This window comes from Micromonospora sp. NBC_00821 (assembly GCF_036347035.1).
In the GTDB taxonomy this organism is placed as follows: domain Bacteria; phylum Actinomycetota; class Actinomycetes; order Mycobacteriales; family Micromonosporaceae; genus Micromonospora; species Micromonospora hortensis.
In genome coordinates this window covers 3,430,381-3,540,715 of record NZ_CP108880.1, presented here as the reverse complement: position 1 = coordinate 3,540,715, position 110,335 = coordinate 3,430,381, and the positions used below count along the sequence as shown (strand labels likewise).

The 110,335-nt window shown below is 71.7% G+C and carries 111 protein-coding genes (1 of these 111 cut by a window edge); 49 read left to right on the top strand and 62 right to left on the bottom strand.

All coding sequences use genetic code 11. The features are described from left to right. On the top strand, nt 1–2,789 hold the 3' portion of the coding sequence (locus OHB44_RS16200; protein WP_238685833.1) for a PQQ-dependent sugar dehydrogenase. The gene continues 43 nt to the left of window position 1, outside the view; only the last 2,789 of its 2,832 coding nucleotides appear in the window; its start codon lies beyond the left edge, outside the window; its stop codon occupies nt 2,787–2,789. 44 nt (nt 2,790–2,833) lie between these two features. On the opposite strand, the gene OHB44_RS16195 is transcribed toward OHB44_RS16200, so the two are convergent. Continuing rightward, complete coding sequence (locus OHB44_RS16195; RefSeq protein WP_330441148.1) at nt 2,834–3,601, bottom strand: helix-turn-helix domain-containing protein; 768 nt, start codon at nt 3,599–3,601, stop codon at nt 2,834–2,836. Nucleotides 3,602–3,682: 81 nt separating this feature from the next. On the opposite strand from OHB44_RS16195, the gene OHB44_RS16190 reads away from it, so the two are divergent. Continuing rightward, nucleotides 3,683–4,069: a nuclear transport factor 2 family protein gene (locus OHB44_RS16190; RefSeq protein WP_330441147.1), complete on the top strand. Its 387-nt coding sequence runs from the start codon at nt 3,683–3,685 to the stop codon at nt 4,067–4,069. On the opposite strand, the gene OHB44_RS16185 is transcribed toward OHB44_RS16190, so the two are convergent. Next, a complete protein-coding gene (locus tag OHB44_RS16185) occupies nt 4,066–5,010 on the bottom strand; it encodes an acyltransferase domain-containing protein (RefSeq protein ID WP_330441146.1) in 945 nt (314 codons plus the stop codon). The two genes, OHB44_RS16190 and OHB44_RS16185, sit on opposite strands and share 4 nt — an antisense overlap. A 29-nt stretch (nt 5,011–5,039) precedes the next feature. Continuing rightward, nucleotides 5,040–5,624, bottom strand: a complete 585-nt coding sequence (locus OHB44_RS16180; protein WP_330441145.1) for a hypothetical protein — start codon at nt 5,622–5,624, stop codon at nt 5,040–5,042. Between the two features lie 319 nt (nt 5,625–5,943). Between OHB44_RS16180 and OHB44_RS16175 the strand changes: the two genes are divergently transcribed. Then, entirely contained in the window at nt 5,944–6,864 is a 921-nt protein-coding gene (locus OHB44_RS16175; RefSeq protein ID WP_330441144.1) for an NAD-dependent epimerase/dehydratase family protein, read from the top strand. Nucleotides 6,865–6,966: 102 nt separating this feature from the next. Here OHB44_RS16175 and OHB44_RS16170 read toward each other — a convergent pair whose 3' ends face one another. After that, nucleotides 6,967–7,407 (bottom strand): VOC family protein, encoded by a 441-nt coding sequence (locus tag OHB44_RS16170; protein ID WP_238685839.1) that lies wholly within the window; start codon nt 7,405–7,407, stop codon nt 6,967–6,969. Nucleotides 7,408–7,670: 263 nt separating this feature from the next. Here OHB44_RS16170 and OHB44_RS16165 point away from each other — a divergent pair, with 263 nt between their 5' ends. Then, complete coding sequence (locus OHB44_RS16165; RefSeq protein ID WP_266302635.1) at nt 7,671–8,189, top strand: hypothetical protein; 519 nt, start codon at nt 7,671–7,673, stop codon at nt 8,187–8,189. A 33-nt stretch (nt 8,190–8,222) separates the two neighbouring features. After that, nucleotides 8,223–8,501, top strand: coding sequence for a hypothetical protein (locus OHB44_RS16160; protein WP_238685841.1), 279 nt, complete (start codon nt 8,223–8,225; stop codon nt 8,499–8,501). 6 nt (nt 8,502–8,507) lie between these two features. Here OHB44_RS16160 and OHB44_RS16155 read toward each other — a convergent pair whose 3' ends face one another. Beyond that, nucleotides 8,508–9,260, bottom strand: coding sequence for an MBL fold metallo-hydrolase (locus OHB44_RS16155; RefSeq protein WP_330441143.1), 753 nt, complete (start codon nt 9,258–9,260; stop codon nt 8,508–8,510). 333 nt (nt 9,261–9,593) lie between these two features. Here OHB44_RS16155 and OHB44_RS16150 point away from each other — a divergent pair, with 333 nt between their 5' ends. After that, nucleotides 9,594–10,088, top strand: a complete 495-nt coding sequence (locus OHB44_RS16150; RefSeq protein WP_238685843.1) for a hypothetical protein — start codon at nt 9,594–9,596, stop codon at nt 10,086–10,088. Between the two features lie 70 nt (nt 10,089–10,158). On the opposite strand, the gene OHB44_RS16145 is transcribed toward OHB44_RS16150, so the two are convergent. Beyond that, nucleotides 10,159–10,371, bottom strand: a complete 213-nt coding sequence (locus OHB44_RS16145) for a hypothetical protein (RefSeq protein ID WP_266302637.1) — start codon at nt 10,369–10,371, stop codon at nt 10,159–10,161. A 453-nt stretch (nt 10,372–10,824) separates the two neighbouring features. On the opposite strand from OHB44_RS16145, the gene OHB44_RS16140 reads away from it, so the two are divergent. Continuing rightward, nucleotides 10,825–11,022, top strand: coding sequence for a hypothetical protein (locus tag OHB44_RS16140; protein ID WP_266302638.1), 198 nt, complete (start codon nt 10,825–10,827; stop codon nt 11,020–11,022). 25 nt (nt 11,023–11,047) lie between these two features. On the opposite strand, the gene metH is transcribed toward OHB44_RS16140, so the two are convergent. Then, nucleotides 11,048–14,548 carry a methionine synthase gene (gene metH / locus OHB44_RS16135; protein ID WP_274531421.1) on the bottom strand — a complete coding sequence of 1,167 codons (3,501 nt, stop codon included), beginning with the start codon at nt 14,546–14,548 and terminating at the stop codon, nt 11,048–11,050. 276 nt (nt 14,549–14,824) lie between these two features. Here metH and OHB44_RS16130 point away from each other — a divergent pair, with 276 nt between their 5' ends. The 3 genes from OHB44_RS16130 to OHB44_RS16120 all read left to right on the top strand — a co-directional run bounded on the left by OHB44_RS16130 (nt 14,825) and on the right by OHB44_RS16120 (nt 18,138). Next, nucleotides 14,825–15,694, top strand: coding sequence for a PAC2 family protein (locus tag OHB44_RS16130; protein WP_030332815.1), 870 nt, complete (start codon nt 14,825–14,827; stop codon nt 15,692–15,694). 123 nt (nt 15,695–15,817) lie between these two features. Beyond that, nucleotides 15,818–16,609, top strand: a complete 792-nt coding sequence (locus tag OHB44_RS16125) for a GntR family transcriptional regulator (RefSeq protein ID WP_238685847.1) — start codon at nt 15,818–15,820, stop codon at nt 16,607–16,609. 413 nt (nt 16,610–17,022) lie between these two features. Beyond that, a complete protein-coding gene (locus OHB44_RS16120; protein WP_323181785.1) occupies nt 17,023–18,138 on the top strand; it encodes an alpha/beta hydrolase family protein in 1,116 nt (371 codons plus the stop codon). 138 nt (nt 18,139–18,276) lie between these two features. Here the strand turns inward: OHB44_RS16120 and mshC are convergent, their stop codons facing one another. From mshC to OHB44_RS16090, 6 genes are all read right to left on the bottom strand, one after another. Further along, nucleotides 18,277–19,515 carry a cysteine--1-D-myo-inosityl 2-amino-2-deoxy-alpha-D-glucopyranoside ligase gene (mshC, locus tag OHB44_RS16115; protein ID WP_330441142.1) on the bottom strand — a complete coding sequence of 413 codons (1,239 nt, stop codon included), beginning with the start codon at nt 19,513–19,515 and terminating at the stop codon, nt 18,277–18,279. Between the two features lie 66 nt (nt 19,516–19,581). Further along, nucleotides 19,582–20,400 (bottom strand): SCO1664 family protein, encoded by an 819-nt coding sequence (locus tag OHB44_RS16110; protein WP_238685850.1) that lies wholly within the window; start codon nt 20,398–20,400, stop codon nt 19,582–19,584. Continuing rightward, the gene (locus OHB44_RS16105) at nt 20,397–20,978 is read right to left on the bottom strand and encodes a DUF3090 domain-containing protein (RefSeq protein ID WP_238685851.1); all 582 of its coding nucleotides are present in this window, start codon (nt 20,976–20,978) and stop codon (nt 20,397–20,399) included. The genes OHB44_RS16110 and OHB44_RS16105 overlap by 4 nt, the downstream gene beginning before the upstream one ends. 157 nt (nt 20,979–21,135) lie before the next feature. Then, nucleotides 21,136–21,840 (bottom strand): MSMEG_4193 family putative phosphomutase, encoded by a 705-nt coding sequence (locus OHB44_RS16100; RefSeq protein WP_238682281.1) that lies wholly within the window; start codon nt 21,838–21,840, stop codon nt 21,136–21,138. A 110-nt stretch (nt 21,841–21,950) separates the two neighbouring features. After that, nucleotides 21,951–22,787 (bottom strand): undecaprenyl-diphosphate phosphatase, encoded by an 837-nt coding sequence (locus OHB44_RS16095; protein WP_238685853.1) that lies wholly within the window; start codon nt 22,785–22,787, stop codon nt 21,951–21,953. Then, nucleotides 22,784–23,836: an LLM class F420-dependent oxidoreductase gene (locus tag OHB44_RS16090; RefSeq protein WP_330441141.1), complete on the bottom strand. Its 1,053-nt coding sequence runs from the start codon at nt 23,834–23,836 to the stop codon at nt 22,784–22,786. The genes OHB44_RS16095 and OHB44_RS16090 overlap by 4 nt, the downstream gene beginning before the upstream one ends. A 186-nt stretch (nt 23,837–24,022) precedes the next feature. Between OHB44_RS16090 and OHB44_RS16085 the strand changes: the two genes are divergently transcribed. Then, nucleotides 24,023–24,994, top strand: a complete 972-nt coding sequence (locus OHB44_RS16085; RefSeq protein WP_238685855.1) for an aldo/keto reductase — start codon at nt 24,023–24,025, stop codon at nt 24,992–24,994. An 85-nt stretch (nt 24,995–25,079) separates the two neighbouring features. On the opposite strand, the gene OHB44_RS16080 is transcribed toward OHB44_RS16085, so the two are convergent. From OHB44_RS16080 to OHB44_RS16070, 3 genes are read right to left on the bottom strand one after another with little or no spacing between them, the layout of a single operon-like run. Next, on the bottom strand, nt 25,080–25,985 hold the full coding sequence (locus OHB44_RS16080) for a hypothetical protein (protein ID WP_238685856.1): 906 nt from the start codon (nt 25,983–25,985) through the stop codon (nt 25,080–25,082). A gap of 13 nt (nt 25,986–25,998) precedes the next feature. Beyond that, a complete protein-coding gene (locus tag OHB44_RS16075; protein WP_330441140.1) occupies nt 25,999–27,060 on the bottom strand; it encodes a WXG100 family type VII secretion target in 1,062 nt (353 codons plus the stop codon). Beyond that, nucleotides 27,057–27,389: a hypothetical protein gene (locus OHB44_RS16070; RefSeq protein ID WP_266302640.1), complete on the bottom strand. Its 333-nt coding sequence runs from the start codon at nt 27,387–27,389 to the stop codon at nt 27,057–27,059. Before OHB44_RS16070 ends, OHB44_RS16075 begins: the two co-directional genes overlap by 4 nt. 92 nt (nt 27,390–27,481) lie before the next feature. On the opposite strand from OHB44_RS16070, the gene OHB44_RS16065 reads away from it, so the two are divergent. The 3 genes from OHB44_RS16065 to OHB44_RS16055 all read left to right on the top strand — a co-directional run bounded on the left by OHB44_RS16065 (nt 27,482) and on the right by OHB44_RS16055 (nt 29,204). Continuing rightward, nucleotides 27,482–27,901 carry a YbaB/EbfC family nucleoid-associated protein gene (locus OHB44_RS16065; protein WP_266302641.1) on the top strand — a complete coding sequence of 140 codons (420 nt, stop codon included), beginning with the start codon at nt 27,482–27,484 and terminating at the stop codon, nt 27,899–27,901. Then, nucleotides 27,898–28,722, top strand: a complete 825-nt coding sequence (locus OHB44_RS16060) for an SseB family protein (protein WP_266302642.1) — start codon at nt 27,898–27,900, stop codon at nt 28,720–28,722. The genes OHB44_RS16065 and OHB44_RS16060 overlap by 4 nt, the downstream gene beginning before the upstream one ends. A 290-nt stretch (nt 28,723–29,012) precedes the next feature. After that, complete coding sequence (locus OHB44_RS16055) at nt 29,013–29,204, top strand: DUF5703 family protein (protein WP_238685861.1); 192 nt, start codon at nt 29,013–29,015, stop codon at nt 29,202–29,204. A gap of 51 nt (nt 29,205–29,255) precedes the next feature. Here the strand turns inward: OHB44_RS16055 and OHB44_RS16050 are convergent, their stop codons facing one another. Continuing rightward, nucleotides 29,256–29,918 carry a hypothetical protein gene (locus tag OHB44_RS16050; RefSeq protein ID WP_091408864.1) on the bottom strand — a complete coding sequence of 221 codons (663 nt, stop codon included), beginning with the start codon at nt 29,916–29,918 and terminating at the stop codon, nt 29,256–29,258. A 57-nt stretch (nt 29,919–29,975) separates the two neighbouring features. After that, nucleotides 29,976–31,304: a M20/M25/M40 family metallo-hydrolase gene (locus tag OHB44_RS16045; RefSeq protein ID WP_124854659.1), complete on the bottom strand. Its 1,329-nt coding sequence runs from the start codon at nt 31,302–31,304 to the stop codon at nt 29,976–29,978. 279 nt (nt 31,305–31,583) lie between these two features. Between OHB44_RS16045 and OHB44_RS16040 the strand changes: the two genes are divergently transcribed. The 4 genes from OHB44_RS16040 (at nt 31,584) to OHB44_RS16025 (ending at nt 35,592) form a co-directional block, all read left to right on the top strand. Continuing rightward, nucleotides 31,584–33,434 (top strand): hypothetical protein, encoded by a 1,851-nt coding sequence (locus OHB44_RS16040; RefSeq protein WP_330441139.1) that lies wholly within the window; start codon nt 31,584–31,586, stop codon nt 33,432–33,434. Nucleotides 33,435–33,610: 176 nt separating this feature from the next. After that, nucleotides 33,611–34,222 (top strand): hemerythrin domain-containing protein, encoded by a 612-nt coding sequence (locus OHB44_RS16035; RefSeq protein WP_238685863.1) that lies wholly within the window; start codon nt 33,611–33,613, stop codon nt 34,220–34,222. An 83-nt stretch (nt 34,223–34,305) separates the two neighbouring features. Continuing rightward, the gene (locus OHB44_RS16030) at nt 34,306–35,286 is read left to right on the top strand and encodes a LysR family transcriptional regulator (protein ID WP_330441138.1); all 981 of its coding nucleotides are present in this window, start codon (nt 34,306–34,308) and stop codon (nt 35,284–35,286) included. Between the two features lie 60 nt (nt 35,287–35,346). Next, nucleotides 35,347–35,592 (top strand): hypothetical protein, encoded by a 246-nt coding sequence (locus OHB44_RS16025; RefSeq protein WP_328654538.1) that lies wholly within the window; start codon nt 35,347–35,349, stop codon nt 35,590–35,592. A gap of 53 nt (nt 35,593–35,645) precedes the next feature. On the opposite strand, the gene OHB44_RS16020 is transcribed toward OHB44_RS16025, so the two are convergent. Genes OHB44_RS16020 through OHB44_RS16010 form a run of 3 tightly spaced genes read right to left on the bottom strand, consistent with a single transcriptional unit; the run spans nt 35,646 to nt 38,763 of the window. Beyond that, nucleotides 35,646–35,996: a DUF3140 domain-containing protein gene (locus OHB44_RS16020; RefSeq protein WP_091408434.1), complete on the bottom strand. Its 351-nt coding sequence runs from the start codon at nt 35,994–35,996 to the stop codon at nt 35,646–35,648. Beyond that, complete coding sequence (locus OHB44_RS16015) at nt 35,996–36,208, bottom strand: hypothetical protein (RefSeq protein ID WP_238685865.1); 213 nt, start codon at nt 36,206–36,208, stop codon at nt 35,996–35,998. Before OHB44_RS16015 ends, OHB44_RS16020 begins: the two co-directional genes overlap by 1 nt. Next, entirely contained in the window at nt 36,205–38,763 is a 2,559-nt protein-coding gene (locus OHB44_RS16010) for an ATP-dependent Clp protease ATP-binding subunit (RefSeq protein ID WP_238685866.1), read from the bottom strand. Before OHB44_RS16010 ends, OHB44_RS16015 begins: the two co-directional genes overlap by 4 nt. Nucleotides 38,764–38,903: 140 nt before the next feature. Between OHB44_RS16010 and OHB44_RS16005 the strand changes: the two genes are divergently transcribed. The 7 genes from OHB44_RS16005 to OHB44_RS15975 all read left to right on the top strand — a co-directional run bounded on the left by OHB44_RS16005 (nt 38,904) and on the right by OHB44_RS15975 (nt 47,477). Then, entirely contained in the window at nt 38,904–39,296 is a 393-nt protein-coding gene (locus OHB44_RS16005; RefSeq protein ID WP_238685867.1) for a hypothetical protein, read from the top strand. Nucleotides 39,297–39,448: 152 nt separating this feature from the next. Beyond that, nucleotides 39,449–39,709 carry a hypothetical protein gene (locus tag OHB44_RS16000; RefSeq protein ID WP_030332749.1) on the top strand — a complete coding sequence of 87 codons (261 nt, stop codon included), beginning with the start codon at nt 39,449–39,451 and terminating at the stop codon, nt 39,707–39,709. 6 nt (nt 39,710–39,715) lie between these two features. Continuing rightward, entirely contained in the window at nt 39,716–40,852 is a 1,137-nt protein-coding gene (locus OHB44_RS15995) for a hypothetical protein (RefSeq protein ID WP_330441137.1), read from the top strand. Further along, nucleotides 40,845–43,520, top strand: a complete 2,676-nt coding sequence (locus OHB44_RS15990; RefSeq protein ID WP_238685869.1) for an FtsK/SpoIIIE domain-containing protein — start codon at nt 40,845–40,847, stop codon at nt 43,518–43,520. Before OHB44_RS15995 ends, OHB44_RS15990 begins: the two co-directional genes overlap by 8 nt. Next, entirely contained in the window at nt 43,517–44,179 is a 663-nt protein-coding gene (locus OHB44_RS15985) for a hypothetical protein (RefSeq protein ID WP_266302645.1), read from the top strand. Before OHB44_RS15990 ends, OHB44_RS15985 begins: the two co-directional genes overlap by 4 nt. 88 nt (nt 44,180–44,267) lie before the next feature. Beyond that, on the top strand, nt 44,268–46,922 hold the full coding sequence (locus tag OHB44_RS15980) for a CHAT domain-containing protein (protein WP_330441136.1): 2,655 nt from the start codon (nt 44,268–44,270) through the stop codon (nt 46,920–46,922). Between the two features lie 39 nt (nt 46,923–46,961). Beyond that, nucleotides 46,962–47,477: a trypco2 family protein gene (locus OHB44_RS15975; protein WP_330441135.1), complete on the top strand. Its 516-nt coding sequence runs from the start codon at nt 46,962–46,964 to the stop codon at nt 47,475–47,477. A 1-nt stretch (nt 47,478) separates the two neighbouring features. Here OHB44_RS15975 and OHB44_RS15970 read toward each other — a convergent pair whose 3' ends face one another. Both OHB44_RS15970 and OHB44_RS15965 read right to left on the bottom strand, forming a co-directional pair. Then, the gene (locus OHB44_RS15970; protein WP_238685873.1) at nt 47,479–48,756 is read right to left on the bottom strand and encodes a cupin domain-containing protein; all 1,278 of its coding nucleotides are present in this window, start codon (nt 48,754–48,756) and stop codon (nt 47,479–47,481) included. A 9-nt stretch (nt 48,757–48,765) separates the two neighbouring features. Continuing rightward, a complete protein-coding gene (locus OHB44_RS15965; protein ID WP_091408405.1) occupies nt 48,766–49,071 on the bottom strand; it encodes a hypothetical protein in 306 nt (101 codons plus the stop codon). 157 nt (nt 49,072–49,228) lie between these two features. Here OHB44_RS15965 and OHB44_RS15960 point away from each other — a divergent pair, with 157 nt between their 5' ends. Continuing rightward, nucleotides 49,229–49,999 (top strand): DUF72 domain-containing protein, encoded by a 771-nt coding sequence (locus OHB44_RS15960; protein ID WP_238685874.1) that lies wholly within the window; start codon nt 49,229–49,231, stop codon nt 49,997–49,999. Nucleotides 50,000–50,041: 42 nt separating this feature from the next. On the opposite strand, the gene OHB44_RS15955 is transcribed toward OHB44_RS15960, so the two are convergent. The 10 genes from OHB44_RS15955 to OHB44_RS15910 all read right to left on the bottom strand — a co-directional run bounded on the left by OHB44_RS15955 (nt 50,042) and on the right by OHB44_RS15910 (nt 55,866). Then, complete coding sequence (locus OHB44_RS15955; protein WP_124775985.1) at nt 50,042–50,470, bottom strand: DUF2267 domain-containing protein; 429 nt, start codon at nt 50,468–50,470, stop codon at nt 50,042–50,044. Then, nucleotides 50,463–50,648, bottom strand: coding sequence for a hypothetical protein (locus OHB44_RS15950; protein ID WP_238685875.1), 186 nt, complete (start codon nt 50,646–50,648; stop codon nt 50,463–50,465). Before OHB44_RS15950 ends, OHB44_RS15955 begins: the two co-directional genes overlap by 8 nt. Nucleotides 50,649–50,759: 111 nt before the next feature. Further along, nucleotides 50,760–51,632 carry a DUF72 domain-containing protein gene (locus tag OHB44_RS15945; RefSeq protein WP_266302649.1) on the bottom strand — a complete coding sequence of 291 codons (873 nt, stop codon included), beginning with the start codon at nt 51,630–51,632 and terminating at the stop codon, nt 50,760–50,762. Between the two features lie 48 nt (nt 51,633–51,680). Beyond that, nucleotides 51,681–52,079 carry a TraR/DksA family transcriptional regulator gene (locus OHB44_RS15940; protein WP_091408390.1) on the bottom strand — a complete coding sequence of 133 codons (399 nt, stop codon included), beginning with the start codon at nt 52,077–52,079 and terminating at the stop codon, nt 51,681–51,683. Nucleotides 52,080–52,243: 164 nt separating this feature from the next. Then, entirely contained in the window at nt 52,244–52,897 is a 654-nt protein-coding gene (locus OHB44_RS15935; RefSeq protein ID WP_238685877.1) for a uridine kinase, read from the bottom strand. A gap of 42 nt (nt 52,898–52,939) precedes the next feature. Beyond that, entirely contained in the window at nt 52,940–53,545 is a 606-nt protein-coding gene (locus OHB44_RS15930) for a winged helix-turn-helix domain-containing protein (RefSeq protein WP_238685878.1), read from the bottom strand. Between the two features lie 247 nt (nt 53,546–53,792). Continuing rightward, nucleotides 53,793–54,338: a winged helix-turn-helix domain-containing protein gene (locus OHB44_RS15925; protein ID WP_330441134.1), complete on the bottom strand. Its 546-nt coding sequence runs from the start codon at nt 54,336–54,338 to the stop codon at nt 53,793–53,795. A gap of 50 nt (nt 54,339–54,388) precedes the next feature. Next, complete coding sequence (locus OHB44_RS15920) at nt 54,389–54,877, bottom strand: rhodanese-like domain-containing protein (protein WP_330441133.1); 489 nt, start codon at nt 54,875–54,877, stop codon at nt 54,389–54,391. 42 nt (nt 54,878–54,919) lie between these two features. Continuing rightward, complete coding sequence (locus OHB44_RS15915; RefSeq protein WP_330441132.1) at nt 54,920–55,375, bottom strand: cysteine dioxygenase; 456 nt, start codon at nt 55,373–55,375, stop codon at nt 54,920–54,922. A 113-nt stretch (nt 55,376–55,488) separates the two neighbouring features. Beyond that, complete coding sequence (locus OHB44_RS15910) at nt 55,489–55,866, bottom strand: signal peptidase I (RefSeq protein ID WP_330441131.1); 378 nt, start codon at nt 55,864–55,866, stop codon at nt 55,489–55,491. Between the two features lie 183 nt (nt 55,867–56,049). Between OHB44_RS15910 and OHB44_RS15905 the strand changes: the two genes are divergently transcribed. Together OHB44_RS15905 and OHB44_RS15900 are read left to right on the top strand one after the other, a co-directional pair. After that, a complete protein-coding gene (locus OHB44_RS15905) occupies nt 56,050–56,442 on the top strand; it encodes an ankyrin repeat domain-containing protein (RefSeq protein WP_238685882.1) in 393 nt (130 codons plus the stop codon). Between the two features lie 31 nt (nt 56,443–56,473). Further along, nucleotides 56,474–57,424 (top strand): DUF3500 domain-containing protein, encoded by a 951-nt coding sequence (locus tag OHB44_RS15900; protein ID WP_330441130.1) that lies wholly within the window; start codon nt 56,474–56,476, stop codon nt 57,422–57,424. Nucleotides 57,425–57,557: 133 nt separating this feature from the next. On the opposite strand, the gene OHB44_RS15895 is transcribed toward OHB44_RS15900, so the two are convergent. From OHB44_RS15895 to OHB44_RS15860, 8 genes are all read right to left on the bottom strand, one after another. Then, entirely contained in the window at nt 57,558–58,316 is a 759-nt protein-coding gene (locus OHB44_RS15895; protein ID WP_330441129.1) for a class I SAM-dependent methyltransferase, read from the bottom strand. Nucleotides 58,317–58,392: 76 nt separating this feature from the next. Continuing rightward, nucleotides 58,393–58,587: a DNA-binding protein gene (locus OHB44_RS15890; RefSeq protein ID WP_330441128.1), complete on the bottom strand. Its 195-nt coding sequence runs from the start codon at nt 58,585–58,587 to the stop codon at nt 58,393–58,395. Nucleotides 58,588–58,726: 139 nt separating this feature from the next. Next, nucleotides 58,727–59,212 carry a DUF2231 domain-containing protein gene (locus OHB44_RS15885; protein ID WP_238685886.1) on the bottom strand — a complete coding sequence of 162 codons (486 nt, stop codon included), beginning with the start codon at nt 59,210–59,212 and terminating at the stop codon, nt 58,727–58,729. Between the two features lie 462 nt (nt 59,213–59,674). Then, nucleotides 59,675–60,415 carry a GAF and ANTAR domain-containing protein gene (locus OHB44_RS15880; protein WP_238685887.1) on the bottom strand — a complete coding sequence of 247 codons (741 nt, stop codon included), beginning with the start codon at nt 60,413–60,415 and terminating at the stop codon, nt 59,675–59,677. A gap of 181 nt (nt 60,416–60,596) precedes the next feature. Next, a complete protein-coding gene (gene secA2 / locus OHB44_RS15875; RefSeq protein WP_238685888.1) occupies nt 60,597–62,888 on the bottom strand; it encodes an accessory Sec system translocase SecA2 in 2,292 nt (763 codons plus the stop codon). Between the two features lie 75 nt (nt 62,889–62,963). Beyond that, entirely contained in the window at nt 62,964–64,772 is a 1,809-nt protein-coding gene (locus OHB44_RS15870; RefSeq protein WP_330441127.1) for an ABC transporter ATP-binding protein, read from the bottom strand. Nucleotides 64,773–64,813: 41 nt separating this feature from the next. Then, the gene (locus OHB44_RS15865; RefSeq protein WP_238685890.1) at nt 64,814–65,902 is read right to left on the bottom strand and encodes a zinc-dependent alcohol dehydrogenase; all 1,089 of its coding nucleotides are present in this window, start codon (nt 65,900–65,902) and stop codon (nt 64,814–64,816) included. After that, nucleotides 65,895–66,905, bottom strand: a complete 1,011-nt coding sequence (locus OHB44_RS15860; protein ID WP_238685891.1) for a Gfo/Idh/MocA family protein — start codon at nt 66,903–66,905, stop codon at nt 65,895–65,897. The genes OHB44_RS15865 and OHB44_RS15860 overlap by 8 nt, the downstream gene beginning before the upstream one ends. A gap of 203 nt (nt 66,906–67,108) precedes the next feature. On the opposite strand from OHB44_RS15860, the gene OHB44_RS15855 reads away from it, so the two are divergent. The 5 genes from OHB44_RS15855 (at nt 67,109) to ctaD (ending at nt 72,817) form a co-directional block, all read left to right on the top strand. Further along, complete coding sequence (locus OHB44_RS15855; RefSeq protein ID WP_274531325.1) at nt 67,109–68,116, top strand: glucosyl-3-phosphoglycerate synthase; 1,008 nt, start codon at nt 67,109–67,111, stop codon at nt 68,114–68,116. A 23-nt stretch (nt 68,117–68,139) separates the two neighbouring features. Next, the gene (locus OHB44_RS15850) at nt 68,140–69,279 is read left to right on the top strand and encodes a glycosyltransferase (RefSeq protein WP_266305164.1); all 1,140 of its coding nucleotides are present in this window, start codon (nt 68,140–68,142) and stop codon (nt 69,277–69,279) included. An 84-nt stretch (nt 69,280–69,363) separates the two neighbouring features. Next, the gene (locus tag OHB44_RS15845; RefSeq protein WP_372488378.1) at nt 69,364–69,822 is read left to right on the top strand and encodes a DUF4383 domain-containing protein; all 459 of its coding nucleotides are present in this window, start codon (nt 69,364–69,366) and stop codon (nt 69,820–69,822) included. 149 nt (nt 69,823–69,971) lie between these two features. Beyond that, entirely contained in the window at nt 69,972–70,700 is a 729-nt protein-coding gene (locus tag OHB44_RS15840; protein WP_266302656.1) for an ATP-binding protein, read from the top strand. Nucleotides 70,701–70,825: 125 nt separating this feature from the next. Beyond that, complete coding sequence (gene ctaD, locus OHB44_RS15835; RefSeq protein WP_238685894.1) at nt 70,826–72,817, top strand: aa3-type cytochrome oxidase subunit I; 1,992 nt, start codon at nt 70,826–70,828, stop codon at nt 72,815–72,817. Nucleotides 72,818–72,881: 64 nt separating this feature from the next. Here the strand turns inward: ctaD and OHB44_RS15830 are convergent, their stop codons facing one another. Both OHB44_RS15830 and OHB44_RS15825 read right to left on the bottom strand, forming a co-directional pair. Then, nucleotides 72,882–74,030, bottom strand: a complete 1,149-nt coding sequence (locus OHB44_RS15830) for a SigB/SigF/SigG family RNA polymerase sigma factor (protein ID WP_238685895.1) — start codon at nt 74,028–74,030, stop codon at nt 72,882–72,884. Between the two features lie 222 nt (nt 74,031–74,252). Next, nucleotides 74,253–75,695 (bottom strand): hypothetical protein, encoded by a 1,443-nt coding sequence (locus OHB44_RS15825; RefSeq protein WP_330441126.1) that lies wholly within the window; start codon nt 75,693–75,695, stop codon nt 74,253–74,255. Between the two features lie 145 nt (nt 75,696–75,840). Between OHB44_RS15825 and OHB44_RS15820 the strand changes: the two genes are divergently transcribed. Beyond that, nucleotides 75,841–76,071 carry a CDGSH iron-sulfur domain-containing protein gene (locus OHB44_RS15820; protein ID WP_238685897.1) on the top strand — a complete coding sequence of 77 codons (231 nt, stop codon included), beginning with the start codon at nt 75,841–75,843 and terminating at the stop codon, nt 76,069–76,071. Nucleotides 76,072–76,311: 240 nt separating this feature from the next. Here OHB44_RS15820 and OHB44_RS15815 read toward each other — a convergent pair whose 3' ends face one another. The 3 genes from OHB44_RS15815 to OHB44_RS15805 are packed head-to-tail and all read right to left on the bottom strand — an operon-like array spanning nt 76,312 to nt 80,321. Next, on the bottom strand, nt 76,312–77,400 hold the full coding sequence (locus tag OHB44_RS15815) for an iron-containing redox enzyme family protein (RefSeq protein WP_330441125.1): 1,089 nt from the start codon (nt 77,398–77,400) through the stop codon (nt 76,312–76,314). 49 nt (nt 77,401–77,449) lie between these two features. Then, entirely contained in the window at nt 77,450–79,204 is a 1,755-nt protein-coding gene (locus OHB44_RS15810) for a thiamine pyrophosphate-binding protein (RefSeq protein ID WP_330441124.1), read from the bottom strand. Beyond that, nucleotides 79,197–80,321 carry a baeRF2 domain-containing protein gene (locus OHB44_RS15805; RefSeq protein ID WP_238685900.1) on the bottom strand — a complete coding sequence of 375 codons (1,125 nt, stop codon included), beginning with the start codon at nt 80,319–80,321 and terminating at the stop codon, nt 79,197–79,199. The genes OHB44_RS15810 and OHB44_RS15805 overlap by 8 nt, the downstream gene beginning before the upstream one ends. A 142-nt stretch (nt 80,322–80,463) precedes the next feature. Here OHB44_RS15805 and OHB44_RS15800 point away from each other — a divergent pair, with 142 nt between their 5' ends. Next, nucleotides 80,464–81,012: a hypothetical protein gene (locus OHB44_RS15800; protein ID WP_238685985.1), complete on the top strand. Its 549-nt coding sequence runs from the start codon at nt 80,464–80,466 to the stop codon at nt 81,010–81,012. Between the two features lie 49 nt (nt 81,013–81,061). Here OHB44_RS15800 and OHB44_RS15795 read toward each other — a convergent pair whose 3' ends face one another. Then, a complete protein-coding gene (locus tag OHB44_RS15795) occupies nt 81,062–81,400 on the bottom strand; it encodes a DUF3817 domain-containing protein (protein ID WP_112602008.1) in 339 nt (112 codons plus the stop codon). 153 nt (nt 81,401–81,553) lie between these two features. Between OHB44_RS15795 and OHB44_RS15790 the strand changes: the two genes are divergently transcribed. Continuing rightward, the gene (locus OHB44_RS15790; protein ID WP_238685901.1) at nt 81,554–83,032 is read left to right on the top strand and encodes a glutamate--cysteine ligase; all 1,479 of its coding nucleotides are present in this window, start codon (nt 81,554–81,556) and stop codon (nt 83,030–83,032) included. 34 nt (nt 83,033–83,066) lie between these two features. Here OHB44_RS15790 and OHB44_RS15785 read toward each other — a convergent pair whose 3' ends face one another. Then, on the bottom strand, nt 83,067–83,453 hold the full coding sequence (locus OHB44_RS15785; protein WP_330441123.1) for a DUF2267 domain-containing protein: 387 nt from the start codon (nt 83,451–83,453) through the stop codon (nt 83,067–83,069). 396 nt (nt 83,454–83,849) lie between these two features. Between OHB44_RS15785 and OHB44_RS15780 the strand changes: the two genes are divergently transcribed. Together OHB44_RS15780 and OHB44_RS15775 are read left to right on the top strand one after the other, a co-directional pair. After that, complete coding sequence (locus OHB44_RS15780) at nt 83,850–84,869, top strand: S66 peptidase family protein (protein WP_330441122.1); 1,020 nt, start codon at nt 83,850–83,852, stop codon at nt 84,867–84,869. 121 nt (nt 84,870–84,990) lie between these two features. Then, nucleotides 84,991–85,683: a DUF6348 family protein gene (locus tag OHB44_RS15775; protein ID WP_266302662.1), complete on the top strand. Its 693-nt coding sequence runs from the start codon at nt 84,991–84,993 to the stop codon at nt 85,681–85,683. Nucleotides 85,684–85,835: 152 nt separating this feature from the next. On the opposite strand, the gene OHB44_RS15770 is transcribed toward OHB44_RS15775, so the two are convergent. After that, the gene (locus OHB44_RS15770; RefSeq protein ID WP_330441121.1) at nt 85,836–87,008 is read right to left on the bottom strand and encodes a zinc-dependent alcohol dehydrogenase; all 1,173 of its coding nucleotides are present in this window, start codon (nt 87,006–87,008) and stop codon (nt 85,836–85,838) included. Nucleotides 87,009–87,037: 29 nt separating this feature from the next. Further along, nucleotides 87,038–87,988 (bottom strand): SRPBCC family protein, encoded by a 951-nt coding sequence (locus OHB44_RS15765; RefSeq protein ID WP_330441120.1) that lies wholly within the window; start codon nt 87,986–87,988, stop codon nt 87,038–87,040. Between the two features lie 244 nt (nt 87,989–88,232). On the opposite strand from OHB44_RS15765, the gene OHB44_RS15760 reads away from it, so the two are divergent. The 3 genes from OHB44_RS15760 (at nt 88,233) to OHB44_RS15750 (ending at nt 91,801) form a co-directional block, all read left to right on the top strand. After that, nucleotides 88,233–89,243: a carboxypeptidase-like regulatory domain-containing protein gene (locus OHB44_RS15760; protein ID WP_330441119.1), complete on the top strand. Its 1,011-nt coding sequence runs from the start codon at nt 88,233–88,235 to the stop codon at nt 89,241–89,243. 141 nt (nt 89,244–89,384) lie between these two features. Further along, on the top strand, nt 89,385–89,753 hold the full coding sequence (locus OHB44_RS15755; protein WP_330441118.1) for an SCP2 sterol-binding domain-containing protein: 369 nt from the start codon (nt 89,385–89,387) through the stop codon (nt 89,751–89,753). Further along, on the top strand, nt 89,750–91,801 hold the full coding sequence (locus tag OHB44_RS15750; protein ID WP_330441117.1) for an amylo-alpha-1,6-glucosidase: 2,052 nt from the start codon (nt 89,750–89,752) through the stop codon (nt 91,799–91,801). Before OHB44_RS15755 ends, OHB44_RS15750 begins: the two co-directional genes overlap by 4 nt. A 158-nt stretch (nt 91,802–91,959) precedes the next feature. Here OHB44_RS15750 and OHB44_RS15745 read toward each other — a convergent pair whose 3' ends face one another. Continuing rightward, the gene (locus OHB44_RS15745) at nt 91,960–92,613 is read right to left on the bottom strand and encodes a TetR/AcrR family transcriptional regulator (protein ID WP_238685910.1); all 654 of its coding nucleotides are present in this window, start codon (nt 92,611–92,613) and stop codon (nt 91,960–91,962) included. Between the two features lie 132 nt (nt 92,614–92,745). On the opposite strand from OHB44_RS15745, the gene OHB44_RS15740 reads away from it, so the two are divergent. Then, nucleotides 92,746–93,492, top strand: a complete 747-nt coding sequence (locus tag OHB44_RS15740; RefSeq protein ID WP_238685911.1) for an SDR family NAD(P)-dependent oxidoreductase — start codon at nt 92,746–92,748, stop codon at nt 93,490–93,492. Between the two features lie 77 nt (nt 93,493–93,569). On the opposite strand, the gene OHB44_RS15735 is transcribed toward OHB44_RS15740, so the two are convergent. Beyond that, on the bottom strand, nt 93,570–94,508 hold the full coding sequence (locus tag OHB44_RS15735) for a helix-turn-helix domain-containing protein (protein ID WP_238685912.1): 939 nt from the start codon (nt 94,506–94,508) through the stop codon (nt 93,570–93,572). Nucleotides 94,509–94,601: 93 nt separating this feature from the next. Between OHB44_RS15735 and OHB44_RS15730 the strand changes: the two genes are divergently transcribed. Both OHB44_RS15730 and OHB44_RS15725 read left to right on the top strand, forming a co-directional pair. Next, complete coding sequence (locus OHB44_RS15730; protein ID WP_330441116.1) at nt 94,602–95,615, top strand: saccharopine dehydrogenase NADP-binding domain-containing protein; 1,014 nt, start codon at nt 94,602–94,604, stop codon at nt 95,613–95,615. Nucleotides 95,616–95,863: 248 nt separating this feature from the next. After that, nucleotides 95,864–97,378 carry a DUF1996 domain-containing protein gene (locus OHB44_RS15725; RefSeq protein WP_330441115.1) on the top strand — a complete coding sequence of 505 codons (1,515 nt, stop codon included), beginning with the start codon at nt 95,864–95,866 and terminating at the stop codon, nt 97,376–97,378. 87 nt (nt 97,379–97,465) lie between these two features. Here the strand turns inward: OHB44_RS15725 and OHB44_RS15720 are convergent, their stop codons facing one another. The 4 genes from OHB44_RS15720 to OHB44_RS15705 form a co-directional block, all read right to left on the bottom strand. Next, nucleotides 97,466–97,972 (bottom strand): hypothetical protein, encoded by a 507-nt coding sequence (locus OHB44_RS15720; protein WP_330441114.1) that lies wholly within the window; start codon nt 97,970–97,972, stop codon nt 97,466–97,468. Nucleotides 97,973–98,043: 71 nt separating this feature from the next. After that, nucleotides 98,044–99,054, bottom strand: coding sequence for a HEAT repeat domain-containing protein (locus OHB44_RS15715; RefSeq protein WP_330441113.1), 1,011 nt, complete (start codon nt 99,052–99,054; stop codon nt 98,044–98,046). 6 nt (nt 99,055–99,060) lie between these two features. Further along, nucleotides 99,061–99,729: a HEAT repeat domain-containing protein gene (locus OHB44_RS15710; protein ID WP_442932673.1), complete on the bottom strand. Its 669-nt coding sequence runs from the start codon at nt 99,727–99,729 to the stop codon at nt 99,061–99,063. 76 nt (nt 99,730–99,805) lie between these two features. Further along, nucleotides 99,806–100,384: a hypothetical protein gene (locus OHB44_RS15705; RefSeq protein WP_330441112.1), complete on the bottom strand. Its 579-nt coding sequence runs from the start codon at nt 100,382–100,384 to the stop codon at nt 99,806–99,808. A gap of 186 nt (nt 100,385–100,570) precedes the next feature. Between OHB44_RS15705 and OHB44_RS15700 the strand changes: the two genes are divergently transcribed. Further along, nucleotides 100,571–101,758, top strand: a complete 1,188-nt coding sequence (locus OHB44_RS15700; RefSeq protein WP_330441111.1) for a DUF418 domain-containing protein — start codon at nt 100,571–100,573, stop codon at nt 101,756–101,758. Between the two features lie 9 nt (nt 101,759–101,767). Next, complete coding sequence (locus OHB44_RS15695) at nt 101,768–102,859, top strand: winged helix DNA-binding domain-containing protein (protein ID WP_330441110.1); 1,092 nt, start codon at nt 101,768–101,770, stop codon at nt 102,857–102,859. A 13-nt stretch (nt 102,860–102,872) separates the two neighbouring features. On the opposite strand, the gene OHB44_RS15690 is transcribed toward OHB44_RS15695, so the two are convergent. Genes OHB44_RS15690 through OHB44_RS15670 form a run of 5 tightly spaced genes read right to left on the bottom strand, consistent with a single transcriptional unit; the run spans nt 102,873 to nt 105,229 of the window. Next, entirely contained in the window at nt 102,873–102,944 is a 72-nt protein-coding gene (locus OHB44_RS15690) for a DUF5990 family protein (protein WP_330441236.1), read from the bottom strand. Next, complete coding sequence (locus tag OHB44_RS15685) at nt 102,925–103,314, bottom strand: DUF5990 family protein (protein ID WP_330441109.1); 390 nt, start codon at nt 103,312–103,314, stop codon at nt 102,925–102,927. Before OHB44_RS15685 ends, OHB44_RS15690 begins: the two co-directional genes overlap by 20 nt. 14 nt (nt 103,315–103,328) lie before the next feature. Next, entirely contained in the window at nt 103,329–103,934 is a 606-nt protein-coding gene (locus tag OHB44_RS15680) for a TMEM175 family protein (protein WP_238685921.1), read from the bottom strand. 56 nt (nt 103,935–103,990) lie between these two features. Continuing rightward, on the bottom strand, nt 103,991–104,746 hold the full coding sequence (locus OHB44_RS15675; protein ID WP_330441108.1) for an MBL fold metallo-hydrolase: 756 nt from the start codon (nt 104,744–104,746) through the stop codon (nt 103,991–103,993). 12 nt (nt 104,747–104,758) lie between these two features. Beyond that, the gene (locus OHB44_RS15670) at nt 104,759–105,229 is read right to left on the bottom strand and encodes a hypothetical protein (RefSeq protein ID WP_238685923.1); all 471 of its coding nucleotides are present in this window, start codon (nt 105,227–105,229) and stop codon (nt 104,759–104,761) included. A 156-nt stretch (nt 105,230–105,385) separates the two neighbouring features. On the opposite strand from OHB44_RS15670, the gene OHB44_RS15665 reads away from it, so the two are divergent. The 3 genes from OHB44_RS15665 (at nt 105,386) to bla (ending at nt 109,840) form a co-directional block, all read left to right on the top strand. Next, nucleotides 105,386–106,087, top strand: a complete 702-nt coding sequence (locus tag OHB44_RS15665) for a DUF4396 domain-containing protein (RefSeq protein WP_330441107.1) — start codon at nt 105,386–105,388, stop codon at nt 106,085–106,087. Between the two features lie 171 nt (nt 106,088–106,258). Then, entirely contained in the window at nt 106,259–108,889 is a 2,631-nt protein-coding gene (gene rph / locus OHB44_RS15660) for a rifamycin-inactivating phosphotransferase (RefSeq protein ID WP_330441106.1), read from the top strand. Between the two features lie 27 nt (nt 108,890–108,916). After that, on the top strand, nt 108,917–109,840 hold the full coding sequence (gene bla, locus OHB44_RS15655) for a class A beta-lactamase (RefSeq protein ID WP_330441105.1): 924 nt from the start codon (nt 108,917–108,919) through the stop codon (nt 109,838–109,840). Nucleotides 109,841–109,845: 5 nt separating this feature from the next. Here bla and OHB44_RS15650 read toward each other — a convergent pair whose 3' ends face one another. Continuing rightward, on the bottom strand, nt 109,846–110,277 hold the full coding sequence (locus OHB44_RS15650; protein WP_330441104.1) for a winged helix-turn-helix transcriptional regulator: 432 nt from the start codon (nt 110,275–110,277) through the stop codon (nt 109,846–109,848). Nucleotides 110,278–110,335: the final 58 nt, after the last annotated feature.

Genomic DNA, 110,335 nt, shown 5'->3' with positions numbered 1-110,335 from the left:
CGGTCCTCACCGTCGCGAGCGCGGCCCTCGCTGTGGCTGCACCGTCCACCGCCCAGGCGGCGGTGATCCCCGCCTCCGACTATCAGCAGGTCAAGCTCGCCACCGGCTCGGGCGAACTCGGTGAGGCCATGTCCCTGGCCGTCCTGCCGAACCGCTCGGTGCTGCACACCGCTCGCAACGGTGTCCTGCGGGTGACCGACGTGGCCGGCAACACCAAGGTCTCCGGCACCCTGTCGGTCTACACCCACGACGAGGAGGGGTTGCAGGGCGTCGCCGTCGACCCCAACTTCGCCAGCAACCGGTGGATCTACCTGTACTACTCCCCCACGCTGAGCACCCCGTCCGGAGACGCCCCGACCACCGGCTCACAGTCCGACTGGGACCGGTGGAAGGGGCACCTGCGGTTGTCGCGGTTCACTCTCAACAGCGACGACACGCTCAACCTGGGCACCGAGAAGATCGTGCTTCAGGTCGCCAACGACCGTGGGCAGTGCTGCCACGTCGGCGGTGACCTGGACTTCGACGCCGCCGGTAACCTGTACCTGACCACCGGCGACGACACCAACCCGTTCGAGTCGTCCGGCTACGCGCCACTTGACGAACGGACCAACCGCAACCCGCAGTTCGACGCCCAACGCTCGGCGGGCAACACCAACGACCTGCGGGGCAAGGTGCTGCGGATCAAACCGCAGGCGGACGGCACGTACACGATCCCGTCGGGCAACATGTTCGCGCCCGGCACCTCGGGCACCCGCCCGGAGATCTACGCGATGGGTCTGCGCAACCCGTTCCGGATGAGCGTCGACAAGGCGACCGGTGTCGTCTACCTCGGGGACTACGGCCCCGACGCCGGGTCCACGAACTCGAGCCGTGGCCCCTCCGGTCAGGTCGAGTTCAACCGCATCGCGGCGCCCGGCAACTACGGCTGGCCGTACTGCACCGGCAGCAACACCAGCACGGAAACATACAATGAATACACCTTCCCGTCCGGGCCGTCGCAGTCCAAGTACAACTGCTCGGGTGGGCCGACCAACAACTCGTTCCGCAACACCGGGCTCGGCACGCTGCCTGCGGCGAAGCCGGCCTGGATCAAGTACGCGGGCGACTCCGGTTCACCGTCGGAGTTCGGCAGCGGCTCGGAGTCGCCGATGGGTGGGCCGGTCTACCGGTACGATGCCTCGCTCAACTCCAGCATCAAGTTCCCGGCCTCGCTGAACGGTCAGTTCTTCGCCGGTGAGTACGGCCGCCGCTGGATCAAGGCCATCGCTGTCAACTCCGACGGCTCGCGCGGGGAGATCTCCAACTTCCCGTGGACCGGCACCCAGGTCATGGACATGACCTTCGGCCCGGACGGCGCCCTGTACGTGCTGGACTACGGCACCGGCTCGAACAACCAGGCGCTCTTCCGGATCGAGTACATCGGTGGTGGCAACCGCAGCCCGATCGCTGTCGCCTCGGCGAACCCCACGTCGGGGGCCAACCCGTTGACCGTCAACTTCTCGTCGGCCGGCAGCTCCGACCCCGAGGGTGGCGCGCTCAGCTACCTGTGGACCTTCGGCGACGGCACCACGTCGACGGCGGCCAACCCCACCAAGACGTACACCACGAACGGCTCGTACAGCCCCACCCTGAAGGTCACCGACCCGACCGGCCTGTCCGGCACGGCGAGCCTGATCGTCACAGTGGGCAACACCGCACCCACGGTGTCCCTCACCGCGCCCACCGACGGCCAGCTGTTCACCTTCGGTGACACCGTGCCGTACCAGATCTCGGTGAGCGACCCGCAGGACGGCACCATCGACTGCTCCAAGGTGAGCCTGACGTACGCGCTGGGCCACGACAGCCACGCCCACCAGATCACCTCGAAGACCGGGTGCAGCGGCACGATCACCGTCCCGACCGACGGTGAGCACGACTCGGCGGCCAACATCTACGGGGTCTTCGACGCCGCGTACACCGACAACGGTGGGCTCACCACGCACAGCATCAAGACGCTGCAACCGAAACACCGTCAGGGTGAGCACTTCAGCGCCCAGTCCGGTGTCCAGGCCACCGACCACACCAATGCCGAGGGTGGCCGCACGGCCGGGTTCATCGAGAACAACGACTGGATCTCCTACCAGCCGTACAACCTGTCCAACGCGAACCGGTTCACCGCGCGGGTCTCGTCGGCCGGCGCCGGCGGCACCATCGAGGTTCGCGCCGGGTCGGCCACCGGGTCCCTGCTGGGCACCGCCACGGTGCCGGTGACCGGTAGCTGGGAGACCTTCGTCGACGTCTCCACCGCCATCAGCAACCCGCCGAGCGCGTCGACCACTCTGTACCTGGTCTTCAAGGGTGGCTCGGGCAACCTGTTCGACGTCGACGCGTTCACCTTCACCACCGGTACCAGCACCCCCAGCGGAGGGATCACGCTGCGGGCGCAGGTCAACAACCAGTACGTGTCGGCCGTCGGCACCAACCCGCTGATCGCCAACAAGGCGAGCGTCTCGACGTCCGAGCAGTTCGATCGGGTGGACGCCGGCAACGGCAACATCGCCCTGCGGTCGCGCGCCAACGGGCTGTACGTCTGCGCCGACAACGCCGGCGCCAATCCGTTGATCGCAAACCGCACGACGATCGGACCATGGGAGACGTTCCAGATCATCAACAACTCCGACGGGACTGTCGGTCTGCGGGCTCTGGCCAACAACCAGATCGTGGCCGCCGAGAACGCCGGGGCCGGATCACTGATCGCCAACCGGACGTCGGTCGGGTCCTGGGAGAGGTTCGTCCTGACCACCGGCTGACCAGCATGTGATGGGCCCGGCCTGGGCGGTTACCAGGCCGGGCCCTACCGTGTGAAGTAGGCGGCGCTCTGCTGGTCCGCGGGGTAGTAGGACTCGACAGCGATCTCCTCGACGGTGATGTCCATCGGGGTGCCGAACGTGGTGATGGTCGAGAACAGCCGCAGCTCGCGTCCACCGATCCGCAGGATCATCGGGATCACCACGTCGGCGTCGACCCGTTCGTCCGGCGGCTCCTCGGGCAGCGGGCTCAGCAGTTCTTCGTAGAGCGCCGTGAGTTCCGGATCGGGCGCGGCGGCGAGCTGGCGCGAGATCCGGCTGCGGAACACCGCCCGTACGTCGGCCAGGTTGACGACCAGAGGGGCGAGCCCGCGCGGGTGCAGGCCCAGCCGAACCAGGTTGACCGGTGGCCGCAACAGGTCGGGTGCCGCGTAGGCGAAGAACGGGTCGACCGCGCGGTTGGTCAGCACGATGTTCCACCGGCGGTCGAAGACCAGCGCCGGATACGGCTCGTGCGCCCGGAGCACCCTGCGGACCGCGTCGAGGGCACCCGACAGGGCGGCGTCGTCGAGCGGGCGCTGCGCGTACCGGGGCGCGAATCCGGCGGCGAGCAACAGCTGGTTGCGATCACGCAGTGGCACGTGGAGTTGCTCGGCGAGCCGGAGGACCATGTCGGCGCTCGGCGTGGACTTGCCGGTCTCGACCAGGCTGACGTGCCGAGCCGAGACATCCGCGGCGATCGCCAGGTCGAGTTGGCTGAGCCCTCGACGCTTGCGCCACTGGCGCAGGAGTTCCCCGACCGCATACACGATCATGAGCCTACTCAACGTCGCCCGGGACGCCATGAAGTGCGATGTCATCGACAAGCGCACGAGGCCGGGGAAACACTTGCGGCCATGACCACCGAGAACAAGAGCATCGTCGGGCGGGCGTTGGCGGGGCTGGTCGACACCGGCGACGTCGACACGCTCGCGTCGTACCTGAGCGAGGACTTCACCCATCACCGGTCGGATTCGACGACCTCGACCAGGGCGCAGTGGCTCGCCGCGGTCCGCGCCGCGCTGGGCCCGACCGCCGGCATGCGGGTCGACATCCTGCACCTACTGGCCGACGGTGACCACGTCGTGGTGCACTCGCGACGCCGACTCCCCAATGGAGGGCCGCAGATCGTGGTCGTCGACATCCTGCGGGTCGCCGACGGACTGATCGCGGAGGTGTGGGAAGTCATCGAACCGGCGGCCCACACCGCCGCCAACGGCGCCTGGTGGGACGCGGGTGCCTAGATCGGGAAGCGGCCGTGGCGCCAGTGCCAGTGGCCGCCCGCCCGGAGGTGGTCGATGATCGCGCGTTGGAGCACCGTGCGGCGCGGCAGCTCGTCGAGCGGCGTGGTCAGGGTCCGGAACCCGAACCGCAACACCTCGATGTCGGCGTCCAGCCCCGCCGACTCGTCGTAGGGCGCCAGCTCGAACCGGCGCTGGAACCGCACGATGTTGGAGTCCTCCGGAAGGTACTGCCGCAGTTGCGGGTCGAGCAGCCACGAGGCGCAGGAGAACGCGGTGTAGCGCTCGTCGGGGAAATGCCTGGGAAAGAACGCGCGGGCCTCGTCGAGGGACGCCTCGACCGCCTCCGGGGTCAACGGCCCCGAATCGGGGACGTGCAGGCCGATGGCGCCGTCGCCACGCTGGTGCTGTAGCCGGCCCAGCTCGTAGACGCTGCCGCGTGAGTGCAGCGTCAGCCAGCTCTGCATGATCGGCCAGCCCTCGCCGCGCATCCGCCGGTCGATGGCGAGGTTGCGGCCCAGGTCGGCCAGGGTCACCCAGGTCACGGCGTCGGGGATGCCGTGGTCGCTGTGGTACCCGCGCACCACGTCGACCAAAGCCAGGTACGCGTACACGTAGAGATGGCGCCAGGCAGGGCCTCGCTCTCGGGGCAGCTCCGGGCCGGGCGACAGCCATTCGTGGCCCGCGAGGTCGGCGCGGACCAGGGCGGTCGAGCGGTCGAGCAGCCAGCGCAGCTCCGGAGTCCAGAGCGGGGAGTCGGGGTCGGGCCAGCCCGCCATGATCTCGGCGGCGTCGTCCGGCGGCACGGCGAGCTGGTCGAGGAGCGCGGGGGCGTCGGCCTTGGCTGGCAACGGAGCTGACGGCCCGTCACCGGCGAGCCGGTGCACGCGGTCGACCTCCTCGACGGGCACCCCGAGCCGGGCGGCGGTGTCGTCCAGATCCACGCCGACGACCATACCGGCCGACGGGCTTCTCAGGAGTCCGCAGGCACCCCGGCGTCGAGCTGCCCGATCATGGGCGCGAGGAGGTCGTTGAGCTCCCGGGCCACCACCGCCACGGCCCGGCGTGCCGCCGCGGCGACCTCGCCGTCCGGACCGTCGGGCGTTGGCGGCAGGTCGTCCAGCGGGACCGGCGCCTCCACCTGGAGCAACGCGCGCAGATGCGGGCGGCGCGTCTGGTCCTGCTCGGTGGGTGTGGTGAACTGGCCGAACAGCTCGGGCCAGTCCTGCCAACCACGGTCGCGCTGCCACTGCTTGGTCCAGGTCAGCTCGGCCGGCCAGCGGGAGGCCACTGTCACCGCGCAGACCAGGCTGCCGTCCCACGGGCTGCGCGCGCACGTCGCCGAGATGATCCGCCGATGCCACCGGACGAAGCCCGGCGACAGCTCGGTGGCCAGCCGCCAGGAGGTCACCGCGAACGCCACGGGCGCGAAGTCACCCCAGGTGTCGGCGAACTCGTCGATCCGACGAAACACCTCGGCCTCGTACCGGCCGCTCCCGTCGGTGCCGTGCTCACGGTCGAACTGCTCGTCCAGCCAGAAGGCGCGCGATTCCGGCATCCTCAACCCCGTTTCACAGCGATGGCGTTCCCTACCTCGAACCTAGGCCAACGTCGGGGCTGCCGACGCCATCCTCGCCCGCTGTCAACCTGCGCTCCGGCGAGGTGGCGGCACCCCGCTCAGCCGACGAAGACGCGGAAGGGATGCCCGGCCAGGTCGGCGTACACGCGCAGAGGCTCGTCCGGGTCGTCGATGCGGTCGTACAACAGCCGGCCGCCGAGGCGCAGCACGCGCTCATGCTGGACCAGCAACCCCTCGACGCCCTCGCCACAGCGGCAGCGGCTTGACAAAGGGCGGGTTCCAGAGTGGACGATGCACCGTGCGAATTCTTGTGGTGGGTGGCAGTGGCCTGATCGGCGCTCACGTCGCGAACGTGCTTCGGGAGCGTGGCCATGCCGCGACCACTGTGGCGCGAACCGCCCAGCCGGGCATCGACCATCTGCTCGATGTCGGGGGCGCCTCGATCGAGCAACTGCGGTCTTTGCTCGCCGGTCACGATGGCGTCGTGTACGCGACCCGCACCGAGGAGCAACGGCCGCTGCCCAAACCCATCTATCCCGAGTTCCGCCGCGACAACGTCGACCCGGTGGTACGCCTGTTCACCGCCGCCCGCCTCGAAGGTCTCACCCGGGGCGTCGTGATGGGCTCCTACTACACCTACTTCGACCGACTCCACCCGCAGTGGCGCCTCGCCGAACGGCACACGTACATCCGGTGCCGCCTGGAGCAGGCCCGGGAGGGGCGGGCGGCCGCCGGCGAGGGCCTGCCGGTCGCCGTACTCGAACTGCCCTTCGTCTTCGGTCGGGCCGGCGACCGACTGCCCAACTGGGCCGGTCCGCTGGACCGGTGGGCCCGCTCGCGTACCCCGCTGGTCGCCCCGACCGGCGGCAGCGCCGCGGCCTCCGCCCGCAGCGTGGCCGAGGTCGCGGTCGATGCCCTGGAGCAGGCCAGCGGCGCGGACATCCCGGTCGCCGACGAGAACCTCACCTGGCACGACATGATCGGGCGCATCGCCGACGCGGTGGGCCGACACCGCCGGGTCGCGCGGATGCCGTCCGGCGCAGCGAAGGCCGCGCTGCGACTCGGCGGCTTGGCGCAGACCCTCGGCCGCAAGGAGTCGGGGGTGAACCCCAGCTACCTCGCCGACCTCCTGCTCGCCGACCTGTTCATCGAACCGACGAGCGGTCGACCGCTGGATCCGGCCCTACGCGAGACCTTCCCGCGCGACGCGGGGGCCTAGCGCGCCCCAAGATCCGCGCTACTTCAGGGATGTAGTGGCCTCCACCGCTCGCGAGGCCCCTACATCCCTGAAGTTGCGGGCGGGACGGGCCGGCGGCGGCCGTCAGCGGAGCTGTTCGGCCAGGCCGACGATGATTCCCTCGGGGCCGCGGACGTAGCAGAGCCGGTAGACGTCCTCATACCGCTCCAACTCCCCCACGAGTTCGGCGCCGTGGCCACGCAGCCGGGTGATCACGTCCTCGATGTCGTCGACGGCGAACATGATCCGCCGGATGCCCAGCGTGTTCGCCGGCGCGTTCTTCGGTTCCCCGCCGATCGCCGTCGGCCGGTGGAACATCGCCAACTCGACCTTGCCGTGGCCGTCCGGGGTCCGCAGCATCGCGACCTCCTGCCGGACGTCGTCGATCCCGATGACACGCTCCACCCACCGCCCCTCGACCGGTCCTCGCCCCTCCAACTCCATGCCGAGTTCGACGAAGAACGCGATGACCGCGTCGAGGTCCTCGACAACGATGAGGACGTTGTCCATCCGCTGGATCGCCATGCTGGATCTCCCTGCTCTGGTGCGGTCACGGTGACCGCATCCTCCCCGAGGACGGAGCCGCTCAGCCGTTCTCGACATCCAGAGCGGACTGCCTTTTCGCGTGACGGGCCCGCTAGCCATCCATCAGCGTCCGCACTTCGGCGGGCACGGTGACCGCGGCGCGGGCGTTGGTCGTCGCTGGTCGCCATTGGCTAGCCTTCGACGGCCCGGCGACGGGCCAGGGACGTGTAGGAGGCCGGATGTTCGAGGTGACGGGACCCGTCATGACTGATGCTGGCATGCAGGTGCTCTGGAACCCCGAGGGCTTCGCCTCGATCGTCGACGACGACTCATGGGAACGCTCGTTGCTCAACGACGATGACATCCTCCAGCACGTCCTGGCCGGCGTGCTCGTGCCGATCAACCTGGGGGACTCGGCGTTCCAGTTCGTGGTCCGTGTCGGCGACTCCCAGCAGGCTGCGGACCTGACAGAGCGCGAGCAAGATCGTCTCGTCGTCGCATCGGAGCCGTACCTCATCACCTCAGCCGGGTCGCTCTACCTGAGCGGACTGGAAGACGTCTCCGCAATCCCGGACGAAAAGGCCCGACACGTGGCCGCGCCCGCCGGCCGTTACGCGGTGACGGTCAACCTCATCGACTGGGAGAGCGAGCCGGACTCGCGGGCACCGACTGGGGACCCCTCACCATGCGCGTTGCCGGATTTCGTCCTCCTGTTGACCGCGCCCACGTGGCCGGAGCCGGCCTTCCGTCAAAGCTTGCAGACGCTTCCTCCACCGCCCTAGCGTCGGCCGCACGGCGGCTGGAAGGTTGAGCAGGTGAGGCTGAAGAACGAGTCGGCGGCAGGGCTCGCCGAGGCGCGCCTGGCTGAGTGGCGACGCGTCAACTACGGCGACTGGCGCGCGATGCTCGATGACAAGGATGCACGCCACGCCACCGGCGATGACGGCAGGCGGTACCGCGTGGTCAGCTACGCCCTTGACGACGGCGATGGGCGCATCCGCATGTCAGTCGCCGTGGATGACGGGACCTGGTCGGCCTTCGTACCGCTGGTGCGAGACGAGATCATGAATCCGGACGGCACATTCGTCGAGTGAGGGAGATCAGCTGTCTGGTGCCCCAAGCATCAGGGTGAGCCCTTCCTCAGCCGCCAGTACGGCACCGTCGAACTCCACCTGCGCGGCGGCCACCGCGGCTGCCCGGTCGTTACCTGGCCAGAAGTGGGTGAGCATCAGGCGGCGGGCACCCGCGCGGCGAGCCCACAGACCGGCTTCGGTGGAGGTCATGAGGTTACGGGTGGGACGGCTGGTCTCGCCGTCGTGGTCCGTCGCCTCGACGATGAACAGGTCGGCGCCACGGCCCAGTTCGGCCAACGCGGGAGTCGGCCCCGTGTCCCCGGAATAGGCCAGGGCAATTCCGTCGGCCTGCAGCCGGATGCCTGCGTTGGGCACGAAGTGCGGCAGGGACAGCCCGGTGAGGTCGAACGGCCCGACCCGGTAGCTGCCGGGTAGTGGGTACAGGTCGAAGACCGCGTGCAGGTCGACATCGGGCTCCACGCCGCTGAGCCGGTCGAGCACGCCGGGCGGGCAGAACAACGGCAGCCGTGGTCCCCCCGATTGACCGTAGAACCGCATCCTGAACAGACCGTGCAGGTCGACGCAGTGATCCGGGTGCTCGTGGGTGATGACGACAGCGTCCACCGCACCGTCGGGCCAGTGCCTGAGCAACCGCGGCAGTGTGGCGTAGCCCAGGTCAAGCACTACGCGGAAGCCATCCCAGTCCACCGCGAAGCCGCTACAGGCCCGACCTGGCTCGGGAAAGGCACCGGAACTGCCGAGCACTGTGACCTGTCGCATCCATCCAGCGTGTCATCTGTGAGCGTTGGCGTCGGCGCAGCAGCACGGCCGTCACCAGGTAGCCAACGCCAAGCAGTGCTGCCAGCACGGCAGAAGCCCTCCAGGATGAACCCCTGCTTGGGTGTCTTCGCTGTCTGCCACCACGGGCTACCGACCGGTCCCACGTACTCAATCCTGCCCTTGTCACGGAGGCCTGGCAACGGCATCGTCCTTGGCCCTTGTTGCCCCCTGCTGACTGGGCATGCATCGGGCACCCGATGGCTTCGGTGGCTGCTCGCGGCCTCGGGCTGCGCTCCACTCGTCCGCGTTGCGACGCGTTGACACCATGACGTCATGGTGCCAAGCCCAGATGCGAGGCCGGACGAGACTCAGATCTCCGAACAGGTGCTCACGGCAACCTATGCGGTCGTCGCAGCTCGCCGGACCGCTTTCGACACAATGACGTGGCAGGTACCCGCCCTGGCCACCGCGGCTCAGGCGTTCCTTCTGACGCTCGCGCTCGGTCCGGAGACGGCGCGTCCGGCCCAAGCGGTGGCGGCCACCCTGGCTGCCGCCTTGACCGGCCTGTCCGCCCAACTCATGATCAAGTACCGGCGCCTGGAGTTGTCCGACAGCCGGCTGTTGGAGCGGATCGAGCAACAGCTGGGCTTGGACCAGATGCTTGGGCTGCCACCGCACTCGGCTGTACGCGAGCGTCTCGGAGACAACCAACCCTGGTGGGTTCGGCTATCGTCGTTCCGGCTGTGGCTGCTTGGGGTTGCGGCGTTCAGCATGGCCGACGTGGTGATAGCGATCGACGCGCTGGCGGGGCTTGAGCTTTTCCGCTAAGTCCGCAGCCGTTGCTGGCAGTCGCGTCCTCCGTCGTCCGCTGGTTGAGCGGGCCGCGCTGTGCGAATGATCAGTCCCGGTCCCACTCCGTCGAAGCGCTGAGCACGAGCGGGATGGTGTCGGCCAGCTCTTGCGGTCCTTCGATCTGCCACGCACGTACGCAGCAGCCGCAGCCGGTCTCCGCGATCGACGTCAACGACCCGCGATATCGCGCGATCCAACTCTCGGCGTCGGCCACCTCATGAGGGATGTCCACGCGAGCCATCATGCTGAATCGAGACATGACGAGACCGTAGCGGGAACGCACCCACTGCCCATCCGTCAGAGCTCAGCGACCTGTCAGATGTTCATCGATGCGGCCAGCCCTGACAATCGACTTCAAGACAGGCCCTGAGTCCCGGCTCCCGCGGCTACCACTGCCGACGCCATTCGAGGGCACCCCAATACGCCACGGCCGGGACGTCTCCACGCTGGACGTACAGCACCTCACCCTCAACCCACCAGACGTCGCCGGCACGAAGGAAGACGGGAGATGCCAACGTCAGGGCAACTCGACAGCCGTCGGAACTCCCGGGCAAGCCTCCAGGGCGTCCACCAACTCCGCCCTGCCTGCCTTGACGGCCTCGGTCTTCACACGACAATCTTGCCGGTGCCCGGGTAGCCCGGCGACCCCTTGACCCCGGGCAACAACCACGACGCTTGACGCCCCGCGGTGTCATTCCTAGCTTTGTCGCTCATGAGCTGGACCACCGTCGGCGACGTGCTCCTGATCTCAGCCGAGGCGTTCGACGCGCGCACCGTCGGGACCACACCCCAGCGGGCGCTCGTGGACTGGCCACGGTGGAGCCCGACCTCGGCTCAACCCATGCGGACCAGGCCACCGGGCACAGCTCGGAGGCAGCTGACGGCCTGGTCCGGGCCGCCGACGGCCTGAGGTGCAGCTCGGGGGCCTGCCGCCGTTACTTGGCGTTGAAGTAGTTGGCCTCCGGGTGGTGGACCACTATCGCGTCGGTGGCCTGCTCCGGCATGAGCTGGAACTCCTCGGACAGCTCGACCCCGATCCGATCCGCGCCGAGCAGATCCATGATCTTCGCCCGGTCTTCCAGGTCGGGGCAGGCCGGGTAGCCGAACGCGTACCGGCAGCCCCGGTAGTCGTTGTGCAGGATGCCGGCCAGGTCCGCCGGGTCGTCGTGCCCCAGCGGACGACCGTCGGGCAGGGTCATCTCGGCGCGGATGCGCTGGTGCCAGTATTCGGCCAGGGCCTCGGTGAGCTGCACGGAGAGACCGTGCACCTCCAGGTAGTCGCGGTACTCGTTGCGGGCGAACAGCTTCGCCGCGTACTCGCTGACCGGTTGGCCGACGGTGACCAGTTGCAACGCGACCACATCGAGCTGGTCGCCCTGGGGCCTGAAGAAGTCCGCCAGGCAGAGCCGCCGCTCCTGCCGTTGCCGGGGGAAGGAGAACCGGGCGCGCTCGGCGTGCCCGTTCTCGTCGAGCACCACCAGGTCGTTGCCTTCGGAGTACGCGGGGAAGTAGCCGTACACCACGGCTGCCTCAAGGACCTGGTCGGCGATCAGCCGGTCCAGCCAGTACCGCAGCCGCGGTCGGCCCTCGGTTTCGACCAGCTCCTCGTAGGAGGGTCCACTGCCACCCCGGACGCCACGCAGCCCCCACTGCCCGGAGAAGGTGGCCCGCTCGTCGAGCAGCGCCGCGTAGTCGGCCATCGGCACGCCCTTGACGACCCGGGTGCCGAAGAACGGCGGGGTGGGCACCGACACGTCGGCGGCCACGTCGGAGCGGACCGACGAGTCGTGCAGCTCCGGCAGCGACGTGGAGACCATCGAGCGCTGCCGTTCCCGGCGCGCCCGCCGGGCCGCGAGAGCCGCCTCCCGCTCCGGGTCGATCACCGGGGCGCCACCGCGCTTGGCGGTCATCACCTTGTCCATCAGAGACAGACCCTCGAACGCGTCCCGCGCGTAGTGCACCTGCCCGGGGAACGTCGACCGCAGGTCGTCCTCGACGTACGCGCGGGTCAGCGCCGCCCCACCCAGCAGGACCGGCCAGCGCTCGGCGACCCCGCGCGTGGCCATCTCGGCCAGGTTCTCCTTCATGATGACAGTGCTCTTGACCAGCAGCCCGGACATGCCGATCGCGTCGGCGCGGTGCTGCTCGGCGGCGTCCAGGATGGCGCTGATCGGCTGCTTGATGCCGATGTTCACCACCTCGTAGCCGTTGTTGGACAGAATGATGTCGACAAGGTTCTTGCCGATGTCGTGTACGTCGCCGCGCACTGTGGCGAGCACGATGCGGCCCTTGCCGCCGTCCTCGATGGTCTCCATGTGCGGCTCGAGGTAGGCCACCGCGGTCTTCATCACCTCGGCGGACTGGAGCACGAACGGCAGCTGCATCTGGCCGGAGCCGAACAGCTCGCCGACCACCTTCATACCGTCCAGCAGGATGTCGTTGATGATCGACAGTGGGGACCGGCCGCCGGCCATCGCCTCGTCGAGGTCGGCCTCCAGGCCGTTGCGCTCACCGTCGATGATCCGCCGCTTGAGCCGCTCGTCCAACGGCAGCGCGGCCAACTCCTGTGCCCGGCTGGCTCGGGCGCTGGTCACGTCGACGCCCTCGAAGAGCTCCAGGAAGCGCTGCAACGGGTCATAGCCCTCGCGACGCCGGTCGTAGACCATGTCCAGAGCGACCTCGCGCTGCTCGTCGGGAATCTTCGCCATCGGCAGGATCTTGCTGGCGTGCACGATCGCGGAGGTCAGGCCGGCCTGCACGCACTCGTGCAGGAACACCGAGTTGAGCACCTGCCGAGCCGCCGGGTTGAGCCCGAAGGAGATGTTCGAGATGCCGAGGGTGAAGTTGATCCCTGGGTAACGCCGGGCGATTTCCCGGATCGCCTCGATGGTCTCCAGGCCGTCGCGGCGGGTCTCCTCCTGCCCGGTGGCGATCGGGAAGGTCAGCGTGTCGATCAGGATGTCGGACAGGTCCATCCCCCACCGGCCGGTCAGGTCGTCGATGGTGCGCGAGGCGATGCGGACCTTGTCCGCCGCGGTGCGCGCCTGCCCTTCCTCGTCGATGCACATCACGACTACTGCGGCACCGTGCTCCCGGATCACCGGCATCACCCGCCCGTACCGGGACTCGGGGCCGTCGCCATCCTCGAAGTTCACCGAGTTGACCACGCACCGGCCACCGAGCATCTCCAGCCCGGCCTCGATCACCGCCGGCTCGGTGGAGTCCAACATGATCGGCAGGGTCGACGCGGTGGCGAACCGGCCGGCCAACTCGCGCATGTCCTGCGTGCCGTCGCGGCCGACGTAGTCCACACACAGGTCGAGCAGGTGCGAGCCGTCGCGCGCCTGACTGCGGGCGATCTCCACACAGGCCCGCCAGTCGCCGGCGAGCATCGCCTCCCGGAACGCCTTCGAGCCGTTGGCGTTGGTCCGCTCCCCCACCATCAGCACCGACGCGTCCTGAGCGAACGGCACCGGGTGGTAGACCGAGGAGACGCCCGCCTCGTGCCGGGGCTCGCGGGCCGGGGCGGTGACCCCGTGCAGCCGCTCGGACAGCACCCGGATGTGTTCCGGGGTGGTGCCGCAGCAGCCGCCGACCAGCCCCACGCCGTACTCGGTGATGAACCGCTCCAGGGCCTCGGCCAGCTCCACGGGAGTCAGCGGGAAGTACGCCCCGTCGGCGGTCAGCACCGGCAGGCCGGCGTTCGGCATCACCGACAGCGGGATGCGGGAGTGCTGCGACAGGTAGCGCAGGTGCTCGCTCATCTCGGCCGGGCCGGTCGAGCAGTTGAGCCCGATCAGGTCCACGCCGAGCGGCTCGATCGCGGCGAGGGCCGCCCCGATCTCGCTGCCGACCAGCATGGTGCCGGTGGTCTCCACCGCCACGTGACAGATGATCGGCACCGACTGGCCCAGCTCGGCCATGGCCCGCTTCGACCCGACCACTGCCGCCTTGACCTGGAGCAGGTCCTGGCAGGTCTCGATGATCAGCGCGTCCGCGCCGCCGACGATCAGACCCGCGGCGTTCTCCTGGTAGGCGTCGCGCAGGGTCGAGTAGGCGGCGTGGCCGAGGGTGGGCAGCTTCGTGCCCGGCCCGATCGAGCCGAGCACGAACCGGGGCCGCTCCGGGGTGCTGGCCGCGTCGGCGGCCTCCCGGGCGATCCGGGCGCCCGCCTCGGACAACTCGCGGATGCGGTGCGGGATGTCGTACTCGGCGAGGTTGGCGAGGTTGGCCCCGAAGGTGTTGGTCTCGACGCAGTCGGCACCGACGGCCAGGTAGGCGTCGTGCACCCCGCGCACCACGTCCGGGCGGGTGACGTTGAGGATCTCGTTGCACCCCTCCAGCCCGTCGAAGTCGTCGAGCGTGAGGTCCGCGGCCTGAAGCATCGTGCCCATCGCCCCGTCGGCGATGAGAATGCGATCAGCCAGCACATCCATCAATGAAGTCCGCACCCGTTCAGGTTAGTGCGATTCGGCCGGACTCCACGACTCTCCTCGAGCGATCCCCTATTGTGTCACGGGGATCACCCTGTCTGGTTCGTTCGGGTATGACCTGCTGCCGGAGCGGCCGACCGGCGCGGCCGACGGGCCGCACCCTCGCCCTGCACGTAGGCTGACGGACGTGAAGGACAACAGGGACGCCGCCGTGCCACACGGTATGACGACCGGGCGCGGTCCCGGCGCCAGCCGCGACGAGCAGGGTGAGGTGACGGCGTGACCGAGTTCGACGGACTGCCGGTACTGCGGTCCCCGGTGGCGATCGCCGCGTTCGAGGGCTGGAATGACGCCGCCGACGCGTCCACCGCCGCGGTCGAGCACCTCGAGCAGGTCTGGAACGCCCGGCAGATCGCCGAGCTGGATCCGGAGGACTTCTACGACTTCCAGGTCAGCCGACCCACCATCACCATGGCCGACGGGGAGACCCGGCGGGTGGAGTGGCCGACGACCCGGTTCATGGTGGCCAGCCCGGAGGGCACCGACCGTGACGTGGTGCTGATCCGCGGCATCGAGCCGAGCATGCGCTGGCGGACGTTCTGCGAGCAGGTGCTGGAGATCTGCCACAGCCTGGAGGTGGAACGGGTGGTGCTGCTCGGCGCGTTGCTGGCCGACGTTCCGTACACCCGGCCGCTGCCGATCAGCGGCAGCGCCTCCGACGCGCAGGCCGCGGAGCGCTACCAGCTCACCCCCACCCGCTACGACGGGCCGACCGGCATCGTCGGCGTGCTGCACGACGCCTGCACCCGCGCCGAGGTGGACGCCGTCTCGTTCTGGGTGCACGTGCCGCACTACGCCAACAACCCGCCCTGCCCGAAGGCCACCCTCGCCCTGCTGCACCGGGTCGAGGAGGTCGTCGACCTGCCGGTGCCGATGGCCGACCTGGCCGAGGAGTCCGCCGAGTGGGAGCAGCGGGTCCGCAGCGCCGCCGAGCAGGACGCCGAGCTGGGCGAGTACGTCCGCGAGCTGGAGGAACGGGTCGGCGACGAGGGGATCACCCCGTTGACCGGTGACGAGATCGCCCAGGAGTTCGAGAAGTACCTGCGCCGCCGAGGCGGTTCGGCCGGCCCCACCGCCGGTTCCTGGTAGCACTGTTTCGCTGCGGGCCTTCGGACCTTTTCTGGTCCGGGGGCCCGTTTTCGCGTGTCCGGGGTGGCGTCGTCACACTCGCTGGGGCATCCTAGGAACCTAGATGTGATCAAGGAGGCGGGTGTGCAGATCAATCCCGGGGCCGCCGAGTTCCCGCACCGACAGATCGCCGCGCAGCTCAAGGCCCAGGTTCGCCGTGGGGACTGGGGGCCGGGCGAGCGGCTGCCGTCCATCCCGGCCATCGCCGAGATGTTCGGCGTCGCCAAGCAGACAGTGCAACGCGCCGTCGACCAGCTGCGGGTCGAGGGCATCCTGATCACCAAGCCCGGCTCCGGTACGTACGTCCGCGGCACCCGCCGCCGCCTCAACCGCCTCTCCCGAGGCCGGTACGGCGGCTTCCGCGGCTACCACACCGACCTGGCCGCCCGATACCGTCAACAGCTCGTCTCCGTGGGGCACGCCCCCGCCCCCGCCGAGGTGGCCGACGCCTTCGGCGTGTCCGACGGCACCAACCTGCTCTGCCGGCGGCACCTCGTCCGCACCGACGACTCCCCCGTCGAGGTGGGCGCCTCCTGGTTCCTGCCGCGCGACGCCGCCGGCACCTCGCTGGAGCGCACCGAGGCGTTCGGCCGGCCGCTCTACCAGGAGGCCGAGGAAGCGACCGGACGACGGTACGTCTCGGCCACCGACACGATCAGCGCCCGCCAACCGAGCCGAGAGGAGGCCGAAACCCTCCAGATCCGGCCGGACACACCGGTGCTGCACCTGCTGCACGTCGCGTACGACGCGCACCGCAAGCCGATCGAGGTGTCCCAGGCGACCTGGCCCGGCCCCATGACCACCCTCACCGAGGAGTACAAGATCCCCGGCCCGACCCCCGATCCGGAACCCGACCCCGGCCTGGTCCTGGGCTAGCCCTCGCCCCCCGCCCCTGCCCTGCCCTGCCCTGCCCTGCCCTGCCCTGCCCGGCCCTGCCCTGCCCGGCCCTGCCCTGCCCGGCCCAGCCCGGCCCGGCCCGGCGATCTTGCGCTTTCGGTCGTACTTACGTCCGTTTTTGCGCCTTTCGCTGGGACAGAAACTGCAAGATCGCGGGGCGATGGGCGGGCCAGGGCGACCCCTGCGAATTCTCCGATGTCGAAGCGCGCCACCACCGTTGCATCTATACACTCGGTATATATACTGCGGGTATATCGATGGTCGGGCGGCCCGGTTCCGGCGTCGAGCAACCCACTGGAGGATCAATGCCAACCGTGAGACCTGTTGGCGCACGGGGGATCACGCGCCGTGGCCTTGTCGGAGCCGCGTTGGCGGTCGGGGCCGGTGTACCGATGGGCATCGCCGGCCGCGCCCGGGCGGCAGCGGCCCGTTCGGGTCCGGTCCGGCTCACTCTCCCCCGGCCGACCGGGCCGTACCGCGTGGGTGTGGTGCCGCTGCATCTGGTCGACCGGTCGAGGCCGGAACCGCTGGCCGGGCCGGGGCGGTATCGGGAACTGATGGTCAGCGTCTGGTATCCCGCCCGGAACGAGCGGCGCTACCCGCGCTCCGAGTGGATGACCGCCGCCTCGATGCGCATGCTGCTGGAATCCGCCGGCTTCGACCCCCACGCCGCGCTGGCGCCGTTGACGGCCGGGCACGAGGGCGCCCCGGTGCGGCATCCGGGCCGGCGGTTGCCGGTGGTGCTGTACTCGCACGGCGCGGGCAGCCACCGTTCGGACACCACCATCGTGGTGCAGGAACTCGCCAGCCACGGGTACGCGGTGGTCACCGTGGACCACACGTACGACGGGTTCGGCGAATTCCCCGACGGCCGAGTCACCGTCCAGGAGGAAGACGTCGATTCGACCCCGTGGACCTACACCCGGGACGTCCGATTCGTCCTCGATCAGATCTCCGACCTCGCCGCCGGGGGCAACCCCGACGTCGACCAGGCGCTGCTGCCGACCGGGCTGGGCGCCGCCCTCGACCTGAGCCGGATCGGCATGTTCGGCTGGTCGAAGGGCGGCACCGCGACGGCCCTGACCATGGGCACCGACCGACGGGTCCGGGCGGGGCTGAGCCTGGACGCCCCGATGCTGTCGCAGCCGATGCCCTCCGCCGACCTGTACCGGCCGTTCATGCTGATGACGGCGGAGTTCACCCGGGCAGCGGAGCCGGCCGTCGCCGAGTTCTTCACGCACCTACGCGGATGGCGACTCAACATCCAGGCCGCCGAAGCGGTCCACTCGTCCTACGGCGACAACCAGTGGCTCGTGCCGCAACTGGCAAAGCTCATCGGCATGAGCGACGAGGATCTCCTCGGTTGGGTCGGCACGCTCGACCCCGCCCGCGCGGTCCGCATCGGGCAGGCGTACCCGCTGGCGTTCTTCGACCTGCACCTGAGGCACCGGGGCGGCCACCTACTGAACGGTCCGAGCCGGTCCTTCCCCGAGGTGGCGTTCATCTGACCCGATCGAGGGCGCGCCCGGGCCGAGCCTTTTGATCGACTCGGCTTCCTGGAAGTCGGGGTATCGCAGGGCTCCGGACACCGCGACTTCCTGGAAACCGAGTCGGTCAACGGCGCACGGCACGCCGCCCGTGGGCTGTCAGAGGCGGATGCCCAGGAGGGCGTCGACAGTGTTCGCGAAGAGGGCGGGCGCTTCGGGGTCGTCGGTGGCACCCGCGAGGGTCGCCTCGGCCCAGCGGTCGGCTACGGCCAGGGCTCCGGGGGTGTCCAGGTCGTCGGCCAGGCGTGCGCGTACCTCGGCCAGCAGCTCAGCCCCGGACGGCCCGGCGGGCGCGGCGGCGGCCCGCCGCCAACGGTCCAGGCGCTCGTGTGCGGCGGTGAGCAGGTCGTCGGTCCAGGTGCGGTCGCTGCGGTAGTGCCCGGAGATCAGCGCCAGCCGGACCGCCATCGGGTCGACCTTGTCGGCGCGCAGCCGGGACACGAAGACCAGGTTGCCGCGGGACTTGGACATCTTCTCGCCGTCCAGACCGATCATGCCGGCGTGGACGTAGTGCTCGGCGAACGGCGCCTGGCCGGTGAGCCGCTCGGCGTGCGCGGCGGAGGCCTCGTGGTGCGGGAACAGCAGGTCGTTACCGCCGCCCTGGACGTCGATCCGGTCGCCGAGCAGGTTGAGCGCGATCACCGCGCACTCGATGTGCCAGCCGGGGCGGCCCGGGCCCAGGTCGCCGCCCGGCCAGGACGGCTCGCCCTCGCGGGCGCCGCGCCACAGCAGCGGGTCCAGTGGGTCCCGTTTGCCGGCCCGGTCGGGGTCGCCGCCGCGCTCGGGGAAGATCTCCAGCATCTGCTCACGGGTCAGGTTCGACTCGTAGCCGAAGCGGGGCGTGGCGGAGATGTCGAAGTAGACGTCGCCGGTGCCGTCGTCGAGCCGGTACGCGGCGCCGTCCTTGAGGAGCACCTCGACCTTGTCGGCGATGTCCGGGATCGACTCGACAGCGCCCACGTAGTGCGCCGGCGGGATGATCCGCAGCGCCTCCATGTCCTCCCGGAACAGCGCCGTCTCGCGCATCGCCAGGACCACCCAGTCCTCGCCGTCGCGGGCGGCGCGCTCCAGCAGCGGGTCGTCGATGTCGGTGACGTTCTGCACGTAGCGCACCGGGCGGCCGGCGTCGCGCCACATCCGCTGCACCAGGTCGAACGTGATCATGGTGGCGGCGTGGCCGAGGTGGGTCGCGTCGTACGGGGTGATGCCGCAGACGTACATGCTGCCCGCGTCGGCCGGCTCACTCGGGTGGACGCCCTGCCGCGCCGAGTCGTACAACGCCAGTGGCTCGCCCCTGCCCGGCAGCCGTGGCACCTCGTGTCCCGCCCAAGACTCCATGGGATCAGCCTAGCCAGCCCGGCGACAACGCCGGAGCACCCCACGGGTGATCAAGATGACAGCGGGTCACATGGGCGGCCAGGGCATCGCCGGCCAGTCCTCCGGAGGCTGAGGGAAGCAGCCGGTCTCGCGCAGCCGGCCGACCCGGGCGGCCACCTCGGCCACCTCGCTGATCGTCAGATGGTCGGCCAACTCGGCACCGAGCGCACCGGCGACCTGCCCGGCCAGCGCGTCGAGCATCTCCACGGCGTCCGCGGGTAGCCGCTTACCGGCCCAACCCCAGAGCACAGTGCGCAGCTTGTCCTCCACGTGGAAGCTCACCCCGTGGTCCACGCCATAGATCCGGTCGTCGGCACCGACGAGCACGTGACCGCCCTTACGGTCGGCGTTGTTGAGCACCGCGTCGAGCACCGCGAGCCGGGCCAGCCGCGGGTCGTCGGCGTGGGCGAGGGCGTACGCGGCGCCGTCGTCGTCGCGGGCCGCGGCGATCGGGATCCAGCGCGGCGGCAACTCCCCGGCGGGCAGGAAACCGACAAGCGGTTCGGCGTCCTCCGGCTCGTCGATCCACAGCTGGCAGGAACCGGGGCCGAACGGGCCGTCCCGCAGCACTGTGGGCGGCACCAGGTCCCAGCCGGTGGCCCGGGAGACCAGGTACGCCGAGACCTCCCGACCGGCCAGGGTGCCGTCGGGGAAGTCCCAGAGGGGGCGCTCGCCACGGACCGGCTTGTAGACGCACCGGGCGGTCAACCCGTCCAGGGTCAGGATGCCGCGCAGCGTCGTGTTCGACGCGTCGACCAGCCGACCCTCCAGGTCGAGGACGCCGTCACGCAGCAGCCGCAGCGCGGCGTCGCCGTCCTGGCGAGGCTGGAGGCCGGACGAGGTCACCGGTGATAACCGTTGTGCCGCGGGCAGAGGTGCCCGGCGGGGTCCAACGGTTGGCCGCAGAGCGGGCACGGTGGCCGGCCCGCGTTGACCACTCGCCGGGCCCGCTCGATGAACTGGCGGGTCGCCTGCGGGGTGAGCCGGACCCGGAGCCGATCCAGGTCCTCGTCCGGCTCGTCGTCCTCGTCGTCGTCTTCGTCGTCGTCCTCGTCGCCGAGCTCGACCTCGGGCTCCACCTCGCCCGCCGCGATCGCCTCGATCACCACTGTCGCGGTGTCCACGTCGAAGGCCAGCCCGAGAGTCCCGACCCGGAACTCCTCGTCGACGGGAGTGTCCAACGGCTCGTTGTCGCCGATCACCGGCGCCAGCTCGGGCAGGTCCACCCCGAAGCGACGCTGCGCCTCGGTGAGCAGCTCCTCGAGCTTCTCGGCGAGTAGGGACACCTGGACCTTCTCCAGCGCGACGCTGACCAGCCTGCCGCCGCCGCGGGCCTGCAGGAAGAACGTGCGCTCCCCCGGCGGCCCGACAGTCCCGGCGACGAACCGCTCCGGCGGTTCGAAGGCGTGCACCTGGTGGGTCATACCCACGACCCTATCCGGCCCGCCTCGGCGTCGCGCACCCCACCGACGCGAATCGCCGCAGCGGCGGCGCGCCCGGCGTACCAGGGGCTATACCCGGGCGTGGCGGCCTTTCCGGCGTGCGCTGACGCGCCGAGCGCAGGAGGTGTCGTGACGCGCCTCACCGCGACGCACCCGCCCCACCACCGACTGCCGCGTCCGAGTCGGCCACGCGGTTCGCGCGCCGACGCCGCTTGGCCGGCGGCGGCACCAGCGCCGCCAGGTCACCACCGGTGTCGTTGAGTCGCACCAGAAAAGGACGCAACGGCGTGAACCGGATCGCCGTCACCGACGCCGGGTCGGCCACGATCCGCTGAAAGGCATCCAGGTGTACGCCGAGCGCGTCCGCCACGATGGCCTTGATCACATCGCCGTGGCTGCACGCCAACCAGACCGCCTCGGGCCCGTGCTCGGCGTTCACCCGGGCGTCCCAGGAACGCACCGCCGCCACGGCACGCGCCGCCATCGCCGCCATCGCCTCCCCACCAGGGAAGACCGCCGCGCTGGGGTGCTGCTGGACGACCGGCCAGAGCGGCTCCTTGGCGAGCTTCTTCAGCGGCTGACCCTCCCAGCTGCCGTAGTCGCACTCGATCAACCCGTCCTCGACGACCGGGGCGGCCTGCGGGAGCGCCAGCTCCAGCGTCTGCCGGCAGCGGATGAGCGGGCTGGTCACCACGGCGGCCAGCGGTACCGCCCGCAACCGCTCGCCGACCGCTGTGGCCTGGGCGCGCCCGGTGTCGTCCAACTCGACCGGTTGCCGACCGGCCAGGCCGCCATCGGCGTTCGCCGTGGTTCGGCCGTGTCGCAGAAGAAGAAGGGTCGCCACGGGACCACCCTATGACCTGGGCGCCGCGCCGGGCCGTCGTGGGCGGCGACCTGACGACTGCGGCCCCCGGCTCCGCCCGTGGGCGGAGCCGGGGGCCGGCGGCAGAGCGGTCAGGTGGCGTCGATGGTGCCGGTCAGCAGCAGCGCCAGGACCAGGGTGCCCAGCGCGACCCGGTACAGCACGAAGACGTACAGGGTGTGGTGGGCCACGTAGCGCAGCAGCCAGGCGATGGCCGCGTAGCCGATGCCGAAGGCGATGAGGGTGGCCACGATCGTCTGGGCCACGGTGGGCACCGACGTGCCCGGGGCGGACGGTTCGAAGACGTCCCCGAGGCTGAACACACCGGACATCACCACCGCCGGGATGGCCAGCAGGAACGAGTACCGTGCCGCCGCCTCGCGGGTCAGGTTGAGCAGCAGGCCGGCGGTGAGCGTGCCGCCGGAGCGGGACACCCCGGGGACCAGCGCCATCGCCTGGGCGAAGCCCATCACGATGCCGTCCTTCATCCGGAAGTTCTCCAGGGTGCGGGTCTGCCGCCCCCAGTACTCGGCGAACGCCAACACGAAGGCGAACACGATCAGCGTGGTCGCCACCACCCACAGGTTGCGCCCGGCGGTCTTGATCTGGTCCTTGAACACGAAACCGAACAGCCCGATCGGGATCGAGCCGACGATCACGTACCAGCCCATCCGGTAGTCGAGGCTGGAGCGGACCGACGTGTCCCGGATGCCCACGAGCCAGGTCCGGGTGATCCGCCAGATGTCCTTGGCGAAGTAGATCAGCACTGCCGCTTCGGTGCCGAGCTGGGTGACCGCGGTGAACGACGCGCCGGCGTCCCGGTCGAAGAAGATCGCCGAGGTGATCCGCAGATGCCCCGACGAGCTGACCGGAAGGAACTCGGTCAGTCCCTGGACGATGCCCAGGACGATGGCCTCGACCCAGGTCACTCGCCGACTCCCGAGAGGTCGAGAGCCTCGGCGACGGTACGCAGGGTCTGCACACCGCTGTCCCGGTCGGCCACGAAGAGGGTCACCGACAGCGTGGTGACGCCGGCCGCGGCGTACTCCCGTATCCGCTCGGCGATGCGCTCCTTCGGGCCGAGCAGCGAGGTGCGGTCGATGAACTCCATGGGTACGGCGGCTGCGGCGTCGCGCTGCCGCTTGGCCAGGTACAGGTCCTGCACCTCGCGGGCGGCGTCGCCGTAGCCCATCCGGGTGGCGAGCTGGTTGTAGAAGTTCTGCTGCCGGCTGCCCATGCCACCGACGTAGAGCGCGGCGTACCAGCGGACGAGTTCGGCGCAGGAGGCCACGTCGTCGCCGATCACCACGGGCACCGACGGCACCACGTCGAACCCGGCCAGCTCCTTGCCGACCTTGGCCCGCCCGGCTTGCACCGAGGCGAGTTGCTCCTCGGCGAACTCCGGGGCGTAGAACACGGCCAGCCAGCCGTCGGCGATCTCGCCGGCCAGCTCCAGGTTCTTCGGGCCGACAGCGGCCAGGTAGATCGGAATGTGCTCGCGGGGCGGGTGGAAGCCCAGCCGCAGGGCCTTGCCCGGGCCGTCCGGCAGCGGCAGCGTGTAGTGCTCGCCGTCGTACGCCACCTCCTTGCGGGCGATGGCCAGCTTGACGATGTCGACGAACTCGCGGGTCCGGGCGAGCGGCTTCGCGAAGCGCACGCCGTGCCAGCCCTCGGACACCTGCGGGCCGGAGACACCCAGGCCGAGCCGGAACCGGCCGCCGGAGAGCGCGTCGATCGTGGCGGCGGTCATGGCGGTGGCCGCCGGCGTACGGGCGGGGATCTGCATCACCGCGGCGCCGACGTCGATCCGTTCGGTCTGGCCGGCCATCCAGGCGAGCATGCTGGGCGAGTCGGAGCCGTATGCCTCCGCCGCCCACACCACCGAATAGCCCAGCCGGTCCGCCTCCTGGGCCAGCGCCAGGTGGTCGGCCGGTGTGCTCCACGCCGTCTGGTATCCGAGACTGAGCCCGAGTCGCACTGGTCCTCCCCCATCCGTGGCACAGGTCGCCCCAGGTTACGCAATGCCGATAACGGACTCGATCACCGGCTCGACCCCTTTGATCCCCCCTCCATCGGGGCAGCCCGGGGCGGCGGAACCGGCAGAACCGGCAGAGATACGGGAGCGAGGATATCCGTGGCGGCAGGTTCGAAATAAGGTTCACCCATGCAACAGCGACCGCTCGGCCGAAGCGGGCTGGCGGTTTCCCGGCTCGCGCTCGGCACCATGACCTGGGGCCGGGACACCGACGCCGACGATGCGGCCGCTCAGCTGAAGAGTTACCTCGACGCGGGCGGCAACCTGATCGACACCGCCGACGTGTACGGCGACGGCGACGCCGAGTCGGTGATCGGCTCGCTGCTGGGCTCCCTCGTCCCCCGTGAGGAGCTGCTGATCGCCACCAAGGCCGGGTTGCGCCCGGGCAGTGGCCGACGTCGGGACGGCTCCCGGGGGCACCTGCTGCGCACGTTGGACGCGTCGCTGCGCCGGCTCGGCACCGACCACGTCGACCTGTTCCAGGTGCACGGGTACGACCCGGACACCCCCCTGGAGGAGACCCTGGCCGCCCTGGATCACGCGGTGGCCAGCGGCAAGGTCCGCTACGTCGGGGTGTCGAACTTCTCCGGTTGGCAGACCGCGCGGGCCGCCGCCTGGCAGACCGCCTGGCCGGGGCGGGCGCCGGTGGTCGCGTCCCAGGTGGAGTATTCGCTGCTGGAGCGGGGCGTGGAGCGGGAGGTGCTGCCCGCTTGCGACGCGCTCGGCCTCGGCGTGCTGCCCTGGTCGCCGCTGGGCCGGGGCGTGCTCACCGGCAAGTACCGGCACGGCCGTCCGGCCGATTCCCGGGCCGCGTCGCCGCACTTCGAACGGTTCGTCTCGACCTACCTGGAGCCGCGCTGCTCCAGCATCGTGGAGGCGGTGGCGACCGCGGCCGGTGGGCTGGGGGTGTCGCCGCTGGAGGTGGCGTTGGCCTGGATCCGGGACCGGCCCGGGGTGACCGCGCCGATCCTCGGCGCGCGGACGGTCGGGCAGTTGCTCGGCGCTCTCACAGTGGAGCGGATAACCCTGCCCGAGGAGATCACCACCGCGCTGGACGATGTCTCCGCGGTGCCGGTCGGCTACCCCGAACGCGACGGCTGACCGGCCGGCCGGGTCGCGGGTGGCCCCGCACGCCGGGATACGGCTGGCCCCGCATGCTCGGTCACGGCTGGCCCGGCGCGCCGGGTCATGGTTGAGGGCGCTGCCCGGGGAGGTCGTGGATCGCGGTCAGGAAGCGCGACTGGTCGTCGCGGAGCGCGGGCTGGGTGAGCCGGATCCACGAGCCGTCGTCGAAGACGATCGTGGACGTCAGCTGCACGAGCCCGGTCGCGCCGCGCTCCGAATCGACCCGGGCCACCCGGTCGCGTCGCACACTCCACAGCACCCGCGGCTGCCGTCGGTCGGGCCGGTCGGCGTCCGGACGAGGGCCCATCCGCAGCAGGTGCAGGTGGGTGTCGGTCACCGCCAGCGGGGTGCCGTTGTAACGCTCCAGAAAGAGCAGCAGGCTGCCGGCGAGGGTGGCGAGGTCGCCGCTGAAGACGAACCGGCGACGGTAGGCGATCTCGGCGAGTTGCTCGGCCAGCGGGCGGTACAGGCTGAGCCGGAACAGGGCGCGGAACGCCTCCTGCTCCTCGGTGAGCGGGATGGGATCCCGCTGCACCCGCTGGTGTGGTGGGGCCTGCTCCGGTTCGGCCGCCTCCGGCACACCGGTGGCGATGGCACCGGCCTCGCCGGGCAGCAGCAGCACGCCAGCGGCCAGCCGTACCGGCGTCAGCACCGCGTCCACCCAGACCACCGGGTTGACGATGTTGAGGAGCCCGAACAGCACCTTCGGGTCGAGGGAGTCGACGAACTCGTCGGCCATCACATCGGCGAGCTGCCGACCTGCCTTGTGGGTCTGCGGGACGCGGACCGGGCCGAGCCCCACATAGCGCAGCTCCTGCCCGGGCAGCAGCGGTGCGACGAGAGCGCGTTCGGGTTCGTCGCTGGTGCGGAACTCGTCGCGCAGCTCACGGGCCTTGTCCCGGGCGGCCCGCGCGCCGCCGAGCATCGCGTCGGTGAACCGACCGAGCCGGCCTCGCTCCCCTGACATCACGGGTTCCTCTCTACCGGCCCGCCGGCTGACCCGCCGGCGGCTGCCCGAAGACATTCTGGTCGATCCAGTCTGCCCCGCCCTGCACCGCCTGGTCGATCTGGTCGCCGACCTGTTCGCTACCGGGAACGGAAAGCCCACTGGTCAACGCGACAGTCCCCCAGGTGACACCGTGCACGACGGAGTTCGGCACGTTCCACGGCAGGTTCGTCGCCCAGTCCCGGGCGATCACCCGGGCCCCGTCGGCGACCCCGTGCGCCCGCAGCGCGGCGGCCCGTTCGAGGGCGCCCATGTCGAACGGGGCACCGGACTTGCCCAGCTTGTAGGTGCCCTTCGTGGGGTCGAAAATCTTGTGGAACCACTTGTCGGCCTTGCCGGCGGCGTGCCGCTTGTCGGCGTACTTCTTGCCGGTACGCAGCTTGTCCTGCAACGTGACCAGCTTGTCGAGGTGTGCCTGCAGCTTGCGCAGGGCCAGCATGACCCGCTGGAGCAGGCGGATGACCTTCTGCAGGTGCGCCGCCAGTGGCCGGATGACCTTCAGCATCCGGGTGACGACGACCAGGGCCCTGGCCACTGTCACGCCCACGCCGACCGCCCAGGACGCCCCCATGGTCACCGGAGCCATCAGCAACGCCGTCACCAGCGTCACCAGGAGGAAGTTCACGAACTCCACGCAGAGGTCCACGAGCACGTCGTGCACGGTCAGCAGGCCGTCGGCGACACCGCGCAGGTATTCCGCGGTCGCGGCGAACTGCTCGGCGACGTCGAGGAGTTGTTGCTCCACCTCGGCCAACCGCTGGCCGTACGCCACACCGGACGGTGAGCGCCAGCCGGCCTGCGCGGACTCCCTGGCGCCGCGGTGCCCCTGGGCCAGGTCGCGCACCTGCGCGGCCAACGCGTCCCACTCGGCGGCCTTCGCGCGCAGCACGGCGGGCTCGCCGTCGACCATGTCGACGAGCTGGATCAGTGGCCAGGCAAGGGTCCGGCAGACACTGTCGACGGCGTCCTGCACCCCGGAGAGCGCGCTGTCCAGGCCGTTCCACAGTTGGACGGCGCTGCCGGCCGGACCGCTCATCCGGGCAGGCCCGACTGGATGGCCTTGAACCCGGCGTCGAGATCCCGTTCGTTGTGCTCGTACGCCTCGACAGTGTCGGCCAGCGCCGTGGCGACCCGGCCGAACGCGGCGTTCGCGGTGGCGAACAACTCCTTGCCGCCGGTGACCTGCTCGGCGTACTTGTCGCGGAGCATGTCGCTGGCGAACGGCAGGTGACCGAAGGCGTCCGACGGCACGTCGCCGGCCGAGACGATCTGCCGCTCCAGCGCGGCCAGCGAGCTGGTGACCTGCTTGGCGGCTGTCTCCAGTCGACGGACCGCCTGCACGTCGACATCGATATCCGGTGGCATGCCGTTCCTCCCCCATGAGTCGAGCGCACCGACGATACGATCTCCCGGCCGCCGGGCACCACCCGGTCGCACCATCCACGGGGAGGGATCTCATGACGGACCCGACGTCCGCGTTCGACGCGCTCGCCGGGCGGATCGCCGACATCGAACGCCGGTTCGCGGGCCTCCGCGACGACCTGGCCGAGCTGTCCGGCACCGCTGTCGACGAGAGCGGGCTGGTCTCGGCGACCGTCGATGCCACCGGCGCGCTGACCGGCCTCACCCTCGCGCCCGCCGCCCTGCGCGTCGGCACGGAGGGGGTGGCCGAGCTGGTGCTCGACGCGTACCGGCGGGCTCGGGAGGTCGCCTCCGGGCACGTCGACGAGCACACCGAGGGGTTGGACGTCGCGCTCGGCGCGGGGCTCGGCGACCTGTTCGGGACGCCGGGGGACTTCTCGGCGCTGGGCCGGCTGGAGGAGACCGTGGCCCGGCTCGGGCGGCTGGACGACCGCCTGCCGGGCGCGCCGGCGTGACGTCGCCGTCGCCGACCTGGCCGGAGATCGCCGCTCGACTGCGGGACACCGTCGCCCGCTGCGACCGGGACACCGACCTAGAGCTCTCCACCGGCCCACGTGGGATCCGGCTGCTGGTGCGCCGCCGGGTGGTGCGGGTGATCTGCCCCGGCCACGACGAGGCACGCCTGGCCGCGCTCGGCTGGCACCGCCCGACCGGTGACGAGGGCTGGTGGTACGAGGCGGAGCGCACTCCGGAGCAGGTGCAGCGGCTCAGTGTGTTCGTGACCCGTACCGCCGCCGAGGTCTTGACCGACGAGCCGGGAAGGCTCTCCTGCCGGGCGCTGCCACCAGCCGCGCGGCCCAGAACGACCGCGCCGGCCACTCAGCCTGGACCAGCGGTGCCGGCCACTCAGCCTGGACCAGCGGTGCCGGCTACGCGACCTGGATCGGCGTCCGCCGTCGACGCGGAGCCGGCGGTGGTGGCGGTGCTCGCGGCGGCCGTCGGCCGGCGCGACCTGCCCGGCTACCTCGGAGCGCTGGCCGGCACCACGGTGTGCGTCCCCCTGGCCGGGGAGCCGACGCCGGACGCCGACTTCCCGTGGACGGTGGTCGGCGACGCGACCGGTGCGCCGCTGCTGCCAGTCTTTACCTCGCCGGGGGCGCTCGCCGCGTTCAGCGGAGACGGGGTGCCGTTCGTCGCGCTGCCCTGCGCGGAGCTGTTCGAGGACTGGCCGGACCCGTCCTGGGGGCTGGCGGTCGACCCGGGCAGCGCCCGAGCGGTCGCCCTGGCCGCCCCGGCCCTCGCCGCCCTGCTGACGGCCAACGCCCCCGCGGGCTGAGTTCGCGCCAAGGCGGGGCGACGACGAAGCGCACGGCACCCCCTCGTCGATCACGGAGGTGTGGTGAGCGACAAGGTCGCCGCAACAGGGCCAAATCAGGCACCAAAACTCCATGATCGACCCGACTGGGCCGGCATCTTCAGGATCTGCCCTCCCACCTGGGGCATCTCGGCGACCGAAACGCGAGATCGGCGCGACGGGGCACGGGGCGGCACGAACCGCCCGCGGTGGCGTCGTTGGTCACTCCGGAGGGGGTGGCGAACGGCCGCTGGGCTGGGCAGCATGGAGGCATGGACTACGAGTACGCGCCACTGCGGCTGCCGCCGAACGTCGACCGGTTGACCGCCACGGCGCAGTTGGCGATCCAGGCGGAGTTCTCCGGATGGGAGTTGGCCCGGGTGCGGCTGTACCGGGACGGCACGCGGCAGGTGGTGCTGCGTCGTCGGCGGGTCAACCAGCCGCAGCCGGGTCTGTCGTACTGACGACCGGGCGGTGCCGCCCAGGGCCGGAGTCGGCCTTGGGCGGCACCCGGCCTAGTGCTGGTGCCCGGCGTGGTCGTGGTCGTCGTCGAGCTCCAGGAACGGGTGCTCGTCGAGCCGACCGACCAGCCGGTCGTCGGCAGCCGGCTGGAACGGGCCGACCGCGTCGTCGTCGTCGAACGACTCAAGGTCGACCGGGGTGCCCACCTCGCTGACCATGACCACCCCGTCGAGCGGCTCCAACTCGGGGACGTCCAACGCGCCGAGCGAGCCGTCACCGCTCTGCAGCAGCTCCAGCACCGCCTCGCCCACGCCCTCCACCGGCGCCGGCTCGTCGTCTTCCGGGGTGCCTTCGCGGCGGGCAGCCTCGGCCACCCGCAGCAGCGCGGCGACGCTCGGCACCCGGTAGTCACGACGCTGACGCACCGAGATCACCCTGGGGTGCGGGTCGCTGGCCTCGGCGCCCTCGCCGCCGCCGAAACGCTCGTCGGCCTCGTCCGGGTCGATCGAGTCGACATCCCACGGCGTCACCTCGCCGAAGGCGTCGAGCAGCCGCTCGTCGTACGCGAAGGAGGCGTTGTTCAACGCCACGTACGCCTGCCAGACGTCGTCGTCGTCGACGCGGCCCTGCGCGGCGCGTACGGCGGCCAGGTGGTGGCGGGCCGCTTCGATCACCCGCTCGAGAGCGGCGTCCAGCTCACCATGCTGGTCGGTCATGTGGGGCAGTCCCTTCACGTTGGGAGGTTGCGCGCCGGCGGCCACCGCCGGACACGACTAGCAGGTGCGGAGGAACCGGTCGAGAACCCGCACGCCGAACTGTAGTCCGTCCACCGGAACGCGCTCGTCGATGCCGTGGAACAACGCCGAGAAGTTCAGGTCGGCGGGCAGCCGCAGCGGGGCGAACCCGAAACAGCGGATGCCGAGCTGCGAGAACGCCTTGGCGTCGGTGCCCCCGGAGAGCATGTAGGGGACGGGTCGCGCCCCCGGGTCCTCCGCGCGCAGGGCCGCCGACATGGCCTCGACCAGGTCACCGTCGAAGGTGGTCTCCAGCGCCGGCTGCCGCTGGACGTACTCGATCGCGATGTCCGGGCCGACCAGCTCGCGCAGCTGCCGCTCCAGCAGTTCGGACTGGCCGGGCAGGCTGCGGCAGTCGATGGTGGCGGTGGCCCGGCCGGGGATGACGTTGTCCTTGTAGCCGGCGCTCAACCGGGTCGGGTTGGCGGTGTTGCGGATGGTCGCGCCGATGATGTTGGCGATGGGGCCGAGCTTCGCGATGGCCGTCTCCGGGTCGTCCGGGTCCAACTCGATGCCGAGCAGGTCGGAGACCTCGGTCAGGAAGGCCCGCACGGTGTCGGTGACCACCACCGGGAAGCGGTGCCGACCGATCCGGGCGACCGCCTCGGCGAGCGCGGTGACGGCGTTGTCGTCGTGCATCATCGAGCCGTGGCCGGGGCGGCCCTTGGCGTGCAGCCGCAGCCAGTCGATGCCCTTCTCGGCGGTCTCGATGAGGTAGAGCCGCTGGCTGTCGTTGACCGAGTAGGAGAAGCCGCCGACCTCACCGATCGCCTCGGTGCAGCCGTCGAAGAGGCCCCGGTGGTTGTCCACCAGGAAGCGCGCGCCGTAGTCGCTGCCCGCCTCCTCGTCGGCGGTGTACGCGAGCACGATGTCGCGCGGGGGCCGTACGCCGGTGCGCTGCCAGTGCCGCACCACGGCGAGCACCATCGCGTCGAAGTCCTTCATGTCGATGGCGCCCCGGCCCCAGAGGTAGCCGTCGCGCAGCTCGCCGGAGAACGGGCCGACCGACCACTCGTCGGCGTCGGCGGGCACCACGTCCAGGTGGCCGTGCACCAGCAGCGCGCCCCGGCTCGGGTCGGTGCCGGGGATGCGGGCCACCACGTTCGCCCGGCCCGGCGCGGACTCGTGCAGGACGGACTCCACGCCCACCTCGGCGAGCTTCTCCGCCACGTACTCGGCCGCGCGGCGCTCGCCGACGCTGGTGTCGTTGTCACCGGTGTTGGTGGTGTCGATGCGCAGCAGGTCGCGGCAGAGGTCCACGACCTCTGCGGTGGGGTCGGGAAGGGCGGAGGCGGCATCGCTCGTCATCGCCTCTTCATACCAGCCCGAGGTGGTCGACGGGCCGGCGCACCGACGCGGACGGTCTGGCGCGGGTGTGCGGCCGGACCGGCGCGCCCGCGCCCCTCGGCTGACGCATCGACAGGTGTTCCCGGCCCCGCTCCGCGCGACCGCCTCGGACCTCAGTCGGAAACACGTCGCAAGAGCCGCCGTGTGGACCTCGGCTCAGCCACTGACGAACCGTACAGTCGAGGCTCTGGCGACGACTGGATGCGCCTGCCTCTCCGCCGCTCTACGCAGGGATGCGATGTGACAGAGTCCGCGCCGCGCCGCCCCCGAACCCACACCGTTCTCACCCGTGACCAGGCTCGGGCTGGCGTCCGGGGCCACCGCGTCGCGGTCACCGACGTCGGCGGCGCCACCCTCGTCGTCCGGTGCGACATCCCCCCGGGTGGCGCGTCCCGCCGGAGATCGCTCCGACTGACCCGGGCGGCTCTCGAGAAGAAGCATCCGGGCCGCGACTGGCCGGACGAGCAACTGGTCCGGATCACAGTGCCCGACTGGCGGTGGCGCTACGCCCTGGCCGCGCTCTGCGTGCTGGCCGGTCTGATCGCGGAGGCGTGGCTGTACGCGTTCGCGCTGGCACTGATCTGCGCGGCGCTGGCGGTCAGCGGCGCGCACGCCCGGTTGCACGACGTCGACCGGTTCGATCCGGCGGTGCGGCGCGGCTTCGCGGCCGCGCTGCGCGACAACCTGGCCGGCACCGCCCGACTGTACCTGTTGCCGCTGGGCGCGGTGCTCGCGTTGTACCTCGTGGCCGCGGCGGTGCTCGGGTCGCTCATCGTTCCGACCGCGACGCAGGACACGATCCTGGCCACGCAGAACGTCCTGGACGACGCCGCCGACATGGTCGGCAGGCTGAAACTGCCCGAGTGGGGCTTGGCCCTGGTGCTGCTCGGGGCGTGGCTGCTGACCTCCCTGCTGACGGCGGCCGGCACTCCCGGTGCAGCGGGGGCTTGGCTCAACGGGATCGTCCGCGGCTACGGACGCTACAGCGGGCCGGCGGTTGCCACGGTTACCGCGCTGTCAGTGTTCACCCTGCTCACCGGCACCGTGGCCACCCTCCGTGGACGGGTACAACTGGCCGCCGAGTGGACGACGGACGACTACCGGCACGCCGCCGCGGCGGTGGAGGAGCGGCTGGCCGGCCAGGTCCTCGACCAGGTGGTCCGCGCGCTGCGCGAGCAGTTGCCGACGGACTACCAGCAGGTGCTCGCCGGCACCGTCTCAGCCCAGGTGATCAGCGAGCTGGAGCGGATCCGGGCGGCCGACGGCGACCGGTCCCGCGACGACCCGGTCGTCGCCACCGAGGAGGATCGTGTCGCCCGCCGGGGCGGCCTGTCGGACCAGTCGGTCATCACCGTCTCCGGTGACGCCCCGGCGCTGCCGACTCCCGGCGATCTGACCGGCGAGGACGCCGAGACGGCGCGACGCTGGGCGGATACGGCGACGCCGGTCGCGGCGACCAGCGTCGCCACTGCCGGGGGCAAGGAAGTCCTCGTACAGATGCCGAAGGTCGCGACCGAACTGGCAGCGTGGAAGCGACTGGGCGATTGGGCCCAGGACCACCACCCGGCGGCCAAGCCACTGATCGACGCCGTCGCCGAAGCGTTCGACACCCAGGTGCAGGACCGGCTGCGAGCCCAGGTGCCGCCGCTCGTCAGGAAGATCTCGGCCCGGTCGGGCGAGTTGCAGGCGGCCATGAGCACGGCGGTGCGCGACCTCACGGCGACGATCGACATCCCCGCCATCGCCGGCCGTTACGCCGATCAGGCGCGGCAGGCCGTCACCGCCGCGCAGAACACCCTGTCGGCCCTCACGGCCAGGCGTCAGCAGTCGACGGCGCGGGCCGCTCTGCTCACCGAACTGCTCCAGGGGAACACCCACGAGAGGGCCCTCACGGACACCGCCAACGCGAGCGAGGCGGTGCGGCGCGCGGTCGTCGCGGATCTGCGTTCCACCATCGACACCACGACGGCGTCGCCCGATCTCCGTCGCGCGGCCGCCGTCACCCTGCACAACCTGTCGGGCCGCGGAGTCCGGGAGGTCACCGCCACCGACCTCGCCAAGGCGCTGCGGATCTGTGGCTGCGGCACCTGACCTTCCGTTGTTCCGGAAGGGAGTCTCGGCGCCCGACCGAGCGCGCCACTGCCGTTCGTCGAGACCGAACTGGCAGCCCCGGCGAGGGTCGGTTTCGCCGTTGCCGCGTTCGGGTACCGCCGCCCACGACCGTACGTCCCTGCCGGAGCTTCCGCCCGCCAGTCGAGGAGGGCACCATGTCCGCTGTTCCCCTGCCGCCGCTGCCGCCCGCGCCCGCACCCGAGGAGGGTTACCGACCCGCCGGTCGCAGCATCGCCGACATCGTCGACCGGGAGCACCGGCAACTGCTGGAGCTGCTGGACCAGTTCTCCGGCCCGGAGACCACGCCGCAGGAGGGGTTGGCGGTGCTCACCGCAGCGCTGTCGCGGCACCTGTCCGCCGAGGAGCAGTACCTGCTGCCGGCGGCCCGCGCGGCGCTGCCGGCGGCCACCGAGCGGGTGGATGCGGAGATCAACGCCGACGCGGCCCTGCTGAGCGCTCTGAAGGGGCTGACGGATGAGGCGCTGACCGATGTCGCCGAGCGGGTCCGGCGGCATGTCGAGGGGGTGGGCGCGCTGGTCACCGAGCTGCGCGCTGTCGCGACCGAGGAGGAGCTGATCCGGCTGGGCAACCGGTTGGAGATCGCCGAGGAGGCCGCGCCGACACGACCGCACCCGGGCACGCCGGCCACCCCTCCGTGGAACCGGATCGTGGAGCCGGCGGTGGGGGTGGTGGACAAGGTCCTCGACGCGGTGACCCGGCGGCCGACGTACCTGACGGACCTGCCGGAGCCCCCGCGCGACCGGTGACCGGCGACCGGCGGCAATGCATTCATTATCACCGATCCGCTTGGGCTATTCCGCCAGCAGACGCGTAGTCCTACCGTCACCCTATGAACCTGGAGCTGCGTCACCTGCGGGTGGTCTGCGCGATCGCGGAGACGGGAAGTGTGACGAAGGCGGCCTCGGCGCTCGGCCTGGCTCAGCCGGCGCTCACCGCCCAGCTCCAACGCATCGAACGGACGCTGGGCGGCCCGCTGTTCGACCGGGACCGGCGCGGGGCTCGACCTACCGCGCTCGGTGAGCTGGTGCTGGCCCGCGCCCGGGTGCTGCTGCCGGCGATGAAGGGGCTGCAGGACGAGGCCGCCCGGCTGGCCGGGGCGGGCGACACGCCGCCGTGTTACCGGTTCGGTGGGGTGAACAGCCCGATCCTGGGTCGGCTGGTGCACCGGTTGGCGGCCGAGCAGCCACCCGCCCAGATCACCACGTTTGCGTCCTGGTCGGTGGACGAGTTGGCGCAGTTGGTGGCCGGCGGTCGGTTGGACTTCGCGCTGGCCGGGGTGTGCGGCGACGCCAGTCCGTCGGCCGGGTTCGGGTTGAGCTGGCAGGAGGTGGCCGTCGACCCGGTGCTGGTGCTGTTGCCGGAGACCCATCCCCTCGCGGCGCAGGACGAGGTCCGCCTGGCCGATCTGCGCCACGAGCAGTGGGTCGCCGCGCCGGGTGACGGCTGCTTCGCCGACTGCTTCGCCGCCGCGTGCGCCCGCGCCGGGTTCACCCCCCGCAAGGTGTACGAGACCGACATCCGCGGCTGCGTCGACCTGGTGGAAGCCGGCGTGGCGGTGGCCCTGTGCCAGGCGACGTTCCGCCCGGTGAGCGGTCTGGTCACCCGTCAGCTCGCCGGGACGCCGCTGCGCTGGCGGCTGCTGCTCGGCTGGCATCCGGACTCCCCCGCCGCCCAGGGCGCGGAGCTGGTGCTGGGAACGGCCAAGGCGGCGTACGTCGACTCGTTGGTGCCGCACCCGGCGTACCTGGCCTGGCTGCCCCGCAACCCGGGATTCGGCGTCCGGCACCCCACCGGGGTCCGGCCCGGCTGAGCGGCCGGTATTCCCGGCCGTTGGCGGTGCGAACCGCCGTGGGCCGGGTATCTGGCGGACATGACCGACCTCTACCCGCCCGCCGACGACCGCGAACTGCTGCGCCAGGCGGCCGCCGCGCACACCGCCGCCACCCGAGAGGTGGAGGCGTTCCTGCGCCGGCTGCCGACGGTGCCCGACCCGGCCGACGTGACCGAGTACGCGAACCTGCTCACCCGGGAGGACCAGACCCGCGGCGACCGGGACGCCGCCGCCGACGCGGCGGGTCTGACCATCGCGAGCCTGGAACCCGACAAGGGCCAGTAGCGGAACGCCGAACGGTGCCGTCCCTGCCCGGGACGGCACCGTCGTGCGGTCGCTCAGCGTTCGACGAGCGGGTCGTGACCCAGGTCCAGCAGGGAGTGCCGCCAGCTGTCGTCGGCGTTGCCGCGCGACGGCTTGGCGTCCATCAGCTCGCGGATCCGCTCGACCGCCTCCCGCATCACCTCGATGTCCTCCGGGGTGAGGTCCACCTTGCGCTTGTTGAGCACCTTGAGGATCTCCCGGCCGGGCTGGGGCAGGTCGAGGTTCGGGTTCGGGCTGAACGACTCCTCCCCCGAACCTCTGGTCAGCAGCCACGTCCGCAACTGCTCCGACGGGACGTTGACCTCGGCGTGGAAGTCCTCCCAGAGCACTTCCACCTCGGGGTCGAGCCGCGCTTCGCGTACCATCAGGTCTCCTCTCCGGGCGGCGGCCCGGACGTCTCCGGGTCGTCCTGGTCGGTCTTCGGATGCAGGCCCTCCGCGGGGACCCGCGTGCGGCGGGGGTTCGCGGTGGGCGGCGCCAGGATCGGGTCGGGATGGTCGTCCTCGTCCCGGGGTTTCGCGGACTCCGCGTGCTGGTGCGGGTCCTCGTGTTCGTCCCTTCGCGCCGGCCCGCTCATCGCGGGTGTGTGGTCGTGGCGGCGGTGTACCCCCGCTCGCCCGCTGTCACGTCGAAGGTGAGCGCGCCGTCGCGGACGTCCACAGTGACCTTCTGCCCCGGCGAGATCGCCGACTCCAGCAGCATCCGGGACAGGTGGTTGTCCACCTCCCGCTGGATCACCCGGCGCAGCGGGCGGGCACCGAACTCCGGCTGGTAGCCGTGCTCGGCGAGCCAGTCGATGCCGGCGGTGGTGAACTCGACCTGGAGGTCCTGGGCGTGCATCCGGCGGCGGGTCTCCTCCAGCAGCAGCGCGGTGATGTCGCGCAGCTGCTCGGCCTCCAGCCGGCGGAAGATGATGACCTCGTCGATGCGGTTGAGGAACTCCGGGCGGAAGTTCTCCTGCAGGCGACGCATGAGCCGCTCCCGCAGCTCGTTGCTCTCCTGCTCGCTGCCCACGTCCCCGGTGCCGAAGCCGACCGAGCGCTGGGCGCCGGTGATCAGCTCGGAACCGAGGTTGCTCGTCATGATCAGGACGGTGTTCTTGAAGTTCACAGTGCGGCCCTGGCTGTCGGTCAGCCGGCCGTCGTCCAGCACCTGGAGCAGGATGTTGAACACGTCCGGGTGGGCCTTCTCGATCTCGTCGAGCAGCACCACCGCGTACGGGCGGCGACGCACCGCCTCGGTAAGCTGACCGGCTTCCTCGTAGCCGACGTATCCGGGCGGCGCGCCGACCAGCCGGCTGACGGTGTGCCGCTCCTGGAACTCGCTCATGTCCACCCGGACCATCCGGTCCGCCTCGCCGAACAACGCCTCGGCGAGGGCCCGCGCCAACTCGGTCTTGCCGACACCGGTCGGGCCGAGGAACAGGAAGCTGCCCATCGGCCGCTCCGGGTCGGCCAACCCGGCCCGGGAACGGCGCACGGCCTCGGCGACGGCGGTGACCGCGTCGTCCTGGCCGACCACCTTCTGGTGCAGGTGACCCTCCAGACGCAGCAGCCGGTCGCGTTCCTCCTCGGTGAGCTGGCTGACCGGGATACCGGTGGCCCGGGAGACCACCTCGGCGATCTCCTTGGGGCCCACCTCGGGCACCTGGGATCCGGAAGAGCCGTCGTCGCCGTTCGCGCGTCGGATGTCCTCCTCCAGCTCGGAGATCCGGTCGCGCAGCGCGGAGGCCCGCTCGTACTGCTCGTCGGTGACGGCCTGTTCCTTGTCCCGGCGTACCTCGTCGAGTTCCTGCTCCAGCTCGCGCACGTCGGACGCGGGGGTGCGGGTCCGTAGCCGCACCCGGGCGCCGGCCTGGTCGATGAGGTCGATGGCCTTGTCCGGCAGGAAGCGGTCGGTGACGTACCGGTCGGACAGCTCGGCGGCCGAGACCAGCGCCTCGTCGGTGAAGCGCACCTGGTGGTGGGCCTCGTACCGGTCGCGCAGCCCGCGCAGGATGGCGATGGTGTCGTCGACGCTGGGCTCGGGCACCAGCACCGGCTGGAAGCGCCGGGCCAGGGCTGCGTCCTTCTCGATGCTCTTGCGGTACTCGTCCAGCGTCGTCGCGCCGATCACCCGCAGCTCGCCGCGAGCGAGAGCGGGCTTGAGCATGTTGGACGCGTCCATCCCGCCCTCGCTGCCGGCGCCACCGGCCCCGACCAGGGTGTGGATCTCGTCCATGAAGATGATCAGCTCGTCCCGGTGCGCCCGGATCTCGTCGATCACCTTCTTCAGCCGTTCCTCGAAGTCGCCCCGGTAACGGGTGCCGGCGACCAGACCGGCCAGGTCGAGCTGGACGACCCGCTTGCCGAGCAGGGTCTGCGGTACATCGCCGTCGCAGATCCGTTCGGCCAGCCCCTCGACGATGGCGGTCTTGCCGACGCCGGCCTCGCCGATCAGCACCGGGTTGTTCTTGGTCCGCCGGGACAGAATCTCCACTGCCTGCTCGATCTCGTCGGCCCGCCCGATCACCGGGTCGATCTGGTCGTTGCGGGCCAGGTCGGTGAGGTCCTGCCCGTACTGGTCCAGGGTGGGGGTGCCCCGGTCCGGCTTCGGCCCGGTCATCGGCCCGCGCTCGGCGTTGGCGGCCTGCAACGACTCGGGTTGGATCCGGCCGGCGGCCAGCATCCGCCCGGCCGGCGACTCCGGGTTGAGCGGCAGCGCCATCAGGATGTGCTCGGGGCCGATGTAGTTCGCGCCCATCGCCCGGGACAGCTGATGGGCGTCGAGCAGCGCCCGCTTGGCGGCGGGGGTCAACGACAGGTTCGGCGGCACCTCCCCGCGCGGCGCGCCGTCGCCCTTTCCGCCCAGGGCGTTGAGCAGGGTGTCCGGGTCGGCACCGGCCCGGCGTACCAGATCACGCAGCGGCTCGCGTTGCAGCGCCGCCCAGAGCAAATGGTCGGTGTCCAGGTCGCTGCTCTGCCGTTGCGCGGCGCGCCGGGCCGCGTCGGCGAGCATCTCCCGGGCGTCGGCCGTCATCAGTCGGGTGATGTCGACCCGGTGCGGCGGTCGGCGCCCTCCCTCGCCCCGGCCGAAGTACCTGGCCAGGAATTCGTCCCACGGGTCGGAGCCGATGTCACCGGGTCCCATCATGTCTGTCCTCCGCAGTAGGGCTCGGCACGGTCGGCAGGGGCTACCCGGCGCGCGCCCCGACAAACGCCGCAGGTGGCGGAGGACCGGCATTCCGGGAGTGGCGTCGGGTCAGGGCCGGGCGATGGTGGCAGGCTGACGGGATGGATGAGACCCCGCTGCTGATCGTGGATGGCGCCAACGTGGTGGGCTCGCGCCCGAACGGGTGGTGGCGTGACCGTGCCGGCGCTGCGGCCCGGTTGCGCGACTCGCTCGCCCCGGTGGCGACCATCGGGTTGCCGGCCCGGCTGACCGCCCCGGTGGAGGTGGTCCTGGTGGTCGAGGGGGCCGCGCGGGACGTGCCGGGCACCGACGGGGTCCGGGTGGTCTCCGCCGCCGGCTCCGGCGACGACACGGTGGTCGAGCTGGTGGAGGGCGCGCCGCGGCGTCGGCGGCTGGTGGTCACCGCCGACCGGGAGTTGCGCGGGCGGGTGACGGCGCTGGGCGCCGAGGTGTACGGCCCGCGCTGGCTCCGCGAGAATCCGACCAGCAACTGAGAAATTCTCGCACTGGGACTCCCACAGATCGGACTCCCGGCACTTCCGAGGGCCTTCCGGACAGGCGGGCAGGAACACCGACAGGGCGGATGTTCTTTCGGAACCGCCGATAGGCTCTAATGGAGATCTCCCCGCCCCCAGGAGGTTCCGCCGTGGCGAGCGTCGCCGAGTTGAAGGCTGCCATCGATGTCGCCCTCCAACAGATCGGAGACGGGCAGACAGCCGTGCAGGCGGCCGGCGAGAAGCTCTCCGAGGCACAGCAGACCCTGGCCGGGGCGTTGGAGGGCAGCGGCCACGAGACGGTGGAGGCGGCCCAGGCGTCGCTGACCCAGGCCAGCCAGGAGCTGGAGGAGTGTCTCGCCGCGACACTTGTCGCGGTGGAGCAGGCGCAGCTCTACGTCTCCACCCTGTAGGCCGCCATGTCCATCATCGAGGATGTCGGCGGGCAGGTCCGTGCCGCCACCGAGGAGTTCCCGGTGGCGCTGCTCGGGCAGGCGCTGGAGAAGTTCGGCCTGGCCGCGGAGCGGCTGCGCTGGGTACGACAGGAGTCGGCCAACCCCATGGGGGTGCCCGAGCTGTCCGCCGCCACCGAGCACGCCGAGAGCGCCGGCTACGCGCTGCGGGTGGCACAGGAGCAGTTGTCGGCCTACCTGACGGCGATCGGCCTCGGCGCGGACGGCGGCCCGGCGCCCCGCCCTGAGCAACGCGCACCCCGACACGACACGCCACCGGCGTCCGGGCCCGCCGAGGTCGCGCCGGAGCCGGCCGAGCAGGTGCGAATGCGCCGCTGGTGGTCGGTGCGGGTGGCCGAGCTGACCGGCGGGCGCGAGGGTGCCGACGACGAACCCGACGAGCGGGTGGACGACTCCCAGGAACTGCTGCGCCGAGTGGTGGGTGGTGTCCGCTCCGGCGACCGGGACCGGCTCCGCAAGGAGCTGCGCCGGGCCCCGGCCGACGTCGGGCTGGGCATGGCGGCGCTGGCGCCGCCGCTGCTGCGCGAACTGGCCGGCGAGCTGCTCGGGCACCCGCCGCGCGCCACCGACCTCGGGCGGCTGCGCGGCGAGTTGGACGGACGCGTCCGCGACCTGCTGCCCGGGTTGCCGCCGCCGGTACTGGAGACGCTGCTGACCCGGGTGTGCCGGATGCCGCCGCCACGCGCCTCCGGGGAACCACCGCACGCCGCCGACTCCGCGGTGACCGCCGGGGTGGCGACCGGGCTGCTGCTCGCCCGCCTCGGCCGGGACCTGCCGGCCGGCGGCGCGGGAGAACCAGCGGGAGCGGGAGAACCGGCGGGCTCGGGGCAGCGTGGCGACGCGGGAAAGCCGGCGCGGGCCGGGCAACCGGCGGGCGCTCAGCAACCGGGCGGGGCCGGGCGGCCGAGCACGGCTCCCCGCGCAGGCGGTGTGGCACAGCGGCCGGGCACCGCCACCACGCAGCGCTCCGGTGGCCTGCCGCCGCCGCGCTCGGATGGGCTGCCGCCGCGCCCCGGTGGGCTGCCGCCGCGCTCGGGCAGCCCCTGGCGGGACGCGCCGACGCGTCGGGGCTCCGATGGCTGACCGGCGCGGTCAACTGGCCAGCCGTGTCCGGGACACCCTCGCCGAGGCGTTGGGCGCCACCCGTACCCGGCTGTCCGCCGCCCAGGCCGACCTGACCGCCGGGCGGGAAAGACTGGCCCGGGTCCAGCGGGCCGCGGCCGCCGTGCCGGAGCGGGTGGGCGCCCAACGGGACCGCCGCATCGCCGAGATCGACGCCCGCTACTCCACCCGTATCGCCGAGCTGGCCCGGAGGGCCGCCGACGCGGCCCGGCAGGAGGCGCCCGGCTGCGCGGGGGCCGACTGGGCCGGGTGGGCGCCGACGCCCGCCCGCCGGGCCGAGCCGCCCGGCGCGCTGCGGGTCGGCACGGTCGGGATCGACGGCGTGGACCCGGTGCCCGCGCTGGTGCCGCTGCTCGACGCCGGGCACGTCCACCTCTCCGGGGACGACCGCGCCGGCTGCGACGCGGTGGTCTCCGCGTTGCTGCTGCGGGCCGTCGGCCGGGCCAACCCCGGGGCGGTACGACTCATCGGGTACGACCCGGACCAACTCGGCGGCGGACTGGCCGGGTTCGCCCCGTTGGGCACTGCCGGGCTGCTCACCTTCGTCGGCCCGGGCGGACTGGGCCCACTGCTGGACGACCTGGTGGAGCAGATCCGCCGTATCAACGAGACGGTCCTCGCCGGCGAGTACGCGTCACTGCGCGAACTGGCGGCGGCGACCGGCCGACGACCCGAGCCGTGGCGGGTGGCGGTGCTGCTCGGCGGGGAGGAGCTGAACCGGCACGAGCGCGGGCAACTGGACCGGGTGGTGCGGGCCGGCGCCGCCTGCGGCGTACACCTTGTGGTGCACGGTGTGCCGTTGCCGGAGGATCCGACGGTGACCCGGGTGGTGGCCGGGGTGTCCGGCGCGCGGATCGGCGGTTCGGCCGGGCTGCCGGTCCGACTGGACCCACAGCCACCGGCGGCGCTGGTCACCGAAACCTGCCGGGACGTCGCCGCCCGGGTGAACGCGGGCCCGCCGCCGACCCCCTTCACCGACCTGCTGCCCCCGCCCGAGTTGATGTGGCGGGAGGACTCCGCCGACGGGCTGACCGCGCCGATCGGCGAGGGCCCACAGGGCCGGCCGGTGCGGTTGACGCTCGGCGACTACCCACCGCACGCGCTGATCGGCGGGCCGTCCGGCACCGGCAAGACCAATCTGATCTTCGCGTGGATCGGCGCCCTCGCCGCCCGCTACTCCCCCGCCGAGCTGGAGTTCTACCTGCTGGACTTCAAGGAGGGGGTCTCCTTCGCGCGGTTCGCGCAGGGCCGGCGTGACCCGAGTTGGCTGCCGCACATGCGGCTGGTCGGCATCAACGTCAACACCGACCGGGAGTTCGGGCTGGCGCTGCTGCGCTTCCTCACCGACGAGTTGCGCCGACGCGCCGACGCGGCCAAGAAACACGAGGTGACCAAGCTGGCCGAGCTGCGGGCGGTCGACCCGACCGGGCACTGGCCACGCATCGTCGCCGTGGTGGACGAGTTCCAGATGTTGCTGGCCGGCCGGGACGTGGTAGCCCGCGAGGCGGCCGACCTGCTGGAGGACCTGGCCCGCCGCGGCCGGTCCCAGGGCATCCACCTGGTCCTGGCCTCGCAGGACGTGCGGGGCATCGAGGCGCTGTGGGGCCGCCCCGCGCTCGTCGCCCAGTTCACCCTCCGCATCGCGTTGCCCAAGGCGCTGCGCATCCTCGCCGAGCGCAACGACGCGGCGCAGTCGCTGCCGCGCTGGCACGCGGTGGTCAACGCCGAGTCGGGAATGGTCGAGGGCAACGAGGTGGCCCGCATCCCGTCGGCCAGCGACTGGGAGACCTGGAGCGGGTTGCAGCACCGGCTGTGGCGGATGCGAGCCCCCGACGCGGCACCGGCCCGGCTCTTCGACGGTGACGCGATCCCCCGACTGGCCGACGCCCCGGACTATCGGGCGCTTGCCGTACCGCCGGACGGGACCGTGCCGCGCAACCCGGTGGCCCTGCTCGGCGAGATCATCGACGTGCAGTCCCGCTCGGCGTCACTGCGGCTGCCGCGCGCACCGGGCCGCAACCTCGCTGTGCTCGGCACCCGCGTCGACGAGGCGTGCGCGGTGCTCGACGCGGCGGCCCGGTCGCTGGCCCGTCAGCACCCGCCGGGCACCGCCCGGTTCTCCATCGCCTGCCTCGACCCGGACGCCGACCCGATCGCCCGCGCCCTCTACGACGACCTGGCCGACGACGCCGCCTGGTACGACGAGGAGACCGTCGGCGAGCTGATGGCCGAGACGGCCGACGGGCTCGGCGGCCCGGGAAGCCCGCACTACCTGCTGCTCTTCGCTGTCGACGCGGCAGCGGGTGCGCTGGCCGCCCGCGCGGGTCGGCGTACCGGGCTGGAGCAGCTGCGCCGGATCATGCACGACGGCCCGGAACGACGCACCCACGTGCTGGCCTGGTGGCGGGGTGTGGCACGGATGCGCGCCGATCTCGGTGGGCCGGCCGCCCGTACCGACCAGATCGGCGCCTGGGTGGCCCTGGACGCGCACGGCGGCGAGCTGGGCTCGTCGCTCTACCCGGGCACCGGCGGCCCGGACTGGTATCCCCGCCCCTGGCGGGGGCTCTTCTTCGACCGGGCGGTGCACCGCACCGGACAGGTGATCATCCCTTATGGACCGACGCGATGAACGAACCGGTGGCCAGTGAGACGTACGCGGCGCAGTTGCGGCGACTGGCCGAGCTGACGGCGCGGGTGGGTGAGCAGCGTGCCGAGGCGCACACCTGGCACGAGCGGCAGTGCGCCGCCGCCGAGCGGGCCGTCGCCGACGCGGTCGAGCAGCTCCAGAGCGCCGAGGAGGAGCTCGTCGCCGCCCGGGAGCAGCAGGAACGGGTCGACGCCGAGGTGGCGCACCTGTGGCAGCAGGTCCGCTCGCGCCTCGGTGCCCGCCGCCTCGGCGGCCCGCCCGCACCGGCGAACGGGGTGGGCGCCACCGACGCTGTGCCGCTGCTCGCCAAGGCCCGTGACCTGCTCGACCGGGCCGGGCAACCGGGCGAGCTGCCGGGCTCGGTAAATCCCCTGCTGGCGCTCTGCGGTGTGGGCGGCGCGGTGCTCGCGTACGCGCTGGGGGTCGGGGCGCGGGCGTTGGGCGTCGGGTACGGCGGCGACCTGGCGGTCGGACTGCCGGTGCTGGCGCTGGTGGTGACCCTGTTCGGGCCGTTGGTCGGGCTGGCGCCGGCGCGGGTGCTGGCCGACCGCCGGCACGCGGTGCTCGGCCCCCGACCGATCACCGTGGTGCTCGGGGCGGGCCTGCTGACCACCGCGTTGCTGCTGGCACTCGGCCGCTGAGCCGGTCGGAGCGTCCACAGAGGGTTGTCGAGAAGCCGACCGTCGGCGCGGCGAAAATCAGGGCGCGATCTTCGATACGGTACGTCAAATGGTCAGCTTCTTCATGAGTTACCGCTCCGACGACGATCACCCCGTCGCGCGCCTGCTCGATGACGTGCTGACCACTCGATTCGGCAGCGACAGTGTCGTTCGCGACGATCCCCGCGTGATCCTGCCCTTCGCCGAGCTTGGGCGCCGCCTGTCCGCCTCGGCGGCGCTCATCGTCGTGATCGAAACTCCCTCGCCCGGCGAGTCGGCAGGCCGCGTGGAGCGCCTACCGGGCTTCAGCCGCCGGACGATCGCCGCCGCCTTCAGACAGCAGGTTCCGGTCATTCCGGTGCTTGTGGACGACGCCGAACTGCCATCCGCGGGGCCCCTGCCCGAAGCGCGCAGACCGCTCGGCCAGCAGCACTACCGGCGGATCCATACGAGCAGCGTCCAAGCGGACATCGACCACCTGGTCGACGACCTCGCGACGGCCTTCGGTCGGGAGGCCGCACCGGCCGGGCCCGCGATCCCGCTGATCCTCAGCGTAGAGCCGGTGCGAGGGTTCATGCCGCCCCCCAGCCACGGGCCCTCGGCGGCGATCGTCTACTCGACCCGCACGGGTGATCTGGAGGCCGCCGACAGTGACCGGCTGAGGTGGTGGCACCCCGGGTTCGTGGCCCACTACTCGACGCGCTACGAGGTGGACACCAGTGACCACTCCATCGTCGTCAACCTCCGGCTCCCGGCCGGGACCGCCGCGTACCACTTCGAGGCGTCGATCACCGTCGGCCTCCGGGTGACCGACCCGGCGCTGATCGTCCGACACGCGATCACGGACGCCGGGGTCCTGGTCCGCGAGTTCCTGCTGGACACCTGCCGGCCGATCAGTGCGCAGTACGCCATCGACGAGATTTTCGCGGCCCAGACCGCCCTGGACCGACGGCTCACCGACGACGCCTCGACGCTCGGCGGCATCACCCTCCACCTGAGCAGCACCCGGCTGTCCCTCGACGATCGCACCAGTCGCTATGTGCGCGAGCGCACGTCGAAGCGGCAAACAGACGCCATGCGCGAACGCGCCGAGCACCCCTTGGAGCGATGGGAGGCGCGGAGGCTGAGCCTCTGGGCGAATGTCCAGGCGGACCGTGCGGTGAACGTCGAAATCGGGGCGACACCGACGTTCACCGGACCACCGACCTTGCCCCACACGGCCGGCAGCGGCGCGCCCTGGCAGAGCGTGGGATCGGAGCCAGGGGCGAGACCTCCCTCCTCGGAGACCATTCCGAAAGCAGAGCGGCTGTTGGTGGCACGCGCACCCACGCAGGTCCCGGCGGGGCAGGATCTGAGCGTCGAGGTCCGGCTCGTCACCGAGGGACGATCGGTTCCCGCAGACGCCGTGGCGGCACGGATGCGGAGTTTCCTCGTCGCCGAGGCCGGCACACCGGTGACCGTGACCGTCCACGCTCCCGCCGGCCTGCACGCCGAGGGCCCACTCCAGCAGACCGTGCTGGTCACGCCGGACGACGATCCGGACCCGATCCGGTTCGGTTTCGGGGCGCGTACCCCAGGGTTGCATCGCGTCGACGTGACCGCCTGGGCCGGCGGCACGTTCCTCACCGAGGTTTCGGTCGAGGTCTCGGTCGCCGACGGTGGGCCGTTCCGCGACGGACAACCGAAGGTCGCGCCGCTGGGTGCCCCGCGGGCACGGCCGGGCGAGGTCACCATGGAGGTCCGGTTCGACGGCAGCCGGTACACGTTCCAGTTGCGGTCCGACGCGGCGCTGTTCGCCCCTGTCGTCGAGTCGGTCACGAACACGCCCAACGCCGCGGTGGAGAACGCCATCCGAGAGATGCAGCAGTTGGCCGGCGGTGGTTCCCGCTACACCGCGGCGATGACCCGCGAGGTCATCCGGTCGGCGGGGATCCAGCTGTGGTCGGAGTTGGTGCCGGCCGATGTGCAGGACCAGTTCTGGCAGGTCGGCGGCGACATGAGCGCCTTCACGATCGCCACCGACCACGACGTGGTCCCGTGGGAACTGCTCTATCCGCTCAGCGCCCAACGCGATGCCGGTTTCCTGGTCGAGCAGGTCCCCGTGGTCCGTCGCACCTACGGTCAACACCGGAACGCGAAGGTCGGCCTGCGCAACCCGCGTTTCGTCGTGCCGGCGAAGGCTCCCACCGGCGCGCACGAGGAGGTCACCGCGATCCGCGCCATCCTCGGCGCGGCCCACAGCGAGCCCATCACCAGGGCCGACGAACTCCTCACCCTGATCAATTCGGGGGCGCTGGGAGCGACCCACTTCGCCTGCCACAACACCTTCTCGGCGGACGGCTCATACATCGACATGGACGGCGGCCGGTTCAAGCCGACCCTGCTCGCCGAGGCCAGCATTCGCAAACTGCTGGCGGAGACCGGTCCCCTCGTGTTCATCAACGCGTGCCGGAGCGCGGGCGTGGCCCCGACGTACACCAAGATGCTCGGCTGGGCGCAGCAGTTCATGTCGTCCGGAGCGGGCGCTTTCGTCGGCACGCTCTGGGCGGTGCGCTCGGACAGCTCGGCGCGCTTCGCGACAGCGTTCTACCGCTCCCTCGCCGACGGCGCCACGCTCGGGGCGGCCGCCCTCGCCGCACGGATCGAGCAGCAGGACGACCCGCTCGACCCGACCTGGCTGGCCTACACCGTGTACGGCGACCCGTTCGCCACCGCCGCCGTCTGAGCGGCCGGCAAGTCAACTCGTGCAGAAGGGTGTTGCGGCATGGACGTGACCGACTACAGCGTGCCCGTCGGGGAACTGGTGTCGGCGGTGAAGTACGCGGTGGAGCAGGCCGGCATCTCCACGACCGACGAGGGCCGGGATCTTCGGGTCGCCTCCGTTCAGCTGATCCTGAGCGCGGTCGTCACCACGAAGGCCGGCGGTGGCGTGGACTTCCGGGTCCCGGTGATCGGCTGGAAGGTGAAGGTGGGTGGCAGCCGCTCCCACCAGAAGACCCACACGATCGACATCACGCTCGTCGCGGAGGACCTCCAGGATCGGCACGAGCTGCGGCACAGCGCGGTCGCGGCGACCCTGGTGGACGCGATCACCACGATCCGCGCGGTGGTCGCCGCCGGCAGCGGCGGTGACGACCCGCTGGTGCTGAAGGCCGGCGCTGTGGAACTCGTCTTCGGGGTCACCGAGCAGGGCACGATCTCGGTCGGCGCCGAGGGCGAGCTGACCGACGAGATCACGAACACGCTCAGGATCGAGCTGGTCGCGGCCACCGCCGGGTAGCTCAGGCCGGAACCAGGACAGCCTCGCGGAGCAGTCGGCGGGCCAGGGTGACCCGGTCGGCGTCGTCGGGCAGGCCGGGCAGGTCACCGACCCGGGTGACAGTGCCGGTGAGCACTGCGCGGGCGGCCGGCTCGCAGGTCGCCGGAAGGGTGATGGTGCGGTCGAAGAGCCGCAGCGCCACCGTGTCCGAGTCGTGCGGCACCAACTGCCAGCGCAGGCCGGGACGCAGGGCGACCCGGGTGTCGGCGTCCAGGGTGGCCAGCGCGTCGGCCTGTGCGAGCGGTCGGATCGGCGCCGGGCGGGCGGCCGGCCAGGCCCGCTGCCGCAGTCGCGCGGCGACGGCGGCCGGGTCGGCGCGCAGCAGCCAGTCCCGCAACGCCTCCACGGTCTCGGTCAGCTCCGGCTCGATGGCGTCCGGGTCGGCGACGTCGGTGCCGAACGGCAGGCTGGCCCGCAGCCGCTGGTCCTCGGCGGCCAGCGTCAACAACTCCTCGACCAGGGCGTAACGGGTGAGCGCGCGGATGCCCACTGTCAGGTGCAACGAGCTGGCGTCCTGCGCCTGCGCGCTGTGCAGCCACCCCCGGGGCAGGTAGAGGGCGTCACCGGGGGCGAGCACCACGTCCAGCGCGGCCGGGCCCTGCGCGGTGGCACCGACCTCGTCGGCGCGCCCACCCCACTGCTGCTTCTCCAGCGGGTCGGGCAGCACCGGCTGGTGGATCCGCCAGTGCTTGCGGCCGTCGACCTGGAGCACGAACACGTCGTGGGTGTCGTAGTGGGTGGCGAAGCCCTGGCTGCCGGCCGGGGTCAGGTAGGCGTTGATCTGCAACGGCTGGTTGAGCGCGAGGCCCAGGTCGCGGGCGAAGTCGACGAGCGGCGGCCAGATCCGGTGCAGCCCCTGCAACACCAGGGTCGCCCCGGACGCGTACTGCTCCAGGACCCGCTCGTCGAGCACCTGGTCGCCGATCTCGGCGCCCGCGCCACCGCCGCCGGTCCAGCGCGACGCCGCGACCAACTGGCCGTCCTTGGCGACGCGCAGGAACGGGGTACGCAGGCCGCGCCGGCTCAGCAACTCGTCGGCGTCGGCGGGGCTGAGCAGGTCGGTGAAGCCGGCCGGGTCGGGTAGTTCGGCGGCTCGGGACAGCAACGGGGTGTGCCCCCAGTGCGCGGCGGCGAACTTGGCCGGTTCGACCGAGACGCAGCGGGCCAGCGCCGCGGTGGCCTCGGGGGACGGAACCGCCGGGCGGCCGTGGTGGCCGCCCGGCGGGTCGAGGTAGGTCATGGCGAGCCGCTACCGGGCGCTGCCGTCAGCGCCGCCGTCCTGCTGGCCCGGGGTGGCACCACCGTCGGCGGGACCCTCCGCGCCACCATCGGCGCCACCGTCGTGCTGACCGGGGGTGGCACCGCCGTCGGCGGGACCCTCCGCGCTGCCGTCGGCGCCACCATCGTGCTGACCCGGGGTGGCACCACCGTCGGCGGGACCCTCCGCGCCACCATCGGCGCCACCGTCGTGCTGACCGGGCGTCGCGCCGCCGTCGGCCGGGCCCTCCGCGCCGCCGCCGCCGGTGGTCTGCATGTCGTCATCGTTGAGTGCCATCGGTACTCCCTCGGGTGTGCCGCCCCGCCGTACGCCGGGGTCCGTCGTGCTGCGGGTGGTACCCCACGCGCGATCTTCTCTAACCCTCACCGTAGACGCCGAACCGGGGCGACACGGGCAGTTCGCGGGCGGCGGCGGAGAGTGCCAGGATGGGGTGGTGATCCTGGTGGGCACGTCCGGCTGGCAGTACCGGGACTGGCGCGGCCGCTTCTACCCGCAGGGGCTGCCGCAGCGGCTCTGGCTGGAGCACTTCGCGGCCGGGTTCGCCACTGTCGAGGTCAACAACGCCTTCTACCGGCTGCCCGAGCGGGACACCTTCGCCGCCTGGCGGGCACGCACCCCGGCGGATTTCTGCGTGGCGGTGAAGATGAGCCGCTACCTCACCCACATCAAGCGACTGCGTGACCCGGCGGAGCCGGTGGCCCGGTTCCTCGGCCGCGCCACCGCGCTCGGTGACCGGCTCGGCCCGGTGCTGCTGCAACTGCCACCGAACCTGCGGGCGGACGTCGAGGCGCTGGACGCGACGCTGCGACTGTTCCCGGCGCAGGTGCGGGTAGCGGTCGAGCCCCGGCATCCCTCCTGGTGGACCGACGCCACCCGGGCGGTGCTGGAGCGGCGTCGGGCCGCGCTGGTCTGGGCGGACCGGCTGGGCCGCCCGATCGCCCCGCGATGGCGCACCACCGACTTCGGCTACCTGCGGCTGCACGAGGGGCGGGCACGGCCGTGGCCGCGTTACGGTCGGGCCGCGCTGCGGTCGTGGGTCGGTCGGCTGACCGACGCCTTTGGCGCGGACGAGCCGACGTACGTCTATTTCAACAACGATCCGGGCGGCGCCGCGATCGTGGACGCCGTGGCGTTCGCCGCGCTGGCCCGGCAGGCCGGGCACCCGGTGTCGCGGGTGCCCACGACCGTCGCCGATGACGACTGAGCCCGCCCGACGTCGGTCGGGCGGGCTCGCGGTGTCGGGCTGTCACGGCATCATCGTGGCGAGGTCCTTGGGCATGGTGTCCTTCACGTCCTGCCACTCACCCTGGGTGACGTGGCGGCGCAGCGTGTCCAGCACCACCTGCGTCACCCGCTCCGGGCCACCCTCCGCGTCGTACGGGAAGCCCTGCCGCACCTCGTAGAGGAAGTCGTCGCGGTTGAGCTTGATCGGCACGTCCGACGGCACCCAGCCGTCGAAGTAGATGCCCCGCACCAGCACCGGCAACTGCTGGGCGAACTCCACGCTCTCGTCCACCGGCAGCCGGTCGCGCAGCAGGTGCAGCACCGTGCGCAGCGCCGCGTACGACTGGTTGCGCCGTTCCTTCGGCCAGCCGTAGGCGTTCTCGATGTCCTTGAGAATGAGGTTCGTCTTGTCCAGCGAGGACTCGAACGCCGAGATCATCGCGTCAGCCATCGGTCGACCCCCGTTCCGTGGTGTCCCACCGTCGGTCGTCGGCGCGGCGGGGCGGCCCCACCGGCCCACGGCGGGCCCGCACCGGGCTGCCCTGCGGGGCGCGCCGGGCGTTGTCGGCCGTGCCGACCACGTGCAGGACGGCACCACGCCGTCGATCCGTCACCACTCGAGCCGTCATCCCCGTCACCTCCGTGTCGTCTCCGGCGTCGGCCGTCGACGGACGGCCGTACCCACCGCGTCCACCATGCCCGCGCAGCGGGTGAGGCGGCCCCACCCGGATCGGGTGAGGTCAGTTGGCGTCGAGGAGGCCCGCGAGGGTCTTCGCGTTGGTCTGCGCGTAGTCGCGGTAGCAGTTGTTCATGAGCACGTGGGTCTGCCCGGCCTCGTCAGCCAGCTCGCGCAGCTTCGGCGCCCAGTCGGCCAACTCCCGCTTGGAGTAGTGGTAGCCGAACTTCTCGTGGATGTCCTTGCTGGTCCACTTGTCGCTGTGCCCGTGGAAGCGCATGACCGCGAGGTCCGCGGTGGCGGCCAGCACCGGAGGCAGCGACGAGCGGTGGCCCTGCGGCATGTCCACGCAGACGTACGGCAGTTTGTGCTCGCGCAGGAAGGCCAGGGTCTCGTCGGCGTTGTCGCCGTCGAACCAGGAGGCGTGCCGGAACTCGTACACCGGGCGCAGCGGCGCGCAGCGCTTCGCCACCTCCAGCAGGTACTGCTTGTTGGCCCGCTTGATGGTGAACCAGGGTGGGAACTGGAACAGCAGCGCGCCCAGCTTGCCGGCCTCGACCAGCGGGTCCAGCGCCGACAGGAAGCGCGTCCACACCTCCTCGTACGACTGCGCGGGCAGGTCGTCGGGGTAGACGTTCTTCTTGTCGGTCTCCGGGCGCAGGTCCTTGTAGAGCGCGCTGACCCGGGTGGGATGCCCGGTCAGCAGGCTGAACGCCTTGATGTTGAAGGTGAAGCCGGCCGGGGTGCGCTCGGCCCACAGCCGCGCGGTCGCCTCGGCGGGCGGCGAGTAGTAGGTGGCGTCCACTTCGACCAGCGGGAACTGCTTGGCGTAGTAGGCCAGCCGCTTCTCCGGGGTGTCGGCGGTCTGCGGATACCACCCCGAGTCCAGCAGTGTGCGGTCGGTCCAGGACGCGGTGCCCACGAGGATGTCACCCATGGCTGAAGTCCATCGCGTCGCGGACCGACCGGCAACCGCTGGGGTGGCTCAGGCCGCCCGCCGCTCGCGAGTCTGCTTGCACGTCACACAGGTGGTGGCGGACGGGAAGATCTCCAGCCGCTCCACCGGAATCGCCGCCGAGCAGCCCTCGCACCAGCCGTAGGTGCCCTCCTCGAGCCGGCCGAGGGCGTGCTCGTACTGGGCGCGGCGGTCGAGGATGGTCCGCAACAGGGACTGGGCGGTGTCCCGCTCGGCGGTCTTGGTGCCGCTGTCGGCCTGGTCGTCGCCGGCGGTGTCGCCGACCTCCACCAGCCGCAGCACCTGGCTCTGGAGCACCGCCTGGTCGTACTCCGCGGTCAGCTCGTCGTAGCGCGCCTGGAGCGACTGTCGGATCTGATCGATCTCCGTCTGGGACCGGGTCGTACCGACCGTGTCGTGGACGAGCATCGCTGCCTGCCTTTCCTGGGCCTGTGGCTCAAGGTGAACCGGGTGCCGGCGGCGCGGGGCCCCGGTCACTGTCGCGTTCGGTGCGCGGGCGGTCACCCGCGCTCTGTGAGCCGGGCGAGTACCCGCCGAATCAGCCGTGCAAACCGACAAATTCTCGGTTGTTGTCAGTCGTTCCCGCCGGGCTCCACGAGCGCCGGTCGGCGGGGGTCGTCGGCGCGTACCACGACGTCGGCGAAGCTCGCCGGGACGACCTCCTCGGCGTACCTGTCGAAGGCCGGCAGCGCCCACTGCTGGGCCGGCTCGGTGCGCCGGCGCAGCGCCGCCGGGGACACCTCCAGGTGGACGGTCACGTCGAAGGGCAGGCCACCGCCGAGCAGCAGCGAGCCGCTGACCAGGACGACACCGCCGGGGGCCAGGTCGACGTAGCGGGCGCGGCTGGCCCGGTCGGCGTCGGCGTCCCAGAGCGACGGAAGTAGCCGGCCGCTGCCGCCCGGACCGGCCGGGTCGAGCACCTCCCGGCGCAGCCCGGCCTCGTCGACCCAGGCCTCGTAGAAGGAGTCCGGGTTGGTGCGCCCCAACTCGAAGCGCAGCGACGCGGGGCGCAGGAAGTCGGTGGCGCGGACGTGCAGCACCGGGTGACCCTGGGCGCGCAGCGGGTCGACCAGCGCCGCGGCCAGGTCGTCGACGCCGGCGGCCGGGGCGCCGTCCACTGCCACCCGCAGCCGCGCGGGACCGGCGGCGGCGCGGGTCGCCGCGTCGGCCAGCCGGCCGGTCAGCTCGGTGACGAGCAGGTCGGGCGAGATGGGGCGGATGCGCACCGCACCATCCTGCCCCGCGCCCGGGTACGGCGGTGCCGCCGGTCAGCCGCTGCGGTCGATGGTGACCCGCGCGTCGTCGGCCAGCCGGTAGCCCACGCCGTAGACGGTGGTGACCAGCGGGACGTCCACGCCGACCTTGCCGCGAAGCCGACGCACGTGCACGTCGACGGTACGCACGCCGGCGTGCTCGTAGCCCCAGACGGCGTTGAGCAGTTGCAGCCGGGTGAACACCCGGCGCGGGTGGGCGACCAGGTGCAGCAGCAGGTCGAACTCCAGCCGGGTCAGCGGCAGCGGCTCCTCGTCACGCAGCACCGAGCGCGACGAGGCGAGGATGTGCAGGGCGGGAATGGTCGGGCTGATCGGGCGGGACGGCGACCGGTTGGCGGGCGCCTGGTCGGGGCGGCGTTCGGCCGGGACCGAGCCGATGATCACGCCTTCGCCGCGCTCGAGCATCTCGCGAGCGGCCTCCAACAGCCGGCGCGCCGCCGGGGTCAGCGACTCCTCACAGGCCAGTGGGATGGACAGCGTCACGGTGAGCACGGGCGCTGCGGTGTTCGCCGGGCGACGCTGGCCGCCGGGAGGTCGACCGGGCACCGCGGGTTGGGACGTATGCCATCCGGCGCGCGACGAGGCGGGGCTGACCGACATGGTCCTCCTTGGGCTGGTCCGGGTATCTCCCCACGGCCCGGGACGCCGCTTCATCGATGCTTCCCGGCGCCTGGGCGAGGGTCAAGAGGCGGCTGCGTTGCATGAATGTGACAATTGACGAACACATCGGAGCCGAATGCTCGCTCTGCGTACGAGGCCTGATGATTACAGCAGAGTCGTCGAGATGCCCCGTTACGGGGGTCCCCGACCGGTTCACCAGGCGGTCACATCGCCGCCGGACCAGGGCTCAGCTGCTGTGATCCACGCTGATCGGCGCCTCGTCGGCCAGCCGGTAGCCGACGCCGTAGACGGTGGTGACCACCTCCGAGCCGGCCAGCTTGGCCCGCAGCCGGCGGACGTGCACGTCCACCGTCCGGGCCACCGCGTGCTCGTAGCCCCAGACGCTGGAGAGCAGTTGCAGGCGGGTGAAGACCCGGCGGGGCCGCTCGGCCAGGAACAGCAGCAGCTCGTACTCGATGCGGGTCAGCGCGATGACCTGGTCGCCTTGGCGGACCATCCGCGAGCCGGCCAGGATGCGGACGTGGTCCGGTGCGGCGGGCGGCGCGGCGGGGCGCGGGGACGGTCGCGGCCCCGACGCGGGGTCCTCGACGGCACGCAGTTGGCCCTCCCCCGACTCGGCCAGCTCGCCGAGCAGCTGCACCAGCCGGGCCAGCCGGGGGCTCAGCGGCCCGGGGACGAGGTCGAGGGTGATGGTCAGGGTCGGGCTGGTGCGCGGACGGGCCGGCGGGCGCACGCCGGGGTGGCGGCGCGTGGGGATGGCGACGACGGACATGGTGCCTCCTGAGTGGCGGTACGCGCGCCACGCCGGGTGTGGCGTGACGGTCAGCGGCGCGCCCAGCCGGCGTTGACCGGGGACGCGAGGGAAGAGGGGTGGTGCAGTGGGGTCGGGCCGAGGGCCGGCAGGCCGGCGATCCGCCAGGCCGCGAACCCACCGACCACATCGGTGGCCCGGTGCAGGCCGACGTCCTGCAACGCGGCGGCTGCCAACGACGAGGTGTAGCCCTCCTGGCAGAGGATCACCACCGGCACGTCGTAGTCGACTGCCTGCGGCAGCCGGGCCGCGCAGCGTGGGTCGAAGCGCCACTCCAACACGTTGCGCTCGACGATGAGCGAGCCCGGCACCACGCCGTGCGCGGCCCGTTGCGCTGCGGGGCGGATGTCGACCAGCAGCGCTCCGGCCCGGTACGCCAGGTGCGCCCGCTCGGGGTCCAGCCGGCGCAGCCGGGCCCGCGCGGCGGCCAGGATCTCGTCGATGCCCCGGGAGCCCGGTGGCGGCACTGGGGCGGGACAGTGCTCGGCGGTTGTCTGCATTATCGGTTCCTTCCGGTGACAGGGGTTCTCGGTGCGCGCGGGCTACCAGGACCGGCCGGCCTCGGCGACCTCGGCGACCCGCAGCCGCCCGCCGAGGAGGTGATAGCGGGTCATCCGCAGCAGCGCCGGCCGGTAGACGTGCACGCTGACCGCCGGATCGACGCCTCGGTTGGTCACCCGGTGCACGTGCCGGGGGCCGAAGCGGCGGCCCGCGCCGGCCGGCAGCAGTCGGGGGCGTAGTCGACCGGCGCTGACCGTCTCCTCGGTGAGCGCGCCGTTGACCACCCGGAACGCCCCGGAGGAGCCGCCGTGGTCGTGCAGGTCGGTGCCCTGCCCGGGCAGCCAGCTCAGCGCCCACACCTCGTGCTCGTCGCTGACGGCGAGGCGGGCGTACCAACGCTCGGCGGGGTCGAAACGCAGCGCGACCGGCCAGCAAGCCGGTTCGGCCCATCCGGCGGCAACGGTGAGCAGGTCGGGCTCCGGACGGTGGTGCGTCATGGCGGTTCCTCGCGGGTCGTTCGGCGGGGTGCCCTCGTACTCTAGACGGCAAAGCCTATAGGTTTAGTAGGTAATTCCGTCTGGTGGGACGCAGGGTCAGCCGCTCGGGTGAATCAGCGCAGCACCGGTGGGTCCGCGCGGTAACCCGGCAACGAGGGCCAACGCACCGTCAACACCACCGACGCCCGCTCGGCGAACCAGGAATGGTCCACCCCACGGGCCCACACCACGTAGTCGCCCGGCGCGGCCAGCCGCACCGTCCGGTCCGGCAACTCCACCCGGAAACACCCCTCGACGAGTACGAGCAGAGTGGTGCGCACCTCACCGGTCGCCCACCGCGCCCGGGCCTGCCCGGGCGGATGCACGCCCCACTTCACCTCGACGTCGGTGCTGTGCCGGATCTCCCCCGGCGGCGCGAAGTGCCCGAGCAACCAACCAGCGTTGGTGGCGCCGTCGACGCCCGCGTTGCCCACATACACCGTCTCACCCATCGGACCCTCCCCCAGCGCACCGGCCGAGCAACCTATCAGGACCGGTGTGGCTGGGGCGTGTCTCCCGGATCTCGTCGCGCCGAGACGAGGCCCCGACGGCGATCCGGCAAGGCGGCTGGACGGCGTCGTCCGGGCCCGTCGTAGGCCGGCGAAGATCCGAAAGACACGTCCTATCCTGGACCGGTGACCGAGAACCTCGACGCCGAGACGCTGGCGTTCGCGCACCGGATGTTCGACCTGGCCCGAGCCGGCGCCACCGACGAACTGGCGGCGCAGATCGACGCCGGCCTGCCGGTAAACCTCACCAACGACAAGGGCGACACACTGCTCATCCTGGCCTCGTACCACTCCCAGCCGGATACGGTGGCCGCCCTGCTCAGCCGCGGCGCCGACCACACCCGGGCCAACGACCGAGGTCAGACAGCGTTGGCGGCGGCAGTCTTCCGCAGCAGCACCGAAGCGGTCCGCGCGCTCCTCGCCGCCGGCGCGGATCCGGCACACGGCAACCCGTCGGCCGTCGAGACCGCGCGCTTCTTCGACCTGCCGGAGATGACAGAGCTGCTGCGCGTCGGCTGACACCGGCACGGCCGGCCGGTATACAGGGTCGGTGGAAGATCCTCTGCCGGAGCAGATGCGGGCCGCCGCGACCGCGCTGCTGACCGCGCTCGACCCCGCCGCCCGCGAGAGCGCCGTGCACGCGTTCGACGACGAGGCGGCCCGACGCTGGCTGGAATACCGGCCCCGACCCCGACCGGGCGTCTGCCTCGCCGAGCTCGACGTCACCGCCCGCAAGGCCGCCCACCGGCTGCTGGCCACCGCACTCAGCTCCTCGGCGTACGCACAGGCGATGGCGATCATCTCGCTGGAGGAGGTGCTGGACCGGGCCGAGGGCTGGCAGCGCGGGCGGCACAGTGCCGACTACTGGGTGGCCGTGTTCGGTGACCCGGCGCGCGACGACCGTTGGGCGTGGCGACTCGAAGGGCACCACCTGTCGGTGAACATGACAGTGGTGGACGGCCAGGTCTCCCCCGCGCCGATCTTCTTCGGCGCCAACCCGGCCGCGGTCCGCTACGCCGGCCGGCCGGTTTCCCGCCCACTCGGTGTGGAGGAGGACCTGGCCCGCGCCCTGCTCGACGCGCTGGGCCCCGCCGAGCGGGCCGCCGCGATCATCGCCGACGAGGCGCCGGCGGACATCATCAGCGCCACCCGTGGGCGGGTCGACGCGCCGTTGGAGCCCCTCGGCGTACCGGCGGAGCGGCTGGGACCGACCGGCCGCGCGCTACTCGACCAGGTGGTTGCCCTCTACCTCGACCGGCTGCCGCCCGAGCTGGCCATCCGGGAGGCGACCCGACTGGACGCCGGCCCGCTGCACTTCGCCTGGGCCGGCCCGACCCACCCCGGGCGGCGGCACTACTACCGGGTGCAGGGCGACGACCTGCTGATCGAGTACGACAACACCACCGCGGACGGCAACCACGCCCACACCGTGCTGCGCCGCCCCGCCAGCGACTTCGGCGCCGACGTCCTAGCAACCCACCACCAAACCCACCCCCACTAACCCCGCCTCACCCCCGCCCTCACCCCAGCCCCGCCCTCACCCCGCCGATCTTGCAGTTTCGGTTGTCGAATTGCCCAGTTCGGCGGCTTTTGCGAGTGCCGAAAGTGCAAGATCGACGGGTGGGGGCGGGCCGTCAGGGGCGGGTGGCCTCGATGAGGAAGCGCTGGGCGTGGGCGACGAAGGGGCCCTCGTTGACGATGCGGTGGTGGAGGTCGCGCAGTGGTGCGCGGTAGCGGTCGACAGTGAACCCGGGCACCGTCCAGATCACCTTGCGCAGGAACCAGACCACCGCGCCGATGTCGGCGAAGGTCGCCCGCAGCGTGGCCCGACGCAGGTCGACCACCCGCAGGCCAGCGGCCTCGGCGGCGGCGACCGCGTGCTCGGGGTGCCGCTGGGTCGGAGGCGGCAGCGGCCCGAGGATCGCCTCACTCAGCTCCCGCATGGTGCCGGCCCCGATTTGCTGCGACAGGAACGTCCCGCCCGGCCGCAGCACCCGCGCCGTCTGAACCCAGTCGGTACGCACCGGATGCCGACTGACCACCAGGTCGAATGAGGCGTCACGAAACGGCAGCGGCCCGTCCGGCGCGACCGCGACCACCGACGCGCCGACCCGGCGCAGGGTTCGTCGGGCGACCTCCACGTTCGGCGGCCACGCCTCGGTCGCCGTCAGCAGCTTCGGTGGACGAGGCACCTCGGCGAGCACCTCCCCGCCGCCGGTGTCGACGTCCAGCGCCGCGTCGGCCCGCGCCATCCGGTCGGCGACCAGCCGGGCGTACCCCCACTGTGGACGCTCCTCGGTGGCCCGGCCGGCCAGCCAGCCGAAGCCCCAACCATCGACGGGCGCGGCGGCGGCCTCCGCGATCACGTCCTCTGCGTCACGCTCAGCGGTCATGGCGCTCAGCCTTGCGGCCGCTCACCCGGCCGGCAACCCATTTGCCTGCGTCCGGCCGGGGCGTCCGCGGTGGATCTCAGCCGAGGCCGAGCCCGTGCTCCTCGAGGGCCGCCTGGAGGATCCCGAGCGCCTTCGGGCCCATGCCGTGCAGCGCGGCCAGGTCCGTCCGAGGAACGCCCGCGAGCTGGCGCAGCGCGGTGTAGCCGGCGCCGTGCAGGGCCCGGGTGGCGGGCGCGCCGACCTTCGGAAGCGTGTCCAGAGAGGAGGTCATCCGGGGATGGTAAACCGACCAGTCGCACGGATACCGGCCCCGCGCACCAGGCCCGCCGACCGGCCGACCGCCCGGCTCACGGGTCGAGCAGGCCCTGCGGGCGCGTCGGGCCAGGGCGGCAGGTCGGGCGGCAGGTCGGTCAGGGGCGGGCGATCTCGCCGGTGGAGCCGGCCAGCGCCTCCAGGCCGCCGGTCTCGGCGCGGCTGCTGTCGAACTGACGCATGAGTCGGGCACCCAGGTGCACGCCGACCCCGCCGACGGCCAGCGCGACCAGCTCGGTGACCAGGATCGCGACCGACGCGCCGCGCTGCGGGGAGTGCGACCGGACCAGGCAGGTGAGCAGGAACATCGCGGCCATCACCGCGTTCACCAGGTTGAAGGCGACAGCGGTGCGGCGGGTACGGTCGCCCGGCACGTCCCACAGGTCGACCATGCCGGCCACGGCGGTCAGCGCGGCGGCGACGAGGGCGGCGACGCCGGTCCAGTAGCCGACCTCCCCGAGGAACGCGGGCCCCCCGATCACGTCGGTGAGGTCGAAGACGGTGGCGCTGACGAAGAGCCCGAGCGGGAACGTCACCAGCATCGGTTGGATCGGTTGCCCCTGCACCCGCAGCCGGCTCTGCATCGGTCCTCCCCCGGGTCGGCGCAGCTCACCTGACCAGAGTGCTACCCGGGGCCGGTTGAGGCGAAACGATGCCGCCCGACTCGCCGCCGGCAGGGAGAACGGGCACCACGGCCGCCTGCCAAGGCCGGACGGCCAGACCGATAGCTGTAAACGTCTCCGGAAAGGTCACCCCCCACCCCTACCCCGTTGATCATGAAGTTATTGCCGCGACTCGCCGCAGCGGAGGGCAATAACTTCATGGTCAACCGTTCAGGGTGGGGCCAGCGGGAGGGGCAGTCGATTCGGGTTTCAGGACGTCGGGGCGTGGGCGTCCGTCGGCCCGTGACACCCCGACTTGCTGAAAACCGAGTCGGTCACCCCGTCGACGCGACTCAAGGGCCCACGGGGCCCACGGGGCCTACGCGGCCGGCGGGCCGACGGGCCGACCGGCCGACGGGGGCCACGGGAAGGACGCCGCCGGGGTCAGTTGTCGCGTTGGCGGGAGACCGTCCGGACCAGGCGCTCGGCTACCTCGCGCAGCGGGATGTCCAGCGACGAGGCGGCGGTACGCAGCACGTCGAGGGCCTCGGCTGGTGGGCATCCGCGCTGCGTCATGATCACGCCGACGGCCTGGCCCACCACCCCGTCGTGCAGGAGTGACGCGTCCCGTTCACCGGCGAGGGTGAGCTGTCGGTTGCGGTCGCGGACGGCGGCGAGCAGCAGGCCGGCGTGTTCGGCGAGCAGCATGGCGGTCAACTGGTGTTGCGGGGTCAACAGGTCCGGCGCGGCGGCGTACAGGTTGATCGCCCCGATGACCTGGTCGTCGATGTCGACGGGTGCGGAGATCACCCCGCGTACGCCGAGGTCGCGGGCGTGCGCCGTCCAGGCCGGCCAGCGGGGCTCACCGGTCAGGTCGGCGGCGAGGATCATCTCGCGGCGGTGGATCGCGCTCAGCGCGGGCGTGTCCGGCCCGTGTCGAAGGTCGTCCAGGCCGGCCAGCCCCTCGTCGGAGGCGGCCACCCCGGCCGGCTCGCCGGCCCGCAGGGCGGTGAACCCGCACCAGCGCACCCCGGCGACGGCGTCCCGGGTGACCCGGACCAGGGCCAGCAGCGCCTCATCAAAGTCGGTCAGGGCGATCAGCCCGGCGGTCAGCTCCCGTAACAGCGCGGCTGCTTCCAGGACGCCGAGGGTGTGCACCACCGGTTCGCGCGTGTCGAGATTCACCGGTTCGCAGCCTCCGTGCCGTCTCGCGCCTGCCCGGCACGCATCGTCACCTGTGTCATCGTCTGCTCTCTCCCGACTCGACCGACCAGCCCTACTACCCTGGGAAACCTGGGTCGAAACGGCGTAAATCGGGGCCCCGGTCGCCCGCGGAGGCGCGGTCGGGGCCCCGATGGTCCATACGTCAGCGCGAGGCGCCGCTGAGCCGCCGCCCGATCGACGCGATCAGACGGTCGAGCTCGGACCCGAACGGGTTGTCGTGCACCAGGTACGTCCAGGTGGCGGTGGGCCGGACCAGGGTGCCGTCGTCGGGCTGCCAGTCCTCATCGAATTCGGTCTCGGTGAAGGTGGCAATGGTGCGGGCCTCGATCTCCGGGATCAGGTCGTTGAACGCCGGCACCGCGGCCCGGTGGAACTCGTCCAGCGGGTCGAGCCGGCCCAGCGCGCGCAGGTGCACGCCCTCGCGGACCTCCGACAGCTCGGCCAGGTGCTCGGCCCAGAGCCGGTCCAGGTGGTAGAGCGCGATCGACCGGGCGGCACGGGCGAGCAGGTCCTCGTCCATCTCGCCGGCCTTCTCGGGCTCCTTCTCCAGCAGCATCACCGCGGCCACGTCACTGGTCAGCAACCGCTCGCGGCGCGCGGCGAGCGCCTTACGCTGCTGCTCGATCACCACGCTGTAGCGCCAGGTGTTGCGGTGGATCTCGTGGTTGACGCCCTCGGCGACACGCTGGGCGTGCTCCACGGCGTAGTCGACCTGCTCGTCGGTCACCAGACCGTCGGCGTTCATCCGCGGCGAGGCCGGCACCGAGTCGGCGGCGTGCCGGACGACGAGGTCGTCCTCCAGGCTGACGAAGAAGACCGAGCCGCCCGGGTCGCCCTGCCGGCCGGCCCGACCGCGCAGCTGGTCGTCCACCCGGCGGCTGTCGTGCCGGCCGCTGCCGATCACGTAGAGCCCGCCCAGCTCGGCGACCCGTTCCTGGTCGGTCTGGTCGCTGCCGCCGAGGCGGATGTCGACGCCCCGGCCGGCCATCTGGGTGGAGACGGTCACGGCGCCGTACGCGCCGGCCTCGGCGATGATCGCGGCCTCTTCGTCGTCGTTCTTGGCGTTCAGCACGACGCAGGGCACCCCGGCGGCGTTCAGCCCGGCGGCCAACCCCTCGGACTCCTTGACGTCCAGGGTGCCGACCAGCACCGGCCGCCCCTTGGCGTGCCAACGCTGGATCTCGTCGATCAGCGCCTCGTCCTTCTCCGCCCGGGTGGCGTAGATGCGGTCCGGCTCGTCCTCGCGGATGCACGGGGTGTTCGGCGGGATCACCGCGACCTCGAGGTCGAAGAACTCCCGCAACTGGTCGCCGACCAGCACCGCGGTGGCGGTCATCCCGCAGACCTTCGGGTAGAGCGCGATGTACGCCTGCATGGCGATGGTGCCGAGCACCTCGCCCTCGGCGGTGGCGTCCAGCCCCTCCTTGGCCTCGACGGCGGCTTGGAGACCGTCCGGCCAACGGCGGCGCTGGGCCACCCGGCCGCGCATCTCGTCGACCAGTTCGACGGAGCCGTCCCGGACGATGTAATCCACGTCACGGTGCAGCAGGGCGTGCGCGTGCAGCGCCACGTTGACCGCGGAGAGCTGCGCGACGTGCTCCTCGTCGTACAGGTCGATGCCGAGCTTGGCCTCCATGGCGGCCAGGCCGGCGGAGGTGAACGCCACGCTGCGCCCGTCCTCGGCGACCGTGTAGTGCTTGTCCTTGCGCAGGCCGCGCACGAGCGCGGCGGCGGCGTGCACCGGGTCCTGCTCGCCCGGCACGGCGCCGGCCAGGACCATCGGCACCCGGGCCTCGTCGATCATGATCGAGTCGGCCTCGTCGACGATGGCGGTGGTCAGCGCGGGCTGCACCCGGTCTTCCACGTCGGTGACCAGCTGGTCGCGCAGGTAGTCGAAGCCCGCCTCGCTGACCGAGACGTAGGTGACGTCGCAGGCGTACGCGTCGCGCCGCTCCTGCGGGGTGGAGGCCTCGTTGACCCAGCCGACGGTGAGACCGAGCAGGGTGTAGACCGGCTCCATCCACTGGGCGTCGCGGCGGGCGAGGTAGTCGTTGATGGTGAGCACGTGCACCGGGCCGTTGCCGAGCCGGACGTGCCCGTACGCGGCGACAGTGGCGGTCAGTGTCTTGCCCTCACCGGTGGCCATCTCGGCGACCTTGCCGGAGAGCAGCGACATCGCGCCGAGCAGCTGCACGTCGTACGGCCGCTGGTCGAGGCCACGGCGGGCGGCCTCACGGCCGACGGCGCAGATCTCCTCGTAACCGACGGCGGCACCCGCGGCCGAGGTCAGCTCGGCGTCGTCGAGCGCGGTGAGCTCAGCCTCGCGCGCCTCGATCGCCGGGAGCAGTTTCTCCAGTGGAGCAAGATCCACGGTCGAGCCGGGGCGCTGGAGGAACCGCCGGAACTTGCTCTTGAACCGTTGCGACACACCCATGAGCGGCAACGGTACGCGATTCCGGGCGGCGCGCGCGGCCCGGCCGCCCGGCAAGTCGGCCTTCCTGGGGCGCGGTCAGCCGACCAGCAGCTGGTGGCTGGCGAGTTCCCGGTACAGCGGGTCGGTGGCGGTCAGTTCGGCGTGGGTGCCCACGGCCACCACCCGGCCGCCGTCGAGGACGACGATCTGGTCGGCGTCGACCACCGTGGCGAGCCGGTGCGCCACGATCAACAGGGTCCGGCGAACGGCCACGGCGTCGATGGCGCGGCGCAGCGCGACCTCGTTGCGGGAGTCGAGGTTGCTGGTCGGCTCGTCGAGCAGCAGCACCGGCGGGCCGGCGAGCAGCGCGCGGGCGATGGCCAGGCGCTGCCGTTCACCTCCGGAGAGCAGCACGCCGCCCTCACCCACCTGCACGTCCAGGCCCAGCGCGGTGCGCTGCGCCAGGTGGCCCAGGTTGACCTCGTCGAGGACGTCGCGCAACCGGTCGTCGGTGGCGTCCGGGGTGGTGATCAGCAGGTTCTCCCGCAGCGTGCCGGCCAGCACGGGAGCCTCCTGCTCGACGTAGCCGAGGCGGGCCCGCAGCGCGTCGCGGGGCAGGTCCCGTACGTCGGTGCCGTCGAGTCGGACCGCGCCGGCGCTCACCTCGTAGAAGCGTTCGACCAGGGCCAGCAGTGTGGATTTGCCGGCGCCGGAGGGACCGACGAGGGCGGTCCGGGTGCCGGCGGGGACCGCGAAGCTGACCTCGTGCAGCACCGGCTCACCGCCCGGGTAGCCGAAGCCGACCCGGTCGAACTCGATCATCGGGGTCGGACGGCGCGGGGTCGCCGTCGCGGCGGCGGACGCCGGGCGGTCGTCAGCGCCCTCCGCGGGCACGTCGAGGATCTCCTCGATCCGCTGGAGGGCGCCCAGGCCGGACTGCAACTGGGTGTACGCCCGCAGCACCTGACCCAACGGCAGCGCCAGCAGGAACAGGTACATGACGAACGCGACCAGGTCCCCGACGGAGATCGCCCCGGCGGCGACCCGCGCCCCACCGATGCCGAGCACCAGCAGGAACGCGCCCTGCACGGTTACCGAGCCGATCGGGCCGACCAGCGCCTGCACCCGGGCCACCCGCAGCCCCGCCGCGTAGGCCTCCCGCGCGCTGCCGGTGACGGTCTCCGTCTCCCGGCTCTCGGCGCGGCTGGCGCGGATGGTCCGGGCCGCCGAGATGGCCCGCTCCACCGCCGAGGTCATCTCGCCGATCCGCTCCTGCGCGACCCGGGCCAGCGCCCGGACCCGGCGGGCGAAGGTGGCGGCGAAGACCAACCCCAGCGCCACCCCGAGCAGGGTGACGCCGAACAGCAGCGGGTCGAGCAGCACCATGGCCGTGCCGGCGCCGACCACCGTCACCGCCCCGGTGACCGTCTCGAACAGCCCGGAGGTGACGACGGCGCGCAGCAGTGTGGTGTCCGAGCCGACCCGGGAGAGCAGGTCGCCGGTACGTCGGCGGTCGTACTCGGCGATGGGCAGCCGCAGCAGGTGACCGGCGAGCCGACGCCGGGTGCCCAGCACCACTCCCTCGGCGGTGCGTTGCAGCAGGTAGTCGCGCAGCCCACCGATCGCCGCGCCGAGCACCACCAGGGCCACCAGCACCGCCACCAGCCGGGCCACGCCCTGCTCGGCGCCGATCCGCTCGAGCACCGAGCGGGTGAGCAGCGGTTGCGCCAACGACGCCGCCGAGCCGATCAGCGACAGCGCGCCCACCACCACCAGGGTGCCGCGATGCTCCCGCAGGTACGGCAGCAACGCGGCCAGGCCGACCGACCGGTCCGCGGGCCTGTCGCCGGCCGGTCGGTCGGTCGAGGTGTCGCCGGGAACCGGCCGGTCCTGCACGGTGCTCATGTCGCGAACGGTAGCCGCCCCCGGCACGCGGCGACGGCGGGTCAGACGGCGAGCACCACCTGAAGCTCCTGGCGACGACGGTCGGCCAGGCCGGTCAGGAGGGCGGGCGCCTCGTCGAACGGCACCACCGCCGAGACGAGGTGCTTGCGGATCCCATCGCCGTACGTCCTGAGCAGGTCGACGGTCTCGGCGGAGAGCCGTTCGCGGTCCCAGGTGGGTGCGAGCCCGCGCGGAACCCGGCCGATCTGGGCACAGCGCAGCGACAGCCCGTTGTGGTGGAACTCCTCACCGAGGCGGACCGCGTCCGCGCCGCCCTGGTAGAAGGCGAGGTCGATGACGGTGCCCTGGGGCCGCAGCAGCCGCAGGGCGAGGTGCAGCGCCCACGCCTGCCCCCGGCACTGGAACACCACGTCGGCGCCCCGGTCGCCGGCGGTGTGCGCCCAACGGGTCTTGAGCACCACCGCCGGGTCGTCAGCGTCGGGGTCGAGGGTTTCCAGGCCGAGCGCCTCGGCGACCTGGCGGCGGTGTGGGGTGGGGTCGAGCACCACCACCGACGCTGCGCCGTTACGCCGGGCGAACAACGCCGTCAGCAGCGCCACGACACCGGCGCCGACGACGGCGACCCGTCGGCCGCGTACCCCGTCGCCGAGCGTGCGGACGTCGGTGCCGTGCAGGTCGGCGGCGGCGTGCAGCAGACCGTTGGCGCAGATCGGCCCCATGTGCGCGACGTAGACGCCGAGCAGCGGGTCCAGGTCGTCGGGCAGCGCCACGAACCGTTCGGCGACCGGGTCGGCCAGCCAGCCGGTGCGGTGCCCATACGTCATCGCGCCGACAGTTCCCACCGCGACGGCCGGGGTCTCGCTCTCCACCACCCGGCCGACCTGCATGTAGCCGAGTCGGGTGACCGGGTAGGGCGTGCTGGCCGCGCCCGGCTGGAACAGGCCCAGGTCGGCGTTCCAGGTGACGTTCAGGTAGGGGTTCGTGCCCTTGACGTAGCTCAGCTCGGTGCCGGCGGAGACACCACTGAACAGCGTCTCGACCCGGAACGTGCCGGGGCGCAGCGGGGCGGCGTCCTGCTCGACGAGGTCGACCCGGCCGGGGCCGGTGACCACCACGACCTTGTCACGCATCGACTGACACCCCCGTCGCGAGCGCCGCCGGCGCGGTCGCGGTGGCGAGCCGCACCGTGGTGCCGGTACGGGCCGAGTCGGACACCGCGAGGGCCAGGCGCTGGGTGGCGAGGGCCTCGGCGTACGGGACTCGCACGTCGTCGCCGATGCCGCGGACGGCGTCGACGAAGGCGCGGTCCACCGCCACCCGGGCGGCTTCGGGGTCGGCCGGGACGTGTCGTTCGCCGTCGGCGTCGCGGATCGACAGCCCGTCCTCGGTGATCGCGAGGGCCAGCCCGTCGGCGAGGATCTCCAGGCCGGCGCGGTGCTTCCAGCCCAGGACGCAGGCGGCGCTGAGCGTGCCGACCGCGCCGTCGGCGAAGCGCAGCGCGGCGGTGGTCACCGAGTCGATGTCGGCGCCGTCGACCGGCGGTGGGGTGCCGTTGCCGTACGCGGTGACCTCGGTGACCTCTCCGGCCAGCACGCGGATCAGGTCGAGCACGTGCGCGGCCTGCTCGACCACGGGCCCGCCGGAGCGGTCCCGCCGCGACCACCACGCCACCGGCGGCACCTTGTCGAGCCAGGCGCCGCTGACCATCCGTACCGGACGGTCGGCGAGCAGGTCGCGGGCCTGGTCGAGCACGCTCAGATAGCGCCAGTGGTGGCCGACGGCGGTGCGCAGCCCACGCCGCGCGACCAGGTCGGCGATCCGCTCGGCGGTGCTCAGGTCGACAGCGACGGGCTTCTCCACGAACATCGGCAGCCCGGCCTCGATCACCGCCTCCTCAGCCGGACCGTGCGCGAACGGTGGCACGCAGACGTACACGGCGTCCAGATCGACGGCCAGCAGCTCGGCGACGTCGGCGCAGGCCCGCCCACCGTGCTGTGCGGCCAGCGCGGACGCGGCCTCCGGCGCGACGTCGGTGACCCCGACCAGCTCGACGTCGTCGAACCCGGTCAGCACCCGCGCGTGACGCTGTGCCACGCCGCCGGCCCCGACCAGACCCACCCGGCATTTCCGCATCCCGACACCCCTTCGAAGACGTTTCATGTGCGATGGGAGCAGTCCCCTGGGCTGTGCGCAATCAAACGTTCATCCCCCGGGAACGAATTGTCGTCACCTCTGTGATCAAGCTGTTGCCGAGAATGCGGTTAGCGCGTGACGAGAAATGGGAACAACCAAATTCGGTTTTTCCACGCACGAACGGAGGGGTGCCCGTGCGGGATATGACATCGAGTGTGTCGCCGGTGGTGGAGGCGTGGGCCACGTACCGGACGACATCCGCGGCGGACTGGCCGACCCGTCGGCTGATGCGCGCCAAGGGTGAGACCCGGGTCAGCGTGGTGCTGCCGGCGCGCAACGAGGAGGCCACGGTCGGCGCGATCGTGTCGACCATCCGGGAGCACCTGATGGATCGGGTGGCCCTGGTCGACGAGCTGATCGTGGTGGATTCCCGCTCGACGGACCGGACCGCCCAGGTGGCCCGCGCCGCCGGCGCGGAGGTGGTCAGTCAGGACGCGATGACCCGGGGGTTGCCCCGGCTCACCGGCAAGGGCGACGCGCTCTGGGCCGGGCTGGCCGCCGCCGAGGGAGACGTGGTGGCGTTCATCGACGCCGACCTGCGGGAGTTCCGACCGCACTTCGTGAGCGGGCTGCTCGGCCCGCTGCTGACCGACCCGTCGGTCGATTTCGTGAAGGGCTTCTACCACCGGCCCCTGGTGGGCACCGCCAGCGTGGAGCAGGACGGCGGAGGCCGGGTGACCGAGTTGATGGCCCGGCCGCTGCTCAACCTCTTCTGGCCCGAGCTGGCCGGCTTCGTGCAGCCGCTCGCCGGTGAGTACGCGGCTCGCCGGGACGTGCTGGCCCAGGTGCCGTTCGTCTCCGGGTACGGGGTGGAGACGGCCATGATGATCGACCTGCTGGACCTGGTCGGTCTGGACGCGCTGGCGCAGGTCGACCTCGGTGAGCGCAAGCACCGCCACCAGGACACCGCCGCCCTGGGTCGGATGTCCGCGCAGATCATGTTGACCGCCTGGTCCCGGCTGCAGCGGCGCGGGTGGGCGACCCCCGGGTTCACGCCGGAGGCGTTGCTGACCCAGTTCCGTCGCGGTGGTTCGGACACCCTGCCCAACCTGGACCGCGAGATCGTGGTCAGCGACGTGTCGATCGAGGAGCGTCCGCCGTTGGCCGAACTGCGCCACCGGGTGCCCCGCCGCCGGGTGGCCGCCGCGTGAGCGCGACGAGCCTCACCGTGCTGATGAACGCCGGCCCGTGGCTGTCGGTGCCACCGCCCGGCTACGGGGGCATCGAGAACGTCATCGCCACGCTGGTGCCGGAGCTGCGGCGACTCGGCGTACGGGTGGTGCTCGCCTCGGTGGGCAGCAGCACCCTGCCGGTGGACGAGCAGCTCTCGGTGTTCGCCGACGGGCAGTTCGCCGCGTTGCAGCGGCCGTACAACCAGGTCTGCGGGATCGCCCAGGCGCACCTGGCCGGGGTGGTCCGGGAGCTGCACTCCCGCGACGACATCGACCTGGTGCACGATCACGTCGAGGCGGTCGGCCTGGCCACCCTCGCCGCGATGGGGCCGGCCGGACCGCCGACCCTGCACACCCTGCACTGGGACCTGGCCAAGCATCCGGCGCTCTACGGCAGCCTGGACGGCGGCGACCGGGTCCGGGTCAACGGCGTCTCCGCGTCGCAGCTGGCTCGCGCCCCACTGGCGCTGCGGGAGCACTCGGTGGGGCACGTGCACCTGTCCACGCCGCTCGCCGTCGACGCCGACCGGCGGCCCCGACCGGACAAGGGCGAGCACCTGCTCATCCTGGGCCGGATCAACCCGGGCAAGGGGCAGGACGTGGGCGCCCGGCTCGCGCACCGGGTCGGTATTCCGCTGGTGCTGGCCGGCCCCGTCGGGCCGTACCATCGGCCGGCCGACCTGGCCGCGGCCGGCGACGAGGCCCGGCAGAACCCGGACGTGCGGTTCTTCCTCGACGAGGTGGCACCGCACGTCGACGGTGACCTGGTCCGCTGGGTCGGCACCGTGGCCGGCCAGGAGCGCGACGACCTGCTCGCCAGCGCCCGCGCGTCGTTGTTCCCGCTGCGGTGGGAAGAGCCGGGCGGCACTGCGGTCGTCGAGTCGCTGGCCCTGGGTACGCCGGTGGTGGCCACCGCCCGGGGTTGCCTGCCGGAGCTGATCGAGCACGGCCGCACCGGGCTGCTCACCACCGACGAGGAGGAGTTGGGCGACCTCGTCCTCGCCGCCGAGTTGCTCGACCCCGACGAGTGCCGGCGGGTGGCCGCGCAGCGTTTCACGCCCGCGGTCATGGCGCAGCGTTACGTCGAGCTGTACGAGCGGGTCCGGCAGTCGGCGAGCGCGCCGAGGTTGCTGCCGGCCTGACCGACGGCGGAGCCGGCCGGTTTGCCGGTCGCGCCAGCGGGTAGCCGGCAGCGCTCATGCCCGCCGCGCGACGAGGAGCCGGGAATGGTCGGACCGATGGCGCACTCGCGGGCCCGACCGAACCCTGCCGACGGCAAACCGCCGGTCCGTCGCGCGGCGGCGACGGTAGGGGTGCTGTTCCTGCTGGTCGGCGTGCTCGGCTTCGTGCCGGGGATCACCACCGGCATGGACGCGCTGCGCTTCGCCGGCCACGACTCGGGCGCGTTCCTCTTCGGCGTCTTCCAAGTGTCGGTGCTGCACAACCTGGTGCACCTGGCGTACGGGGTGGTGGGTCTGCTGTTGGCCCGGACGGTCACCGGCGCTCGGGCGTTCCTGATCGGCGGCGGCGCGGTCTACCTGGTGCTGTGGCTCTACGGGCTGGCGGTGGATCACGACACCGGGGCGAACGTGCTTCCGGTCAACGACGCCGACGGCTGGCTGCACCTGGGTCTCGGCGTCGGGATGATCGCACTGGGCCTCCTGACCGGCCGGCCCCGTCGCTGACCGCCGAGCCCCTGCCGGACCGGCCGATCGCGTCCGTGACCTGGGTGTTGCGCACCGTGACCTGCGTCGCCCCGCCGTCGGTCCCGGTTTCGTCGGGAGCGGCCTCGGGTAGTTGGCAGATCCCGACCCAGCAGCGAATTGAGGCGCCGATGTCGAGCGGGATCACCTGCGAGGTGCGTACCACGGCACCGGTGGCGGTCGTCCGGCTCACCGGCCCGCTGCACCTGGGCACGATGCGCTCGGTGCACCGGGCGCTCAGCGACGCGCTGGTCGACCAGCCGGAGGCGCTGGTCGTCGACATGGCCGGGGTGAGCGTGGAGGACCGGTTGGCGCTGTCCGTGTTCGCCGCGACCGCCCGCCGGGCCGAGGAGTGGCCGGCGGTGCCGGTGCTGCTCTGCTCCCCGTCGCCGGTCGCCGCACGATGGCTGGCCGAGTCGACCGCGTGCCGGGTGCTTTCGGTCTCCGCGGATTGCGCGGAGGCGACCCGGTTGGCCGGCACGACGTCCACGTTGCGGATGCGGGCCCGGCTGGAGCCGGTAGCCGGGGCCTGCCGACGGGCCCGGGAGCTGGTCACCGAGGCGTGTGCTCGGTGGAACCTGCCGGACGCGTCCGGCCCGGCCGCGTTGGTGCTCAGTGAGCTGGTGGGCAACGTGGTGCGCCACGCCGGCACGCCGATGCACGTGACGGTGACCCTGCGCCGGCCGTATCTGCACCTGGCGGTGGTGGACGGCAGCAGCGCCCAGGCCCGTGCGGGCGGGACGGACCTGCACGCCGAGGGTGGGCGAGGGTTGATGCTGGTCCGGGAGCTGACCCAGCGGTGGGGCAGCGTGCCGGCCGGTCAGGGCAAGGCCGTCTGGGCGATGCTGCCGGCAACCTGAGCGTTCGAGGCGCTTGCGCCCGGTACCAGCGTTCTGACCGAATTTACCGCTCTGGCCTGGTTACATGGTGCGAGGGTCGGGTAGGCACGCCCGTCCTTTCTGCCGTCACGACGGGGTGAGCAGCCATGCCCAAGCGGGTAACCACGGAACCCGGTCGCGATCGGGGCCCGGCGATCCTGGCACCGGCACGTTTCGGGGGCTTCCCGGGAGCGGTACGGGCGCCGATCCCCGGCAACTCCCTGATCAAGTTCCTCGCCACCACCGACCACAAGCAGATCGGCCTGCTGTATCTGCTGACCTCCTTCGGGTTCTTCCTGCTGGCCGGTCTGGAGGCGATGCTGATCCGGGCCGAACTGGCCCGCCCGGGGATGCAGTTCCTCTCCTCCGAGCAGTACAACCAGCTCTTCACCTCGCACGGCGCGGTGATGCTGCTGCTGTTCGCCACGCCGGCGGCGTTCGGGTTCGCCAACTACATCGTGCCGATCCAGATCGGCGCGCCGGACGTGTCGTTCCCCCGCCTCAACGCGCTCGCCTACTGGCTGTACCTCTTCGGCGGCCTCATGGTCGTCGGCGGGTTCCTCGCCCCGGGCGGCTCGGCGGACTTCGGCTGGACCGCGTACGTCCCGCTGAGCAGCGTCGAGAACAGCCCCGGCGTGGGTGCGAACATGTGGGTGCTCGGCCTGGTCGTCTCCGGGCTCGGCACCATCCTCGGCGCGGTCAACCTGATCACCACGATCCTCACCCTGCGCGCGCCCGGCATGACCATGTTCCGGATGCCGATCTTCACCTGGAACATGCTGTTCACCAGCGTGCTGGTGATCCTCGTCTTCCCGCTGCTGGCCGCCGCTCTGCTGGCGCTCTCGGCCGACCGGTTGCTCAACGCGCACGTGTACGACGCGGCCACCGGCGGCCCGATGCTCTGGCAGCACCTGTTCTGGTTCTTCGGCCACCCCGAGGTCTACATCATCGCGTTGCCGTTCTTCGGCATCATCACCGAGATCATCCCGGTCTTCTCCCGCAAGCCGCTCTTCGGCTACACGGGGATCGTGCTGGCCACCATCGCCATCACCGTGCTGTCCATGACGGTCTGGGCGCACCACATGTTCGCCACCGGCCAGGTGCTGCTGCCGTTCTTCAGCATCCTGAGCTACCTGATCGCGGTGCCCACTGGTGTGAAGTTCTTCAACTGGATCGGCACCATGTGGAAGGGCCAGCTCACCTTCGAGACGCCGATGCTGTTCGCCATCGGCTTCCTGGTCACCTTCCTGCTCGGTGGCCTCACCGGCGTCCTGCTGGCCAGCCCGCCGGTCGACTGGCACACCCACGACAGCTACTTCGTGGTGGCGCACTTCCACTACGTGGTGTTCGGCACAGTGGTCTTCGCCCTGTTCGGCGGCTACTACTTCTGGTGGCCGAAGATGACCGGGCGCCTGCTCGACGAGCGGCTCGGCAAGGCGCACTTCTGGACCATGTTCATCGGCTTCCACGGCACCTTCCTGGTGCACCACTGGCTGGGCAGCGAGGGCATGCCGCGTCGGTACGCCGACTACCTGCCCACCGACGGTTTCACCACCCTGAACACGATCTCCAGCATCTTCGCGTTCATCCTCGGCCTGTCCACCCTCTTCTTCATCTACAACGCCTGGAAGTCCTGGCGGTACGGGGCGGTGGTGACGGTGGACGACCCGTGGGGCTTCGGCAACTCCCTCGAATGGGCCACCAGTTGCCCGCCGCCGCTGCGCAACTTCGACCGGATGCCCCGGATCCGCTCCGAGCGCCCCGCCTTCGACCTGAAGTACGGCCCGCTCGTCGCCGATCTGGGCCGCGACCTGCCGCAGCGCACCACCAAGCCGCCACAGCAGTTCGCCGAGGAGTTCCGGATGGAGCACCACGCCCCGGAGTCGCCGTCCGCCGAGGGCGCGCACGGCGCCCGCGACGCTGTCGACTACCAGCCGGCGCCGCGCTCCGGCGCCCGGCCGGTGGACGTGCCGGAGCCCGAGGGCGTTCGCCGGCCGAGCTTCGAGCAGAGCGACCCACCGCAGGACGCCGAGGACGCGCCGAAGCCGCACGAGCGCTGGCGCCACCCGCACAGCGACGGCAACCCCGAAGAGCACTGACCGGGGGTACGCGCGGAAGGGCCGACACCCAGCGGGGTGTCGGCCCTTCGCTTGTCCGTGTGCGTCAGTCCCGGGCCGGCGACAGGCCGGCGGCGGTGAGCGAGCGGCGTACCGCGGGCTGGACCCGGGTCAGCCGCAGCGGCACCCCGGTCCGCTCCGCCGCGTCCCGACCGGCCATCAGCGCGGCGATCCCACCGGCGTCGAAGCCACCCGCGCCGACCAGGTCGACGACCACTTCGCTGGGCTGGCCGGTGACCGCCTCCAGCATGGCCCGGCGCAGTTGGTCCGCGCCGTCGCGGTCGATCTCGCCGCCGACTTCGACCACCACGGAGTCGCCGTTCTGTTTGACCGAGATCCGGGTCTTGCCCGGGTCGGGTTCGGCGGCGCCGTTCTGCCAGGGCGGCGGCGCGTCGGCGAGCATCGCCTGGCGCAGCCAGGTGAGTGCCCGCGACAGCAGCCGGGACACGTGCATCTGCGAGATCCCGAACCGGGCGGCGATCTCCGCCTGGGTCTGGTTGCCGTAGAAGCGCATCGCGAGGATCCGGCGTTCACGCCAGGGCAGTCGGTGCAGCAGGCCGCTCACCGTCACCCGGTCGTCGACGGATTCGAGGGCGTTGTCCGACTCGCCGACCAGGTCCCCGAACTCGGCGGAGCTCTCCCCACCCACCGGCGCGTTCAGGGAGGCCGGGCTGTAGCCGGCCGCCGACTCCAGGGCGGCGAGGATCTCCTCCTGCGGAGTCTCCAGTCGGGCCGACAGCTCGGCCACCGACGGGGCCCGGGACAGCTCGCTCGTGAGGGCGGCGGTGGCCTGCCCCACCTCGAGGATCAGGTCCCGCAGTCGGCGGGGCACGTGCACACCCCAGGTGCGGTCCCGGAAGTGCCGTTTGATCTCGCCCACGATGGTGATCGCGGCGTACGCGGTGAACGAGCCCCGTTCCGGGTCATAGCGGTCGACGGCGTTGACGAGCCCCAGCCGGGCCACCTGCTCCAGGTCCTCCAGCGGCTCCCCGCGTCCCCGGTAGCGGCGTGCCAGCCGGCCGGCGAACGGCAGCGCGAAGCGCACCAGGTCGTCCCGGGCCTCCCCCCGCCGCTCCGGCGGCAGCCCGGCGATCCGCGCCGCGTACGCCATCGCCGCCGCGTCGAGATCCTCCAGACCTCGATCGTTGGGTGGTGGTGGGGTCGTGGTCGTGGTCGTGCTCGTCTGTCCGAACATCCGCGCCTCCCTCAGGAAGGTCCCCCGCCCGGATCGGGAAACCGGTCGTGCGCGTGGTCGAGCCACGCACCGGGCCGGAAAGTGGGTCAGTGACTGGGATGCCAGCGGGCGACACCGCATGTGCGCAGCGCAATCAGGCCGTCGCAGCCAGCGATGTTCCCGCTCCGTAGGTACTCAATCACGGGACCCCGGGTTCGCGAGGATGTTTCGGCGTGCTCCGTCTCAGGAGACCAACAACCCCTGGTGGCCGCCGCTGTCCCGGAGCACGGCCAGTGCCTCGGCGACCCCCATCGGGGGCGGCGCGGGCAGGTCGTACGGCTGGGCGCGCAGCACCTCGGTGGCCCGGCGGGTGGGCACCGAGGTGACCGGGTAACCCCGGGCGGTGGTGCGGTCCAGCGCCCGACGCCGCCGGCCGAACCCGGCCACGGCCAGCCACTGCGGCAGCCCGGCCAGCGCGGGTGAGCGCACCCCGGGCGGCTCGGGCAGCACGTCCACCGAGCTGAACGCCTCGCTGCCGGCGAGCCACCACTCGGCCTCGTCGACGTTGCGGCGGGTGGCGTTCTCACACCAGTACGGCACCAGCCCCGCCCGCACCACCTGCCACGGGTCGAGCAGTCGACCGCACTCCACCACCAACCGGTCACCGGTCTTGCCGGCGCGCCGCAGCCACCGCCGGTACAGGTCGGCCACGCCCGCGCTCAGCGCCGCCGGCCGGGGCACCAACACCCGGTGCAGCGGGTGCTGGTGCCGGGTGGACCAGTCCCGCGCGGCCAGTTCGAAGCCCGAGTCGACGCCGTGCTCGGCGTACGCGGAGGGCACTGTCACCTCCGGCGGCTCCCACCGGGTCGCGTCGCCGCCGACGGAGCGCAGCACCTGCCGCAACGCGTGGCTGTCCGGGTGGAAGTCCACCGGGTCCAGCCCACTGCCCGGGCAGCCGACCTGGAAGCTGTGCCCCGGTCCACGCTCCAGCACCGGCCAGGTGCGCGCGTCGCGGACCAGCAGCACGGGGGCACCCGGCAGCAGCAGGTCGGCCAGGAACCGCGCGTACGCGGCCGGTAGGGCCCTCCACGCGGCGGTCAGCGACACGGTCGCCCCGGTCAGCGCGCCCCGGCTGGCCGGGCAGTGCACCTGGCGCAGGTGCAGGTCGGCGTTGCCGGCGAGCAACCGGGTGGCGAGTGCCGCGCCATGCTCCGCGGCGTCCGCCGGGCGGTCCACCCCGCCGTCGGACCAGTGCGCCGTCATCTCGAAGCCCGCCGGCAGCCACGGCACGCCGAGGGCCACCGCGAGGTGCGCGGCCGCGCCGTGCGGAGAGCCGATCAGCACCCCGGGGTAGCGGCGACGGGGGTACTGGTCGACGAACCAGCGGGCCACCCTCGCGGCGTCCACCTCGTCGATCTGGGCCACTGTGAGCGCGACGCGGCCGGCGGCGCGGGTGACCGCGGCACGGCGTACCGGCTCGGGGGCGCCGGGGAACCGCGACGTCGGCCCGGTGTGCCCAAGGTCGGCGCAATCGACCCCGCGCAGCGCCCGGGCGGTGGCGGCGACCAGCACCCGGGCGGAGCTGCCCGCGGCCACGACCCGGTCGCCGGCGAGACCGGCGCCATCGGCCGTGAGCCCCTTGTGCACCTTGTGCACCGGCCCCACCTTGCCTCGTTCGCTCACCACGCGGCCCGGCTTCCCGTCCCGATGGGGTTCAAACGGGGCATCACCCACCCGGCGGCACATTCCGCTGGTCAGCGGGGTGCCCCGGTCATCACCGGCGTTCGGCGGCGCGGGTTTCGCCAGGGTCAGGACGGGCACTTCCGGGGCCATGCGCACCGACGACACCAGCGAGCCAGCCGCCGCCACGATCACCCCGTACGAGGACGGACCGCTGCTGGTCCGTGGCGACTTCGCGTTGGTCACCCCGGACGGGGAGCAGATCGACGCGCGACGGGGCACCGTGGCGTTGTGCCGGTGCGGAAAGTCGGCGCTCAAGCCGTTCTGCGACGGCACCCACAAGGCGATCAACTTCCGCGCGGGCACCACCCGCGAGGGCTGACCCCACGTCGCCGCGGCACCGTGCGGGAGGACGCGGAGGGGCCACACCAGAGGCACGTCCCCTTTGCTCTGCACCCGCCCATGCGCCAGTTACGGACCGTGCGTGGTGCGCGGGCGGGTGCAGAGCAAAGGACGGACCGGGCACGGCACGCCCCGCCCGACAGCCGGTCGTCTATGCCTGCCGACCCCACACGCCCGCGCGTGATCCGAAGGGCTTCCCGGATGCGACGAGCCCCTCGGATCAGACGAGCGCGGGCGGGGCCACCTCGGGCGACGCGACAATCGAGACCGTGGGCGGCACGGCCGGCGTTGCGGGTGCGTGCAGCGAACTACGGCCGGCGGCCCAGCTGTTCAGCAGGTGCACGGCGAACAGCCGGTCCACGGCGAGCCCCGCCGCCGCGCCGAAGAGCACATCGGGGGCGAGGGCCGGCTCGACGCGGACCAGGCCACCGCACATGTCGTGCGCGGCGATCTGCTCGTGCACCGCGTCGGCCTCGACGTGCTCGTCGTAGAAGCGGGTGGCCACCTCGTCGAAGCCGAGCCGGCGCAACCCGTTGCCGTAGCGACGGTTCGGCAGCGAGGAGGTCATCTCGAACGCGGCCAGGTGCCCGAGCAGCGCACCGCGCAACCGTCGGTGCAGCCCGAACAGCGACATCAGGTTGTTGGTCGCCAACGTCACCGCCGGCGCCACGTCGACGTGGGCGCCGTAGGCGGTGTCCAGGCCCAGCCGGTCGAGGGTGCCCCGGAACAGCTCGGCGTGCATCCGGTCCAGCCGCCCGTTGCCGTACTCGTCGGTCTGGATCTCCACGAGCGCGGCCTTGGCCGGACCGCCGAGGCGGGGCAGCGCCCAGCTGTGCGGGTCCGCCTCCCGCAGGTGGTAGACGGAGCGGTGGGTGACGAACTCGCGGAACTGGGTGAGGTCGGCGCGGCGTTGCAGCGTCGCGGCCAGCGACGGCCCGTCGTCGGCCGCGACCAGCTCGGCCAGGCCGGCCGCCACCCCGGCGGCGGGCACCGACGGCGCGCCGACCAGCCGACGCAGCGCCGCCTCGAAGACCCGTTCGCAGCGGGCCCGCAGCGCCAGCAGCGTCGGCTGCCACTCCCACGACTCGTCCACCCCGCGCCAGCTCCGGTAGTGCAGCTCGTAGCAGAGGAACAGCGTCAGCTGCAGGTCCTCGTCGGTGAACGGGTCCGACGGGTAGAGGTCAACGCCGAGATCGACCGGCAGGTCATGCGGCGGGTGCCGCAGAGCCGCCACGACCGCCGCGGAGAGCGGACCCCGGGCCGTCGGCAGGGTCGCGGGACCGTAGCGGCGGTCGGCGGGCTCGGACATAGGACCTCCAGCGTCGTCGGGCCGCTACTGATGCCCTGGTCCAGGGTGGTTAAACGAGGTCGTCGGCGTTCGCGGTGACCTCCACCTGCTCGCGGACCTTCCGGGCCGGAGCGCCCTCGGCGTACAGGCCCCGCAGGTCGGCGAAGGCGGGCTCCGGCGGCGCCAGCGACACCGCAGGGTCGACGACCGCCTCCAGTACGCAGGGACGGTCCGCGGCGAGGGCCTCGTCCCAGGCCGCGCCGACGAGCTCCGGACGGTCCACCCGCACCCCGTGCAGCCCCAGCAGCCGGGCCCACCCGGCGTACGGCACGTCGGGGCGGCGGTGGGTCGGGTCGGACGACGGTTGTCGCCCGCCGCCCATGCCGTTCTGGTCCCGGTTGTTGAGCACCAGCACCACCAGCCGTGGGTCGTGCCACTGCTGCCAGAGGTGCGAGACGGTGATCAGTTCGGCGAGGCCGTTGAGCTGCATCGCCCCGTCACCGACCAGCGCGACCACCGGCTGGTCGGGCGCGGCGAGTTTGGCCGCCACCGCGTACGGCAGCGCGCAGCCCATCGAGCCGAGGGTTCCGCACAGCTGCGCGTTGACCCCCGGCGGCAGGGTGAGGTGCCGGGCGTACCAGTAGAGGACCGAGCCGACGTCGACGGCGACCGCGCCGGTGCCCGGCATCCGGGCCGACAACTCCTGCAGGACGAGCTGCGGGTTGACCGGGTCCGCGGCGGCGGCCGCGCGCTCGGCGGCGACCTCCCGCCAGCGGTCCACCGAACTCTCCACTGTGGCGCGCCACTGCTGTTCGGGCCGCCCGCGCAGTCGGCTCAGCAGCGCCCGCAGCGTCTCGGCGGCATCACCGACCAGCGGCACGTCGGCCGGGTAGCGGGTGCCGATCCGGCGACCGTCGATGTCGATCTGCACCGTGCGCGCCTGCTCGGGCATCGGGAAGTAGTCGGTCCACGGGTCGTTGGTGCCGACCATCAGCAGTGTGTCGCAACCACCCATCAGCTCGGCCGCCGCCGGGGTGCCGACCTCGCCGAGCACCCCGGTGTGGAACGGCAACCGCTCGTCGAGCACCGGCTTGCCGAGCAGCGAGGTGGCCACCCCGGCGCCCAGCCGGTCGGCGATCTCGATGATCTCGGCGGCCGCGTCCCGACCACCCTGGCCCACCAGGATCGCCGTCCGCTGGCCGCCGCCGAGCAGCTGCGCGGCGGCGTCCAGGTCCACCTCGTGCGGCAGGACCCGGGCCAGCGGTTCGCCCGGGGTCGCCGTGATCACCCCGGCACCGTACGACTGCAGGTCGGGCACCAGCGCCTCCTGCAACTGCCGGGGCAGCACCACGCACGTCGGGCTGCGGGTCGCCGCCGCCGTCCGGAAGGCCTGGTCGAGCAGCGCCCCCACCTCATCGGGGCTGCGGCCGTACCGGACGAACTGGTTGCACACGTCCCCGAAGAGCCGGCTCAGCCCGATTTCCTGGTGCGCGCCGCCGAGCGGCCCGGAGATGTCCTCCCCGACGATGGCCACCACCGGCTTGCTGTCCAGCTTGGCGTCGTAGAGGCCGTTGAGCAGCTGGACGGCGCTGGGCCCCTGGGTGGCGAGGCAGACCCCGATGCCGCCGGTGAACTTGGCGTGCCCGGTGGCCATGAACGAGGCGGTCTCCTCGTGTCGGGCCGGGATGAACGCCGGCTCGCCGCCGGTGCGGTCCAGCGCGTCGACCAATGGAGCGATCGCCTCGCCCGGGTACCCGAAGGCGCGGGGCACCCGCCAGGCCAGCAACCGCTCCACCACGACATCCGCAACCGTTCGGTCAACCATTGCCCCGCCCCGGTGTGCTGGGGTCGACGTAGCGCAGTACCGCGCCGACGCCGTCGGTGAGGTCGGGCGCCTCGTCGGCGCCGAGCACTGTCAGTGCCGCGTCCGTGCCGACGAGCGCCCGGACGAGCGCCGCGTCGGCGCGTACCTTCTGCGGGTCGGCCACCGACATGGCGGCCAGCTGCCCCGGGTCGACGGCGATCTCGGTGGGTTGCGCGCCGATCCACAGCTCACCGTTGGCCGACGGGTCGTCCACGATGAGCATCATGTCGACCTGGTTGCGTTGCAGGGCCGAGACGACGGCGTCAAGCCCGCCGCCCACGTCCTCCTGCACGCCGAACTTGTCCAGCGCGTCGCTGATCCGCTGGTCGGCGATCTCCGCGATGGTCTGCACCGTGAGGTCGTCCAGCATCGTCTGGTCGGCGCCGCCGGCCCGTGACCCGGCATCGGTACGGACCACCAGGTCCTGCCAGCGCTCCGGCATCTGGGCGGCGATCATTCCGGTGGCCCGGACGTCACCGGCGACCACCACCACGTCCGCGCCAACCCGGTCGGCCAGCTGCACTGTCGCCGCGGTGACGTCGCCGGCGTTCTGGTGCCACGCCTCCATGGCCGCCCGCTGGTAGCGCGACTGGGACCAGCCGCCGGGCTTCGCCCGTCGCAGCGGGTACTCGTCCCGGCCGGCGACGTGCGCTCGTCGGGGCACCCCGCCGGCGCTGACCGCCATCGCGTCGGCGCCGAGCCGGTCGGCGACCACACGCACCCAGGCGACCTGCTCGCCGCGCTGGGCGAGCAGCGGCATCACGTGCGGCAACGGGCCGACGTGGGCCAGGTCCCGCAGTGGCGGCGCGGACAGGTACTCGGAGAGCACCACCTGTCCATGGCTTGCGAAGAGCGCCAGGCCGTAGTCCCCGACCATCGGATCATGACCTCGGACCACCCGGTCCAGCGCGGCGATGCTCGCCTCGTCCGCCCCCTGTTCGGCCAGGCTGCGTTCCAGGGCACGCCAGCGTAGATCCAACGCGGGATGGGCGTCCTCCGTGTCCGCGGAGGCGTCCAGATACACCGAGCACCACGGCCCGGGACGGTCGTAGAGCGGGCGCAGGAAGGACAGCTGCATGCTCGACCCCTTTCCAGCTCGGCCCCCCGCTTACCCGGGTCGCCGGGGATGTCACCTCGCGGCCGTGAGCCCGTGACCAGGTTTCATTCACGTCGTTCAACCGAGGACGTCGATACGATCTGTGAACGCAAGCGGACTCTCGGTGGTGGAGATGGACAGCGGACTTGATACCCGACGGATCGTGCACCCGACGGAACGAATCGTCACCGGGCGGCTGATCCGCCTGCTCGACGGCTACACCCGTGAGGTACGAATCGGTCAGCCGGTGCTGGTGGCGGTGCTCGCGGCGGCGGCCTTCGCCCGGCTACCCGCCCTGCTGCTGCGCTCGCTCTTCTCGTTCGGCGGCGGCGGCACCCGCCGTCGCTGGAAGGAGCTGAAGCAGGGTCCGGAGTACCTGGTCACCCCGGTGCGGCTCCGCAACACCGCCGGTCAGCTCTGCGAGGTGGAGCTGCACGGTCACCTGCCGCAGAGCGCCCTACACCCGGCGGACCAGGTGCAGCTCACCCTGCGCGCGCAACGCGACCCGGAGCTACCGCCCCGGATCGAGCGGATCGTCAATCTCACCACCGGGCAGCTGCTGACGCCACGCACGGCGACGCTCTGGTCGCATCTCGGGCCGCCACTGCTGTTGCAGGCGTTCCTGGGCACGCTGCTGGTGGCCGGCATCGTGGCCTGCTCCGCGCTGACCTGATCGGCCCCGACGGTTCAGCTCAACGGGGTGCGCCGACGGGTCGGCGAGTTCAGCCGACCGGGGCGGGCTCGCGGGCCGGCTGCCGGTCGACGCCGAGCATGCCCCGGCGGCGGGCCCAGCGCTCGAAGGCCAGGGTGGCGAACGGCGGCACCGCGCTGGCCAAGGCCACCGCGGTGGCCAGCAGGCTCCACCGGTGCAGCCGGGCCACGGCAAGCACCAGCAGGACGTACGCGACGAACAGGCCGCCGTGGATCGGCCCGAAGATCTTGACGCCCAGCTCGTTGTCCGGCGGGCCGTACTTGACCAGCATGCCGACCAGCAGGGCCAGCCAGGAGCAGGCCTCGGCGATCGCCGCCGCGACGAACAGCCGGGTCACCTTCTCGCGCATCCGCACGCCACCACCTCTCGGCCCGCAATGCTATCGGTCCGCTCTGGCTGGGCTAACGGGGCGGGCAGTTGGGTAGGAAAGGGTCCTCGGGTCTTCCCCCGCCCGCCGATCACGTGCGAGGTTAGGGGGACCAGCGGTGACGGGGTGGTGACCATGGGCGAGGACGTCGGCGTACGAACCTTCAGTCGAGAGGATCGAGCCCGCTACCGCGACAAGGTCCGCCGCTGCCTGGATGTCTTCGCCGAGATGCTGCGCGAGTCCCGTTTCGACCTCGACCGGCCGATGACCGGCGTGGAGATCGAGCTGAACCTGGTCGATGAGGCGTCGAATCCGGCGATGCGCAACGCCGACGTGCTGGCGGCCATCGCCGACCCGAGCTTCCAGACCGAGCTGGGCCAGTTCAACGTCGAGATCAACGTGCCGCCGCGCCGGCTGACCGGCACCGGCACCGCCGACTTCGAGGAGTACGTGCGGGCCAGCCTCAACGCCGCCGAGGTGAAGGCCCGGGCGATTGGCGCGCACATGGTCATGATCGGCATCCTGCCGACGCTGCGCCCCGAGCACCTGACCGCCGAGACGCTGTCGGCCAATCCCCGCTACAAGCTGCTCAACGAGCAGATCTTCGCGGCCCGCGGCGAGGATCTGCCGATCGCCATCAGCGGGGTGGAACGTTTGGCGGTGACCGCCGACACGATCACCCCGGAGGCGGCCTGCACCAGCACCCAGTTCCATCTCCAGGTCAGTCCGGCCCAGTTCGCCGACTACTGGAACGCCGCCCAGGCGGTGGCCGGCATCCAGGTCGCGGTCGGCGCGAACTCGCCGCTGTTCTTCGGGCGGGAGTTGTGGCGCGAGACCCGCATTCCGCTGTTCCAGCAGGCCACCGACACCCGGTCGGAGGAGATCAAAGCCCAGGGGGTACGCCCCCGGGTCTGGTTCGGCGAACGTTGGATCACCAGCGTGTTCGACCTGTTCGAGGAGAACGTGCGCTACTTCCCGGCGCTGCTGCCGGTCTGCGATCCGGAGGACCCGGCGCAGGCCCTGGCGGCCGGTGAGGTGCCCAATCTGGCCGAGTTGCGCCTGCACAACGGCACCGTCTACCGGTGGAACCGCCCGGTGTACGACGTGTCACGGGGCCGGCCGCACCTGCGGGTGGAGAATCGGGTGCTGCCCGCCGGCCCGACCGTGTTGGACACCATCGCCAACGGCGCCTTCTACTTCGGGTTGGTGCGTGCCCTCGCCGAGTCGGACCGGCCACTGTGGTCGCAGATGTCGTTCAGCGCCGCCGAGGAGAACTTCACCAGCTGCGCCCGGCACGGCATCGACGCGCAGGTCTTCTGGCCCGGTCTCGGCTACCTGCCCGTTACCGAGTTGGTGTTGCGCCGGTTGCTGCCGATGGCGCATCACGGCCTGGACCGGTGGGGGCTCGACCCGACCGAGCGTGACCGGTTACTCGGCATCATCGAGCAGCGCTGCCTGACTGGCCGCAACGGCGCGACCTGGCAGGTGGAGACGCTGCACCGGTTGGAGTCGGCCGACCACCTGGACCGGCCGGAGGCGCTGCGCGAGGTGGTTCGACACTACGTCGACCTGATGCACAGCAACCGGCCGGTGCACGAGTGGCCGATCCCGTGAGCACACCGGACGGTCGGCTCGATCGGCGCGGGGCTCAGCCTCGCGGGGTGGGAACACCGAAGAGATCGATGATGCCGTCGGGAAGCTGGGCGAGCAGGTCGTGCCGCTCGTCGTCGTTCAGCGCCTCGGCGACGGTACGCAACACCGCCTGGGCGTGTTGACGCACCTGGTCCGCGTTCGCGACCTGTTCGCGGTCCCCGACGTGCTTCAGAAACTCGCCGACGTCCCACCGGCGGCCCTGCGCGTTGCGGGTGACGGACCCGTTCAGGCGCTCCGGTAGCTGTGCCGCCAGGTGGTCCGCCTCCTGTCCGGCGAGCCTCTCACCGAGCACCGACAGGACGGCCTGTATGGACCGTACGGCCTCGTTCTCACCGAGGCCCGCGCGCTGTCGTACCGTGGCGATCATCTGCTCGTACTCCATGCCCCGCTCCTTCGGTCTCGTCGGCCAGCCGTCAGGCCTGCCTGCGGACGAACGGGGCGAGTTCCCAGGCTCCCTGGCGACAAACGGGGTCACGGGCGGATCCGGACTTTTCGCCATCGGTGGGCGGGGCCGCACAAACATGCCAGTCACGTCACTCGGGTCGCGAGCTGAGTCAGATCGGGCCAGGTCGGAAGCCCGGCCCGCTGCCGCAGGGGCACGCGTACTCGGTCGGCTGGAAGTGTCCCTTGTGGACCCCCATCGGGATCGGCGATCGTCGTAGGCTGTGGCAGCTCGCACGCATCGTCTGATCACGATGAGGGGACGCCGGTGGCCACTTCTGGAACAGACCCAGCCGCTATCCAGGGGCCCGCGCGGGCGCCCCTGTCCCGTCGACACATGCTGCGGATGGGAGCGGCGGCGGCCGGTGGCGCGGTGCTCGTCGGCTCGGCGGAGGCCACGTCCGCGCAGGCTGCGCCGGCTGGCGCGAAGCGCGTCCTGCGGGCACCGGCGCTGGCAGCCGGCGACCGGGTCCGGGTCGTCTCGCCCGGCAGCACGCCCGACCCCACGAACATGGCCCGCGGCATCGAGATCCTGCGCAGCTGGGGCCTGGAGGTCGAGCTGGGCAAGCACGTCTTCACCAAGTACGGCTATCTGGCCGGCACCGACGCGCAGCGGCTGGCCGACCTGAACGCCGCCCTCACCGACCCGGGCATCCGGGCCGTCTTCGCCGCCCGCGGCGGTTACGGCACCCAGCGGATCGTCGACCGCATCGACGTCTCCGTTCTGCGCCGGGACCCTCGGGTGGTCGTCGGCTTCAGCGACATCACCAGCATCCACGGCAAGCTCTGGCGCGACACCGGCCTGGTGACCTTCTACGGCCCCATGGTCAACTGGAGTGACGCCCGCACCGGCCCCGAGTCGGCCGAGGCGCTCCGCAGGGCGGTGATGACCAACGCACCGGTCACGATCTCCCGGGACCCGGCCGAGACTGCCGCTTCCGTGGTGGTGCCGGGGCGGGCATCGGGGCCCCTGCTCGGCGGCTGCCTGACGCTGATCTCCACCTCGCTCGGCGCGGAGGACTCGCCGAAGTTCGACGGCGCGATCCTCTTCTTCGAGGACGTGGACGAGGCTCCGTACAGCATCGACAGCATGCTGACCGAGCTGCGCCGGGTGGGCGTGCTGCACAGGGTCGCCGGTGTGGTCATCGGCCAGATCACCAACAGTGTCGGTGAACCGGGCGAGTGGGACGCGGCGGCGGTGCTCAAGGACCGCCTGTACGACCTTGGCGTGCCGGTCCTGGGCGGGCTACGGCTGGGGCACGGCAACGGGCAGCTCACCGTTCCGCTGGGCTCGCGCGCCACTATCGACGCCACGGCAGGGACCCTGACGGTGGAGCCGGGGGTCCGCCCGCGCTAGGCCTCAGACCAGCGGCGTGGGGTCCCCGGGGGGCGGGTCGTCGCGCAACCGGCTGTGCGGGTAGCCGTCGCGCCGGGTCGGGCTCGGCAACCGGCCGCAGCCGGCCCGGTACTGTGCATCCATGATCGACCAGCGGCCGACCCCACAGCCCCTCCCTGCCGAGCGTGTGCTGGAGCTTGCCGCGCCGATGCTTGCCGAGGTCGGTGGCGAGTGGCTGCTGACCGAAGGGCCGATGCTGCGGTCGGGATCGTTGGGTGTCCGGGTTCTTCCGTCGGACAGTGACGACTACCGCCACCTGGACCTGGAGATCCTGCTGAACGTCGACCGGCCGGACGTGCCAACGGTCGTCGACTGCACGCTTGGCCTCGCGGCTGATCCGGTCGAGGCGGCCCGTCAGGCGATCCAGGCGTGGATTGAGACCTGCCTGGTGACGGTCCTGGAGATGATCGAGCAGCAAGGGCGACTGGCGAACCACTTCAGGTCCGGTGACCAGGGCGGCTTCGCCGGCTGGCACGCGATAGTCGGCAGCGTGACCGGGTGGTCCGTTGACGGATCGCAGGCTAAGCAGGAGTGGTTCGCCGAGGCGATGCCGTGGTCCACCCTGGCGCCGGTGATCGCGGCCGGGCTCGACCGCCCGTACCTCAACGGCGTTCGCATGCTCCTCGGCCAGGGCGGTGACTCCACCGAGTGCGAGGTCCGGATCAACGGCCAGCGGCACGAACCGTCCGCTGCGGCGCTCGCCGCCCTGGACTGGCCGCGTACCGACCGTTTCGGCCTGGCACGCGCCTTCGTCCTCCTGGTTGGTCCCGACTAGTGCATTGATCGCAACGGTGGTCGGGCTGGTAGGCCGCCCTCGCGCAGTGCGACCCGGGGTGGTGGTCGGCTCCTGTGGAGCTGAATCGTTTGCGACATCAACTCCACAGGCAGCGCGCGACGCACTCCCCCGCCGGCAGACCTGGCCGCCGGTCACACCTTGAGCAGCACCTTCGTGCAGTCGTCCTGCTTCTTCTGGAAGATCTTGTAGCCCTTGGGCGCGTCGCGTAGCGGCATCCGGTGGCTGACGATGAAGCTCGGGTCGATCTCGCCGCGCTGGATTCGCTCCAGTAGCGGTCGGGTGTAGCGCTGGACGTGGCACTGACCGGTCCGCATGATCAGCGAGCGGTTCATGAACGCGCCCATCGGGAACTTGTCGACGAAGCCGCCGTACGCGCCGACGACCGAGACCACCCCGCCGGAGCGGCAGGCGAGGATCGCCTGCCGCAGCGCGAACGGCCGTTCCGTCTCGACTCGCGCGGCCTGCTTGGCCCTGTCGTACGCGTACATGGCGGCGTTGCCGTGGTGGCCCTCCAGGCCCACCGCGTCGATGCACGCGTCGGGGCCCCGGCCGGCGGTCATCTCGTTGAGGGTGTCCAGCACGTCGGCTTCCTCGTAGTTGATCGTCTCGGCGTCGATGTGCTCCTCGGCCAACCGCAGCCGGTACGGGAACCGGTCGATGACGATCACCCGCTCCGCGCCGAGCAGCCGGGCGCTGGCCGCGGCGAGCAGCCCGACCGGCCCGGCACCCCAGACGGCGATCACCTGCCCGGGTTTGATGTCGCACATCTCGGCGCCCATGTAGCCGGTGGGGAACACGTCGGCCAGCATGACCGCCTGGTCGTCGCTGATCTCGTCGGGCACCTTGACCGGGCCGACGTCGGCGAACGGCACCCGGGCGTACTCGGCCTGGCCACCGGCGTAGCCGCCGAGCAGGTGCGAGTAGCCGAAGATGCCGGCCGGCGAGTGCCCCATGATCTTCTCGGCGATGCCGGCGTTCGGGTTGGAGTTCTCGCAGACCGAGTAGAGGCCGCGCTGGCAGGACGAGCAGTGCCCGCAGGCGATCGGGAAGGGCACCACCACCCGGTCGCCGGGAGCGAGGTTGCGAACCTGCGGGCCCACCTCCACCACCTCGCCCATGAACTCGTGGCCGAGGATGTCGCCCTTGCGCATCGCGGGGATGTAGCCGTGGTAGAGGTGCAGGTCGGAGCCGCAGATCGCTGTGGTGCTGATCCGGACGATCGCGTCCCGGGCGTTCATGATCTTCGGGTCGGGTACGTCGATGACCTTGACGCTGTCGGCGCCCATCCAGGCGGTGGCCTTCATTCTCGGTCCCTTTCGGAGAGCTCGGACGGTCAGCGACGGGACGCCGGCAGCGGCTGGGCGGGTCGCTGCATGGCCTGTTGGCGTACGGAGATGCCGTTGGGGCTGCCCTCGGAGCGAACGACCTCGCCGGTCTCCAACACCTGCTTGAACCGGCGCAGGTCGTCACGGACCTGCTGCTCGGGTTCCTCACCGAAGAGCTTCGCCACCGCTCGGCCGAACGCGCCGGCCGGCGGCGCGTAGCGCAGCTCCACCCGCACCTCGGTCCCCCGGTCGCCGGGTGCGGGCACGAACCGGACCCGGCCGGCGTTGGGCACCCGGGTCCCCGGCAGCGATCGCCAGGTGATCGACTTGTTCGGCTGGTCGTCGATGATTTCGGCGTCCCACTCGACGCGGCGTCCGGCCGGACCACGGGCGATCCAGTGCGAGCGGCGCAGGTCGTCGGCGCGGACGGACTCCAGGTGCGCCATGAACCGGGGCAGGTTCTCCATGTCCCGCCAGAACCGGTACGCCTCGGCGGGCGACCTGTTCACCGTCACCGCGATCTGCATCCTGATCACCCGGGCGCGGGCCCGTCGAGCGCGCCCGACGCGTACGGCGGCGAGCACGTCGACGGCGGTGATGCCGGCGATGGCGAGGGTGGTCAGCGCGACCCGGCGGCGCCGTTCACCGCCGCGGTCAGCGAGGGCCCGCCCGAGCAGTGTGAGGTCCATGGCGTCGCCGGCCACCCGGCTCCAAACCCAGCCGGCCGGGCGACGGCCGCTGAGCAGGCCGGCGGCGCTGCCCAGCTCGCGCAGGCCGATGGCCGGAAGCACGGAGCGCGCGGCCGGGGAGTCGTCCACCCCCGCCATCCGGGCGATGGGTCCGGGCGCGACCAGCGCGCCCACTCCCAGGGCCAGGCTCAGCAGGCCGAGCGCGCTCGGCAGCGTCGCCGGCACCGGCCCGTCCAGCTCCGGCAGGAGCACAGTGTCGACACGACTCATGTCCGGTCCCTTCCGGTGGGCGTCGCCGCCCGGTTCGTCGACGGGGGCGGCCGTGGTCCCCGCCCCCGTGACGCTATGTCGTACCGGTGCCAGATGCGCCGGGTTCGGGGCAGAACATCCGTTGCGGCCGGTGTGGGCGGGAACGCGGTGCCGTGACGGTCGGCATCGCGACATTGACCGATTTGGATCACATGAACACCGTTACCGTCGGCCCAACCCGCCGCGCCGCCGGAAGGACACCCCCATGAGCCGGGCTCTCCTGCGCTATCTCACCGCCACCGTCGCCGTCGCACTGCTCGTCGGGGAGGCCGCCGCACCGGCCGCCGCGCGTACCCCCGGGTCGACCGCGCCCGGCGGCGTCCGCACCGTGGTGCGCGACGCGGCCACCGGCGCGCCGGTCCCCCGGGCCTGCGCCGCGCTCGTCCCGGTGGACGCCGCGGCGTTGTCGGCGGTCGGCATCGGTGAGGACCAACTCGGACGGTACGGGGGTTGCGCCGACGAGCAGGGCGTCCTGGTGACCGGGGACGTCGCCCCGGGGAGGTACCGGCTGCTGGTGAGCCCCTACGACAGGGCGGCGTACGGCATGCAGTGGGTCGGCCGGCACGGCGGCACCGGTGAACGCGAGCGGGCACAGGTGATTCAGGTGCGGCCCGGCGTGGTGACCAGCGCGCCGACCATCCGGCTCGACCCGCCAGGCACCGTCGTCGGAGTGGTGACCAACGCGGCGACGGGCGCGCCGATCCCCCGTGCGCTGGTCATGGTGGTGCCCTACGTGCCACACCCGAAGTACGACGACCACGGCCCGACCACCGACGAGGACGGCCGTTACACGATCACCGGCCTCGGCCCGTACCACTGGCCGGTGCAGTTCGTCGCCGCCGGGCTGGCCACTGTGTGGTCCGGTGGGGTGGGCGCTCGACAGCAGGCGCGGCCGGTGCGGGTCCGCGCCCAGCAGACGGCGACGCTGAATCAGGCGCTGCCCGCCGGGACACCGCTCACCGGGGCGGTACGGGTCGACGAGCTGCTCACCTACGGCCAGGTGATCGCGTTCGACGCGGCCACCGGGGACCTGGCCGGCGTGGCGGACGTGGGTGACGGTTACGCCCTGCGCCTGCTCCCGGGGCAGCGGGTGAAGCTGCGCTGCGACTGCGCGTACGCCCCGTCGGTCTGGCACCACGACGCCGCCGGCTTCGACGCCGCGACTGCCGTGCGGGTCCGCCGGGCGCCGGTCGTGGTGGACTTCAACCTCGACTGACCGGATTCTGGCCGGTCACCGGAACCTTCTCCCGGGCCCGTTTCTCGCTCGCAAGTGAACAAGGGGGCACCACCCGGCGTTAGGAGTGCGTGGCAGCGGGTAGCCGGCATCCGCTCTTACCAGCGCCCGGAGGAGGTGGGGATGTCGGAGACCAGCGCCTTCTTCGAGCGGTTGACGGTCGCTGGCCAGGATCCACGGTTCAGCAAGGTCTGCGGCAGCGTGCGATTCGACATCCGCGACGACGGCAACCTGGAGCAGTGGCTGCTCGACATCGATCATGGCCGGATGCGGGTGACCCGAAGCGGTGGCCCCGCCACCACTGTGATCCAGGTGTCCGCGCAGCTCGCGGAGGCGATGGCGCGGGGCGAGGTCAACGGGCTGGCGGCGATCACCCGTGGCGAGATCATGGTCGACGGTGATCTCGCTCTGGCGTTGCGCATCGGGCGACTGTTTCCGCGAGAGCCCGGGCGGCTTCAGCGCGAGGATCCCGACGTGGGACGTGACCGATGAGGGACATCGCGGGCACGGTGGCGTGCATCGACGGGAACACCTTCATGGTGTCCGACGCCAGCGGCGACGTGCAGTCGTCCCCGAGCACCCCGGTCGGCCTCTTCGCCGCTGACACGCGCTTCCTGTCCCGCTGGCGGCTCACCGTCAACGGCGAGTGCATGACCGCGCTGTCGGTGGACGACAGCCAGTACTTCGAGGTCACGTTCTTCGCGGTTCCGGGCGCGGCGGTGGACTACGTGGAGGCCGACGTGTCGGCCATTCGGCGCAGGCGCATCGGCCCGGACCTCACCGAGTCGCTGACGATCTTCAATTACGGCGAGCGGGACATGACGCTCGACGTACGTCTGGAGGTGGCTGCCGACTTCGCCGACATCTTCGAGATCAAGTTCGACGTCGGCGACAAGTCCGGCGAGCACTACACGCACGTCGGCCCGAACGAGTTGCGCCTGGGCTACCGGCGCGGCACCTACCGACGTGAGGTCGTCGTGTCGGCGAGCGAGCCCGCGGAGTTCGACTCGGGCGGCCTCCGGTTCGCGGTCCGGCTACGCCCCGAGCAGCAGTGGTCGACCCGGTTGCAGGCCGTCATGCTGGCGTTGCGTCCGGACGGCGTCGACCTGCGCGCCGCCCTGCGCGCCCAACGGCCGGACGACTCCACCCTGCCCGCGAGCGTGCGTGCCTGGGTCGCGGCGGCCCCGACCCTGGACACCGAGAGCGTCGGCCTCCAGCAGGTCTACCACCGCAGCCTGGTGGACCTGGCGGCGCTGCGCTTCGCCCCGCTCTCGCTCAGCGGCGCGAGCGTACCCGCGGCCGGGTTGCCCTGGTTCATGACCCTGTTCGGCCGCGACAGCATTCTGACCTGCTTGCAGACCCTGCCCGTCACCCCGTCGCTGACCCCACCGACACTGCGGATCCTCGCGTCGTTGCAGGGCGTGCGGACCGACGACGTGCTGGAGGAGGACCCGGGCCGGATCCTGCACGAGTTGCGCTACGGGGAGTCGGCCGCGTTCGAGGAGCAGCCGCACTCCCCCTACTACGGCACCGTGGACGCATCACCGTTGTTCGTGGTGCTGCTCGACGAGTACGAGCGGTGGAGCGGCGACATCGCGCTGGTGATGGAGTTGGAGCAGGAGGTCCGCGCGGCCCTGGCCTGGATCGACAGGTACGCGGACCTGACCTCCACCGGCTACGTCTGGTACCAGCGACGCAACCGCGCCACCGGCCTGGACAACCAGTGCTGGAAGGACTCCTGGGACAGCATCTCCTACGCCGACGGCCGGCTGCCGGGCTTCCCGAGGGCCACCTGCGAAACTCAGGGGTACGCCTACGACGCGAAGATCCGGGGGGCACGACTGGCCCGTACCTTCTGGGGCGACACTGCCTACGCCGAGCGGTTGGAGAGCGAGGCGGCGGCCCTGTACGACCGGTTCAACCGGGACTTCTGGCTTGAGGACCGCGGCTTCTACGCCCTCGCGCTCGACCACGACGGCACTCCCGTGGACAGCCTGTCGTCCAACATCGGGCATCTGTTGTGGAGCGGCATCGTGCCTCCGGAGCGGGCTGAACGGGTGGTCGAGCACCTGATGGGGCCGGCTCTCTTCTCCGGTTGGGGGGTGCGGACGTTCGCCGAGGGGCAGCGTCGCTACAACCCGCTCGGCTACCACAACGGCACGGTCTGGCCGTTCGACAATTCCTTCATCGCCTGGGGTCTGCGCCGTTACGGGTTCGGCAACGAGGCGGCCCGCATCGCCGAGGGCATCCTCTCCGCCGCCACCTACTTCGAGGGTCGGTTACCCGAGGCGTTCGGCGGGTTCGACCGCGACACCACCCGGTTCCCGATCCGGTACCCGACCGCCGGCAGTCCGCAGGCGTGGTCCAGCGGCGCCACCATGCTGCTGATCCGCACCATGCTCGGTATCAACCCGCACGAAGACCACCTGGCCGTGGACCCGGCGCTACCCGCCACCTTCGGACGGATCGCGCTCCTGGACATCCCCGGCCGTTGGGGCAAGCGCGACGCGTTCGCCCGCCAGCGACCCGACCAGCGCTAGGGAGACGCTCAACTGACGGTGAAGCCGCAGCGGTTACGCGTCTCCCGGAGCCAGTCGAGCCAGGTCACCCACAGCTCGTCGGCCTCCCACTCGGCGCGCAGGTGCGTCGGCGACGCCCCGGCGTCCCACCACGACGTCCGCCCAGCAGGAGATCGGCGTCAACGACCTGCCTGATCGTGAGGGCTGAACGGGCGGGGAGTGTGCGTGATGCCGTTGAGGACGAGCGTGAGTCCACGCTCGAATTCCTGGCCGGTGAACTCAGCCCCGACCGGGGCTAGTTCAGCGAGCGTCGGTAGAGCACCTTGCGCCAGCGCTTCGATGCGACGGGCGGCGGAGGCGGGATCCTGCTCGTGGCTGAGCGCGCCGGCTAGCTCGTTCTGCGCGATGCCAGTGACAAACGCCGAGACGGCGCGGAACGCGACGAACAGGTCGAGGCCGTCCAGACCTCCGCGAGCGAGGGCTGCCGCGAGCGCCTCGGCTGGAGCGAGGCTGGCTCGCGAGGACGTGCGACGGGTGAGGATGAGCGGGATGACCGCCGGGTGTGCGCGGAAGGTCCTCCACATGGCGGTGGCCACGGCTCGCGTGTCGGCCAGCCAATCGTCGGTTGGCTCCGGGATCTGGACGCGGGACGAGACGGCGTCGACCACGAGTTCCTCGAGGGCTTCGCGGCTGTCGACGTAGTTGTAGAGGGTCATGGCGCCGGTCTTCAGGGACGCCGCGAGGGATCGCATGGTGAGTCCGGCCAGGCCATCCCGGTCGACGATCACCAGCGCGTGCTGCTGGATGTCGGTGAGTGTGAAACGGGCTCTCATGCTGGCTCCTCCGACGACGTGCCCGACGTCACTTGACACGTACAGCGTACGCGAGTCACGCTTACGTACGTTGTACGTATCCGCATCGTCTCCCCATCAAGCCCATTTGAGACCGCCCGGCAAGGAGTTCCCATGAAAACCACTACCGCTCTCGTCACCGGCTCGACGAGTGGAATCGGCCGCGCCACCGCACTCACGCTCGCTCGCGCTGGTGTCCGTGTCATCGTCTCCGGGCGCAATGCCGAACGAGGACTGACAGTGGTGGAGCAGATCCACGCTGAGGGAGGCAACGCCGACTTTGTCGCCGCCGATCTCCGCGACGCGCAATCCGCTGGAGAACTCGCGGCCAAGGCCACCCAGGCCGCCGAGTCCGCAGGCGGAACCCTCGACATCCTCGTCAACAACGCGGCGATCGGAGCCGGCGGACCGACCGCGGGCACCGAAGAGTCGACCTTCGACGCGGTGCTGGGCACGAACCTGAAGGCGCCGTTCTATCTGGTCGCGAACCTTGCGCCCGCGATGGCGGCACGAGGCGGTGGAGCGATCGTCAACGTCTCCACCCTCGCCGCCGAAGTCGCCCTTCCGGGACTGTCGGTCTACGGCGCGAGCAAAGCCGCCCTGGACCTGCTGACCAAGAGCTGGGCAGCTGAGTTCGGCCCGCAGGGAGTGCGCGTGAACTCCGTGCGTCCCGGCCCGACCCGCACTCCGGGATCCGAAGCCCTGGGCGAGGGTCTGGAACAGCTCGCGGCCCAGGCCCCGCTGGGTTTCATCGCCGATCCCGAGGACATCGCGGCCGTCATCGCGTTCCTCGTCAGCGACGAGGCACGGTTCGTCACCGGCGTGATTCTGGACGCCGACGGTGGCCGCACCGCCGTCTGAGCGATTCAGCCTCCGTCGGCCTGCCGGTGGCCTCCCCCGGCCGTCCAGTCCTGTGGACGGCCGGGGAGGCTGTGCGCTCAGGCGCTGCGGAAGGTGCGCCGGTACGCGTCCGGGGGCACGCCGACGGTGCGGTGGAAGTGTCGACGCAGCGTCGCGGCGGTGCCCATGCCGGCCGCCTCGGCGACGGCGTCGATGCTGTCGTCGGTCCGTTCCAGCAGCTCCTGGGCGTGGCGGACCCGTTGCGTCGACAGCCACAGCAGTGGTGTGGTGCCGGTGACCGAACGGAAGTGGCGGGCCAGGTTGCGTGCGCTCATGTTCGCCTGCCGGGCCAGGTCCTCGACGGTCAGCGGCCGGTCCAGGCGGGCCAGCGCCCAGGGAAACAGGGTGGCCAGCGGGTGGTCGTCACGGGCGGGCACCGGGGTGGTGACGTACTGGGCCTGACCACCGGCGCGGTGCGGAGGCACGACCAGGCGGCGGGCGACGGCGTTGGCGACGGTCGAGCCGTGGTCGCGGCGGATCAGGTGCAGGCACAGGTCGATCGCGGCGGCCTTCCCGGCGGAGGCGAGCACGCTGCCGTTGTCGACGTAGAGCACGTCCGGGTCGACCCGTACCCGGGGAAAGCGGGCGGCCAGCGCCTCGGTGTGCGCCCAGTGCGTGGTGGCCCGCAACCCGTCGAGCACCCCGGCGGCGGCCAGCACGAACGCGCCGGTGCACAGCGAGACCATCCGGGCGCCCGCCCGGTGGGCCGCGCGGACCGCGTCGAGCAGGTCGGGGGGTACATCAGCGTCGACGTCCTCGACCGACGGGACGATCACCGTGTCGGCGCGAGCGAGCCGGTCCAACCCGTCGTCGGGCGCCAGCAGGAAACGGCCGATCCGGACCGGGCCGGGACCGCAGATCGCCACGTCGTACCAGGGGTCGGCCAGGCCGGAGGGATCGTGGGCGAAGACCTCGCAGGCCAGGGCCAGCTCGAAGTGCAGCATCCCGTCGGTGGCGGCGATCGCGACAAGGGCCATGTCCGAAACTGTACGGGAGTTGGCGTTTCCGACACTGGTCGGTCGCCGGCCGCTGCGGGAGGCTGGGTCCAGTCGATCTTCAAGGAGGCAGCGATGGGCCACAGCGTGGCGGTGTTCGGAGCGTACGGGCACACTGGACGGTTCGTGATGGCGGAGCTGAGCGAGCGCGGGTTCGAAGCCCTGCCGGTGGGCCGTGACCCGCGCCGGCTGGCGGCGTTCGGGCTCGGCTACCGGGTGGCGTCGGCCGACGATCCGGCCTCGCTCGACGCGGCGCTGACCGGCGTGGACGCGGTCATCAACTGCGCCGGCCCGTTCGCGTCGACCGCCGCCGGTGTGATCGAGGCCGCGCTGCGCGCCGGGATCCCGTACGTGGACGTGGCGGCCGAGATCGAGGCCAACCTCGACACGTTCACCCATTTCACCGAGCGCGCCCGGGTGGCCGGTGTCGCGGTGGTCCCCGCGATGGCCTTCTTCGGCGGGCTCGGTGACCTGCTCGCGACGACGGCGATGGGCGACTGGACGTCGGCCGACGAGGCGCACGTCGCGTACGGACTGAACAGCTGGCACCCGACGGCCGGAACGGTCGCCGCGGGTGTCGTCTCCCGCGAGCGTCGCGCAGGCCACCGGGTCCGCTACACCGGTGGCCGGTTGGAGTACCGGTCCGGCGGGGAGCTGCCGAGGCTGGACTGGGACTTTCCCGCGCCGCTGGGCCGGCGCACCGTTCTCGGGGAGTTCACCATGGCCGACGTCGTCACCATCCCCCGTCACCTGGCCATCCCCGAGGTCCGCACCTACATGACCGTCGACGCCGCCACCGACCTGACCGCCGCGGCGGCGCCGCCGGTCGCGGTCGACGGGCGGGGCCGGTCAGCGCAGACGTTCACTGTCGACGTCATCGTGCGTCGCGGCGACGCGCGCCGCCGTGTCGTGGCCAGTGGTCGCGACATCTACGCCGTCAGCGCGCCCCTGGCCGTGGAAGCGGTCGGGCGCGTCCTCGATGGTCGGACGAGGACCAGCGGCGTCGCCTCCGCCGGTGAGATGTTCGACGCGGCCGACTTCCTACGCGCGCTGTCGCCGACCATCCGCGTCGAACCGGTCAGCTACTGAGGTCGAGAATTCGACAGCAATTCGTTACGCGAAACTCGTAATCATCGAACCAGAACGGGGCGACGGGACTTAACGGAAACTTAAGACTGTACGACCGAAAAATTGTCATCCGGAGCCGTCACGCTGGCTGCCAGGGCACGTGTCGACCGGCCTCCTTAATTCTTTCCCTGCGAGTTGATGCAGGCCCCTGACGTGCACATACTCCTTCCAACAGAGCTTTATCGTCGACTCGAAGGAAACCACTGGTAATGCGGACTCCCCCCGCGCACGTCGCACCGCCGGATCGGGCACGAAAGCGCCGTCGCCTCACTCGTATCACGCTCGCCTCCGCTGTCGTCGCCGCGCTGGCCGGCAGCGGCATCTACATCGCCGGCGCCCAGGCCGAAGAGGTCGTCGTGCCCGGCCGGGTGCAGGCAGAGGCCTTCGCGGCACAGTCGGGGGCGCAGACCGAGGGCACCGGCGACGCCGACGGCGGCCGGAACGTTGGCTGGCTCGCCGGCGGCGACTGGCTGCGCTTCGACGGTGTGTCGGTAACTGGCGTCGACCTGACGGCCCGGGTCGCCTCGCACAACGCTGCCGGCGGCACTGTCGAGTTGCGCCTCGGCGCGCAGAACGGCCCACTGCTGGCCAGCTTCCCGATCGTCCAGACCGGCGGCTGGCAGAAGTGGACGACCGTCACCGCGAAGGCGTCCGCTGTGCCGGCCGGCGCGCAGACCGTCTTCGCGGTCATGACGAGCACCTCGACGTCGGATTTCGTGAACGTGAACTGGTTCACGTTCGGCCCCGCGACGGGCACGTCGCCGAGCGCGTCGGCCACGCCGAGCACGTCGGCCGCCCCTTCGGCCACGCCGAGTTCCACGGCCACCGCGTCCCCGTCGACGTCGACGTCCGTCCCGCCGAGCGCTCCGGCCGGCGGCTGGGTGCCCGTCGACCAGGCCAAGTGGAGCAAGGAACTCGCCGCCTTCGACGCCATCAAGCCGAAGGCGGTGCCTCCGGGCACCACCCGGGTGCCGGAGTTCCACACCGACTGCGGCGTCGCGAATTCCGCCCCGGACGACCCGATCGTCCTGCCGGGCCTCACGGGCGCCTCGCACATGCACACCTTCTTCGGCCCGAAGATCGACGCCTTCAGCACGACGGACAAGCTGTTCGCCGCGGCGAACACCTGCAACGCCCCGGGAGACAAGAGCGCCTACTGGACCCCGGAGCTGCGCAAGGACGGCAAGGCCGTGCCGATCAAGAGCATGCGCATCTACTACGGCTCGCGGGTCAAGGACCCGTCGACCGTCAAGCCCTTCCCGCCGGGCCTGGTGGTGGTCGAAGGCGACGCCAAGCGGCAGGTCGACACTCCGAAGAACGCCGGCAGCAACCAGTTCTGGTGCGCGGGCAGCGCCGAGATCGGCCGCAGCGCCGACGGCAACTGGCCGAGGTGCGCCCCCGGCGGCAACCTCATCTTCCAGCTCGTGTTCAAGGATTGCTGGGACGGCAAGAACATCGACTCACCCGATCACAAGTCGCACATGGGCGACCCGGTGAACGGCGTCTGCACCGGCAAGTACCCGGTGGCCGTGCCGGACCTCTCCTTCATGGTCAACTACGAGTCGCTGGGCGGTGACGGCCTCAGCCTCTCCTCCGGCAAGCCGTCATCGATGCACGGCGACTTCATGAACGCCTGGGAGCCGGAGCGTCTCGGCGACCTGGTGAAGTCCTGCCTCAACCAGAACGCCAAGTGTGGCGTCGACACGACCTTCGCCGGCGGCTGACCACCGCCTCCGCTGTCGACTGACGGCCCCCACGCTCAGGCGTGGGGGCCGTCGGTCATCACACCCGAGCCGATCGGGCCGCGACGGTCAGAGAACCATGCTGACCCCGTTGGCCTTGCACGCGGCGCTGATCTCCTTGCCGGCCTTCTCGAAGGCCGGGTTGTCGGCGGCGGTCGCCGGGTCCGCCGCGGCCGCAGCCTTGGCCGCCTCGGCGGCGAACGTCCGCAGGGCGTCGGCCAACTTGCCCTCGCCGGTCGAGGCGACAGTGGTCACCTTCTGCTCCAGCCCGGTCAGGATCTTCTTGAAGTCCGCCGCCGACGCGTCGCCAGTCGTGGCGACCTTCACCATCTCGGTCCTCATCTCGTCGCTGGCCTTCTTCACCGCCTCGCAGAGCTGCTTGTCGGTCGCCGCGCCCGCCGCGGAAGACGAGGTCGGCGTGGCGGCAGCGGAGGTGGCCACCGCGGACGGGGCTGCGGAGGTGGGAGCGGGCGTGGTGGGTCCGGCGGTCGTCGCCTTGTCACCGTCGCCGCAGGCGGCGAGGGCTGTCGTAACGGCAACGATCAACAGGGCAGAGGCAAGGCGGGAAGATTTCACGGACGCGGACGATAGTCGAAGTCCAAAGGATGATCAACCGCTCGACGCCTCGCCCGCTCCACAGTGTTCGGTCAGGGCGAAGCCGCCGCACGGAGCGCGAGGATGGAGGTCGCCGTCAGTGCGACGGCGCGGTCCTCGTCGTGCGACAGGTCCGTGAGGGCGCGTACGGCCGTGCTCCCCGGAATGTCCGCCAACGCCTCGGTCAGCCGCCGTCGTGCGGACGGTGCGACACCGCTCCGTCCGAGGCAGGCAACGAGCCGGGTCGCAATCTGGTCTGCCAGCCCGGGATCGGCCGCCAGCAGGCTCAACGCGTCGGCGGCGTCGACGCCCTTGGTCTCCTCGACAACCATGTCGATCAACGTTGGTAGCGCGTCCGCCACTCCGCGCGCCCCGAGCGCCAGAGCCGCGTACCCGCCGACCACGACGTCGGGGTGCGTGAGGGCGTCCCGCAGCACGTCGGTCGCCGCGGCGTGCGGGATCTCGGCGACGGACTGAACGGCACGCCTGCGTACCTCGGCTTCCGGGGAGCCGAGACCCTCGGCCAGCAACGCCAACCCGCCGTCGCCGGACTGCGCCAGCGCCCAGCGCAGAGCTCCGGCGACGTTCGGGTCCGACTCACTCAGCACCGCCTCGACAAGTGCCTCCACCGGCACCGGCCCCTCACCGACCGAGGACAGGGCGGCGCGTTGGCGGGTGCCCGCGCTTTCCGACCCCAGTGCTCGCAGGAGTGTGACGGCCTGAAGGACGTCCTCCCAGTCGGAGGGGTCTGCGGCACCGATCCGACGGAGTCGGGTGAGCAGCTCCGTCTCATCCGCGATGCGCAGTCGCGTTCGCCGGATGAGGTCGTTGACGAGTTCGGCGGGGGTGAAGCCGGGATCGTCGAGCGCGCGGCGGACGTCACGTAGCGACAGGCCCAACGACCGCAGGCTCTCGACGTGGAAGATCAGCCGGATGTCCTCGCTGGTGTACTCGCGATAGCCGGAACCGGTGCGACCAGTGGGCCGGATCAACCCGAGCGCGTCGTAATGCCTCAGCATGCGGGCGCTGACCCCGGACCGTCGCGCCACCTCACCGATCAACACCTGGCGTCATCCCTTCTCGTGCGTCGGACCGAGGGCGAGCACACGCTTCGCCGCCTCGATCGCGAACTCGAACCCGGCATCCGGGTCCTGCGTCAGACGTTCTGTGGCCACCGCGTGGGCACGTACGCGCGGGTCGAGATCCGCCATCGCGGCGCGCAGGATCGGCATGATCACCTCGCCGAGCGCGATCAGCGCCCGGCTGAGGCTCAACTGCATCTCAGGCCCGCCCCGCCCGAGCTGCGTCGACAACACCGTGGCCAACTCGGGCTCCCCACCGGAGGGTACGAGCGCGACCGCCGCGCGCCAGGCGCTGCGCGCCACCTCACCGTCGGCGTCGGTCAGCAGCGCTCGGGTGATCGCCGGCCAGGCTCGCCGGTCCCCGATCTTGGACAGCGTGTGCAATGCCTGACTTCGGGCCTGCGCGCGCTCCGAGTGGAGTTCATCGGTGAGCTTCGCAACGGTCAGTGCCGGTGGGTAGCGCAGGAGTGCCCAGCTGAGCATCTCGCGTACGGAGAACTCGGGCTCGACCGCGCATCGCTCGATGAGCGTGTCGACCAGCTGCGGGTCAGGGGTCGTACCGATCGTCAGTGCCGTGCGCAGCCGCACCGACGAGTCGCTGCTCTCCAGCCCTCGGAGAACCCTCATCGCGTTCATGTCCTGTTTCGGCGTGGTCATCGGAATCACCCCTTTCCACCCCCAGTGAAGACCTTGTCACTGTGTCAAGGTCAACCCCGTCCTCGCTGGCTGTGACTCACGCCGGACGGGTACGGCGGTAGTAGGACCACCCGGCCAGCGGCAACGCGACCGTCCAGGCCAGCAGAAGCGGGAGACCGATCAGAACGCCGGTCGGGGTGAAGATGTCCTCCGCACTGGACTCCCGCAGGTCCGCGGCGAACTGCCACGGCAGGGTCGCCGAGTAGCCGATCATCAGGGCGGATCCCAGCACCGTCGGCGTCAGCGGCACCCACTGTGGCACCCGACGTCCGCGCAGCCACGGCACCCACCGGGGGAAGACCATGCCCCAGTCCTGAATGAGCCCCAGCGCCAGCGCGCCGCCGAGCCCGGCGAGGACGCACAGGAGGCCCAGGTAGAACGCGCCGGCCGGCAGCCCCAGGAACCCGTCGACGGGGTGGTCCCCCACCCCGGGCCCGCGACCGTGGTACCACTCGCGGAACGGGTCGGGATTGGCGAACAGCGGGATGCCGAGAATCCAGGGCACGTGCAGCGGGATGAACCCCAGTACGGGGGCGATCCACGCCACGTGTCCGGCTCGGCGGGCCCAGGGCGGCGGCGGGGCGGGCATGGCGTTCGTGTGTGGTGTTCGAGTCACGGCGTCGTCTCCATCAGCGGCGGGCGTTGGCACCCTGAGATCACCGTCGCCGAACGGCGCGACGAGCGGATCGCCGCGCGGAGGGAAATCGCCTCCCCCGCCGTAGGGATGGTGTCTTTTCGTCACGACAGTTCGTGTGACGGAAATACTTCACGGCAGCGGGCTGCGCTCCGGAGGCTGGACACCATGAATGTGACACGGCTCGACCGACCGGACGACGGCCACCCACAGCCCTCGCCCGGGGACTCCCTCGCCCGCATCACCGTCGTGGACGCACTGCGCGGAAGCGCGCTGCTGCTCATCCTGCTGGTGAACATCGCGTTCTTCAGCTCCGGCTACGACTTTCACCTGGTCGACGATCCGGCGCGCGGCACCGTCGACCTGCTGATCGCTGGCGCGGTGGAGCTGTTCTTCGCGATGAAGGCGTACCTGCTGTTCGCCTTTCTGTTCGGCTACAGCTTCACTCTGCAACTCGAGTCGGCGGCTCGGCGCGGAGTGGCGTTCCGCCCGGCGTTCCTGCGCCGACTCTCCGGGTTGTTCGTCCTCGGCGTGCTGCACGCGGTGCTGCTGTTCCACGGCGACATCCTCGCCACGTACGCGCTGCTCGGTCTCGTGCTGCTCGCGGTCCGGCGGGTCGAGCCCCGCACCGCGCTGATCGCGGCGGCGTCCATCATCGGCGGCATCGCCGTGGTGGTCGGGGTCGCCGCGGTCCTCGGCGCCACGCTGGTTCCGGACGAGGCCGCCGCGCTCAGCGCCGGTGCGCGCTCCACGCTGGCTCTGGGTGGCGGCCTCGGCGATGTCGTCGTGGAGCACCTGCGGTCGATGCCGGCGATGATCGGCGGTCTCGCCGTGCAGGGGCCGCTGGCGTTCGCGGCGTTCCTCGTCGGCCTCGCCGCCGGCAAGCACCGGCTGCTCGCCACCGTGCCCGCCCACCAGGACCTGCTACGCCGGTGCGAACGGGTGGGGTACCCGATCGGTCTGGCCGGCGCCGTCGTGTTCGCGGTCGGTGGTTCCACGGCGAACCTGACCGGACTGATGGTCAGCATCGTCACCGCCCCGTTCCTGGCCGCCGCCTACGCCGCGACCCTGCTGCGCCTGTTCACGCGGTGGCCGCGCCTCGCGGACGCATTCGCGCCCGCTGGGCGGATGGCCCTCACGAACTACCTGGCCCAGTCGCTCGTGTGCGTGCTCGTCTTCACCGGCGTCGGGTGGGGCCTGGTCGGCCGTACCTCGCCGGCACAGACACTGCTGATCGCCCTGGTGATCGTCGCGGTGCAGCTGGTGGTCAGCTCGTGGTGGTTGCGACGGTTCCGCTACGGCCCCGTCGAATGGGCGCTGCGCGCCTGGTCCCACCGGGCGCGCCGCCCCCACTAGGGTGCTGACATGGTCGATCGGCACCAGGTGATGAACTTCCGGGTCCGGGCCCAGCAGCTCGACCGGGACGAGGGCACGCTCGCCGACACCGCCGTCCTGGACCTCGGGGTGCAGAACACCGGTCCGGACGGCGGGCGGTGGGCGCTGGCGGTACGCGGAGTCGACGTGACCGCGGTGTCCGACACCGACCTGGTCCTGCTGTGGACGGTGCGTGGCGCTCCCCACCTCTACCGCCGGGCCGACGTCGCGACGGTGGCGGCCGCCGTCGAACCCCACTCCTCGGCCGACGCGGGCAAGCGCATCTACGACGCCGCGAAACCGTTGAAGGCCGCCGGCATCGACACCCTCACGGCCCTGGACGAGATCGCCGACCGGATGCGGGCCATCGTCAGCACGCCGACGGTCAAGGGGGACGTCTCCGGCCGCCTGGCCACCATGCTGCCCGAGCCCTACCTGCGGTATTGCCGCCCGTGCGACGCCACGCACCTCTACGAAATGCCGTTCCGGCTCGCCGCCCTGCGGGCCGGACTGGAGTTGCAACTCGACACCTCACCCCCGGTCCTGCGGCGCATCACCGGGTTCAGGAAAGCAGCCGCCGCGGGTGACCGCTTCGACCTCATCCGCGCGTATCTTCGCCTGCTCGGTCCGGCCACCCCGAAACAGGTCGCCGACTACCTCGACGCCCCGGTGAAGGACGTGAAGGCGCGCTGGCCCGACGACGTGATCGAGGTGACTGTCGACCGCGAGGTGCGCTCACTGCTGGCCGCCGACGAGGAGTCGCTGGAGTCCGCCGACGGCGCTGTCACCCGACTGCTCGGCCCGTTCGACCTTTTCCTCCAGGCCAAGGACCGGGCCACGCTGGTGCCGGACGCCGCCCATGCAAAGGAGCTGTGGCCGGTGTTGGGTCGCCCCGGCGCCGTCCTGGTCGACGGTGAGCTGGTGGGCACCTGGCGGCCCCGCAAGTCCGGCAGGGCGTTGACTGTCGCCGTCCAGCCGTGGCAGCGGTTGTCGGACGCCACGCGTAAGGCCATCACCGCGCAGGCCGAGCACCTCGCCGCGTACCGCTCCGTCTCCCTCAATGGCGTCGACTTCGGCAGCTAGTCTCCGGCGACACTCACTCCACCGCCCAGGCGATGGCGGGCGGGTGCACCCGAGCGCAGATCGGCTCACCGGCGGCATCGGTCAACCCGACCCGGCCGACCAGCGTCCCGTTGCCCTCGTGGGCGGCGCAGCAGCTCGGTCGGTACGTCGGTGAACATCAACTTCGCTCGTCGGAACATCGCGAAGCCGTCGTGGGTCACCGCGCCCCAGCTCAGATAGAGAAACCGCGCCCCTGGGCGGCCGTGCACCCAGGGGCCACCGACGTCGAGCGCACCGTCGACCTCGCGGCTGGACACCTCGAAGGACCAGGTGGCGTTGGCCGCGTCGGCCGGCACCTGATCGACGACCTCGGCCTTGCGCTGCACCCCGACGTGCACGTTGCCCCGCCGCAGCGCGTCGGCCTCCGCACCGGGGCGCTGACCTGGGAGATCGCTGCCGTCGATCCTGATCCGCATGGCACCGACTCTAGTTAGTCGGCCGGTTGCTCGGCGGCGGTGTCGTCCTGGCCGTACTCGCCGCGGATGGGCAGGTAGTAGGCGGGCAGGAACGCGGCGATGATGGCCACACCGGCGATCGGCACGAACGCGCCGACGAGGATGCCGGAGCCGATCCAGACCAGCGCGAGCGCGAAGCGGCGACCGATGGCCCGCGCACCGAAGGGACCGAGGCCGGGGTCCAGCAGTTTGGCCCGCCGCAGGTGCGCCCACACGATGTTGAAGAGGGCCGCCGCCGTCCACAGTGTGCCGCCGTAGACGACGACCGACGCGCGTAGCCCCTGCTCCGCGCGCAACGCCTCGGCGAGCAGTGACGTGGAGAACGGCAGGAACGCGATGACCATCAGGAGCAAGGTGTTGAGGAACAGGACCCCTCGGTCGACGTGCCGGACTCGGTCGAACATGACGTGGTGATTCACCCACACCTGCCCGATGAGCAGGAAGCTCAACGTGTACGCCAGGTACGACGGCCACAGTTCACCCAGCCCCTGGACGAGGCGCCCGAAGTCGTGGGGCGGTTGGATCTCCAGCACGAGGAGCGTCACGGCGATCGCGAAGACACCGTCGCTGAAGGCCAGCAACCGGCCCGGGCTACGGGTAAGCCGTGAGGTTTCCCTTTGGGGAGGCACCCCGCGAATTATGCTATATGTCGGCTTTCCTTATCGGTACTGCCGACGGCCGTCCTGCGCAGGTAGGTCTCGGCCAACTGGCGAAGGCGCGTCCGCTCGAAGCTGCCCCCGTGGCCGGGATGGACGAGGGACACGTCGAGGTCGACGAGGACCTGCATGCTTCGCCGGTATGCGGCCACGTCGGAGTTCGGCAGATCGTCGATCAGGGCGCCCTCGTAGATGATGTCGCCCGAGTACAGGGTCCCGGTGTGCTCCTCGAGCAGGGCGATGCTTCCCGGCGTGTGGCCGGGAAGGTGCAGCACTGTCAGCACCCGCCCGCCCAGGTCGATCCGGTCGCCGTCGTCGAGCAGGCGGTGCAGGGTCATCGGTGCGACGCGGTAGGCGGCCGGGTCGTAGGCGGGATCGGGCAGGACGTCGATCATGAGCTCCGGAACAGCTTCTCCGGCGGCGTCGATCCCGAGTTTGTCGAAGAGTTCCGCGCCGTACAGGCTCGCCGGTACGCCCGCCGCCAAGATCCCCGCCTCGGCGGGGTGGGCGGCCCGGTCCCCGAACTCCGCCGCCCCACCGACGTGATCCAGGTGCGCGTGGGTGAGCACGACCATCGGATCGCGCTCGAACAGGCCCGGAATCGCCTCCCGCAGGGCGACGACGCCAAGCCCGGCGTCGATCACGATGTCCCGATCGTCGCCCCGCAACCACCAGAAGTTCGCCGACAGTAGTTCGTTGACGTGCGGTTCCGAGATCCGGACGACGTCGCCGTCCACGTCGGAACCGACTCAGATGATCGCGAAGAGGCGGTCGGTGGGGTCCACCACGGCGGCCAGCACCGCGCCCGGCACGAGCGCCGGATCGTCCGCGCGGATCGTGTCCGCCTCGAACGGGGTGAACCCCGGCCCGCTGATCCGCAGGCGGAGTTCCAGCCCGGGGTTCTCGCCGTCCAGGTGGTTCGCCACCTGGAGAACCTCTGCCGTCGCGGCGACGCCAGCCGCGGCCAGCCGACGCGTGTCGCGACGGGATCGGGCGACCACGCGCCAACCGAAGACGCCGAACCCGACACCGATGGCTGTCGCCAGGACGCCACCCACCAGCAGACCCCAGAAGTCCCTGGACGATCGTGGTGGGTTCAGTGTCACGGCGGCGACGAGCAGGACCGGTCCGGGTAGGCAGATGGCCAGGAAGACGATTCGGCTGAGCAGCGCGCCGATCGGGCCGACACGCGCTTCCGCTTCGCGAGGGGCACTCGTCACCCTCGCACCGTACGGCAGCGACCGGCTGGTTCCCTCCACCGTCCGGGTGGGGCCGGGGAGGGTGAAACAGTCCGCGCCGGCACGCGGGAACGTCCGATCCGCCGATCCGTTCGAGTACGCCGTGAAAGACTCGCCCGGCTGGCGGAAGGGGCGGGGATGCAGCCAACCTGGCTCGTAGCGCTCTCGTGGGCTTCGCTCGCGGTCGGCGTCGTCAGCGTCGCTGTCGTGCTGGCCGACACCTATCTCCGCGGAAACCGTCAGCCGGTCCGAGTCATGGAGATCGTCTGGCTGGTGACCGTCCTCTACATCGGCCCGGCCGCCGTCCGCCTCTACTGGAACTGGGGCAGGCCCGAGGCGTTCTCTCGGCGGCGGCAGGAGGGGCAACCGCGCCGGCCCCGCCGGGCCATCGTCGTCACCCATGTGTCCCGCTGCGGCGCGCACTGCGCTCTCGGGTTCATCGTCGCCGAGGTCGCCCTGTACGCCGTGAGATTCGACCCGGCCGAGGACCCGCTGTGGCTCGACTACGCCGGGGACTACCTGATGGCGGTGACGATCGCCGTGCTCTTCCGGTACTTCGCCGGGCCGGGTCGCAGCCTGACGAAGGTCAGGCACGCGCTGTCGAACGTCGGCAGGATCGAGCTGCTGACCATCACCGCGTTCGAGGTGGCGCTGTTCCTGTGGCTGACCCTCGCGCATCGCGTGGTCTTGCCGGAACCGCCCCTGCGACCCGACAGCCCCACGTTCTGGTTCGCCGGTCAGCTCGGGCTGATAGCCGGCTTCATCGCGGCCTGGCCGACCGCCTCCTGGCAAATCAGTCGAGGGCTGAGAATCGAGCCGCGCCGGCTCCCCGACGACTGAGCGGGGCCCGGCAGCCCCGGAGAACAACAAAAGGCAAGGAGATCACTCTCCCTGCCACTTCTAACGTATACCGCACCCGGGGGCTTGCGGCAAGACCCCGGTCGTGGCGCAGAATCGGCGGCCGGACCAGCACAAACGAGGTAACGGGGGCGCGACGTGGGTGTGTTGTCGATGGACGGGGATCACGGCGACCGGGCACCGCTGTTGGATCTTCGAGAGGTCGACGAGACGCAGGTGTCGGTCGTCGGCGGCAAGGCCGCGCACCTGGGCGCGCTGTCCCGGATCGACGACATCCGGGTGCCGGCGGGGTTCTGCGTGACGACGGCCGCCTTCCGGCGGATCATGGCGCGGACCCCGGCGATCGACGATCGGCTCGATCAGCTGTCGCGCCTGAGCCCGGACGACCGGGAGGCGATTCGCACGCTCAGCGCGCAGATCCGCCGCGGCGTCGAGGAGACCCCGATCCCGGGCGACCTGGCCGCCGCGATCACCGGCGCGCTCGCCCGGTTCGGCGAGCAGGCCGCCTACGCCGTGCGGTCCAGCGCGACGGCGGAGGACACGCCCACCGCGTCCTTCGCCGGCCAGCACGACACCTACCTGAACGTGGTAGGGCCGGAGGCGATCCTGCGGCACGTCAGCCGGTGCTGGGCGTCACTGTTCACCGAGCGGGCCGTCATCTACCGCCTGCGCAACGGCATCGACCACCGCACCGTCCAGATGGCTGTCGTCGTACAGCAGATGGTTTTTCCGGATGCCTCCGGCATCCTGTTCACGGCGGACCCGGTGACGGGCAACCGGAAGGTCGCGACGGTGGACGCCAGCTTCGGCCTCGGCGAGGCCCTGGTGTCCGGCCTGGTGAACCCGGACGTCTTCACGGTGCGCGACGGCGAGGTCGTCGCCGGCACTGTCGCCGCGAAGCAGCGTGCCGTCGCCGCGCTGCCCGGCGGCGGCACGCGGGAAGTGGAGATCGACAGGCGGCGGCAGGAGCAGCCGGCGCTGACGCCGGCTCAGGTGGTGCGACTCGTGCGGCTCGGTCGACGGATCGAGGCGCACTTCGGCCGCCCGCAGGACATCGAGTGGTGCCTGGTCGACGACGACTTCCAGATCGTGCAGAGCCGGCCGATCACCACGCTGTTCCCCATCCCGGCGGCCGATGACCAGGAGAACCACGTCTACCTCTCGGTCGGTCACCAGCAGATGATGACCGACGCGATGCGGCCGCTGGGGCTGTCCATGTGGCAGTTGACCGCCATGGCCCCGATGCTGGCGGCCGGCGGGAGGCTGTTCGTCGACGCCACCCGACTGTTGGCCTCACCCGCCAGCCGCGCCGGCTTCCTCACGATGGCGGGGCGCGACGATCCGCTGATGAGGGACGCGCTGGAGACCCTGATCGACCGTGGGGACTTCGTTCCGACGCTCCCGGACGGCGGCGCTCCCGGCAGGCCGACGACCGGCGGCGCGTCCACCGCGACCGAGACCGACCCGGCCGTCGTCACCGAGCTGATCGAGCGCAGCGAGGCGTCCATCGCCGCGCTGCGGCGCGACATCGCGACGGTGACCGGTACGGCGCTGTTCGACTTCCTGCTGGAGGCCTTCCAGGAGCACAAGCGGGTCCTCGGTGATCCGCTGAACATGCAGGCGATCATGGCCGGCATGGAGGCCACCTGGTGGCTCAACGACCGGCTGCACGAGTGGCTGGGCGAGAAGAGCGCCGCGGACACTCTCACCCTCTCCGCTCCCGGCAACGTCACATCGGAGATGGGGCTGGCGCTGCTCGACGTCGCCGACGTGGTCCGTCCCTATCCGGAGGTGGTGACGTTGCTCCAGGACGTCGCACACGACGGCGTCGCGCAGGACGACTTCCTCGACGAGTTGCCGAAGGTCGTGGGCGGGGCCGAGGCGCGCGCCGCCATCGAGGCGTATCTCGACCGGTACGGCATGCGCTGCGTCGGCGAGATCGACATCACCAGGCCGCGGTGGAGCGAACGCCCCGGCACGCTGGTGCCCGTGCTGCTGGACAACGTCAAGCTCTTCGAGCCGGGCGCGGCCCGGCGCCGCTTCGAGCAGGGCCGACAGCAGGCGCGGCAGCAGGCGCAGGAGGTGTTGACGCGCCTGCGGGCGCTGCCGGACGGGCAGCAGAAGGCCGACGAGACCGCGCGGATGATCGACCGGGTACGGGCCTTCATCGGCTACCGGGAGTACCCGAAGTACGACATCATCAGCCGCTACTTCGTCTACAAGCAGGCCCTGTTGGCCGAGGCCAAGCGGCTGGTGCGGGCCGGCGTGCTCACCGAGGCCGAAGACGTCTTCTACCTCACGTTCCAGGAGTTCCACGAGGTCGTCCGCTCGCACCGGGTGGACGACGAGCTGATCCGGCAGCGCCGGGACGCGTTCCGGTCGTACCAGACGCTCACCCCGCCGAGGGTGCTGACCTCCGACGGCGAGGCGATCACCGGGACGTACCGACGCGACGACGTGCCGGCCGGCGCCCTGGCCGGTGTGCCGGTGTCCGCCGGGACTGTCGAAGGACGCGCCCGCGTCATCCTGGACATGGCGCAGGCCGACCTCGAAGCGGGTGACATCCTCGTCACTGCCCACACGGACCCGAGCTGGACGCCTCTGTTCGTCGGTATCGCCGGGCTGGTGACGGAGGTCGGCGGGTTGATGACGCACGGCGCGGTGATCGCGAGGGAGTATGGCCTGCCGGCTGTCGTCAGCGTGCTCGACGCCACCCGGCTGATTCGCGACGGGCAGCGGATCCGCGTGCACGGCAGCGACGGGTACGTCGAGATCCTGCCCTGACCGACGGCACCCTCAGGAGGAACGACGATGGCGGTTTCGGTCCGACGGCTGGCGATCGTGGTAGCGACGGCGTCGACGCTGGTGTCGTTGGCGGGGTGCGGCAGCGGCGACGACGCGACAGAGGCGCGGACGACGCCGAGCACGGAGGCGACCCTCGCCTCGCCGCCAGCCGCCGATCAGGAGTTCCGGCGGCTGGAGGAGCAGTTCGGGGCTCGGCTGGGAATCTCCGCCGTCGACACGGGCACCGGCCGCACTGTGGAATACCGCGCCGACGAGCGGTTCGCGTACGCCTCGACGTGGAAAGCCCTCGCTGCCGCCGAGGTGCTCGACGGCACCACCGACGCCCAACTGGATCGCGTGGTGCGGTACTCGGCGCGGGACCTGGTGGCGCACTCCCCCATTACCGAGAAGCACGTCGGCGAGGGCATGAGCCTGCGCGCCCTCGCCGACGCCGCCGTGCGCTACAGCGACAACACGGCCGGCAACCTGCTGCTGCGCCACCTCGGCGGGCCGGCGGGGTTCGAGGCGAAGCTACGCGCGCTCGGCGACACGGTCACCGACGTCGCCCGCTACGAGACCGCGCTGAACGAGGGAACACCGGGCGACAGGCGGGACACCAGCACCGCGCGGGCCCTGGCTGGCGACCTCCGGGCGTACACAGTGGGGGTTGCCCTGGAACCGGCGGACCGCGACGTGCTGCGCGGTTGGCTGCGGGGCAACACCACCGGCGCGGCGTTGGTCCGCGCCGGGGTGCCGGCCGGCTGGGTGGTCGGGGACAAGACCGGGACCGGCGGGTACGGCACCCGCAACGACATCGCGGTGATCTGGCCGCCCGACCGGGCCCCGATCGTGCTCGCCGTGCTGTCCAGCCGCGACACGAAGGACGCCACCCCCGACGACGCCCTCATCGCCCAGGCCACCCGGGTGGTCGTCGCCCAACTGGGAGCATGAGTCGGTCAGGTCGCGCTGCCGCTGTCGAACGCCGTCTGGTGGCGACGGATCTCGGCGTGGTGGTCGGCGGACCAGGCCGCCAGGGCCAGGACGGTGGAGAGCAGTGACCTGCCCAGGTCGGTAAGGGCGTACTCGACGCGGGGTGGCACCTCGGGGTACGACGTCCGGCTGACGAGGCCGGTCCGCTGGAGGTGTTTCAGGGTCAGCGTGAGCATGCGTTGGGAGATTCCGGGGATCGCGTCGCCCAGGTCCGAGTAGCGGACAGGGCCGTCGGCCAGCGTGCCGATGATCAGCACGCTCCATTTGTCGCCGACGAGGTCCAGGACCTCCCTGATGAAGTCGGCGTCCTCGTCGTTCCAGTGCGCGCAGGGTCCCGGGGCGGCCCGGACGTTCCCCCGGACGTTGGTGCGCCTGCGCCGGAAATCTCCTGCGCTCATCCTCGCCACCCCTCCGCGCAGCCCGCGCTACGCACATGAATGTACCTTTTGTGGCTCT

Bases quoted from the DNA above. Each gene is read 5' to 3' on its own strand.
- OHB44_RS15885 (WP_238685886.1), bottom strand. From the start codon at position 59,212: ATGCAGAGCCGGCTGCGGGTGCAGGGGCAACCGATCCAACCGATGCTG.
- OHB44_RS15750 (WP_330441117.1), top strand. From the start codon at position 89,750: ATGAGGGACATCGCGGGCACGGTGGCGTGCATCGACGGGAACACCTTC.
- OHB44_RS16035 (WP_238685863.1), top strand. From the start codon at position 33,611: ATGTCCGCTGTTCCCCTGCCGCCGCTGCCGCCCGCGCCCGCACCCGAG.
- OHB44_RS16030 (WP_330441138.1), top strand. From the start codon at position 34,306: ATGAACCTGGAGCTGCGTCACCTGCGGGTGGTCTGCGCGATCGCGGAG.
- OHB44_RS15665 (WP_330441107.1), top strand. From the start codon at position 105,386: ATGCAGCCAACCTGGCTCGTAGCGCTCTCGTGGGCTTCGCTCGCGGTC.
- bla (WP_330441105.1), top strand. From the start codon at position 108,917: ATGGCGGTTTCGGTCCGACGGCTGGCGATCGTGGTAGCGACGGCGTCG.
- OHB44_RS16080 (WP_238685856.1), bottom strand. From the start codon at position 25,985: ATGTCAGGGGAGCGAGGCCGGCTCGGTCGGTTCACCGACGCGATGCTC.
- OHB44_RS15785 (WP_330441123.1), bottom strand. From the start codon at position 83,453: ATGGAGTACGAGCAGATGATCGCCACGGTACGACAGCGCGCGGGCCTC.
- OHB44_RS15895 (WP_330441129.1), bottom strand. From the start codon at position 58,316: ATGACCGCTGAGCGTGACGCAGAGGACGTGATCGCGGAGGCCGCCGCC.
- OHB44_RS15865 (WP_238685890.1), bottom strand. From the start codon at position 65,902: ATGCGTGACAAGGTCGTGGTGGTCACCGGCCCCGGCCGGGTCGACCTC.
- OHB44_RS15710 (WP_442932673.1), bottom strand. From the start codon at position 99,729: ATGACCACGCCGAAACAGGACATGAACGCGATGAGGGTTCTCCGAGGG.
- OHB44_RS15725 (WP_330441115.1), top strand. From the start codon at position 95,864: ATGCGGACTCCCCCCGCGCACGTCGCACCGCCGGATCGGGCACGAAAG.
- OHB44_RS15930 (WP_238685878.1), bottom strand. From the start codon at position 53,545: ATGTCGGTCAGCCCCGCCTCGTCGCGCGCCGGATGGCATACGTCCCAA.
- OHB44_RS15860 (WP_238685891.1), bottom strand. From the start codon at position 66,905: ATGCGGAAATGCCGGGTGGGTCTGGTCGGGGCCGGCGGCGTGGCACAG.
- OHB44_RS15740 (WP_238685911.1), top strand. From the start codon at position 92,746: ATGAAAACCACTACCGCTCTCGTCACCGGCTCGACGAGTGGAATCGGC.
- OHB44_RS15915 (WP_330441132.1), bottom strand. From the start codon at position 55,375: ATGACGCACCACCGTCCGGAGCCCGACCTGCTCACCGTTGCCGCCGGA.
- OHB44_RS16145 (WP_266302637.1), bottom strand. From the start codon at position 10,371: ATGTCTCGATTCAGCATGATGGCTCGCGTGGACATCCCTCATGAGGTG.
- OHB44_RS15910 (WP_330441131.1), bottom strand. From the start codon at position 55,866: ATGGGTGAGACGGTGTATGTGGGCAACGCGGGCGTCGACGGCGCCACC.
- OHB44_RS15770 (WP_330441121.1), bottom strand. From the start codon at position 87,008: ATGAAGGCCACCGCCTGGATGGGCGCCGACAGCGTCAAGGTCATCGAC.
- OHB44_RS15955 (WP_124775985.1), bottom strand. From the start codon at position 50,470: ATGGCTGACGCGATGATCTCGGCGTTCGAGTCCTCGCTGGACAAGACG.
- OHB44_RS15700 (WP_330441111.1), top strand. From the start codon at position 100,571: ATGAATGTGACACGGCTCGACCGACCGGACGACGGCCACCCACAGCCC.
- ctaD (WP_238685894.1), top strand. From the start codon at position 70,826: ATGCCCAAGCGGGTAACCACGGAACCCGGTCGCGATCGGGGCCCGGCG.
- OHB44_RS16015 (WP_238685865.1), bottom strand. From the start codon at position 36,208: ATGAGCGGGCCGGCGCGAAGGGACGAACACGAGGACCCGCACCAGCAC.
- OHB44_RS16120 (WP_323181785.1), top strand. From the start codon at position 17,023: ATGGGCATCGCCGGCCGCGCCCGGGCGGCAGCGGCCCGTTCGGGTCCG.
- OHB44_RS16105 (WP_238685851.1), bottom strand. From the start codon at position 20,978: ATGACCCACCAGGTGCACGCCTTCGAACCGCCGGAGCGGTTCGTCGCC.
- OHB44_RS15995 (WP_330441137.1), top strand. From the start codon at position 39,716: ATGTCCATCATCGAGGATGTCGGCGGGCAGGTCCGTGCCGCCACCGAG.
- OHB44_RS16165 (WP_266302635.1), top strand. From the start codon at position 7,671: ATGACTGATGCTGGCATGCAGGTGCTCTGGAACCCCGAGGGCTTCGCC.
- OHB44_RS15760 (WP_330441119.1), top strand. From the start codon at position 88,233: ATGAGCCGGGCTCTCCTGCGCTATCTCACCGCCACCGTCGCCGTCGCA.
- OHB44_RS15855 (WP_274531325.1), top strand. From the start codon at position 67,109: ATGACATCGAGTGTGTCGCCGGTGGTGGAGGCGTGGGCCACGTACCGG.
- OHB44_RS15685 (WP_330441109.1), bottom strand. From the start codon at position 103,314: ATGCGGATCAGGATCGACGGCAGCGATCTCCCAGGTCAGCGCCCCGGT.
- OHB44_RS15820 (WP_238685897.1), top strand. From the start codon at position 75,841: ATGCGCACCGACGACACCAGCGAGCCAGCCGCCGCCACGATCACCCCG.
- OHB44_RS16070 (WP_266302640.1), bottom strand. From the start codon at position 27,389: ATGCCACCGGATATCGATGTCGACGTGCAGGCGGTCCGTCGACTGGAG.
- OHB44_RS15830 (WP_238685895.1), bottom strand. From the start codon at position 74,030: ATGTTCGGACAGACGAGCACGACCACGACCACGACCCCACCACCACCC.
- OHB44_RS16025 (WP_328654538.1), top strand. From the start codon at position 35,347: ATGACCGACCTCTACCCGCCCGCCGACGACCGCGAACTGCTGCGCCAG.
- OHB44_RS15985 (WP_266302645.1), top strand. From the start codon at position 43,517: ATGAACGAACCGGTGGCCAGTGAGACGTACGCGGCGCAGTTGCGGCGA.
- OHB44_RS15780 (WP_330441122.1), top strand. From the start codon at position 83,850: ATGCTGCGGATGGGAGCGGCGGCGGCCGGTGGCGCGGTGCTCGTCGGC.
- OHB44_RS16140 (WP_266302638.1), top strand. From the start codon at position 10,825: ATGAGCTGGACCACCGTCGGCGACGTGCTCCTGATCTCAGCCGAGGCG.
- OHB44_RS16180 (WP_330441145.1), bottom strand. From the start codon at position 5,624: ATGCCGGAATCGCGCGCCTTCTGGCTGGACGAGCAGTTCGACCGTGAG.
- mshC (WP_330441142.1), bottom strand. From the start codon at position 19,515: ATGGAGTCTTGGGCGGGACACGAGGTGCCACGGCTGCCGGGCAGGGGC.
- OHB44_RS15730 (WP_330441116.1), top strand. From the start codon at position 94,602: ATGGGCCACAGCGTGGCGGTGTTCGGAGCGTACGGGCACACTGGACGG.
- OHB44_RS15840 (WP_266302656.1), top strand. From the start codon at position 69,972: ATGTCGAGCGGGATCACCTGCGAGGTGCGTACCACGGCACCGGTGGCG.
- OHB44_RS15755 (WP_330441118.1), top strand. From the start codon at position 89,385: ATGTCGGAGACCAGCGCCTTCTTCGAGCGGTTGACGGTCGCTGGCCAG.
- OHB44_RS15765 (WP_330441120.1), bottom strand. From the start codon at position 87,988: ATGAGTCGTGTCGACACTGTGCTCCTGCCGGAGCTGGACGGGCCGGTG.
- OHB44_RS16065 (WP_266302641.1), top strand. From the start codon at position 27,482: ATGACGGACCCGACGTCCGCGTTCGACGCGCTCGCCGGGCGGATCGCC.
- OHB44_RS15950 (WP_238685875.1), bottom strand. From the start codon at position 50,648: ATGACGGCTCGAGTGGTGACGGATCGACGGCGTGGTGCCGTCCTGCAC.
- OHB44_RS16155 (WP_330441143.1), bottom strand. From the start codon at position 9,260: ATGCGACAGGTCACAGTGCTCGGCAGTTCCGGTGCCTTTCCCGAGCCA.
- OHB44_RS15945 (WP_266302649.1), bottom strand. From the start codon at position 51,632: ATGGGTGACATCCTCGTGGGCACCGCGTCCTGGACCGACCGCACACTG.
- OHB44_RS15925 (WP_330441134.1), bottom strand. From the start codon at position 54,338: ATGTCCGTCGTCGCCATCCCCACGCGCCGCCACCCCGGCGTGCGCCCG.
- OHB44_RS15745 (WP_238685910.1), bottom strand. From the start codon at position 92,613: ATGAGAGCCCGTTTCACACTCACCGACATCCAGCAGCACGCGCTGGTG.
- OHB44_RS15775 (WP_266302662.1), top strand. From the start codon at position 84,991: ATGATCGACCAGCGGCCGACCCCACAGCCCCTCCCTGCCGAGCGTGTG.
- OHB44_RS16085 (WP_238685855.1), top strand. From the start codon at position 24,023: ATGCAACAGCGACCGCTCGGCCGAAGCGGGCTGGCGGTTTCCCGGCTC.
- OHB44_RS15815 (WP_330441125.1), bottom strand. From the start codon at position 77,400: ATGTCCGAGCCCGCCGACCGCCGCTACGGTCCCGCGACCCTGCCGACG.
- rph (WP_330441106.1), top strand. From the start codon at position 106,259: ATGGACGGGGATCACGGCGACCGGGCACCGCTGTTGGATCTTCGAGAG.
- OHB44_RS15920 (WP_330441133.1), bottom strand. From the start codon at position 54,877: ATGCAGACAACCGCCGAGCACTGTCCCGCCCCAGTGCCGCCACCGGGC.
- OHB44_RS15845 (WP_372488378.1), top strand. From the start codon at position 69,364: ATGGTCGGACCGATGGCGCACTCGCGGGCCCGACCGAACCCTGCCGAC.
- OHB44_RS15790 (WP_238685901.1), top strand. From the start codon at position 81,554: ATGGGCGAGGACGTCGGCGTACGAACCTTCAGTCGAGAGGATCGAGCC.
- OHB44_RS16050 (WP_091408864.1), bottom strand. From the start codon at position 29,918: ATGACCGACCAGCATGGTGAGCTGGACGCCGCTCTCGAGCGGGTGATC.
- OHB44_RS15940 (WP_091408390.1), bottom strand. From the start codon at position 52,079: ATGCTCGTCCACGACACGGTCGGTACGACCCGGTCCCAGACGGAGATC.
- OHB44_RS16010 (WP_238685866.1), bottom strand. From the start codon at position 38,763: ATGATGGGACCCGGTGACATCGGCTCCGACCCGTGGGACGAATTCCTG.
- OHB44_RS16170 (WP_238685839.1), bottom strand. From the start codon at position 7,407: ATGGCGATCCAGCGGATGGACAACGTCCTCATCGTTGTCGAGGACCTC.
- OHB44_RS16075 (WP_330441140.1), bottom strand. From the start codon at position 27,060: ATGAGCGGTCCGGCCGGCAGCGCCGTCCAACTGTGGAACGGCCTGGAC.
- OHB44_RS15810 (WP_330441124.1), bottom strand. From the start codon at position 79,204: ATGGTTGACCGAACGGTTGCGGATGTCGTGGTGGAGCGGTTGCTGGCC.
- OHB44_RS15795 (WP_112602008.1), bottom strand. From the start codon at position 81,400: ATGCGCGAGAAGGTGACCCGGCTGTTCGTCGCGGCGGCGATCGCCGAG.
- OHB44_RS16055 (WP_238685861.1), top strand. From the start codon at position 29,013: ATGGACTACGAGTACGCGCCACTGCGGCTGCCGCCGAACGTCGACCGG.
- OHB44_RS15990 (WP_238685869.1), top strand. From the start codon at position 40,845: ATGGCTGACCGGCGCGGTCAACTGGCCAGCCGTGTCCGGGACACCCTC.
- OHB44_RS16190 (WP_330441147.1), top strand. From the start codon at position 3,683: ATGACCACCGAGAACAAGAGCATCGTCGGGCGGGCGTTGGCGGGGCTG.
- OHB44_RS15695 (WP_330441110.1), top strand. From the start codon at position 101,768: ATGGTCGATCGGCACCAGGTGATGAACTTCCGGGTCCGGGCCCAGCAG.
- OHB44_RS16005 (WP_238685867.1), top strand. From the start codon at position 38,904: ATGGATGAGACCCCGCTGCTGATCGTGGATGGCGCCAACGTGGTGGGC.
- metH (WP_274531421.1), bottom strand. From the start codon at position 14,548: ATGGATGTGCTGGCTGATCGCATTCTCATCGCCGACGGGGCGATGGGC.
- secA2 (WP_238685888.1), bottom strand. From the start codon at position 62,888: ATGGGTGTGTCGCAACGGTTCAAGAGCAAGTTCCGGCGGTTCCTCCAG.
- OHB44_RS15870 (WP_330441127.1), bottom strand. From the start codon at position 64,772: ATGAGCACCGTGCAGGACCGGCCGGTTCCCGGCGACACCTCGACCGAC.
- OHB44_RS15975 (WP_330441135.1), top strand. From the start codon at position 46,962: ATGGACGTGACCGACTACAGCGTGCCCGTCGGGGAACTGGTGTCGGCG.
- OHB44_RS15980 (WP_330441136.1), top strand. From the start codon at position 44,268: ATGGTCAGCTTCTTCATGAGTTACCGCTCCGACGACGATCACCCCGTC.
- OHB44_RS16045 (WP_124854659.1), bottom strand. From the start codon at position 31,304: ATGACGAGCGATGCCGCCTCCGCCCTTCCCGACCCCACCGCAGAGGTC.
- OHB44_RS15970 (WP_238685873.1), bottom strand. From the start codon at position 48,756: ATGACCTACCTCGACCCGCCGGGCGGCCACCACGGCCGCCCGGCGGTT.
- OHB44_RS15850 (WP_266305164.1), top strand. From the start codon at position 68,140: ATGAACGCCGGCCCGTGGCTGTCGGTGCCACCGCCCGGCTACGGGGGC.
- OHB44_RS15650 (WP_330441104.1), bottom strand. From the start codon at position 110,277: ATGAGCGCAGGAGATTTCCGGCGCAGGCGCACCAACGTCCGGGGGAAC.
- OHB44_RS16020 (WP_091408434.1), bottom strand. From the start codon at position 35,996: ATGGTACGCGAAGCGCGGCTCGACCCCGAGGTGGAAGTGCTCTGGGAG.
- OHB44_RS15805 (WP_238685900.1), bottom strand. From the start codon at position 80,321: ATGCAGCTGTCCTTCCTGCGCCCGCTCTACGACCGTCCCGGGCCGTGG.
- OHB44_RS15890 (WP_330441128.1), bottom strand. From the start codon at position 58,587: ATGACCTCCTCTCTGGACACGCTTCCGAAGGTCGGCGCGCCCGCCACC.
- OHB44_RS15735 (WP_238685912.1), bottom strand. From the start codon at position 94,508: ATGGCCCTTGTCGCGATCGCCGCCACCGACGGGATGCTGCACTTCGAG.
- OHB44_RS16150 (WP_238685843.1), top strand. From the start codon at position 9,594: ATGGTGCCAAGCCCAGATGCGAGGCCGGACGAGACTCAGATCTCCGAA.
- OHB44_RS16195 (WP_330441148.1), bottom strand. From the start codon at position 3,601: ATGATCGTGTATGCGGTCGGGGAACTCCTGCGCCAGTGGCGCAAGCGT.
- OHB44_RS15965 (WP_091408405.1), bottom strand. From the start codon at position 49,071: ATGGCACTCAACGATGACGACATGCAGACCACCGGCGGCGGCGGCGCG.